Here is a 112,411-nt window from a genome sequence, read left to right as displayed (position 1 = left end):
CGCCAGGGCGTCAGCGCGAGCGCTCCGAGGAGCGCTGCGCCGAGAAACGGGATGCTGATGAGGAGGTAGGTCATCGATCCTCCCCGTTGGTTTCGCCCTGGCCCGCGCGGCCCGCCCGGCTCGTTCGCCGTTCGATGATGCGCACGGCGCCGGTGAACGTCACCATGGTGCACAGCACGAGGAAGGCCAGGAAGACGGGCTCCTCGATCGGAAGCTCGTGCGCGATGAGAATGCCCGTCATGCCCGGGCTCGCGCCCATCTGGAAGACGCCCGTCACAATGCCGACGAGATCCCAGGCGAGCAGGAACAGCACGCCGACGGCCGTGACGATGGTCGCGGCGCGCCAGTCGCGCCAGAAGAAGAGCCGGAAGCGCGCATCGAGCAGCAGCATGCAGCCGCTCGCTCCGAGCAGGGATGCGAGGTAGATGATTCCCACGTCAGGATCGCTCCGGGGTCGGCAGCGGGCCGGCCGAGTGATCGCCTCGGATGCGCTTGAGCACGAGTTCGGCGCTGATCAGGCACATCGGGATGCCGACGCCCGGAGCGGTCGTCGCCCCGGCGTAGTAGAGGTTGTTGACACGCTTCGACTGGTTCTGGGCGCGGAACAGCGCGCTCTGGCGCAGCACGTGCGCCGGCCCCAGCATGCCGCCGCTCCACGAGTGGTAGTCGTCGACGAAATCGCGCGGGCCGATCGTCTCGCGCACGACGATGCGCTCGCGCAGGTCGGGAATACCCGCCCACGCACTGATCTGATCGATCGCAGCATCGGCGACTCGTTCGACGACGCCGTCACCTGCGCCGTCGCTGCCCCCGCTGCCGATCTCAGGATCGGCCGGCACGGGCACGAGCACGAAGAGGTTCTCGTGGCCGGCGGGCGCCACGCTCGGATCGGTCTCGCTCGGCTTGCACACGTACGACGAGGCGGGCGCCGGGATGCGCCGCGGCTCGTCGAAGATGTCGCCGAAGTTCCGCTCCCAATCGCGGGCGAAGAAGAGCGAATGATGGGGGAGTTCCGGCAGCGCCCCGCGCACCCCGAGCAGCACGAGCACGGCGCCGGGGCCGCTGATCTGCTTCGACCACCAGGCTTCGGGGTAGGTGCGAGCGGCCTCCGGCAGCAGCTGCGTCTCGGTGTGGTGCAGGTCGGCGGTGGAGACCACGACGTCCGCGGGAAGGCGGTGCTCGTCGCCGTCGGCATCCCGCCAGCGCACGGCCCGCGCGGACGTCGAGAAGCCGGTGCTGCGGCCGGCCGCCGGGTGATCGGCCTGAGGGGATCCGGCGCCCACCTCGATCTCGGTCACGTCGGCGCTGAGCACGATGCGCGCACCCGCCTCCTCCGCGAGCGCGGCGAGGCGCTCGACCAGGAAGTGGAAACCGCCCATCGGGTAGCGCACGCCCTCGTCGAGGTCGAGGGCGCTCATGAGGTGGTACATGGCGGGGGCGTCTTTCGGGTTCGTGCCGAGAAAGACCGCCGGATACCCGAGCACCTGGCGCAGCACCGGGTGCTCGAAGCGCTGCGCCACGAAGGATCGCAGCGAGGTGCCGAGCAGCCGTGCCAGCCGGGGCAGTGCGCGCAGCACGGGCGGGACGCCGAGCGTGCGCAGCCGGGTGAATGGGTTGTAGAGGAAGTACCGCTCGGCCATCACCGTGGTTTCGGCCGCCGAATCGAGGTATGCATCGAACGCCTGCCCGCTCTCAGGCTCGAGGCGCTCGAACACGGCTCGCGCGGCGCCGCGGCCCGCGGGGATCGTGATCGGCTCCGGCGCGCTGCCGTCGGCGCCCGGCTCACTGAAGACGCGGTAGCCGGGGTCGAGCAGGCGGAGGTCGAGCTGCTCCCGCGTCGTCGTGCCGAGCATCTCGAAGTAGTGATCGAACACGCTCGGCATCAGATACCAGGAGGGTCCGGTGTCGAACCGGAAGCCGTCTCGTGAGACGGTGCCCGCACGGCCGCCGACGCGGTTTCCGCGCTCGAGCACCGTCACGGCATGGCCCTCCTTGGCCAGGAGCGCAGCCGTAGCGAGACCGGCGATACCGCCGCCGATGACGACGGTGCGCGGAGCCGCGTCGAAGCCGCGACGGCGTGCGGATGCCGCGCTCATCGAGTCTCCCCCGCAGTGCGGGCGATGGATCGCACGATGATCGCGGTCTTCTGCCAGTCGGGCACGCGCACCCTGCGAGCGTACAGCTCATCGATCGTCGTGCGCGAGATCCGGCGGCTCAGGGCTGCGAAGAGGTTCAGTGCGGAGCGCACCGCGGCCCGCGCGTCCTTGGGCAGGAGCGGCAGCACCGCTCGCGCGTCGGCGAGCTCGGCTTCGATTCGACGCACCCAGTCGATCCGATCGGCGTCGGTGAGACGCTCCTGCGTGCCGAGATAGTTGCGGCCGAGGCGGTCGGTGTCATCTGCGAGATCGCGCAAGAAGTTGACGTTCTGAAATGCGGCGCCGAGGCTGCGGGCCCCGCGTTCGAGGCGGTGCTGCTCCAGTGCGTCGAGCGAGCGATGCCGGGTGAAGATGCGCAGGCACATGAGACCGACGACTTCGGCCGAGCCGTAGACGTAGGCGCCGTGCTGCTCGGCGTCGAACCCGCGCAGCTCTGCCGTATCGGTCGGCGCGGGCAGGTCGGCGCGCATCGAGGCGAAGAACGGGGCGGTGAGCGCCGCGTCGATCCCGGCGGCCCGCGCGGTGCGCGCGAAGGCGTGCACGATGAGGTCGCTCGAGTAGCCAGAGCCGATCGCTCTCCCGACCTCGCTTTCGAGTCGCTGCAGCGCGTCCGCCTGCTCGCCGGGCGTGAGCCCGGCCCCTTCGGTGACGCCGTCGACGAGTTCATCGGCGACGCGCACCAGTGCATAGACATTGCGCACGTGCGCGCGGTGCCGTCGCCCGAGCAGTCGGGTCGCGGCGCCGAACGAGGTGGAGTAGCTGCGGATCACGACGGCGGAGGCGCGCATCGCTGAACGGGTGTACCGGTCGAGCGGGGTGTCGGCCCTCACGAGCGTCGCCCGTCGAGTCGACCGGCCAGCGCCGCGAGAGGCTGCCGCGCGCTGTCGGGGAGGCCGGATGCGGGATCGGCGAGCGTTTCGTGCAGTGCGCGCATCTGATCGTCGATGAGGCCGCGCACGAACGCTTCGGCCCCGCACTCCCGAAGCAGGCCTCTCAGGCGTTCGCCCTCGGCGTTCGTGAGGGATCCGGTGCCGAACGACGGCTCGATCTCGGGCCACGCGCTCGTCATCCGCGCCGCCGAGATGACAGCGGTCTCCTTGCCCTCGCGCAGATCCGAGAACGCATCCTTGCCGTGCGCGGCGGGATCGCCGAAGGTCGAGAGGACGTCGTCCTGCAACTGGAACGCGAGCCCGAGGTGAGCGCCTGCCGCAGCGAGCGCGGCGTCGGTTGCGGGGGAGTCGGCCCCCGCCAGGATGGCGGCCGCTCGCAGCGGCAGTTCGAACGTGTAGGTCGCCGTCTTGAGGCGGCACATCTCGAGGACGGTCGCGGTGTCGGCGACGACGGTGCCGTCTTCGAGCCCGATATCGAGCTGCTCTCCGACCACGGATTCGGTGATCGCGTGAGCGAGGAGGTCGAGGAGGCGCGTGCGCATGGCGGGCTCGACGTCGACCCTGGCGAAGATCTGATGCACTTCGGCGAGCAGGAGGTCGCCCATGAGAATGCCGCAGCTGCGCGCCCAGTGCAGGCGCTGCGGGGAGGGTCGCTCGTGGGACAGCCGTTCATCGTGCGCGAGCAGGCCGACGAGGTTCAGGGAGCCACGGCGGGTCAGGTCCCCGTCGAACACGTCGTCGTGCAGCAGGAACGAGGCGTGCAGCAGCTCGATCGCCGCTGCGATCTCGATCGCCGCGGGAGGCAGATCGTCGTCGCTCAGCGCTGCGAACATGTCGAGCATCAGACGTGGGCGGATGCGCTTGCCGCCGGCGATGCGTTCCCCGCAGATCTTCCAGAGCTGCGCGAACGCGGGGTGATAGGCCTCAGCTGAGCGCCCGCGGGTGGCGAAGACTTCGGAGATCGAACGGGAGACCAGGCCCGCGTTGTCGAGCGGCGCTGCGGTGCCCGGCACCGCGCGGTGTTCTCGCAACTCGTCCACGTTGCCCCCGCTCATGTAGAAATCTTGATTACTCACCTAGAAAGTGATCAACTTCAGGATAATATTCTCGTGTGACGAAAAACAAGCGGAGCGCTGAGACCGACGTGTCGGGCGATGTCGGCGACGCCTCCGCCCTCTACCGGATGGACCATTCCGACCCGAAGTCAGAACTCGTCGACCGGACCGGTCTCAGCCACGACGACCTGCAGCAGATCGCGCGGCTCATGGAGGCGCTCAGAACACTGCGAGAAGCGGAGGAACGACTCTCGGCCGCTTCGCTCAAGTACATGCGCCTCAGCAGCGTCGACATGCGGGCGCTGCACTTCTTGATCGTCGCAGGCAACACCGAGGTGCTGCCGACACCCGGAGCCATCGCCGCCCACCTGGGGATATCGAGCGCCTCCACGACGAAACTGCTCGATCGTCTTGAGCGAGGCGGTCACATCTCGCGAGAGCGGCATCCAGATGATCGGCGAGCACTCGTCATCCGCATCACGCCCGAGACCCATGAAGCCGCGAAGCGCACGGTCGGTCAGCAGCAGGCGAACCGCTTCAACGCCGCCGCGCGCCTCACTCCCGACGAGCGCGAGGTCGTCGAGCGCTTCCTGCGCGACATGACCGCGGAGATCGACGTCAGCGGCATCGCCTGGGCGGAGGCGGCCGAAGCCGGAGCGCTCGCAGAGACGGCTGAGGGCGCCGCATCGGAGTGATGCGACGCCCTCAGGGGTGAGTACGCGCTGCTCAGCGCACTCCCGCCGACCGCGGCATCGCTGCGGTCGGTGCGGGTCAGTGCTCGCCGAGCGCGACCGCGAACTCGTTCGGCGTGTGCTCGAGCTCCGCTGTGGCGGTGACCTCACCGGTGCGCAGGTCGACCGCGTGCACCGAATTCGCCGCCGGTTCCGTCACGTACGCCGTGTCCCCTCCGGTGCCGATGATCGCCGGGTGCGCATCCTGCCACTCGGCCGGACCCTCCCAGGCGTCGATCACGGGGAACTCGTCGACCAGTTCACCGGTCTCCGGATCCAGCACGTGGATGGAGCCGTCGGTCGAGAGGATGTACGCGAGATCGTCGGTGCCGCGAGTGACATCGCGGAAGGTGTAGCGCACGTTCTCCGGCAGATCGACGACCTGCAGCTCCTGCGTGGCGGTGTCGATGAGTGCGACCGAGCCGAGCAGGTAACCCTCCGCGTCGGGGTCGGACTTGTAGTCGCCAACGACGATGGGGCTCGTCTCGGAGACGAATGCGTTGCCCATGCGGCCGTAGGTATCGGGGGCATCGAGCTTGGTGAACGTGCCGTCCTGGTAGAGCAGCGCGCCGTTCTCGCATCCGAAGACGACCGCCTCGTCAGCAGCAGTCCCCTCGCCGTGGATGCCGGGGCACTGGTCGTTCGAAGCGACCTCGTCCCAGTGGTCGTCGTGCGCGTGCAGGGCGACGGCCCCCGAACGAGTGGTCTCATCGCCGAGGGTCGTCACGAGCGTGCCGTCCTCGAGCTCGATCGATACGCCGTGGTGCGGGTGCTCGGCGGTGTGCGTCACCGATTCAGGCAGCGCATCCTCCGCGTGGGCGAGGTCGTGGGAGTCGAAGATCGTCGTCTCGCCCGTGCCGTCGTCGAAGAGCACGGTCTTGCCGGCATGGCGCACGACGTGCCCGGCGGCCGAGGCGTCCACGGTCAGGCCGGTGAGCGCCGGCTTCGCGGTATCGAGCAGCTCGAACCCCTTCGACGTCGTCACGAAGACGTGGCGGCCATCGCCAGCAGCGTTCAGACGGGTGAACTCCTCGCTCTCGAATTCGTCGACCAGCTCGAGCGTCTCGGCGTCGAGCACGGCGATGCCTCCCTCGTACGAGACGGCGACGCGCTGCTCGTCGGAGTGAGCGTGATCCTCGCTCGACGCGTTCGCTGGCGAGTCTTCCGCTGCTGAATCGTTCGCGGTGCTCGAGGAGCAGCCGGTTGCGAGCAGCGCGAGCCCGAGCAGCGCCGCGGGAGCGGCGTATCGAAGGTGTCGTCGGGTCATAGTGGTGTCCTGCTTTCTTTTGGTGGGTGTTACTTCGTCAGTCCCTCGGAGATGCGAGCGGTGTTCGCGCGCATCATCTCGAGGTAGGTCTCTGCGCCCTCGCCGGGGCCCGTGAGCGACTCCGTGTAGAGCTCCTCGACGCGCACATCGATGTCGGCTTCGCTGGCGAGCACCTGCACCAAGCGGTCGGGTTGGGAGGATTCGGCGAAGATCGTGGAGACCCCCGCCCGGGTGATGGCATCGCTGAGCTCCCGCAGGTCGGCGGCGCTCGGGGCGGCGAGCGTCGTGCCGCCGGGAATCGCCGCACCGACCACGCGGAAGCCGTAGCGTTCGGCGAGGTATCCGAACACGTGATGGTTCGTCACGAGAGCGCGGCGCTCCTGCGGAATGGCCTCGAAGGCGGATGTCATCTCCGCATCGAGCGTGCGCAGTTCCTCCCGGTACGCATCCGCGTGCTCGGCGAGCTTCGTCCGGTCGATGCCGTCGATCTCCGACGCGGAGACCTCGATGGCATCGACGACGTCGAGCATGGTGCCGGGGTCGGTCCAGAAATGCGGATCGGGGGCGCCTGCGGCGTCACCGCTCGCGTAGGGCAGCGCTTCGACGGCGTCGCCGGCCACGAGCAGGGGGGCGCCCGCCTCGGCGGCGCGATCGAGGTGCTGCTGCAACCCCTCTTCGAGGCCGAGCCCGCTCGACACGATCAGGTCGGCGTCGCCCAGCATGGCGGCCTCCTGCGCTGAGATCTCGAAGGAATGCGGGTCGGCGTTCGCGCGCATGAGCGTCGTCACCTCGGCCTGATCGCCAACGACCTCGCCGACCACGTCGCCGAGGATGTTGGTGGTGACCACGATCTGGGGCTGATCGGGGCCGCCGGATCCGGCCGCTGCTGAGCAGCCCGTGAGGGCGAATACCGCGATCGCGAGAGCGGCGAGAGTCGCGTGCCGGATCGGCCGCCGCGTGCGATGATCTCCCCGCCGAGCGCGGCGTCGAGATGCGGACGCCTCGAACGCCCGGGTCACCGGCCGACCTCCGCGACGAAATGAGCCGGGACCCCGGTCTCGAGCGTGCGAGCGACGCGTGCGCCGTCGGCGTAGTCGATCTCGAAGACCGCACCCGTAGCGGGGTCGTTCACATAGGCGCGCTGCGCGTCGACGGTGAGCGAAACCTGGCCGCCGCCGCCCACTGCATCGGTGACGATCGGATCGGTCGCCGCGCGCTCCGCCCCATCTGCGTCGAAGACGCGCACCCTGCCGTCGGGAGTCAGCGTCACGACGTGACCCGCCTCATCATCGACGGCGGACGCGGCGACGGGACGCTCGGGCATCGCGATCCAGCGCCATGACTGCTCGCGGGTATCGAGGAGCCAGACACCGCTCCCATCTCCGAGGCCCGCGACGGTGGGGCGGCCCTTTCGGGCGGAGAACTCCGTCGCGGGAGGGGCGTCACCGCTCGCGTCAGCGGGGTACGCCACCTTCGTCAACGCGGTCTCGCCTTCCGCGGAAGTCGCGAGCACAGCCCCGTCGGCGCAGCCCACCACGAGCGCGAGCCGCGTGGTGATCGTGCCAGAGGCCTCGGTGCACGCGATGGAGTCGATCTCGTCGCCCGCGGCATCGACGGCGCGCACGCGCTCGATCCGCCCACTGCCGTCAGCCTCGGTGACGAGCGCTCCCTCGCGGAGCGGGGCGATGAGTCCGTCGTGCGGCGCGACCTCGAGGCGCAGCGTCTCGTTGATCTCACCCTTCGAGAGGGCTCCGTTGTCGAGCAGCACCGCCTCACCCGAGTCGGGGAAGAAGACGCCGGTGCCGCCGGCGGTCGAGAGCATGCCGGTGGCGATCGAAGCGACGCCGGAGCCCTCGACGGTTCCGGGCGAAGCCGGGTCGGCCCGGTAGTAGTGGAAGTGGTCGACGTGATCCCACGTCCAGGCGCCGCTGTCGACGACGTCAACGCCGTGCTCGTCAGCGACGAAGGCGTACCGCCCATCAGAGGCGACCGAGCGCGGAGCGCGGACGCCGTCGAGTTCGGTCTCGGTGCCGTCGAGCAGGTCGAGCAGCGAAACCGATCCGGAAGCATCGATGGAGACGAGATGCAGCGGCGGCTCGGAGGCTTCGGCGGCTCCTTCGATCTCGCCGTGGCCGGAGCCCGTGTCGTCGCTCGGAGTTTCAGCAGACGACGCTGCGTCTGCTGGCGCACTCGAATCGGAGGGGGAAGCGCTGCATCCGGCGAGCAGCAGGCCGAGGATGGCGGCTCCGGCCAGAGGAGTGGTGCGGGACGGGCGGAGGGGGTGCGGAGACATCGTGCCTTTCACGAGAGTGCGGTGATCTGGGGAAGCGGGGCGCGACGGACGACATCGACCATGCGGACGCCGATCCCGGAGAGGGCTGCGAGAGCGATGGCGGCCGCCGCGATCGATGCGCCCGCGGCGGTGCCGAGATGCCACGATGCGAGCAGGCCTGCGAAGACCGCGAGCACGCCGATCGCGGTGGCGAGCGCCATGCGGGTGGCGATGCTGCTGGTCCATGGCGCTGCTGCGACCGCGGGGGCGAGCAGGAGGCCGACGACCAGCAACGAGCCGACGGCCTGATAGGAGCTGACGACTGCGAGCGTGACGAGGCCGACCAGGACGACCTGGGCGAGATGCGGCCGCAGGTGCAGCGTTGCAGCGATGCGCTGATCGAACGCCGCGGCGACGAACCGGCGGTGGAACCCGGCGGCGACCGCGATCGTGATCGCGGCGGCTCCGACGAGCAGCCAGAGATCGGCGGGGGTGATGGCGAGAATATCGCCGAAGAGCATCACCGTCGCATCCGTGGCGAAACTGCGGGAATGCGACACGATGATGATGCCGAGAGAGAGCATGGCGACGAAGAGCAGGCCGATGCTGGTGTCGTACGAGAGGCGCCCGCGGCGTTGCACCCATCCGATGAGCACGCTCATCGCGACGGCGCTCACAGCGGCCCCGGCCAGGGTCGGCAGGCCGAGCACGCTCGCGACGGCGACGCCCGGCAGCATCCCGTGTCCGAGCGCTTCGCCGAGAAAGGCCATGCCGCGAATCACGACCCAGGTGCCGACGACGCCGCAGACGACTGCGACGAGGGCGCCGCCGACGAGCGCGCGGAGCACGAAGTCGGCGGTGAAGGGTTCGAGAAGTGGCAGCACGCGTTCATCATATTCATAAACGAGAATCATTATCAAAATCAGTTAGGCTTGAGGCATGTCACTTCTCACGGACCCGCGCACCTCCCGCACGGCCGCTCCGCCGGCCGTCCTCCGCGCCACCGGCATCCACTTCTCGTTCGACACCACCCCGGTGCTCCGAGGCATCGACATCGAGCTCGAACCCGGCAGCGTCACCGTCATCGCTGGAGCGAACGGCGCGGGCAAATCCACGCTGCTCGAAGTGCTGGCGGGCGTGCGCACCCCGTCGAGCGGCCGCGTCGAGCGATCCGGATCCGTCGCGCTCGTCGTGCAGCGCATCGCCGCACCCGACGCGCTCCCCGTCACCGTTCGCGAGGTGGTCGCCATGGGCACCTGGGAGCGGCGGCGACTCGCCCGCAGCGAGCGGCGGGACCGGGTCGTCGATGCGCTCGAGCGAGTCGCCCTCGCCGACCTCGCCGAGCGCCCGTTCACCGCGCTCTCCGGCGGGCAGCGCCAACGGGTGCTCCTCGCCCAGGGCATCGCACGCCGGGCTCGGATATTCCTCCTCGACGAGCCGGCATCCGGCCTCGACGCCGCGAGCCGCGCACGCACGCAGACGATTCTCGTCGAAGAAGCGAATCGCGGGGCCACCGTCGCGTGCGTGACCCACGACGACGCGGCGATCGCAAATGCCGACCGGATCGTGCGACTCGATCACGGGGTGCGCGTGGCGTAGCAGAGGGGTGCGCGCAGGTTGCACTGCGCGCGCGGCCTAGACTGGTGGGTACGCTGCGTTCCGTACGTGGCGGCGAACCAAGGAAGGGTGGTTGCCGCTCAGATGATCACCGAACCCGTAGCCGAAGTCGACCTCGACGCGATCGCGTCGAATATCCGGGTGCTCGCCGCGCTCGCGCCCTCCGCCGAGCTCATGGCAGTCGTCAAAGCCGACGGATACGGGCACGGGGCACTTCCGGTGGCGCACGCCGCCATCGCGGCCGGCGCAGGGTCGCTGGGCGTGGCCACGATCTCCGAGGCCCTGGCGCTCCGCGCCGGTGGGGTCACCGCCCCGATACTGAGCTGGTTGTCGACGAGCGGATACGCCGAAGCCATCGCGCAAGACGTGCGTCTCGGCGTGAACTCGCGCAGCCAGCTCGACGCGATCGCCGCCGCCGCCCGCGAGATCGGCCGGCCCGTGGAGGTCCACGTCAAGGTCGACACCGGGCTCAGCCGCAACGGCGTGACCGAGGCTGAACTGCCGGAGGTGCTGCGTCAGCTGGGGCGCCTTCGGGCGGAAGGCGCCGTGCGCGTGCACGGCCTCTTCAGCCACCTCTCGCACGCCGATGTCCCCGATCATCCGCAGAACAGCGCGCAACTCGAGCGACTGCTGGCCGCCCGGGCCTCGTTCGACCGGCACGGCATTCCCGTCGAGCAGATGCACCTCGGCAATTCTGGCACCGCACTCGCCCGCCCAGACCTGCACCTGGATGCTCTGCGCCCGGGACTCGCGATGTACGGGTACACCCCGTTCGAGAACCCCGACACGTCGCTGAGGCCCGCGATGACGTTGAAGGCTCCGCTCGCGCTGATGAAGCGCGTGCACGCCGGCGACGGCGTCTCGTACGGCCACACCTGGACCGCCGAGCGAGACACCACGCTCGGGCTCGTGCCGCTCGGCTACGCCGACGGAGTGCCGCGCATCATGTCGGGCAAGTTCGACGTCGCCATCGGAGAGCGCCGATTCCCGAGCGTGGGACGCGTCTGCATGGACCAGTTCGTCGTCGATCTCGGGCCGGATGCTTCGGGCGTCGCCGAGGGAGACGAGGTCGTGCTCTTCGGCCCGGCGGAGGGGTGGCGCCCGAACGCGCGGGAATGGGCGCACGCCGCTCAGACGATCCCGTGGGAGATCCTCACCAGTATCGGTTCGCGCGTGCCGCGCAGCTACATCCACTCTGCCTGACCAGCCGCAGCGCTGCGCTGCCGTCCCTGCGCTGCGCTGCTGCGCTGCCGTCCCCATGCGAGCGGGGTCACTTTCGGTGTGTGTCGGCCGGTTTCGCTTCGCGACACCCTCCGCAAGTGACCCGGCTCGTACAGGCAAGGCAAGGCAGCGGCGGTGCGGCGGGCCGGGCGGCGCGGCAGGCCGGACGGCGCTGACCCGGCCTGCCGGGCGGCGCGGCAGGCCGGACGGCGCGGAAGGCTGGGCGGCGCTGACCCGGCCCTCCGGTACGAATACCAGATGCGGACGTCTCGAAACCGCAGAGTTCGCAACTCCTCAGATTCATACTCTCCGCATCTCCTAACCTGGCGCCCGGCCCCAACGGCCGAATGAACCGATGCCATGAAAGCGAGACACACATGCCCCGCACCCGTTCGCCACACGCCTCCACCCCGACCGCCTCGACAGCGTGGGGTCTGCTGATCATCCGCCTCGCGCTCGGCGCGGTCTTCCTGATGCACGGCGCGCAGAAGCTCTTCGAATTCACGATCCCGGGCACGGTCGAATCGTTCGGCGCGATGGGTGCTCCGCTTCCCGAGATCACCGCGCCGCTGGTCGCCGTGCTCGAATTCGCCGGCGGGATCCTGCTGATTCTGGGGCTGCTGACTCGGCTCGTCGCCCTGTTGCTCGCCATCGACATGGTCGTGGCGCTCGTGCTCGTGCACGCGGCGGCCGGATTCTGGGTCGCCGAGGGTGGTTACGAATTCGTCGCGGTGCTCGGTGCGGCGGCGCTCGGGATCGCGCTCACGGGCGCCGGATCGCTCTCCCTCGACCGCCCGCTCCTGCGCGGTCGCGCGCCGGCCTGGCTCGCCTGACGCGACGCGGCACCGCACCCCATCCCACCCCACCCACCCACCACCCACCCACCCCACCACCGTCACCCCACCACACCCCACCCACCCACCACCGAGCGGGGTCACTCTTCGTGCGTGTTGCATCCCCGACACGCACGAAGAGTGACCCCGCTCGCAGATTGGGGCGGGGAGAGGCACGCCGCGCCGAGCGCGGCGTGCTAGACAGGAGGTACGCGAGTCGGCGACCAATGGAGGAGCAACATGGCAGAGTACGCACCGTTCACCGCGCACAACGGGTTCGTCCTCCCGCCCATCGGGCTCGGAACCTATCGACTGAACGGCGACGCTGGGGCTGAATCGGTCGCGGCAGCGGTGCGTGCCGGCTACCGTCTGCTCGACACCGCCGTCAACTACGAGAACGAGGGCTCCGTCGGCCGCGGTGTGCGCCTCGCCGGTGACTCCGGTGCCGGGGTGATCGTCACATCCAAGCTGCCCGGCCGGCATCATGAGGCGCCCGCGAATCAGACGAGCATCGAGGAGAGCCGCTCCCGTATCGGCGTCGATGCGATCGGTCTGCATCTCATCCACTGGCCGAATCCGTCGCAGGCGCAGTACGTCGACGCCTGGCAGGGTCTCATCGACGCTCGCGAGCGGGGTGTGGTCGATCAGATCGGCGTGTCGAACTTCCTCCTCGAACACCTCGAACGCATCGAGGGGGAGACCGGCGTGCGTCCCGTCGTGAACCAGCTGGAGGTGCACCCGTACTTCCCGCAGGTGGAAGCGGTCGAAGCGCATGGCGAGCTCGGAATCATCACGGAGGCGTGGAGCCCGATCGGGCGCGCGGGGGCGATCCTCAGCGAACCCGTCATCCGTGAGCTGGCGCAGTCGCATGAGTGCACCCCGGTGCAGGTCGTGTTGGCGTGGCATGCGGCGAGGGGCGTCGTCTCAATCCCGCGGTCGCAGCACCTGGAGCGGCAGCGGGAGAATCTCGCGGCTGTCGACGTGGTGCTGGACGAGGCCGAGGTGTCGGCCATCACCGCGCTCGGGCGCTCCGACGGCCGATTGTTCGGTGCGGATCCCCGAACCCACGAAGAGATGTAGCCATTCCGTCGCACACCCGGTGGTCTCGGAGTGCGGGATCAGCGGGCGTTCGGCGTGGCACGCGATGCGACGCCGACGATGTCATCGGCTCGCACCGCGATCCATTCGATGAGCGGGAGCATGCGGTCCATCAGGTCGCGGCCGCGCTCGGTGAGGCAGTACTCGACGTGCGGCGGCACCGTCGGCAGTGACTCCCGGTGGACGATGCCATCCGCGACGAGTTGGCGCAGGGTCGAAGCGAGCATCTTCTCGCTGATGCCCTCGACCTCACGGCGCAGCTCTCCCCAGCGATGAGTGCCGTCTGAGAGCGTGCAGAGCACGAGCACGCCCCAGCGACTCATGACGTGATCGAGGACTACGCGCGTCGAGCACGCCGGAGCGAAGGCTCCGGTTTCGCGCAATTCCGCATAACTTACCATTTGGGGAGTACCTTACCGGAAAGTGGGTACCCGCGTTCGGGAATGTGCGGCCGTCGAAGACCGCTGCACTCCTCGAACCCCTCCCGAAAGGAACCCCATGACCATTCTCGTCACCGGCGCCACCGGCGCCCTCGGCCATCTCGTCATCGATGCACTGCTCGCTCGCGACATCGCCCCTGCGCAGATCGTCGCCGGTGCGCGCACGCCCGCGAAGGCCGCTGACCTCGCGGAGCGCGGCGTCACAGTCGTGCCGCTCGACTACGACGACGCCTCGTCCGTCGAGGGAGCGTTCGCCGGCGTCGACCGCGTACTGCTCATCTCGGGGAGCGAGGTCGGCAAGCGCACGGCTCAGCACCTCGCCGTCATTGAGGCGGCGGCCCGCGCGGGCGTCAAGCATCTCGTGTACACGAGCCTCGCGAACGTCGAGCGCAGTTCCCTGGCGCTGGCGCCGGAGCACCTCGCTACGGAGCGCGCCATCGCGGAGTCGGGTCTCCCCGCCACGATTCTCCGCAACGACTGGTACGCGGAGAACTACGTGGCGAACCTCGACCAGGCCGAGGCGACGGGCGTGCTGCTCTCCGCCACGCACGGGGGTCGCGTCTCAGCGGCTGCTCGTGCTGACTATGCGGCAGCGGCAGCGGTCGTGCTCGCCGATGACGCGCACGTCGGCAAGGTGTACGAGCTCGCGGGCGAACCCGTCACGTACGACGAGATCGCTGCGGCGATCGGCGAAGCGGTGGGTCGCGAGGTCGTGCACCACGACGTGTCAGCTGCCGAATTCCGTGCGGCGCTCGAACGCGCCGGACTGGATGCGGGGACGATCGGCTTCCTCGAGGGGCTCGACGCTGGCATCGCGGCGGGGGATCTCGATGTCGAGGATCCGACGCTCACCGAGTTGATCGGCCGCCCGACTACCCCGCTCGTCGAAGTGCTTCGCGCAGCGCGAGTCGCGAACGCCGCCGCCTGACCGTCACCGTCTTCCGGCGGCAGCCACTGGTTCGCCGAAGGCGCCACTCGACGTCAGCAGCGGCCGAAGCTCCTCACCACGCAGAACGGGCCGCGCACGAGTCTTCGTGCGCGGCCCGTTCTGCGGGAGGGGGAACTCAGACGGCGATCTTCTCGCCGGCGAGAATCTTCTCGACCTCTTCGTATGCGTCAGTCTCCGAGATGCCCCGGGCGAGCGCGAACTCCGTGACGAGGATGCCGCTTGCCCGCTGGTACATCGCCTTCTCGCCCGTGGAGAGCTTTGCGCCCTGGCTGCGGCGCCACAGGTCGCGTACGACCTCGCCGACGCGGTGCACACTGCCGGAGGCGAGCTTCTCGCCATTGGCCTTGAAGCGCCGCGACCAGTTGCCTGGCTCCTCGGTGAACTCCTCCTGAAGGATCTGGATGAGCGACTCGATGCCATCGCGATCGATGAGTTCGCGCACGCCGATCTCGTTCAGCTGATCCGCGGGGATCTGAATGGAGAGCTCGTTGAGCAGGGGCTGCAGCGTCAGCCAGGTGCGCTCGACGCCGCCGATCTTCTTCACCTCGATCGCAGTGATCGTAACCGCACCGTGGTGCGGGTACACGAGGGTGTGTCCCACGACGTGAGACTGCTGCATAGTGATCTCCTCAGGCAATGTCGTGTGCGGACGCGCGGGCTGGGTGCCTCACGGTCTCGACGAGTGCGAAGGGACTGGACGCCGCGATATGCGGTCCGCTGTGCCCCCGAACTTGCACTTCCTACTAATTTTAGCCGATTCCGGCGGATTTGCCCAATCGGAGGCAGTATGATGCCCCGATCTTCTCAGGGAGACGACGCCCCCGCTTCAGTTGAGGACGATGATGCCGATGTTCAGCGTGCTCGCGAAGCACAGCCACAGGAGGTAGGGCACCATGATGAGGCTGGCGATCCGCGACCACTTCGCAGCAGACACGGCGAGTGCGATGACCACGACGATCAGAGCGATGATGATGACGGCGGCGATCCACCAGGCTGCTTCGCCGAAAATGGGATATCCGGCGAAGAACACCGGGGTCCACAGGGCATTGAGCACCAGCTGCAGAACGAAGAGCGAGAGGGTGGAACGGGCGGCGTTCGGCCCGCCCATGCGGAAACCCGGGCGCCAGATCAGGAAGCCCGCGAGTGCGATGAGGGCGTACAGCGCCGTCCACACGGGCCCGAATACGGCGTTCGGCGGATCCCACGGCACCTTCTCCGCATCGGCGTACCACCCGTCGACGTTGCCAGTGGAAGCGATGGAACCGCCGAAGGCCACTGCGGCCACGATGACCAGGAAGATGACGGCGACGAGCACCTGGCGCAACGTCGTCGGTCCCTTCGCCCGGGCGATGACATCTTCGTCTACCTGCGCATCCATATGAGCGACGCCCCCTTCGCTGATCGCATGGCCGCCTCGGCCACGTGCGCTCCACTCTGCCCATCCAGACCGAGGAGCGCCAGGGGGTTGCGGTCGGAGCGGGCGTCGCCGAACGGAGGCCCTGCGGCGACGGGGGCGGGCACCGGGCCACACACGCCAGTGTCCGGCGCCGACGAGGCGCCCGCCGAAGCGGGCGATCCGTCGACGCCGGACGACTCGCCGGCACCGGCTCCTACTGGTTGGAGAGGTTCTCGCGCGCCTCGCCCGCGCGCGACTGCACGTCTCCGGTCGCCGAGGTGGCTTCGCTCTTCACGTGCTCGGCAGCCTCCGTCGCCGTCGACTTCACGGCCTCAGCGGCCTCCGTGGCGGGGTCCTGCAGGTTCGATGCGACCGACTTCGCCGCAGCCGTGGCCTCGTCGACGAGGGGCTGCGCCTCGTCGCGGAGCGTCTGCGACAGTTCCTTCTCCTTGTCAGTGCTCGGGATCAGCGACGCCGCGACCAGCCCGACGCCGAACGCGATGAGCCCGACGGCGAGAGGGTTCCCCTCGGCCTTCGCCTTGACCGTGTGCGCGGCGTCATGGGCGGCATCCCCGGCTCGCCCTGCGACTCCCGATGCGGTGCCGCTCGCATCGTCCGCGGCGCCCATCACGCGCTCCTTGATGGATCCGAATTTCGTGCGCACCTTGTCCTTCTGGCGGTCCACGATCTTGCCGGGAGTGACCTTGTCGACCAGCGCGTCGGTGTCTTGGCCCAGGGAACGGCGCGTGCGCTCGATATCGGCTCGGATGGCATCCGGTGACTCGTTCATAAGTTCTCCTCATTTCTCTTGAGTGTCGGAATGAATTCCTGCAGGGTTTCCATCGTCTGCGGCGCGCCCTTGACCTTCTTGAGCTGCGCCTTGCCGATGACGAACAGTACGGCGGCGATCACCGCCCAGATCGCGGCCACGATGACGCCAGACCACCCGCCGCCGACCAGGGTCGCGAGCGCTGCCCAGAGCGCGATCGAGAGGAAGAGCACCACCATGCTCCCGGCGTACGCCGCGCCGCCCAGCATTCCTGCTCCGCGGCCGGTGTTCTTCGCCGATTCGCGGAGCTCGGCTTTCGCGAGGGCGAGCTCCTGGCGCATGAGCGTCGAGAGATCTCCGGTCACCTCGCTCAGCAGGTCACCGAGCGATTCGTTCGCTGCCTGTTCTTCAGAGGGGGTTGGGTCGGCCATCTGCGCCTCCTCCCGTGATGTCGCCGTGGCGCGAGGCTCCGGGCGCACCCGGCGCGGTTCCCGGGGCGCCGGGGCCCACTCCTGGAAGGGGAGATTCCGGCGCGACCGGAGCGTGGGGTGCTGGCTGACCAGATGCCGGCGCGACCGGGGCCGGGGGCGCTGCCGGAGGTGCAGCGGGAGCGACGGGGCGCGATACGGGTGCAGCCGGGCTCGAACCCGGAGCAGACGTGCTGGTGCTGGGACTGGTTACGGGGCGCGCCGGGGTCGTCCCGCCCGCGGGAGCGCTCGACTCGGACGAGGACTGCTCGTGCGCATTCGCAGCGAGAGCGCGGGTGAGGCGCCCCGCGACGACGCCTGCGACCGCGGCGATACCGATGAAGGCGCCCGGCCGTCGGCGCGCGAACGCCTTAACCTCGCTGACGACTTCGCGCGGTTCGTGGCTGTCGAGCCAGTCGCCGATGCGCGCGACCTTCTCAGAGGTCTGGCGCACGAGATCGGGGGCGACACCACCGCCCGAAGCGCTCGAAGCCATTGCTTCGAGATCGTCGCCGGCGCGCTGCAGGCCGGAGGCGAGCCGCGACTGCTGCTTGGAGGCTTCGTCGTTCAGCTCGCGAGTGGTCTGCGCGACGAGCTCGTGCAACTGCATCGATGCTTCCTCAGCGACGTTGCCGATCTCGTCCTTCGCGGTGTGGGCGACGTTGCTCGCACCGTCCTGCACCGTGTGGGCGAGTTCGCCAGCCTCCTCCTTGGCGGTGTCGACCGTGCCGGATGATGGTGTGCGATTCGGATTCGCGTTTCCGCTCCCGAGGAGCTCATTCTCATGGGACATGTTCTCTCCTTCCACGCCGGATCGTTGCCGGTGTGACTCCGTTTGTAGTCGAAGGAATTCGAGAGGGGACGGGCCTTGCACGAGTGCCGATCATGTGCCATCCGCGCGTAATCACGGGGAGCGAGTCAGGCGTCGCGATCCACGGGGATGAGCTCGACGGAGAGATCCGCGCCGTCGACATCGGCGAGCATCATGGTGCACTGCGGCTGGCGGCGACGATCGGTCGGGGAACCCGGGTTGAGCAGGCGCATGCCGCCGGGTGAGACCGTGTCCCAAGGAATGTGCGAATGGCCGAAGACCAGCACGTCGGCGTCGGGGAATGCGGTGTCCGCCCGTTGCTCGCGCCCCGCTGCGGCACCGGTCTCGTGCACCATCGCGATGTCGAGCTCCTCGACGCGGACGTGCGCGACCTCGGGAAGCCGCGCGCGCAACTCCGGGCCGTCGTTGTTGCCCCACACGCCGACGAGCGAACGAGAGGAGGCCTGCAGCAGGTCGAGGGTCGCGGCATCCACCCAGTCGCCCGCGTGCAGCACGACGTCGGCCGTCGCCGCAGCCGCGAGCACCGCCCCTGGCATTCGCTTCGCCCGTTTCGGCAGGTGGGTATCGGCGATGATGAGCAGACGGGTGGGCATGCCACACTCTTATCGCGGGAGACGGGCCGGACGCAAGGCTCTGCCGTGATCCCGCACCGCATTCGACGATGGGCGCATGGCATTCCGGATCGCGATCGCCTCGGCGGGCTCACATGGCGCGCCCGATTGAGTCATATGCACCGATCGGCGACGGCCGCACGGTCGCCCTGGTCGGCTCGAACGGGAGGATCGACTGGCTTCCCCTGCCGAACCTCACGAATGTTCCGGTGTTCGCGCACCTTCTCGACGCCGACACGGGCGGGTACTTCGAGGTTGCGCCAGACCTCCCCGAGACGGAGTACCGGACCGAGCGTCGATACGTGCCCGGCACCAACGTGCTCGAGACGACGTTCGTCGCCGAGTCGGGAAGCGTGCGCGTCACCGATGCCCTGCTCGTCGGCATCTCGGGCCGTCTCCCGTGGGCGGAGCTCGCGCGTCGGGTGACGGGCATCGAGGGAGAAGTGCCCGTGCGCTGGTCCGTGCACCCTGGCACGTCGTTGCAGACCGCGGCGCCGTGGATCGAAGCGACCGCTCATGGGCATGTGGTGCGCAGCGGCGCGACCGCCTTCACCGTCGTCGGTCTCGAGCATGGCCCGGGTGAGCCCGACTCCGACGGTGCTCGGGGGCCGGAGCTCGAAGGCGGGTTCACCGCACGGGCGGGGTCGCGGCATCTCATCGCGATCGCCGCGACGCATGACGAGCCGTTGCACTTTCCGAAACCTGAGAACGTCGACGCTGGGATCGATCGGACCATCGAGAACTGGCGGCATTGGTCGCACGTGTTCTCCTACGACGGCCCCTACGCCGAGCTGATGCAGCGGAACGCGCTTGCGCTGAAACTCCTGATCTACAGTCCGACAGGAGCCATCGCTGCGGCAGCGACGACATCGCTGCCCGAGAACCCCGAGGGTGGCAAGAACTGGGACTATCGCTTCGCCTGGGTGCGAGATCTCGCGTACACGGCCCACTCGCTGGTGCGGTTCGGGCTTCGAGAGGAGACCCAGGCTGCGCTCTCCTGGATGCTGCAGACCATTCGCAAGCACGGCCCGGAGCTGCAGGTGATGTACACACTCGACGGTGATCTCGTGGCGGGCCCTCAGGAGCATCATGTGGCCGGATGGCGAGGAATCGGTCCGGTCGTCTCGGGCAATCCCGCCAGCGAGCAACTGCAGCTCGGCGTGTACGGCGACCTCATCGCGATCTGCCGAACCTACGTCGATGCCGGGAACGTTCTCGACGTGGCGACGGCTCGCATGCTCGCTGGCATCGCCGACCGCACCTGCGATCTGTGGCGCAATCCGGATGCGGGAATGTGGGAGCTCGCAGTGGAGCGGCACTACATCTCCTCGAAGATGGGCTGCTGGAAGGCCCTCGACGACGCTGTCGCGCTCGTCGAGGCTGCGGCGATCCCGGGGAACGCCAGCCGATGGCGGGCGGAGCGAGACCGCATCCGCGCTTGGATCGATGCACACGGCTGGTCTGAGGAGCGCGGCTCGTATCTCTTCTACGCGGGAGGGAACGAATTGGATGCATCTGTGCTGCTGCACGCCCCGACCGGCTTCGACCGCGGCGAGCGCATGTCGTCGACCATCGATGCGTTGTCCGACGAACTCGGGGCCGGCCCATTGCTCTACCGCTACAGCGGCGCCGAGCGCGAGGAGCACACGTTCGTGGCGTGCGCCTTCTGGCGCGTCGAGGCACTCGCCTGCGTCGGCCGCCACGCCGAAGCCCTCGAGCTGATGGAGGCCCTCGTCGAGCATGCCAACGACGTGGGCATCTACGCAGAGATGATCGACGCCGAGACGGGGGCCGCGTGGGGCAATACGCCGCAGGCGCTCAGCCACCTCGCCTTTCTCGGAGCGGCGATGACGATTCATGATGTCGTGCCACCAGACATGCTCGACGGCCGCTGACGGTCGCACCGGGCGCACGCACCCCCAACAGGAAACACGAGTGAAAGGAAACACCATGTCACGTGACCAGTACACCTTCGTCAACCCTGCCGAACTGTACGCGGATATCAAGCCGCAGAAGCAGCACATGCCCGAACCGGGCCTCGACGCCGACCTCACCCCGAAGGCCGATCTCGGCGAGGAGAGCTACCGCGGAACCGGCCGCCTGCAGGGCCGCAAAGCCCTCATCACCGGTGGTGATTCGGGAATCGGTGCGGCGACCGCCATCGCCTTCGCGCGCGAGGGCGCCGACGTCGCGATCTCCTACTTGCCGGAGGAGGAGACCGATGCGCAGCGCATCGCAGGCATCCTCCGCGACGCCGGAGTCACGGTGGCGACGCTGCCCGGAGACCTGCGCGATGCCGAGTACTGCCGCACGCTCGTCGCCGATGCGGTGTCCCAGCTCGGCGGGCTCGACATCCTGGTGAACAACGGCGGCAAGCAGGTGTTCCAGGAATCACTCGCCGACCTCAGCGATGAGCAGTTCGACGATACGTTCAAGACGAATGTGTACGCGATGTTCTGGATCACGAAGGCGGCCCTGCCTCATCTTGCTCCCGGGTCGACCATCATCAACACCACGTCGATCCAGGCGTACTCGCCGGCTGCGATCCTCGTCGACTACGCGTCGACGAAGGCGACGATCAACGCATTCACAAAGGGGCTCGCGGCTCAGCTCGCCCCCAAGGGCATTCGCGTCAATGCGGTCGCGCCGGGGCCGATCTGGACGCCGCTGCAGCCGAGCGACGGCCAGCCGCAGGAGAAGATCGAGGAGTTCGGCGCAGAGACCCCGTTCGGCAGGATGGGCCAGCCTGCAGAGCTCGCGCCCGCATACGTCTTCCTCGCTTCGGCGGAGTCGAGCTATGTCGCGGGGGAGACGCTCAACGTCAACGGCGGCATGCCGACTCCGTGATGAGCGAGCGCGAGACGCAGGTGTTCCGCTCGACGCCCGGAATTCTCGTCGAGAGCATCTGGTGGGATGCCCGTACCGAGGAGGTCGTGTGGGTCGACATCGTGGCTGGACTGCTGCATCGTGGACGCCTCGACGGGGCGGTGGATGGCAGTGAGGATCGCGTGGTCCACCTGCCCCCACCGCTCTCGGCGGTGCAACCCGGCCCCGACGAGGGGTATGTCGCATCGCTCCGGGACTCCGTCGTGCTGCTCGACGCCGAAGGCGCAGTGGTTCGCGAGTTGGCGCGGCTGCGGCACCGTCGCGACGGGATGCGTCTGAACGAGGGAAAGGTCGATCCGTTCGGACGTTTCGTGGTCGGCGGGATGACCGTCATCGGTGATACGCCGGATGCGGATCTCTGGTCTGTCGCGCCGGACGGCGCGGTCACGGTACTCCGGGGCGGTTTCGGCATCACGAACGGCATGGAATGGTCGGACGACGGGCGCACCATGTACGTGACGGATACCTCGACCCAGACGGTCTACCGCGGCCCGTACGGCCCGGATGGCCTCCTCGGGGAGCTCGAGCCATTCGTGTCGGGCCGTCCGAGCGACGGTCTCGCGCTCGCCGCGGACGGAACGTTCTGGAATGCGCTCTACGGCGAGGGCGTGGTGGCGCGGTGGTCGGAAGCGGGAGAACTGATCGAGGAGGTCGCGATTCCTGTGCCGAATGTCACCTCGGTCGCCTTCGCCGGGCCGGGTCTCGGTCGGGCCCTCGTCGGCACCGCCCGCGAGAATCTGACCGAAGCGCAGCTGCGGGCCGCTCCGGGTTCAGGAGCCATCTACATGTTCGACGGGGGCGCGCAGGGAAGGCCGGTGCACGCGTTCGGTTCGGCGTAAGCGCTCTCGCGGGGAGAGCCCACCGTGTGACCGGCGCGTCAGGATCGATCGAAGTCTTCGAACTCGTAATCCCAATCGGGGGCTCGCATCTCTTCATCGAGGAGCGGGCCTCCGGTCACCAGCTGCGGGAAACTGGGATGCGTGCGCAGCTCTTCGGCGTGCTCTGAGAAGTCCGGCTGCTCCTCTCCCTCCCACCTGGCGGGGAGCGAGAGCACGTCGTTGCCGACTCCGATGACGAGATCGGCGGTGCCCACCCGATCGTGATCGTCGGTCACGATCGGGATCCTCACCGCCTCGGCACGTCCGTTCTTCGCAACGGCGGCCGTGAGTTTGACCAGCGCCTCGGCGACGTCGTCAGTGGTGGTGACGGTTTCTCCAGCGTAGGTGATCGTTCTCATGGTGAGACTCTCGCATGCATTCGCGGTATTGATTAGACGGTTGTGTTTTCGGGGGAGGGACGGGTATACGCGGGAGTCGAGCGGAGGCCGCAGCACTGCGGGTAAAACGAAATCGAGCCTGCCCGAATCCGTCCGGATGTGCCATGCTGCTTGCATGGGTTTTCTGATTCATGGCGGCAATGATTACGAGTTCGAGGATCGTCTCCTCACGCATTTGAAGACGGTCATCGGGCAGAAACTGGTGAAGCAGGAGAGCTTCTTCCTCAGTTGGTCGCGCACTCCGGACCAGGGCAGCGGACGCGTATCGGTGTGGCTCTCGCCGTACGTCACGGTCGCCTTCCGCTTCTCCGGCAGCAAGCGCCCCGAGCTCAACATGACCTGGTTGAAGGCGCTGAACGCGCTCTCCAACACCCCGCGTGGGCTGATCGTCATCAGTGAGGAAGAGGCGGAGGCCTACGCGAAGAAGAATCCCGACCTGATGTGACCGCACGCTGATGGTTGCGGAGGTGCCGTGGACGCTGCTCGCATGTCTCGCGTATTCCGGCAACGTCTGCATTGGCACGGCGAGCCTGCGCGGCCGCCGTGTGCCGCGCTCATGGCACGGTCGCGTCTTCCTCGTCGCGCTCGCGCTCACCGCGATCGCCGCGGCGACCTCGTTCCCAGAGCACGGTGCTCGAGGCGCCGCTCTCATCGTCGCGCTGGTGCCACTCCTGACGCTGCCCTTCTTGGGGAGACCGGTGCGCCGCCGTCCCAGTACGCACATCATCATCGGATTGGTGGCCGCACCGTGCTTCGCGGTTGCGCTGCTGCTCTGGGCGGTCGCCGCCTTCTGACACTGCACCGCGTGTAGGGTCCAGGAAGGAGTGAGAGGAAGGCGAGCATGGAGTTTCGCGATGTGCTGTTCAATCGGAGAACGACGAACGGACCGTTCCTCCCGGATCCGGTCTCAGAGGAGCATCAGCGTCTGCTGATCGCGGCCGCGGCCTCCGCGCCGTCGCAGTTCAACAGTCAGCCCTGGCGCTTCGTGGTGATCGAGGATCGCGACACCATCGAGACGATCGCGCGGGTGAGCGGAGAGTCGATGACCGCGGTCATCGGCGAGGGATCGTTCTTCACCCGCTACAAGCGACACTTCCGATTCAGTGCGGAGGAGATGGCCGAGCATCGCTCCGGCATGTACTTCGACAAGCTGCCCGCACCTCTGCGCCCGTTCACGCGCGCGGTGTTCACGGCCTCGGGGCTCGCGATGATGCGGATGCTCAGGGTGCCGCAGACGCTCGGCGAGGAGAATCGCAAGCTGGTCGCGGGATCCCCGCTGATCTTCGGCGTGATGCTCGATCGGGCGGAGCGCGGGGCTCACCCGCTCGCAGACTTCTACTGCCAGTTCAGCATGGGGGCCGCCGTCGAGAACATCTGGCTGACGACCGTCGAGCTCGGCATGGGCATCCAGTTCATCTCGTTCCCGATGGAGGCGCCGGAGCAGTGGGAGCGGTTGACGAAACTGCTCGACGTTCCCGATCACCTCGAACTGATGGCGCTGTATCGGCTCGGCTACGTGCCGCAGGACCAGCGACGGCCGAAGATCGACTGGTCGAGTCGTGAGCGCCGCCCGCCATCGCAGTTCGTGTACCGGGAGACGTGCCGCACGCCCCAGCAGGGCTGGGACGAGGCCACCCTCTGATGCCCGGGCGAACGGGTCGAGCGCGCCGCATCGTCGGTATCGGCGGAGCGGCGATCGGTGCGCTGCTCGTGCTCGCCGTCGTCGCCTTCGTGGTCTGGGCCAACCTCACGTATCCAGCGGAGCGAGGCCCGCTCGAATCGGTGGCGCAGGACGAGCGCGTCACGGTGACCGAGCGAGACGGGGCGATCGTGATGAGCCCGTCGCAGGGTGCCGAGACGAGCGGCCTCGTCTTCTTCGCCGGGGCGAAAGTCGAACCCGACGCGTACCAGGCGACCTTCCGTGAGACGGTGGCTGCAGGCCAGACGGTGGTCATCGTGCAATCGTTCTTGAACCTGCCCCTGTTCGAGACGCGCCCGTTGAGCGATTTCACGAGTCTCGCCCCGGAGATCGAGACGTGGGCGGTCGGCGGCCACAGCATGGGCGGCGTCAAGGCCTGCATGTTCGCGGAATCCGAGCCGGAGGACGTCACAGCTCTCGTGCTGTTCGCGTCGTACTGCGCAGACGACGCCCTCGCCGGTCGCGATGATGTCGACGTGCTGTCGCTCTCGGCGACGAATGACGGGCTCGCGACGCCGGAGAAGATCGAGGCGTCGGCCGCGGACTTGCCGCATGGCACCCGCTTCGAGGCGATCGCAGGGGCCGTGCACGCGCAGTTCGGCGCGTACGGCGAGCAGCCCGGAGATGGAACGCCGACGATCTCCGACGACCAGGCGCGCGCCGAGATCACCGAGGCGCTCGCCGGTTTCCTCGGAGGTTAACGGTCTGACGCGGCGTCAGCGCGGCCATCCGTCTCGGGCGCCCGATCCTCGCGGTTCCGCTGGTACACGTCGGGGATCCCGTCGCCGTCCTCGTCGACCGCATCGCGCAGCGCCATGCGCCGGTACCTGCGATTGCGAGAACCGAGGAGCAGCGAGGCGAGCACGGCCGCGACCACGGATGCGCTGAGAATGGCGACCTTCGCGATGTCGTGCTCCTCGGTGCCCGGCGCGAAGGTGAGCTCCGCGATGAGCAGCGACACCGTGAACCCGATTCCGGCGAGGAGCCCGACGCCGACCATGTCGATCCACCGGAGATCCGGGTCGAGCCGGGCGCGCAGCACCTTCGTCGTCAACCAGGTCGATGCGAGAATGCCGATCGGCTTGCCGATCACGAGCGCCGCCATGATGGCGAAGGTGAGCGGATGCGTGAACGCCTCACGGAGTCCGTCGACGCCGCCGAGCGAGACCCCGGCGGCGAAGAACGCGAACACGGGAACGGCGAACCCGGCGGAGATCGGTCGGAAGCGGTGCTCGAACTCCTCGGCGAGGCCCGGGGCGGAGGAGAGGTCGTCGCGCGCTCCCTTCCGGTGCAGCACGGGGATCGCGAAGCCGAGCAGCACGCCGGCGATGGTCGCGTGGATGCCGGAGGCGTGCATCAGCGCCCAGGCGACCGCGCCGACGGGCAGGAGGATGCACCACGCCGCGGACGCATGGCGACTGAAGAACACCCGGAATCGCTGCGCGAGCACGCCGTAGACCAGGATCACGGCGACGGCGAGAACGAGGGGAACGACCTCGATGTGGTCGGTGTAGAAGACCGCGATGATGCTGATCGCGAGCAGATCGTCGACGACCGCGAGCGTGAGGAGGAAGATGCGGAGCGCCGGCGGCAGGTGCGAGCCGATGATCGCGAGCACCGCCACCGCGAACGCGATGTCGGTGGCGGTGGGAATCGCCCAGCCGTGATGCAGTTCGGGTCGCTGTGCAGCGACCGCGGTGTAGATCAGGGCGGGAACGAGCACGCCGCCGGCGGCGGCCACGATCGGTACGACTGCGGAGCGGAAGCTCCGCAGATCTCCGGCGACGAACTCTCGTTTGAGCTCGAGCCCGACGAGGAAGAAGAAGATGGCGAGCAATCCGTCTGCTGCCCAGGTGCCGAGGCTCAGCTTCAGATGCCACGGCTCGTAGCCGAACTCGAAATCGCGCAGTGCGACGTACGCGTCAGACCACGGCGAGTTGGCCCAGATGATCGCGACGATCGCAGCGACCACGAGCAGCATGCCGCCCACCGTCTCCTTGCGCAGCAGTGTCGTGATACGCCCGGCTTCGCGGTAGCTCCCGTACTCGGGGAACGTCGATCCGGTCTGCGGTGGTGACTGCGCCATAGTGCTTTCTCTGAAATGGTCGACGGATGCGCACGGCATGCGGTTCCTCTCGCCCCAGCGAGGAGAACGGGTTGTACGCTTACCCATGGTAGAGGGCCGAGGAGGTGCCATGACAGCCGTGCGTTCATCGGAGGCTCGTGTTGCGCTCATCACGGGCGCGGGGAGCGACCGCGGAATCGGGTTCGCAGCGGCTCGGGCGCTCGCGGAGGCGGGTCACCGGCTCGGGATCGCAGCAACGTCCGACCGCATCGAGGAGCGTGCGGCGGAGCTCCGCGCTCTCGGGCACGAGGTGGTGACCGTGATCGCCGACCTCACCGATGCGGCGGAGGCGGATCGTGCGGTCGCCGAGGTGCTCGAGGCCTTCGGTCGACTCGATGTGCTCGTGAACAACGCGGGCATGACCTCGGTCAGTGATCCGGAGCAGCCCGCGGGCATTCGAGACATCTCGAACGCGCAGTGGGACGCGGCGCTCCGCCGCAATCTCGACACCATGCTGTTCGTCACGCGCGCGGCGACCCCGCCCCTGGTGCGCAGCGGCGCCGGCCGGATCATCAACGTCGCCTCGCTCTCCGGGCCGGTGACGGCCTACGCGGGCGACATCGCGTATCACGCGGCGAAAGCCGGCGCCGTCGGTCTGACACGGGCCGCCGCCATCGACCTCGCCGAGCAGGGGGTGACGGTGAACGCTGTGGCGCCCGGGTGGATCGACACCGGATCGTCCACGCCCCACGAGCTCCGCATGGGAGACGCGACGCCGGTCGGACGATCGGGGCGGCCCGAGGAGGTCGCGAGTGCCATCGCCTGGCTCGCCCGGGCAGATGCCTCGTACGTGACCGGCCAGGTCATCGTCGTCGACGGCGGCAATTCGATCATGGAGGATCGCGGCGGGGCGTCTCGGGAGTAGAACGACCTGCCCGCTTCGCCCGTGGGTGCTTCGCCGGGACGACGGAGGGCCGGCGGAATCCGCCGGCCCTCTGCGTTCATCGGATCAGTAGTGCGCGGGCGGGTCGCTTCCGGGGAAGGAATCCTCGCCCCATTCGTCTGCCACGGCGTCCGCGTGCTCGTGCGACACCTCGGTCGAACCCGGGTGCTCCGCGATATCCTCGCGTGACTCCGCATTCTCCGCGTTCTCCGTGATGTCCTGCGACTCCTCGGATCCGGGTACCTGCTCATTCACCTGTTCGTCATCGGCGCGACCGGTCATGAGTGCTCCTTCCTGTTCGCACATTGCGGCGAACGAGTCCGCCGCGCAGTGGTTCCATGGTCGAAGAATGCGTGGCGACGTGCAAGCCCCTGGCACTGCGGCCTCGAACTGTGCGTAGGAGTCAGATCCACCCCTGTTGCCAGGCGTGTTCAGCCGCCTCTTGGCGATTTCCCATTCCGAGTTTCGTCATCGCCGCGGAGAGGTAGTTGCGCACCGTGCCGGGTGAGAGGAACAGCGCTTCGGCGATGTCGCGCACGTTCGAGTGGGCGCGGGTGGCGCGCAGCACGTCGAGTTCGCGATCCGTGAGCGGGCAGTGCTCGGCGGAGAGCGCGGCGGCCGCGATCTCCGGATCGATGTAGCGCTTGCCTGCAGCCACGTCGCGAATGACCTGCGCGAGTTCACCGGCGGGCGTCGACTTCGGCACGAATCCGACGATCTTCGCGGCGAGTGCGCGCCGGAGCACGCCCGGCCTCGCGTGTCGCGTGACGATGATGATGCGCGTACTGGGAGCGCCTGCCGCGATGAGCGTTGCAGCCTCGATGCCATCGGTGCCGGGCATCTCGAGGTCGAGCAGGCACACATCGGGCCGCAGCTCGATCGCGCGCGCAGCGGCTGTTGCGCCGTCGTCGGCGCCCGTGACGACCTCGATATCCGGTTCGAGTTCGAGAAGCGCTTCGAGTGCGCTTCTGATGAGCTGCTCGTCGTCGGCGATGAGCAGCCGGATCGGTTCTGTCATCGTGCTCCTCCGCCAGGGACCCATACCGTGAGCTCGAAACGTCCCGCTTCGTCGTGCGACGCGGTCAGCGTGCCGCCGACGGCTGTGATGCGGTCTCGCAGCCCAGCGAGCCCGGAGCCAGCATTCGTATCGTACGTGGTTTCCACGCCGTCGTTGGTGATCGCGAGCACGAATCCGTCTCGCTGAGGCGCGAGTGCGATGGTCGCGCGGGAGGCGACGCTGTGCCGGAGGATGTTGGTCGTGGCCTCGCGCACCGCGAAGGCCAGCGCGCGCTGAGCGGCTGGGTCCTCCGGGCTCCTCGCGATGTCCAGCGTGCATTCCGCTCCCGAGAGGGTCAGCACGTCGCGAGCGTTCTCGAGTTCATCCGGGAGGTCGACGTCCCGGAGTCCGGCGACGAGCGCTCGCGTCTCCTCCATGGCGTGCTTGGCGGTGAGGCGGATCTCGGTGAGCTGCTCGGCGGTGCGAGCTGCGTCGCGGCCGAGCGTGCGTTCGGCGAGTTCGGCCTGCAACGCGATGACTTGCAGATGGTGACCTTGAATGTCGTGGAGGTCTGCGGCGAAGCGCAGTCGTTCTCGGGTGACGGCGAGCGTCGCCGCGAGAGACCGGGCCTCGTCCAGCCGCCGGATGATCCGCCACATCCACAGGCTGGTGAACAGCATGAAGGGGAGCAGAGCGCCGTAGAGGAGCACGAATCCGCTCGAGATATCCAATGAGTGCTGCAGGCTCGCCGATCCCCGGCTGATGTGAACGAGGAGCGGGATCGCGGCCAGAGCCAGCGCCAGGCCGGTGGCCCCCCATCGGCGCCCGCCCGAGAGCACGGCCGCGAACAGGACGCCGGAGAACCAGAGCTGCGCCGCGGCGTAGACCGCCAACTCGGGAGAGGCGAAGGCGAGGGCCCACGAGATCGCGGGGGGCAGGAAGAGTGCGACGGTCCACCCGCGGTGCGGTCGCGTGTCGGGCGCATCATCGCGGAGAAACCAGCAGTAGCGGATCCGAGCGGCCGCGGCGAGGACGCTCGTGATCAGGAGCGCGAGCACGAGAGGATCGCGCGTCGCCGCGAAGTCGGCGACGTAGTCGAACGCGATGATCGCGTCGATGACGACGAACAAGAACACGATGGAGCCGAGCGTGTAGTTCCACGTCGCGGTCACACCGGCGCCAGGAGCCCGGTGCATGTCAGCTGAAATCATAGCGTTGACCAGACTACGAGCATCTCGGGCGATCGGGCCCGGCGTGCGCCGTCGCGTGACACATGTCATGCCGAAGTGGTGCGGATGTGCATGCCGACCGATGACACGGGGGCACTACGGCGCCGACGACGAGTGGGAAACGATGGACGTACCTCATCAGCAGCGCCCTGACGACCGACGGCGGGGCTGATCCTCTCCCGACCTGAAAGGTCCCCATGATCACCACTCTCCAGGAATTCGCCGCCTCGCTCCCGGAGCCGCTGCAGTGGCTCGGCGTACTGGTCATCGCGGCGATTCCGTTCGTCGAGTCCTACTTCGGTTCCGCGATCGGGGTCATCGTCGGTATTCATCCGGTGATCGCGGTTGCAGCAGCGGTCGTCGGAAACGCGATCTCGATGCTCGTCTTCGTGCTCACCGCGCACGGGGTCCGTGCCAGCGCGACGAAAGGCAAGGACGCGAAGCCGCTGACGCCGCGACGCGAGAAGCTCAAGCAGCGGTTCGAGCGCTACGGGGTGCCCGGGGTCAGCCTGCTCGGCCAGGTGTTCCTGCCGAGTCAGATCACGTCGGCGGCGATGGTCTCGTTCGGGGCTCCGAAGAACCAGGTCATCTTCTGGCAGATCATCTCGATCATCATCTGGGGCGTCGTGTTCGGCGTGCTCGCGGCGCTCGGCGTGGCCGTACTCGCATAGCTCTCAGGCGCGCTGAGCGATCAGCGATGCGGCGATCGCGCGAGCAGTGCCCGTGGTGTGATCGGGCGCGCGCAAGCGCATGGCGAGGTCGCCGCTGACGATGAGGAGCAGTTGCTCCGCCAGTGCGGGCGCGTCCTGCGCCGACACCGGTTCGGCGAGTCGCGTCAAGCGATACCGCATGGCGTCGGTGTCTGCGCGGATCGCCGCAGCCACTTCGGGAGGAGCCGACGCGTATTCGGCCGATGCTCCGAGAAACGCGCACCAGCGCGAGCCGCGGGGCAGCTCGCGAAACGCGTCGAGCGCCTCGAAGATCGCGAGCAGACGCTGCTCATCGGTCGAAGCTCTCGCGATCGCCTCATCCCAGGATTCGATCCAGGCGTTCTGGCGTCGCTCGAGCACGGCCGCGAGGAGTGCGTCTTTGCTGGCGTATCCGCGATACAGCGTCGCGGGGGAGACTCCGGCGCGCGCCGTGATGGCGTCGATCGGGGTCGAGATGATCCCCTGCGAGAAGAACAGATCTTCGGCGGCGTCGAGAATTCGCGCTTCCGTACTCGACCTGAGCCCCATGGGAATACTCTAGGCTAGCGATAAGTGAAACGCACGTTATCGTTTTGGGGGTGCGCATGTCGGCGCAGCAGCGAACTCGTTCACGGCGAGCCACGCCGCAGATGTGGGCACTCGTCGTCGCGGGCACCGCGGTGATCGCCGCGACCTACGGCCTCGTCAGACTCGCGTTCGGCCTCCACCTCCCCGAGATGAGCCGTGAGTTCGGTCTCGGCATCGCGACCCTCGGGTTGATCTCGGCCGGGGCATCCGTGGTCTACGGGCTCGCCGCCTGCGCCGGGTTCCTCGTCGGGGACCGCTTTCCGCGCGCGCTGGTGCTCGCGGCCGGTCTCACCGCGGGCGGCGGATCGATCGGCATCGCGTTGACGCACGACGTCGGAATCTTCAGCGCGTGCGCGATCGTGAGTTCGGCCGGTGCAGGGTGCGCGTCTCCCGGGCTCGTGCGCATCATTCATCGGGCCGCGTCCCCCGGCGACCGGGCGACGATGCAATCGGTCGTCAACGCGGGGACCGGCCCCGGCCTCGTCGCAGCGGGCTGCATCGCGTGGTCGCTCGCGCCCGACTGGCGGCTCGCCTGGGTGATCGCCGGCGGAGTGACGGCGCTCGCGACCATCGCGGTGCTCTGGTTGGGTCGGGAGCAAGCGTCGGAAGGCGTGGAAGCGCGGTCCGCGCTCCGGTTGCCGCCCGCGGCCTGGTGGGCGTCTCATCGCGCAGCGCTCCTGGCCGCTGCCGCCTTCGGCTTCGGAGCTGCAGCGGTCTGGAACTACGGGCGAACCGCGCTCATCGATGCCGGCGCCTCTGCAGGTGTCTCATTGCTCGCGTGGGTGCTGCTCGGTGTCGGCGGGACGGCAGTGATCCTCACGGCGCCGCTCGTGCGGAGGCTGCGGCCGCGCAGCCTCTGGGCAGTCTCCACGATCCCGGCCGCAGTCTCCACAGCCGCTCTCGGAGTGTCCTCCGGCTCTCCTCTGCTTGCGGGAGCGGTGTGCGCCGTGTTCGGTTGGGGATACGTGACCGCGACCGGCGCCCTGATCGAGTGGACTACGCAGATCGATGGTTCGCGCGCTGCTACGGGCACCGCCGTGCTCTTCGTCGTGTTCATGATCGGCCAGGCGGCGGGGGCGGCCGTCGTCGGCGCCCTCGTCGCGCAGCTGGGGTACTCGGGAGCGTTCGGCGTCGCGGCCGCAGCGGCTTGCGCGGCAGGCGTGCTCGGCTATGAACGGCAGGCGCGGCGAGTTCGAATCAAGTAACGGCTCGAGCGATCGCAGCGACGGCTCCTGCGGCCGGTACGGTGATCGTCAGGAACGTCACGAGGCGGTACGCGGGCTCCAGCTGAAATCGGTGCTCCGCCTCGAAACGACAGAACCCCCGCCGCTTTCGCGACGGGGGTTCTGCGTGAACTGGTGCGCCCCAAGGGATTCGAACCCCTGACCTTCTGATCCGTAGTCAGATGCTCTATCCAGCTGAGCTAGGGGCGCCCGTTGGTTTCCCAACTCGAAAGAGACTACACGAGACGATCGAAAAACGAAAATCACGCCCCCTTCGCACAATGGCGCCGCGCGTGTCGCGAGCGAGCGGTACCCTGGAACCCGTGTCACTGAGCCCAGAACTCGCCCGCGCGGAAGCACTGATCCGCGAGATCGCCAACTATCCGTCGCCCGGCATCCTCTTCCGCGACATCACGCCGCTGCTCGGCGATGCTGGCGCGCTGCGCGCGACGGTCGACGCCCTCATCGAACCGTTCAACGGTTTGTTCGACGTCGTAGCGGGCCTCGAGGCGCGCGGGTTTCTGCTCGCGAGTGCCGCGGCGTACGCCAGCGGCACCGGCCTCATGCCGATTCGGAAGGCGGGCAAGCTCCCCCGTCCTGCGGCGAGCGTCGGCTACAAGCTGGAGTACGGCACCGCAGAGGTCGAAGCGCACGACGATTTCGCGCCGGGCACCCGCGTGCTGTTGATCGACGACGTTCTCGCCACCGGCGGGACGCTCGCGGCCGCCCACGAACTCGTCGAGCGGCTCGGCTACGTCGCCGCAGGCACGTCGGTGCTCTTCGAGATCGATGGCCTCGGCGGGCGCGAGACCGTCGCCGATGCCTCGCTGCACACGGTCTTCCGGAGCTGACGCCGCGATGTCCGCGGTTCGCCTGATGCTTGCAGTATGAGTCGATCATCGAAGCGCAGCGGGCAGCGGCTGCCCGCCCCCGACTTCTTCGATCTCGCGGGAAGCGACCCCGAGTTGCTCACGTCCGGGAGGATCCCTGATCCGCTCCCCGAGCACACGCCCGTGTTCCGGTGGCTCGCGAACGTGCTGCAGCTCGTCGAGTCGCGCCTGCGCGCTCGCGGCGACACCGCGCTGCGGAACGCGATCCGGTTCTTCTGGGTTCTCGTAGCCCTCGTCGGAGTCTTCCTGCTGGTCGGCCCCATCATCAATGAGCCGCTCGACTTCGATGACGTCATCGCATCAGCCGAAATCGACGACGTCGACTGGGTCGCGCGAGACGCCGAGGTGGACTACGTCATCGACCGCGACGCAGCAGGAGGCTTCGTCGCGCAGGTGAGCGAGCGCTTCGACGCCGAATTCCGCAACGGCCCCGAACCGAGCGTGGCGCGCACCGTTCTGACCGAGTACCACGGACACGACGTGCGCTTCTCATTGACGAGTGCGACGATCGACGGCGCCGAAGCCGAGATCGACGTGCAACGCGAGCCGACCACCACGGAGGTGCGGCTCACCCGCAGCGACGGCGAAGCGCTTTCCGGTACACGGGAGATCGCGCTCACATACGAGCTGCACGACCTCGTCACGACGGATGTCGACGAGGCGACCGCGGAACGCGTCGATCGTTTCGACTGGCCGCTCTTCGCCCCGACGTGGCCGCAGGCGACGAAAGGCATCGACGTATCCGTGACGCTCGCCCGCGAGATCGACGAGGCTCTGGTGCGGGCCCCGCGGGCCTACATCGGCTGGTTGCTCATCAGCGGCACCGAGTGGTTGACCCCCGAGGGGGAGGACGCCGCCGGGGTGCGGTACGCCTTCTCGAACGATGACGCGCTGCCGCCGAACGCGGATCTCTCGGTCAGCGCCCAGTTCGCACCCGGCACGTTCACGCAACCGCAGACGACGACGCTCTTCTGGGTGCAGACGTACGGGCCGCTGCTCCCGATGGCCGTGCTCGTCGTGCTCACGCTGTTCGCGTTCGCCGCTCGGCGCGTGGTGTGGGCCGACAGCGCCGGCGACCCCTGGTATCTCCCGAGAAACGAGCCGCCGGAGCGGCTCTCGCCCATGCTCGCCGCGGAGCTCATGGGGCGGCGACGGCACGTCGAGCTCCTCACCGCGCTCGAGCACCCTCCCCGGCCGCGGTCGTCTCGACGAGCGGAATGGCTCCGGCGTCTCGCCCGGGCGGGCCGTCGGGCGGGCAGCCTCGGAAACACTCCGACGGTGCTGCGGCGCACGCGGTCGTGGGGATCGAGCCGAGCCGCCGTTCGGGCCGGGCTTCGATGGGTGCCCGACAGCTACGTGCGCGATTTCTTCACCGTCGCCCCCGTCGCCATCATGCTGCTGCAGTGGGGGTTGCTGCGTCAGCTCTCGCACCAGGTGATCCTCGCAGTCGTCTGGTGGCCGGCCGCATTCGTGCTCGTCTCGACCGTGCTGGCGATCATGTCGAACATCGCAGTCTCCCGCCCCCGCCCGCTCACGCGAGCCGGCGCACTCGCGATGCAGCAGCTGAAAGGCATCGACGTGTGGGCGCGGGCTACCCGGCTGCTCGACCGCGGACCGCTCGACGACCCGCTGCTGCCCTACGCCCTGCTGTTCGAGCGCCCCCGCCGCGCCGGTCGGAGGATCGCGGAGCACGCGGCAGCAGAGACGGGCGATCGCGCAATCTCACGCGGATGGCGCACCGAGCATTTCGTGGGTGCGCCCGCGCTTCTCGCACTGTTCGCATCGATCGTGGTGCTCGCGGGCTCGATCGTCACCGTATCCACGCAGCCGGCGCCGTACCGCACCGATATCGACTTCGTCACCTGGTCGAACGATCTCCCCGGCACGCTGTACACCGAGGTCTCCGGGTTCGACATCGAAGCCGAGTTGCGACGCGGCGACGACGGCGGAGCGCGCCTCGACGTCGTCGAGCGGCTTGACGTGGTCTTCGACGATTCGGCTTCGAAAGTGCCGCAGTTCGCGAAGGAATGGCCGACGGAACGCCTCGGGCAGTCGCTCGGCTTCGAACTCGAATCGGTCACGATCGACGGGGAGGCCGCGCCCTACACCGAACTGCCGCAATCGGAGACGAGCAGCCTCGCGATGCTCACCCAGTTCTCCGACGTGCGTTCTGGGGAGCACGAGATCGAGATCGCCTACTCGCTCGACCACGCTGCGGTCGACGCCGACGCCGACGCCGACGCCGGGGACGACGCTGTCCAGGAGGTGCGCTGGGCGGCGTGGTTGTCGTTCTGGGAAGACGAGCACTCCGCGGAGCCGGGCGACTACTCCGGGGCGAAGCTCCCCGTTCGGCCGCTCCGAATCCAGCTCGCAGTGCACCCCGATCTCGTCGGGAACCTCACCGACGCCGGTTGGATCACCACCGATTCGGATGAAGACCGCTCGCCGCTCGAAGACGGCAACGCTGCCAAGCCCTGGGTGACGCAGCAGAGCCACTACTCCGACGAGGCCGACTTCGAGGATCGCACGCACTCAGAGCTGCGCATCGGATCCGAGCGGGTGCGCGACGACGGGGCACTCGTCGTCGAGATCGACGCGGACACCGTCGAGTCGCGCGTCGCCGAGGACCTCGCCGCGGGCACACCAGCTGGCGAATGGACGGTCGATGCGGACCTCAACCGCACACTCGGCCAGTACGCACTCGACCTCGACGACGATCTCGGGGCGCTCCTGCGGTTTCACCCGGATACGTTCGGCGGCGTCGACGACGGGGCCCTCGAACGCTCCGAGCGCGGCCTCAACCTGCCGTTCGTCGCGGTCTTCGGGCTCCTGGGCATCGTCGTCGTGGCCTCGGCCGGCGTGATCGTCTTCACGACGCGCGTGCGGCGCCCTGCCAGCGCCAGTCTGCGGACGACCGCGTGGCTCACCATTCCCATCCTGGCGCTCGCGCAGTGCATCACGTTCTGCTGGGTCGTGCTGCCGATGGCGGGCAGCGACGTCAGGGGCGGCGGAGCCATCGCACTCGGCGCGGTGATGCTCACCGCGGTCATCGCCCAGGGCGCGATGGTGGCGCGGCGAACGGGATCCGGCACTCGGAAGAAGGGACAATAGGGAGCATGACCGAAATCGACGCCACGGCCTCATTCCTCGCCGCACGGGATCAGCTGCTCGCGCTCGCAGGAGAGCCGCAGCGCCAACGCACCGAATTCGAGTGGCCCGAGGTCGGACCGGATTTCAACTGGGCGCACGACATCTTCGACGTGATCGCCGAGGGCAACGACACCACCGCCCTGTGGATCGCCGAAGCCGACGGAAGCGAGCTGAAGCGGACGTTCGCGCAGCTGAAGCAGCGCTCCGATCAAGTCGCGAACTGGCTGCGCCGCATCGGCGCCAAGCCCGGCGACGTCGCGATGCTCATGCTCGGCAACCGGGTCGAGCTGTGGGAGATCATGCTCGCCGCAATGAAGCTCGGTGTCGTGCTCCTGCCCACCTCGGTCGTGCTCGGGCCGCACGAGCTCGTGGATCGCGTCGAGCGCGGCACGGTGCGATGGGTGTTCGCCGCCGCCGAGGACGCGATGAAATTCGGCGAGGTCCCCGGCGACTACCGTGGCATCGGGGTGGGATTCGATGCGGCACCCGCCGATCACCGTGCGCGGCTCTACGACTGGGCGCGGTACGAGGAGTCGTCCGCGGCATCACTCGCTCCGATCGCGAAGACGACGACGAGCGATGACCCGGCGCTCCTGTACTTCACCTCCGGCACGACGAGCCTGCCGAAGATCGTGGTGCACTCCCACACGAGCTATCCCCTCGGGCATCTCACGACGCTGTCCTGGCTCGGGGTGCGCCCCGGCGACACCCACCTGGTCATCAGCGCCCCGGGCTGGGCGAAGCATGCATGGTCGAGCTTCTTCGGCCCCTGGCACGTCGGCGCGACCATCTTCGTCGCGAATTACGCCCGCTTCGACGCGGAATTCCTCGTCTCCGAGCTCGACCGCGCGGGGGTCAACACCTTCTGCGCTCCGCCCACCGTGTGGCGCATGCTCATCCAGAGCAAACTGTCGAGGAAGCCGCGCGCGCTGCGCGAGATCGTCTCGGCAGGCGAGCCGCTGAACCCCGAGGTCATCGCGCGCATCCGCGAGTGGTGGGGGCTCGAGATCCGTGACGGGTACGGTCAGACCGAGACAACGGCGCTCATCGGCAACCTTCCCGGAGATCCGATCGTGCCCGGCGCGATGGGGCGGCCGCTCCCCGGAGTCTCGGCAGTGCTCATCGATCCGGCGACCGGCGAGGAGGCGCAAGAGGGCGAGATCTGTCTGAGCCTGGACCCCGAGCGCCCCGTCAACCTGATGCCGGGATACTACGGCGATCCGGAAGCGACGGCGCGCGCGACCCGAGGCGGCCTCTTCCACACCGGCGATGTGGCCCAACGCGACGAGCACGGCGTGCTCACCTTCGTTGGCCGCACCGACGACATCTTCAAGTCCAGCGATTTCAAGGTGTCGCCCTTCGAAGTGGAGAGCGCACTCATCGAGCACGCCTTCGTCGCCGAAGCCGCCGTGGTCGGAGCGCCGGACGGCACGCGACTGAACGTGACCAAGGCGTATGTCTCGCTCGCAGCCGGTGTCACCGCCGACGAGGCAGCCGCACGCGAGATCCTCTCCCACGCACGCGGCGCACTGCCGCCCTACATGCGGGTACGGCGCGTCGAGTTCTTCGAGCTGCCGAAGACCACCTCTGGCAAGATCCGTCGCATCGAGCTGCGCCAGCGCGAGGAGGCTGCCCATGCGGCGGGCGAACGCATTGCGAGCGAATGGCGCGAGGAGGACTTCCCGGGGCTCAAAGGCTGAGCGCCGCGCAGGATCGGCGGACCCCGACCTGACGACCGCCCGGCTGGCTGATCCGCCGTCATGCGGCGTCACGCGATTGCCGTTTGAGGGATCCTGCCGGATAGTTTCGAGGTATGACGCAGATCGAAACCACCACCGCAGGCAGCCTGCCCCGCACGCAGGCGCTCATCGAGGCGAACGCCGCACGCACCTTTGCCGATGACGGCCTGACGCTGCAGTCGACGCCGGAGTTCGACGCGCTCGTGACCGAGGCCGTGCGCGACGTCGTCGCACGCCAGCGAGACCTCGGCATCACGCAGCCCGGCGACGGCGAGTTCGGCAAGGCGATGTCGAACGCCGTCGACTACGGCGCATGGTGGACGTACTCGTTCCAGCGCACCTCGGGCCTCACGATCACCGAGCGCAACATCTTCACCCAGGAACCGGTGCGTTCGACGCCCGGAAACATCCAGCTGACGTCGTTCCCGGATCGCCGCGACTGGGTGCGCTTCTCCGAGGCCTACCAGGCCGAGATCAACGTGGGCACGAACGCGACGCCGTTCCCCACCACGACCGACGCGATCACCTACACCGGGCAGGAGCTCGTCGCGACCGACACCCGCAACCTCCGAGCGGCGCTGCAGCCGGGCGAGCAGGGGTTCATCACGGCGATCGCACCGGGATCGGCCGCGCGCATTCAGAACGACTTCTACGCCTCTGAGCAGGAGCACATCGACGCCTGGATCGCGGCGCTGAGCGAGGAGTACCGGGCGATCACCGACGCCGGGCTGATCGTGCAGCTCGACGACCCCTCACTCGCCGAGAACTGGGATCAGATCAATCCGGAGCCCTCGGTCGAGGACTACCTCGCGTTCACGCAGATCCGCATCGACGCGATCAACGAGGCCATCAAGGGGCTGCCGAAGGAGCAGGTGCGCCTGCATCTGTGCTGGGGATCGTGGCACGGCCCGCACACCACCGACATCGAGCTGAAGCACATCCTCAAAACCGTGCTCGGAGCGAACGTCGGTCAGATCTCCTTCGAGGCGGCGAACGCGCGCCACGAGCACGAGTGGGCCGTGTGGGAGGAGAACAAGAGCATCATTCCGGACGACCTGATCCTCGTCCCGGGCGTCGTCGGCCACTCGACGAACCTCGTCGAGCACCCCGATCTCGTCGCGCAGCGCATCCAGCGCTTCGCCAACGTCGTGGGAGCGGATCGCGTCATCGCCGCGACTGACTGCGGCCTCGGCGGCCGCGTGCACCCGCAGATCGCCTGGGCCAAGCTCGAGGCGCTGGGCGAGGGCGCGCGCCGCGCGGCGAAGCTCGTCTGAGGCGGGCCCGGCGCCCGCCTAGCGCTGGTCGCGTCGGGATCGCAGCAGCGCGTAAGCGCGAGACGCGCGCTGCCGCCACCACTCCTCGCGATCCGGAGCCGCTCGGTAGCGCTCGAGCAACGCGGGGTCGAGGTCGGGCCGCCGCACCTCGATCGCACCGTCGAGCGGCACCAGGGGCGACGCCGTCACATCGCCGTCGAGCAGCGCGACGGTGCCCAGACCGCACGCGCCCGCGAGCATCCCCTCGGGGAGGGCGGCAGCCAGATGCAGTCCCATCGCGATGCCGGCCGACGTGTCGAGCGCGCTCGACACCACGACGGGCAACCCGGCCTCGATCACGAGCGACCGCGCGCGGCGCACGCCGCCGAGAGGCTGGGCCTTGACGATCAGCAGATCGGCGGCTCCGGCTCGGGCGACCGCGAGCGGATCCTCGGCCTTCCGCACACTCTCGTCGGCCGCGATGCGCACTGACACGCCCGCCGCGCGCAGCCTCGAACGCACCTCGACGAGCTCGTCGACGCTCGCGCTCGGCTGCTCAGCGTAATCGAGGTCGAAGTCTGCGAGTGCCGCGAGGGCGGCGACAGCGTCGTCCGCACTCCAACCGCCGTTCGCATCCACGCGTACGAGCCCCGCCGGCCCGAGCGCTTCGCGCACCGCTCGCACCCGGGCGACGTCATCGGCGAGCGACTGCCCGCGTTCGGCGACCTTCACCTTCGCGGTCGTGCAGCCGGGGAAGCGGGCGAGCACGGCGGGTGCCTCGTGCGCGCCCACCGACGGCACCGTGGCGTTCACCTCGATCCGCTCGCGGAGCGCCTCCGGCTGCGGCGCCCATCCGAAGTCGAGGGCCGCCGCGAGCCACGGAGCGGCCTCTGCGTCGTCGTACTCGAGAAACGGCGAGAACTCGCTCGCGCCCAGCGGAGCATCGAAGATCATCGCCTCGCGCACGGCGATGCCGCGGAACCGCGTACGCGTCGGAATCGAGACGACGTGCGCGGCCGCGAGCACTTCGGCCAGCGGAGGGGCGGCGGGCGCGGCGCTGCGGGTGTCGGTCATGCCTCGATCCTGTCACGCCCTGGCGGTGTCCGTCCTCCGAGCCATCAAGTCAGGTTGACGCGCTCCGGTAGTGAACGTCTGTCTCCACGCAGAGATCTGAGATCCCGGACAGGTGATGACGAAGAGTCACGAACTCCTCGTTGATCGCGCCCTAACCTGCCGGAAGTGCGAAGACGCGCTGCCCAACGATCAACGAAACGAGGACGGACGATGAGGACCGACACTCCCAGTTCGGAGAGCTTGATGACTCGCGAGATCCGCACGATCGAGCGCGTACCCGAAGCGGAACGGCACGGCCGGGTGAGCAACCAGTTTTCGCTCTGGTTCGGCGTGAACCTGCAGATCACCGCCGTAGTCGACGGGGCAATCGCCATCACATTCGGCGCGGAAGCGATGGCAGCCATCATCGGTCTGTTCATCGGAAACGTGATCGGCGGAATCACCATGGCGTTGCACTCGGCGCAGGGCCCGCGCCTGGGGCTTCCCCAGATGATCTCCAGCCGAGTGCAGTTCGGCGTCAAAGGCGCGGCCCTGCCGCTGGTGCTCACGATCCTCATGTACCTCGGCTTCCAGATGACGAGCGTTGTGCTCTGCGGCCAAGCGCTCAACCTGATCTTCGGCTGGAACGCTCCGGTGTGGGGCATGGTGCTGTTCGGGCTCATGACGACCTGCGTCGCCGTCGTCGGCTACCGACTCATCCACATGATCGGTCGCATCGCCTCGGTCATCGGGCTCATCGGATTCGGCTACATCGCCATCCGCCTCTTCGCCGGGTATGACGTGCAATCGGCTTTCGGACAGGTCGACTTCACCTGGGCGTCGTTCATTCTCGCGATCGCGCTCGCCGCCGGTTGGCAGATGACGTTCGCGCCCTACGTCGCCGACTACTCGCGCTACCTGCCCCAGCGAACGTCCGTACGCGCCACGTTCTGGAGTACGTTCCTCGGGTCCGTGATCGGTGCCCAGATCGCGATGACCCTCGGGGTGCTCATCGCCGGCGCCCTCGGAACCGACGCGTTCCTATCCAGCCAGGTGGGCAGCCTCGGCGAGATCGCCGGGGGCGGCCTCGTGGCGATCTTCATCTATGCCGTTATCGTCGTGAACAAGCTCTCGGTCAACTCGTTGAACGCCTACGGCGGATTCATGTGCATTCTCACCATCATCACCGGATGGACGAACCATCGGAGCGTCTCCCAAGCGGTTCGCACGAGTATCATCGTCGGATTCACCGTCTTCGCCACCGTTGTAGCGCTGATCGCGAATGAAGTGGGTTTCCTCACTGTGTTCAAGAACTTCGTGCTTGCGCTGCTCACCGTCTTCATCCCGTGGAGCGTGATCAACCTCGTCGACTACTACCTCATTTCGAAGGAACGCGTCGACATCCCGGCGCTCTATGACCCGAGCGGCCCGTATCGGGCGTTCAACTGGGTCGCGATCGCGAGTTACGGCATCGGCGTTCTGGCCCAGCTGCCCTTCATGAGCCAGGCCGTGTACGTCGGCCTGGTCGCCCGAGCCCTCGGGGGCGCCGACCTGTCCTGGCTCATCGCGATCGCGGTGACGTTCGCCGTGTACTTCCCGTGGGCGAGGCGCACGCAGTACGTGCCTGACCGGCTCATCACGGGGAGCGCGGACGACTCACCTGCTCGAGGGGCCCGCGCCTTAGGCTAGGGGCATGACGCAGCAGGTATCCGAGCTCTTCGACCCCGCCGAGTGGGAGATCGCCCCCGGGGCTCAGCACTACTCCGACATCACCTCCCACCTCAGCCTCGACGGCCGCATCGCGCGCGTGGCGTTCGACCGGCCCGAGGTGCGCAACGCCTTCCGCCCGCGCACCGTGGACGAGCTCGCCGATGCGCTGGAGCGTGCGCGAGTGAACCCGAAGGTCGGGGTCGTGCTGCTCACCGGAAACGGGCCGAGCCCCAAAGACGGCGGCTGGGCGTTCTGCTCGGGCGGCGACCAGCGCATTCGTGGCCGCGATGGGTACAAGTACTCGGATGACGAGACCGAGGTGGGGCCGGAGGCCGCGGCGCGCGCCGGGCGGCTGCACATTCTCGAGGTGCAGCGGCTGATCCGATTCATGCCGAAGGTCGTCATCGCACTCGTCCCGGGCTGGGCGGCCGGCGGCGGCCACTCGCTCAACGTGGTCTGCGATCTCACCATCGCGAGCCGGGAGCACGCCAAGTTCAAGCAGACCGACGCAGACGTCGGCTCGTTCGACGCCGGTTACGGCAGCGCCTACTTCGCGAAGCAGGTCGGCCAGAAGTTCGCACGGGAGATCTTCTTCCTCGCCGAGGAGTACTCCGCCGAGCGCGCGCGCGAGATCGGCGCCGTTAACGAGGTCGTGACGCACGCGGAGCTGGAACGCACCGGCATCGCCTGGGCGCGCACGATCCTCGGTAAATCGCCGACCGCGATCCGGATGCTCAAGTACGCGATGAACGCCGTCGACGACGGCATCGTCGGGCAGCAGCTCTTCGCGGGGGAGACCACCCGCCTCGCCTACGGCACCGATGAGGCGGTCGAGGGCCGTGATTCGTTCCTCGAGAAGCGCGAGCCCGACTGGAGCCCCTTCCCCTACCACTACTGAGCGCTGCGGCCCGCTGCGCTCACTGTCTCCACCGGAGCGGGGTCACTGTTCGTGCGTGTCAGACCCGCGACACGCACGAACAGTGACCCCGCTCCCATGTGGGTGGGTGGGCTGGCACGGGGCGGCGGCGGCCACACCACCCGCCCGCCCGCCGTGCGCCGCGCCCGCTCGCCGGCGATGCGCACAGCAGGGCTGCGCGGAGTACCCTGGTCGGGTGACTGCGCCCCACAGACTCCGTGCGATCCCGACCGAAGATCGTGCTTGGCTGACCGCCGGTCTCGCCGATGCGTTGCGAGGCGGGGCGCCGGTCGTGCCGGTCGCTCCCGGTGCCGACCCCGACGCGATCGTCGCATTGCAGCAGCAGGATCTGCCCGAGGGTACAGCTGTCGTCGTGCGCACGTCAGGGTCGTCGGGCACTCCGAAGGCGGTCGCGCTCTCCGCCGACGCCCTGCGCGCGAGCGCCGAGGCGACGGCCGAGCGGTTCGGCGGGCACGGGCAGTGGCTGGTGGCGCTGCCGACGCACCTCATCTCGGGCCTGCAGATGCTGGTGCGCAGCGATCTCGCCGGTACGCAGCCCGTCTTCTTCGACGGCCGCTTCGAGCCAGCCGCCTTTCTCGAGCAGGCGGAGACCCTCGACGCCGATCGTCGCTACGTCTCGCTGGTGCCGGTGCAGCTCGCGCGACTGATCGATCACGTCGAGCAGGATCGCTCGGCGGCCGATGTGCTGCGCCGTTTCGATGCGGTGCTCGTCGGCGGGCAGTCCGTGAGCGTGTCGCTCCGCAGCCGTGCGCACGCGCTGGGCATCGCCTTGACGCGCAGCTACGGGATGTCGGAGACGGCGGGCGGGTGCGTGTACGACGGCGTCGAGATCGGCGACACCCGTGTGCGCATTCGCGCCGGCGAGGTGCAGCTCGCCGGCAGCACCCTCGCGCTGGGTTACGTCGGAGACCAGGAGCTCACGGATCGCGCCTTCATCACCGACGCGGGGCGTGACGGGGTGCCGGTGCGCTGGTATCGCACGGGCGACTCGGGTGAGCTGCTCGGCGGCATGCTGACGGTCACCGGCCGTCTCGATCGCGTCATCATATCGGGCGGCGTCAACGTGTCCCTCGACGAGGTCGAGCGCGTGGTGCGCGAGCAGTCAGGGTGGGAGCACGCCGTGGCACTCGGCGCCCCGCATCCCGAGTGGGGGGAGCGGGTGTCGATCGTCGTCGATGTGGTCCCGGGCGCAGGCACGGGCGCCGCCGTGGAGAGCGCCCCCGACGAACGCGCCGCCTTCGAGCGCGTGCAGGAGGTGCTGCGCGCGTCGCTCGGCCCTGCGGCCGTGCCCGAATGGGTGACGGAGGTGGACGCGATTCCGCGGCTTCCTGGCGGGAAGCCCGACTACGCCGCGATCGGCGAATGGATGGGGCGACTGCGCTCGAGTTTCAGCGAGGTGCGGCGCGGCGATGCCGCCCACGTGCACGACATGCGTGCGCAGGGCGATGCGCACGGCGAAGCGCACGGAGATGCGCAGGGCGATGCGCACGGAGAGAAGGATCAGACGTGAACCAGGCACACGACCGTCGACGATCGGGCAATCCCGCGACTCGGGCCGCTGCTGAGCGGCAGGCCGCAGCGGGGGCGCCGCCGCGGATCACCTGGCGCAACTGGGTGGGCGGAGCACGGTTGCGCACCCTGCCGCTCGCCGTGGCGCCGGTGGCTGCGGGCAGCGGCATCGCGCACATGGTGCAGGAGTTCTCGCTCACACTGAGTCTGCTCGCGCTCGCCGTCGCCGTGTTCCTGCAGATCGGGGTGAACTACGCGAACGACTATTCCGACGGTATCCGCGGTACGGACGAGTTTCGAGTCGGCCCCGCTCGGCTCACCGGGTCGGGGCTCGTCAACCCGAAGCGGGTGCTGGCCGTCGCGCTGACGTTCTTCGCGCTCGCCGCGGTCGCGGGCCTCGTCGCAGTGGTGCTCAGTGAGCGCTGGTGGTTCCTCGCTCTGGGCGCGGTGGCCATCGTCGCCGCCTGGTTCTACACGGGGGGCAAGCGCCCCTACGGGTATGCGGGGCTGGGGGAGATCGTCGTCTTCGTCTTCTTCGGGATCGTCGCGACGGTCGGCACGGTGTGGCTGCAGACGGACATCGACGTGCAGGAGCCCTGGGTCGCGGGCGCCGGCGTCGGCCTGTTCGCGGTGGCCGTGCTCGTGGTGAACAACATCCGCGATATTCCGACGGATCGCCTGGCGGGCAAGCGCACGCTCGCGGTTCGCATCGGCGACCGCGCGTCTCGCATCCTCTACGTCGTCTGCGTGCTGCTGCCGTTCGCGGTGCCGGCGTTCTACGCGCTCGCGCAGCCGGGCATGATCCTCGTCTGGTTCGTGCTCCTCCTCGCCATTCCGGCTTCGATCATCACACTCACCGCCAAGACGGCGCGGGAGCTCATCCTCGTCCTGCAGCTCACGAGTCTCGCCGCGCTCGCCTACGGTGTGCTGCTCGGAATCGCCTTCGCGTTCTGACGCCGAGTGATCCGGCGCAGGATCGCCGAGCGTTCGACGCGATCCTTGTGCTCGAGCGCGCAGCCTGGCTAGGCTGAGGTTCGGAAACCCTGACCCCGGAGAGGAGCGCACCATGGCAATCATCACCCAGCCGTCGGCGCCGCGACTCCCGGGCACTCCGAAGCCAGGGCAGTAGGTCGACGCGGCTCCGATCGCGGGCCGCCCCTTCTCCGCTTCCACCTCAGCATTTCCTCTCGCGCCGCGCGCGGTCCGCCCTTGGGCGCCCGCGTCCAGGCGCCGGCATACGTCAGGCATCATGAACCATCTCGCTGCGACTCAGCACACACCGAGCGATCCCGCTCGCGTCTCCACGGCGCGCGCGCTCGCGCGTCTGCTCCCGTTCGCCCGTCCCGCACTCCCGAAACTGATCACCGGCGCGTTCCTCGGTCTGGGCGCCGCACTCGCGAGCCTCGTCGTTCCGCTCGTGCTGGAATGGGCGGTGGACGGTCCCATCGCGTCCGGCGACCGCATCCTCATCGCCTGGGCGACCCTGGCCGTGCTGCTGCTCGGCGTCCTCGAAGCGCTGCTCGTGTTCATGCGCCGGCGTCTCGTGCTCGGCCCGTCCGCTGCGATCGAGTACGCGGTGCGTCAGTCCTTCTTCGAACGACTGCAGCGCTTGCCCGTCGCCTTCCACGACCGGTGGCAGTCGGGCCAGCTGCTCAGCCGCATGATGCAGGACATCAGCTCGATCCGCCGGTGGTTGGCGTTCGGGTTGATCCTGCTGCTCGTCAACGTGCTGACGATCGTGATCGGTATGGGGCTGCTCTTCCGCTGGCATTGGGCGCTCGGCGTCGTCTTCGTCGCGTGTTCGATCCCGATCTGGGCCGTCGGCTACCGCTTCGAGCAGCGCTACGGCGTGCTGTCGCGGCGCAGCCAGGATCAGACGGGTGATCTTGCGACCGCTGTGGAGGAGAGCGTGCACGGCATTCGCGTGCTCAAGGCCTTCGGCCGGGGCGGCCATGCGCTCTCGCAGTTCACGCGTCGGGCTGAGACGCTGCGCGAGACGGAGATGCGCAAGGCGCGGGAGGTCGGCGGACTCTGGTTCTGGTACGAGCTCGTGCCGATCCTCGCCATGGGTGCGTGCTTCATCACGGGCGTCTGGCTCGCTGCGCACGACCTGCTCTCGACGGGGGAGCTCGTGGCGTTCTTCGCGATGGCGGCGGCGCTGCGGTGGCCGATGGGCTCGCTCGGCTTCCTGTTCGCCTTCTTGATCGACACGCGCACCGCGACCGACCGGGTGTTCGAGGTGTTCGACGCCGAGCAGGCCGTGCGGGAGCCCGAGCGCCCGCAGACGATCGCCCAGGCGCGCGGCGAACTCGTATTCCGCGACGTGCATTTCCGGTATCCCGACGCGGGTGCCGAAGAGGTCGACCTCCTCGACGGGCTCGACCTCGCGCTGCGTCCGGGCGAGACGCTCGCGATCGTCGGTGCGACGGGGAGCGGCAAGACGACCCTCACGACGCTGCCGACGCGGCTGTACGACGTGACGGGCGGGGCGATCACGCTCGACGGGATCGACGTGCGCGATCTGGCGCTCGACGACTTGCGGCGCCGGATCGGCGTGGCGTTCGAAGAGCCGATCCTGTTCTCGGCCACGGTGCGCGAGAACGTGCTGCTCGGTCGCCATGATCTCGCTCTCGGCAGCGCCGAGGCGGATCGGGTGCTGCAGGATGCGCTCGCCGTTGCGCAGGCGGGGTTCGTCGACGATCTCCCCCGCGGCCTCGACACCGAGGTGGGGGAGGAGGGGCTCAGCCTCTCCGGCGGTCAGCGCCAGCGGCTCGCGCTCGCCCGGGTCGTGGCGGCGGCCCCCGATGTGCTGGTGCTCGATGATCCGCTCTCGGCGCTCGATGTCGACACCGAGGCGCTCGTCGAGGCGGCTCTGCGACGCGTGCTCGCCGACACGACCGCGCTCATCGTCGCGCATCGTCCGTCGACGGTGGCGCTGGCCGATCGCGTCGCGGTCATGCTCGACGGTCGTATCGATGCCGTCGGCACCCATTCCGAACTCCTGCGCACGAGCGCCCAGTACCGCAGCCTGATCGCCGGGATCGAGCGGGACGCCCTCGCCGACACGGCGGAGACCGGTCGGACCGAGACCGATCCGACCGACACCGCAACCGCTGACGCTGACACCGACACCGATACCGATACCGAGGAGGTTCGCTCATGAGCCTCGCGAGCGTGCAGGGAACGAGCGGCGAGGATCGCGATTCGTACACCCGCGAGGAGAGTCGCGCGATCCGCCGCCGCTCGTTGCGTCTGCTCGGTTCGATTCTGCGGCCGCTCCGGCGCCTCATCGCGCTGACGGCCGTCGTCGTGATCATCTCATCCGCGATGCGTGCGGTGGGTCCGACACTGATCGCCTATGGAATCGACACGGCGCTGCCGGCCGCACTGGACGCCGGGGACTGGGTGCCGGCCGTCGGGGTCGCGCTCGCTTTCCTGGTGACCGGCGCGATCGGCTCGCTGCTCGTCGGCTGGTACGTCGTGCTCATTGCACGCCTGACGCAGGCGGTCATGATCGAGCTGCGCACGCGCATCTTCCGGCATACCCAGCGGTTGAGCCTCGAATTCCACGAGGGGTATACATCGGGTCGCATCATCTCGAGGCAGACGAGCGATCTCGAATCGATTCAGGAGCTGCTCGACGGCAGCCTCAACGAACTCGTCGACGCGGTGCTCATCGGCACGTTCACGATGGTGATGCTCTTCCTGCTGGATTGGAAGAGCGGCCTGGTGCTGCTCTTCATGGGGATCCCGCTCGCGATCCTCATGCGCTGGTTCGTCGTGGAGTCGCAGAAGGGGTTCCGTTCGACGCGCGTCGCGAGCGCGCACCTGATCGTGCAGTTCGTGGAGACGATGACGGGGATCCGGGCGGTGCAGGCCTTCCGGCGCGAGCGCCGCGGCGATGCCGACTTCGGCGCCGTCTCCGACGAGTACCGTCGCGCGAACCTGCGCGTGCTGCGGCTCTTCGGGGTGCTCGATCCCGGGCTCATCCTGCTCGCGAACGTCACGGTCGCGGTGGTGCTGCTCTGGGGCGCGCTCCGCGTGACGGGCGGCGAGCTCGCGATCGGCGTGCTCATCGCCGCCGTGCTCTACGTGCGCAACTTCTTCGGGCCGTTGGAAGAAGTCGCGATGTTCCTCAACTCCTATCAGTCGGCGACGGCGGCGCTCGAGAAGGTCTCGGGCGTGCTCGAGGAGGAACCGACGGTGCAGGATCCCGCCGCGCCCGTGCGCCTCGAGCGCCCGCGCGGCGAGCTCGGCTTCGATCACGTTGATTTCGCTTACGGGGGCGGCCGCGGTGGAGCCCGCACGGTGCTCGCGGACTGCGACCTCGAGATCCCGGCCGGCCAGACGGTCGCGCTCGTCGGAACGACGGGTGCCGGAAAGTCGACGCTCGCGAAGCTCGTCGCGCGATTCTACGATCCGACTGGCGGGGCGGTGCGACTCGACGGCGTCGACCTGCGCGAACTCGATACCGCCGATCTGCGACGCGCCATCGTGATGGTGACTCAGGAGGCGTATCTCTTCAGCGGAACGGTCGCCGAGAACATCGCGCTCGGCAAACCGGACGCGTCGGCGGCCGAGATTCGGGCGGCGGCACGCGCCGTGGGTGCGGAAGGATTCATCGAATCCCTCCCCGACGGGTACGAGACGGACGTGAACAAGCGCGGCGGGCGCGTGTCGGCCGGGCAGCGCCAGCTGATCTCGTTCGCACGCGCGTTCCTCGCCGATCCGACGGTGCTCATCCTCGATGAGGCGACCGCCTCGCTCGACTTGCCGAGCGAGCGACTGGTGCAGCACGCGCTGCAGCGTCTGCTCGCCGATCGCACGGCGATCATCATCGCCCACCGGCTGTCGACCGTGGCGATCGCCGACCGGGTGCTCGTCATGGAGAGCGGCCGCGTCGTCGAGGACGGGTCGCCCGCGGAACTGGTGGAGCTCGGCGGACGGTACGCGCAGCTCTACGCGGGGTGGGAGGCGACCCAGGTGTAGCGCTGCTCCGAGTGCGCCGCCGCGCCGGTACTCGGTGTGGGATTTGGCTTCGGTGAGATCATTCGCGCGGAACGTGGCTCACCGACGCCGAATCGCGTACCGAAGCGGGTTCAACGCGAGTTCGATGCGGTGCCAGTGCCGGTGCCAGTGCCAGTGCCGGACGCGCCCGGTCCGGCGGAAGGGCCCGGCTGGGCGGCCTCGCTCGGCGTCTCGCGCGCTTCGACGGCCTCGTCCTCGACGATGTCGTCGGGTGTGCGGTCTCGATTGCGCCAGTCGTAGATGCTCTCGGAGGCCGTCGACCGTGGGCGGGCGAGGAAGATGACCGAGAGGGCGACCCCGATCAGGGCGGCGAAGACGGCTGCGATCCACGGCTGCAGGCCGATGAGGAAGAGCACGGTGAACGGCACTGCGAAGAAGAGCAGACGAAGTACGATGTACACGATCCAGGCGGTGCGCGGGTTGTTCACCCGCACGAGTGTACCCGCGGCACCTGAAGCGAGGCTCCGCGCAAGGCCCAGGGTTTCGCGAACGCTTGCGAGTACGATTAAGGGTATGGTGCGGTTCGTGATAATCGGGGTCGTCATCGCCGTAGCACTGACGCTGTATGCGCTGGTCGACGCGGCGATGACCGAGGGATCGCGTGCGCGCGGAATGAACAAGCCGGTGTGGATCGTCATCATCGCGGTGCTGCCGGTGATCGGCGCGCTGCTCTGGTTCTTCATCGGCAAGGGGTCCGCCCAGGCGCAGGCGACGCGACGGCCTGCACCCGACGATGACCCGCGCTTCTCGGGCACGAGTCTTTCGAGCACCGACCTCGATGCGCACATGCGGGATCTCGAAGACCGCTTGCGCGAACTCGACGACGAGACGTTTCCCGGGGAGGAGCCGACGCTCGCCCGCGGTGGCGATGGTGCGGAGACGCCGGATCGCACCGGCGATGCTGCGTCTTCAGATGCCGCTGCAGCGCGCACATCCCCCGCGGAAGCGGGAGCGCCGATCGTGAACGAAGCCGATGCCGAAGCCGAGATCGATGCCGACGCCGACGCTGATGCCGATGCTCAGCCCGCTGTTCCTGACGCGGTACCCACGGAGGAATTGCCGAAGCCCCGGAGTGCGGACGAGCCGGGAACGCGTTCCGACGGCGACTCCAAGCCGTGAGCTCGGCGCAGCCGGCAGCAGCCTCCGTCTTCGCAGTCGAACTGCTCGCCGAACTCGTCCGTCGCGGCGTGCGCGATCTCGTGGTGTGCCCCGGGTCGCGTTCTCAGGCGCTCGCTCTGGCTGGTGCGGCGGCGCAGCACGCCGATGCGCTGCGGCTCCACGTGAAGCTCGACGAGAGATCGGCCGGGTTCTTCGCGTTGGGGGTTGCACGTGAAACGGGCATGCCGGCACCGATCGTCGTGACGAGCGGGACGGCGGTCGCGAACCTCATGCCGGCGGTGCTCGAAGCGCACGAGGCCCGTGTGCCGATGCTGCTGCTCACCGCGGACCGCCCCGAGGAGTTGCGCGGCATCCGCAGTAACCAGGCGACGCACCAGGCGGGCCTCTTCGACGCATTCGCTCGCTGGTCGGTCGATGTGCCGGCCCCCGAATTCGTCGACGGCGACCTCGTGCGCGATGCCCTGCGCGATCCGGCGACGCTCGTGACCCGGGGCCTCGCCGCGGCTCTCGGTGCTTCCGGCGGAAGGCCCGCCGGGCCGGTGCAGCTGAATCTCTCGTTCAGGGACCCGCTCTCCGGGACCGCAGGTTTCGAGCGCATGATCGTCGCGGGCTTCGAAGCGGCCGCCCGCGAGGCCGCAGAACGAGCAGCGCAGCACCCGGAGCCGGACGGGTCGGGGCCGATCGCGGACGATGCAGATGTCTACGAGCACGCTGGGGATGCGCTCGCGGTCGTGATCGCCGGAGCGGGTGCGGGCCCCGAGGCCGAGGCCTTCGCGCAGGCCGCGGGCCTGCCGCTGCTCGCCGAGGTGGTGAGCGGAGCGCGATTCGGGCGCGAGACCATCGCCGCCTACGCCACGCTGATCGACGACCCGCAGATCGGCGGCCTCACGGAGCGCGCGATCGTGTTCGGCCACCCGACCCTCACGCGTCAGATTCCTCAGCTGCTGCGTCGCGACGACGTCGACGTGGTCGTGATCGATCCGCACCACGGATCCGGTGCCGAGTACGTCGATCCCAGCCGCGGTGCTCGAGTGGTGTCGGCCGCACGCGTCGCACCCGAGCATGATGCCCGCGCCCTGCGAGGCTGGCTCGGGGCCTGGGTCGTCGCGGACCGCGCGCTGCAGCGCGAGCGCTCCACCGTGCACGAGCCCGACCTCGAGGCGGCGCTCGCGCCGGGCTACAAGGAGCGCAACGCTTACGCCCGCACGGAGGTCGCCATCATGCGCGAGCCGGTCTCGCGCGAGCTGCTCGTCGAGAGCGTGTGGCGCGGCACGTGGCCCCACGATCGGCTGGTCATCGCGGCGTCGCGTCTGGTGCGCGTGCTCGACGCGCTCGCGCCCGCCCGACGCGTGGGCGTGCACGCGAACCGAGGTCTCGCCGGCATCGACGGCACCGTCGCGACGGCGCTCGGCATCGCGGTGACGAGCCAGCTCGCCGATGATCCGGCTCGAGCGGCCGGGACGACGCGGGTGCTCATCGGGGACCTCGCGCTGCTGCACGATGCCGGATCGCTCCTGCTGCTCGAGGGGGAGCCCCGTCCGCGCATCCAGGTCTTCGTGGCGAACGACGGCGGCGGAACGATCTTCGACGGTCTGGAGGTCGCCGAGACCGCGGACGCCGACGCATTCGCGCGGGTGATGCGCACCCCGCAGCGGGTCGATATCGCGTCCCTGGCCGCAGCGTATGAGTGGGACTACCGCCGGGTCGCCACACGCAGTGAGCTCGAGCGGCTGCTCACCGAGCCGGTCACCGGGCCGAGCATCGTGGAGATTCCGCTGGCCGAGTGACGCGACCCGGCGAGTCGGTGCGCCCCTACAGTGGACAGCGACGAACACAGAAGGAGACACCATGACGCAGGCGTTCTGGACCGATGAAGTGGGAGAGCTGCTGCGCGTGCGGCCCGGCTTCCAGTTGAGCGAGGTCGATCCTTCGGCCACTCCGGGCACGGATGCGCGCAAGCGCGAGGGATATCAGGAGCTCGAGCGAGCCGCTCAGGAGTTGCGTGTGCTGCAGGAGAAGCTCTTCGCGCAGAGCCGCTTGGGGGCGAAGGATCGCTTGCTCGTCGTGCTCCAGGCGATGGATGCTGCCGGCAAGGGCGGCATCGTCAACCACGTCTTCGGGCAGACCGAGCCCTACGGGCTCGCATTGACCGCCTTCAAGTCGCCGAGCGCTGAGGAGCGTGCGCACGACTTCCTCTGGCGCGTCGAGCGCCGGGTGCCGGAGCCGGGCGTGATCGGGGTGTTCGATCGTTCGCACTACGAGGACGTGCTCATCCAGAAGGTGCGCGGTTTCGCGCCGCCCGAAGAGATCGAGCGGCGATACGGTGCCATCAACGAATTCGAATCGAGGATCACGGCTGAGGGCGTGCGCATCGTGAAGATCATGTTGCACATCTCGCCGGAGGAGCAGGCGGAGCGGCTCATCTCGCGGCTGGACGACCCCGAGAAGCACTGGAAGTACAATCCCGGGGACGTCGATGAGCGGTTGCACTGGCCCGCGTACATGGAGGCGTTCCAGACCGCGATCGAGCGGACCCACTCGGAGACGGCGCCCTGGTACGTCGTACCCGCCAACGCCAAGTGGTACGCGCGCGTCGCGGTGCAGCGCATTGTGACAGCGGAGCTCGCGAAGCTCAGCCCGCATTGGCCGGAGCCGGAGTTCGACGTCGCCGCCGAGCGGCAGCGCGTGGTCGACTCGCTCGACATGCACTGGCCCGCGTAGCGGATCCCGGTCCCGCCCGTCCCCGCCGGCCTGCTCACCACAGGTTGGAGACGGCAGTGCCGGACGCCGTCAGCGAGCGAACGCCTCCGTGATGGGGCGGAACTTCGACACGGTTTCCCCGAGCTCGTGGTCGGGATCGGACCCGGCGACGATGCCCCCGCCGGCACTCGCCACCACGGGCCGCGCTCCGGTCTGCGCATCGGGCGCTCCGAGTTGCGCGCAGCGGAGCGCGATGACCCATTCTCCATCGCCATCGGCGTCGATCCAGCCGACCGCGCCCGAGTAACGGCCGCGGTCGAAGGGCTCCAGTTCGGCGATCGCTGCGACAGCGGTCGCAGTCGGGGTGCCCGCGACTGCGGCGGTCGGGTGCAGCGCGCCGACGAGCTCGATCGACGAGCTCTGCTCGCCGAGCGCCGCTCCGAGGTCGGTCGCGAGATGCCAGACGTTCGGCAGTTGCAGCGGAAAGGGCTCCTCGCTGGTGCGCAGGTCGCGCACGTGGGGGGACAGTGCGGTGACGACGCTCTGCACTGCGAATGCGTGCTCGTGCTGCTCTTTCGCGCTCGTCAGGAGTTCGTCCCTGGCGCGGGCGTCTCGCGCGGCGTCCTCGGAGTGGCGGCCCCTGGTCCCCGCGAGCACGCGCGCCGAGACGGCGCCGCTCGTCGACCTGATGAGCGTCTCTGGGCTCGCGCCGATGAGTCCGTCGACGGCGAAGGTCCAGCAATCGAGGTAGTGCTCGGCGAGGCGGGTGAGGGGCACCCGCAGGTCGGAGGCCCCGGGCAGCGCCCCCTCCAGCTGGCGGGCGATGACGATCTTCTCGAACTCGCCGCGCTCGATGCGAGCTCCCGCTTCGCGCACGCCCGCGAGGTATGACGCCACCGAGTCTCCACCGGTGGCGAGCGCGCGATCTCCGAAGCGGACGCCCTCCCACGCGCGGCTCGCCGGAGGATCGGGTACGGCGAGCGGTGCAGGATCAGCATCGACGGCGGCGATCTCCGTGATCCAGGCCTGCCCGCGGTGACGGGCGACCAGCAGACGCGGCACGATGAGCACGCTCTCGGCAGAGCTCTCGTCGGCGAACGCGAACGTTCCCAGCGCGATGAGGCCCGAGCCGGGCATGCGGACGGAGTCGTCGACGATCGCCGTCTCAGCGATCCGGCGCCATGCGGCAGCAGCATCGGTGAACCGGTGCGGTCCGGAGAATGACAGGCGCAGCACCTCGCCGACCCCTACGCAGCCGCGATCCCCTCGCGTCCAGATCATCGGGGCGTTCGGGTCGGCGAGCGAGATGAGATCGGGGGCGTGCTCCAGAGGCCGGGTCGTCGCGCGCAGGCGGGGCGCCGGAGGAGTGCTCGTCACAGTGCCAATCTACTCCTCCCTCCTGGGCGCACTGGCCCGAGCGCTGCCGCCAGCACTGCTCCAGGAGTTGCATAGCCGTTCGGGATACGATGGAGGGGTGACCCGCCCCGATACCGCGACCAAGCACGCAGCAGACGTCTCCGCAATGTTCGATGAGGTCTCGCCGCGATACGACCTGATCAACGACGTGCTCACGGTCGGCAACGACCGGTTGTGGCGCGTGGCGACGACCAAAGCGATCGCACCGCGCAAGGGGATGCGGGTGCTCGACCTCGCGGCCGGCACCGGAACGTCGTCGGCTGCCATCGCCGCGCACGGGGCGCACGTCGTCGCCGCGGACTTCTCCGAGGGGATGCTCGCCGAGGGGCGCAGACGGCATGCCGGCAACGACCTCATCGAGTTCCAATGGGCCGACGCGACGCAGTTGCCGTTCGCAGACGACGAATTCGATGCAGCCACCATTTCGTATGGGCTGCGCAACGTGAACGACCCGAAGGCGGCACTGCGTGAGATGCGTCGTGTGGTGAAGCCCGGCGGGCGAGTGGTCATCGCCGAGTTCTCGACGCCGCCCGCCGCCGTCGTGCGGGGGCCGTACGCCTTCTACGGTCGGCACGTGCTGCCCCGCATCGCCGGGGCCATCAATCGCGATGCCGCCGCCGCCTACCGCTATCTGAACGAATCGATCGAAGCGTGGCCCGACCAGGGCGAACTCGCTGCGTGGATGCGCGAGGCGGGGTTCGAACGCGTCGCCTACCGCAACCTCACGTTCGGCATCGTCGCGCTGCATCGCGGCTTCGTCCCGCGTGAAGCGCCGAAGCGGCCCGCTGCTGCCAAGCCCGCTGCCGCGAAGAAGCCGGCTGCAGCCAAGCCCGCTGCCGCGAAGAAGCCCGCTGCAGCGAAGCCTGCTGCCGCGAAGGTGGCCGCTGCTGCGAAGCCCGACCCTGCCGCGAAGCCCGACGCTGCCGCGAAGCCCGCTGCCGCGAAGCCCGCTGCCGCGAAATCCGCTGCCGCGAAGCCGACCGCCGCCAAGAAGCCTGCGGCCGCGAAGCCTGCGGCCGCGAAGCCTGCGGCCGCGAAGAAGCCGGCAGCCGCGAAGCCTGCGGCTGCGCCGAAACCGGCCGCGCCGAAGCCCGCTGCTCCGCAGCCGCAAGCCTCGACAGAAGCCGCAGGCGAGACCGCCCCTCGACCTGGAGACACCCCGTGAGTCGTCCCATCGCCGAAGACACGGCAACCCAGGCGCTGCCGATGCGCCTGTTCCGCGGGGCGGCCGACCGTCGTCACGCGAAGGAGATCCAGCAGCAGCTCGAGCTCGTCGAATCCGAACTTCTCGAGCACCTTCGCTTCGCCTCACCGGTCGCCGACGCACCGGCGCGATACCTGATGGGTGCCGGAGGCAAGCGGATCCGCCCCATGCTCACGCTGCTGACGAGCGAGCTCGGCTCCGGACCGAACGAGCTGGTTCGTCGCGCGGCGGAGGCCGTCGAGATGACCCATCTCGCGTCGCTCTACCACGATGACGTCATGGACGATGCGAAGCTCCGTCGCGGTGTCGACGCGGCGCAGACGGTGTGGTCGAACTCGGTCGCGATCCTCGCCGGAGACCTGCTCTTCGCGCGCGCATCATCGCTCGTCTCCGGAATGGGCGAGGAAGCGATCCTGCTGCAGGCCCGCACCTTCGAGCGGCTCTGCCTGGGGCAGCTGCACGAAACGGTCGGCCCGCAGGAGGGCGATGATCCGAAGGGGCACTACATCGAAGTGCTCGCAGACAAGACCGGCGCGCTCATCTCGACGGCCGCGCGCATGGGCGTGATGTTCGGCGAGGCTCCGGCGGAGTTTGCAGATCCGGTCACGGAGTACGGCGAGCGCATCGGCGTCGCCTTCCAGCTCATCGACGACGTCATCGACCTGTCGCCGAAGAAGGAGCAGACGGGCAAGCGCGCCGGCACCGACCTGCGCGCCGGCGTCGTCACGCTGCCGTATCTGCTGCTGCAAGACAGCGCGGCGGCCGGCAATGCTGAAGATGCGGCGCTGCTCGCACGCATCGAGGCGGGCGTCGCCGAGATTCGGGGCGGCGCGGATCCGGCGTTGCTCGATCCCGAGGTGCAGGCACTGCAGACGCACGCCGTCACCCGTGAGACCGAGGCCACCGCGCATCGCTGGGCCGCAGATGCCGTTCGCGCGCTCGATGCGCTGCCGAAGTCCTCGGTGAAGCGCGCGCTCGAGCGCATGGCCGACTCGATCGTCAACCGCGAAGGCTGACATCGGCGCGCTGAGGCGCCCTACGAACACCTCAATTCTCGACTCCCCGCGGAGAATACCGTCAGGGGAATGGAAGGAAGAACCGAGCGATGAGCAAGATGCGACTGGCGATCGTAGGAGCGGGACCTGCGGGTATCTACGCTGCTGACCTGCTGCTGAAGGCGGAGCGCGATTTCGCGGTCGAGATCGACCTCTTCGAGCAGCTTCCCGCGCCGTACGGGCTAGTGCGCTACGGAGTATCACCCGACCACCCGCGCATCAAGGGGATCATCACCGCATTGCGCGACGTGCTCGATCGTGCGAGCTCAGGGGAGACCGGCGAAGACTCGATTCGCTACTTCGGCAACGTCCGCTACGGGCAGGATCTGAAGCTCGAAGACCTCAAACGGCACTACCACGCGGTGATCTTCTCGACCGGCGCGATCCGCGACGCGGCGCTCGATATTCCCGGCATCGATGCGGCGGGCTCGTACGGGGCCGCCGATTTCGTGAGCTGGTTCGACGGCCACCCCGACGTTCCTCGCACCTGGCCGCTCGAAGCGAAGTCGGTGGGCGTCATCGGCAACGGCAACGTCGCGCTCGACGTCTCCCGCATGCTCATCAAGCACGCCGAAGACCTGCTTCCCACCGAGATTCCGCAGAACGTGCACGAGGGCCTCGAAGCGAACCCCATCGAAGAACTGCACCTCTTCGGCCGGCGCGGCCCGAAGTACGTGAAGTTCACGCCCCTCGAGCTGCGCGAGCTCGGCGAGGTGCGCGACGTCGACATGGTGATCGACGAGCGCGACTTCTCGCACGACGACGCGTTCGCCGACGAGACGCTCATGAAGAACAAACAGGTCATCGTGATGACTCGCATCATGGACAAGTGGCGCGACGAGCAGCGCGCACGCGAGGCAGGCGAAGTGGCGCCCGCTTCGCGTCGCCTGCACCTGCACTTCTGGTCGAAGCCCGTTGAGGTCGTGGTCGAGGACGGCCGCGTCGCGGGGCTGAAAGTCGAGCGCACAGCTCCCGACGGGCAGGGCGGCATCGTCGACACCGGCGAGTTCGAGATCGTGCCGATCCAGTCCATCTACCGCGCGGTCGGGTACTTCGGCTCCCCGCTCGACGAGATTCCGTTCGACGATGCGAAGGGCGTGATCCCGAACACGCAGGGGCGCGTACTCGACCTCGAAGGGCAGCAGATTCCCGGCGTCTACGCCACCGGTTGGATCAAGCGCGGCCCGGTCGGCCTCATCGGGCACACCAAGTCCGACGCGATGGAAACGCTCGAGTGCCTGCTCGAGGATCGCGACAACCTCTGGACTCCGGAGGAGTCCGAGCCGCAGGTCATTCCAGCGCTCCTCGAAGCGCGAGGCGTGCCGTACACGACGATCGAGGGCTGGCACCGCCTTGACGCGCACGAAGTCGGCCTCGGAGAGCCGCACGGTCGCGCGCGCGTCAAGGTCGTGCCCCGAGATGAGATGACGCGCATCTCCCGCGGCGAGTAGCTGAGGCGCGGGCGGCGCGTCGTCAGCGCAGGATCTGCTCGAGCTGCTCGAGGGTCTCGGCCGCCCCGGCGTCGATGCGCATCGAGACCGACTTGCGCGCATCGATCGCGGTCGGCCCGCGGTTGATGACGGCGATCGGGATGCCCCGCAGCTGCGCGCGATGCACGAGACGGATGCCGGTGTTCACCGCGAGCGAGGTTCCGATGAGCACGAGGCCGCCTGCGGAGGCGACCAGTGACTCGGCGGTCTCGAACACGGGTTTCGGTACGAGCTCGCCGAAGTAGACGACGTCGGGGCGGAGGATCGACCCGCACTCCGGGCACGTCGGGGTTTCGACGGAGTCGGTGCCGCTCACGATCGCATCACCATCCGGTGCGATCTCGGCCGCGTCATTGCGCGCGGCGAATCCCGGGTTGAGCTCATCGAACCAGCCGAGCACCTGATCGCGGGTGAAGCGATGGTCGTGCTCAACGCACCTGATCACGCTCCCGTTGCCGTGCAGCTCGACGACGCTTCGGGATCCTGCCCGTCGATGCAGGTTGTCGACGTTCTGCGTGATGACGCCGTTCGTCAGCCCGGCGGCTTCGAAGCGCGCCAGAGCGAGGTGACCGGCATTGGGCGCGACACCCGCAGCTCGCAGCGCGCCGACTCTCGCGCCGGCCCAGAAGCGGCGGCGGTAGGCCGGGTCCTCCATGAACTGCGAGATGCTCATCGGCGTGCGCGGGGGAGCACCCGCACCTCGATAATCGGGAATGCCCGAGTCCGTGCTGATGCCGGCGCCCGTGAGCACCGCGAGCGGTGCGGCTTCGAAGAGTCCCGCGAGCCGCTCGAGTGCGATCGAATGCGCCATGTGCCTCCTCTTCCGGCATTCACGCTAGCGCACGCAGGCGCGGGAGGTCAGGGGCTTCCGCCGAGGGCGCACGCGAGGCACGCTCTTCTCCGCCGGTAGAATCGGCTTCATGACCAGCGCGCGCGAACAGCTCATCGACCTCATCACGAGCGAAGCCGTCTTCCACGGCGACTTCACGCTCACCAGCGGCAAGCAGGCGACCTACTACATCGATCTGCGCAAGCTGAGCCTCGACCACCGTGCGGCGCCGCTCATCGGGCAGGTCATGCTCGACCTCATCGAGGATATCGACGGTGTCGTCGCGGTCGGCGGGCTCACGATGGGCGCTGACCCGATCGCTTCGGCGATCATGCACCAGGGCGTCGCGCAGGGCAAGGTGTACGACTCGTTCGTAGTGCGCAAGGAGCCGAAGGACCACGGCCGCGGTCGCCAGGTCGAGGGCCCCGACCTCGCAGGCAAGCGCGTGGTCGTGGTCGAGGACACGTCGACGACGGGCGGATCCCCCTTGCAGGCGATCGAGGCGCTGCAGAAGGTGGGCGCCGAGATCGCGGCGGTCGCGGTCGTGGTGGATCGCCAGGCGCCTGCCAAGGCGCGCATCGAGGCAGCGGGCTTCGAGTACCGCTACGCGATCGGCCTCGACGACCTCGGGCTCGACCCGCAGTAGCGCGCGCGGCCCGTGCGCTGCACGCGCCGAGACGGCGACGGCCTCCGAACCCGCCAGGGGATCGGAGGCCGTCGCCGCTTCAGTCGGGCTCAGAGCACCTTCGACAGGAACTGCCGCGTGCGCTCCTGCTTCGGATTCGAGAAGACCAGCTCGGGGTCGCCCTGCTCGATGATGGCTCCCGCATCCATGACGATGAGGCGATCCGCCACCTCGCGGGTGAAGCCCATCTCGTGGCTCACGATGATCATCGTCATGCCCGCCTTCGCGAGATCCTGCATCACCTGCAAGACCTCTCCCACCATCTCGGGGTCGAGCGCGCTCGTTGGCTCGTCGAACAGCATGAGAGCCGGGCGCATTGCGAGCGCCCGAGCGATCGCGACGCGCTGCTGCTGCCCGCCCGAGAGGGAGCGCGGCCGCACGTCGGCCTTGTCGGAGAGCCCGACGCGGTCGAGCAGTTCCCGTGCGTAGGCGATCGCTTCGGCCTTCTTCTCGCCCTTCACCCGCACCGGCGAATGCCAGATGTTCTCGAGCACCGTCATGTGCGGAAACAGGTTGAAGTGCTGGAAGACGAAGCCGATGTCGGCGCGCTGCGCGGCTAAGGCCTTCGCCGAGATCTCGGTGACCTTGCCGTTCTCGTTCACGCGCTCGCCGATGCGCTGCCCGTCGACGTAGATCTCGCCGCTGTCGATCGGTTCGAGCCGGTTGAGGGTGCGCAGGAAGGTCGTCTTGCCGGCGCCGGACGGCCCGACGAGCACGACCACTTCGCCGCGTTCGATCTCGAGCGACACATCCGTCAGAATGTGCCGGTCGCCGAACCACTTGTTGATGTCGACGGTGCGAACGATCGGCCCGTCCGATACGGAGACGGGGGCGGTGTACTCGCTGAGCGCGTTCATGCCGCGACTCCTTCCAGGTCGGCGATCGGGCTCTTCGGTGCGACGCGATCGCGCTTGCTGCGGAAGCCGAACAGGCGCTTCCAGATCGACTCCGCCTTCGGCAGGCCGGCCTTCGCGTTCAACCAGTTCTCGATCATGGTCTGGATGACCGTCCACACCGTCGTGAGGAGCAGGTAGTACAGCGCGACGACGATGTAGATCTCGAAGACCTTGAACGTTGCAGCGCTCATCGAGCTGCCCACCTGGAACATCTCGGCGACGCCGATGATGGAGAGGATCGATGTGCTCTTCATCAGGCCGTTGAAGGAGTTGCCGAGCGGCGGCACCATCACGCGGATCGCCTGGGGCACGATGATCCACCGCATCGAGGCGAGGGGAGTCATGCCGAGCGACAGCGCCGCTTCGGTCTGACCCTTCTCGATCGACTCGAGCCCGCCGCGCACGATCTCCGAGATGTACGCGCTCTCATTGAGCATGAGCGCGACGATCGCCGCTTGCACGGCTCCCTTGATGAGGAAGCCGACTGTGACGTCCTGGAGCTGCATGGTCAGGTTCAGATCTTCGAATCTGAACAGGTTCGCCGCGGCGAAACCGGTGTAGATGATGACGAGTTGGACGAGCAGCGGGGTGCCGCGCACGATCCAGATGTAGAGGCTCGCGAAGATGCGGAGCGGCACGAAGCGGCTTCGGCCCATGAGCGCGATGAGCAGGCCCAGCACCAGTGCGAGCGCCATCGCGGCGATCGAGATCACGATGGTGAGCGCGAGTCCGTTGAGGAAGCTCTCGCTCGGCGTGAAGAGGCTCTGCCAGAAGTAGTCCCAGTCGAATTTCATGAAGTGTCTTTCCTGTTGCCGATGTCTGCGGCGGCCGGCTGAGCCGCCGCAGACATCGGGTTACTCGGGCTGGGTGATGTCGTTGCTCTCGACGCCCCACTCGGCGAGGATGTCGGTGTAGGTGCCGTCGTCGATCATGGCCGCGAAGGCCTCGTCGAGCGCGTCGTTCAGCTCGGTGTTGTCTTTGAGCGTGGCCGCGCCGATGCGGATCTTGCCGAAGGGCTCGCCGACCGCGACGACGTCGCCGTCGGACTGCTGCTCGTAGTAGCTCATGATCTCGGTGGTGTCGATGAAGGCGTCGGCTTGATCGGCGAGCACCTGCTGCAGCGCGCCGGTCGCCTCGTCGACGAGGGTGATCGCGATCGGCTCCTTGCCGTCGGCGACGCACTCGTCAGACTTCTCCTGGGCGGATGCGGCGCCCGTCGCGCCCGTGATGCCGACGACCTTGGTGCCGCAGAGCGAGTCGTCGAACCCGGTGACGTCCTTCGGGTTGTCCTTGCTCACCGCGACGGCCGTGCCCGAGTAGAGGTAGGGAACGAAGTTCGCGATCTCCTCGCGCTCCGGCTTGATGTAGAGCGAGCCCATGATGACGTCGCACTGCTTCGCCTGCAACGCGGGGATGAGGCCGGCGAACGAGTACTCGCCGAGCGTGGTGCTCACGCCGAGCTTGTCGGCGAGCGCGTTCGCGATGTCGATCTCGACGCCCTGCAGCTCGTTGTTCTCGTCGTAGAAGATGTTGGGTGCGCTATCGCCGGTGCAGACGGTGAGCGTGCCCTCCTTGATGATGGTCGGGGGTGCGAGGGTCGCTTCCGCGGAGCTCGTGTCGCCGGAGCCGCCTGCGTCGCCGGCGTCGTTCGAGGTCACGGTGCACGCGGCGAGCGACAACATGAGGCCGGCGGCCGCGGTGAGTGCCAGCGCGGGAGCGATGCGCCGCGCGGATGGGGGGAAAGCCACGATGATTTCTCCGTTCGGTGGACCCCGGCTGGTGCCGGGAGAAACATTGCATACTCCGATTCGTTCGGGTGTATGCTCGATCAGCAGTTGGTCAGACCAACCGATGAACTGAATGGAACATACCCCGGGTTCGGCTCCCACGTCAACGGGCAGGCCGAGCCGAAATGCAACTGAAACACAACCGGTCCCATCGCGGGGTCGGATAGCATCACGAGGACGCAGACCGCATCCCGCGAGCACGATGGAGGCACACGTGGACTGGAACGACATCGGTCGGGCGACGACGCTGTCGCTGCCGGATCGGCTCTCGGTCGACATCGAGCGACTCATCCTCGACGGCAAACTCGCTCCGGGGGAACGCCTTCCACCCGAGCGCGAACTCGCCGATCACTTCGGCGTCTCGCGCGTCTCGATCCGCGAAGCGCTGCGTGAACTCGAGAACCGCGGCCTCATCGACCGCCGCCCGGGTCGGGGCACGATCGTCCTCGGACCCGGCGAACGCGCCGACGTCGCGGATGGGGCGCTCGGAGGGCTCGCCGCGCTGCGCCCGGAACTGCACGACATCATGGAGCTGCGCGCCATCGTCGAACCGCCGATCGCCCGCATCACCGCCACGCGCGCGACCGACCGCGACGTCGCGCAGCTGCGCGAACTCGTGGAGGCCATGGAAGTCGACGTCACGAAAGAGCGCTACGCCGAGCTCGACCGCGCATTCCACCAGGCCATCGCGCAGTACGCCCACAACCCGCTCCTCGAACTCATCAACGAGCAGATCGCGCAGCGCATCGCGCCGAGTCGGGCGAGCCGCTATCAGACGCGGGCACGACGCCAGGCTTCGAGCATCGCCCACCGACGCATCTTCGAAGCGATCGCCGCCGGCGACGCAGCGCTCGCCGAAGACGAAGCGCGCGCTCACGTGCTCGACATCAGCAACCAGATCGCGCATGCCGCGACGACCCAGGAGGAACTCCCCGTATGACGACCGCATCTGCCGCTCGCGGCGCCATCTCGACCTCACACCACCTGGCGACGGAAGCCGGTGCCGCGGTGCTGCGGGCCGGCGGCAACGCCATCGACGCGGCGATCGCGGCAGCAGCCACCCTCTGCGTGGTCTACCCGAACAACGTCGCACTCGGCGGAGATCTCGTGGCGCTCGTGCGCAACCCCGAGGGCGAGGTGCGGTTCTTGAACGCAACGGGCACCGCTCCGGCCGGCCAGTCGATCGACGTGCTGCGGGAGCGCTACGGCGATTTGCTCCCAGTGCGCGGCATCGACACCGTCACGGTGCCCGGCGGCATCTGCGGCTGGAACGCCCTGCACGAGTACGGCGCCACACGTCGATGGGAGCAGCACCTCGAAGCGGCGACCCTGCACGCCGAGGCGGGCGTGCCCACCGCCCGATCGGTCGCCGCCGCGATCGTCGAGAACCGCGAGGTGCTGGAGCTCGACGAGGGGTGCCGCGGAGTGTTCTTCGATCAGGGGCTGCCGCTCGTCGAAGGCGCCCCGTTCGTGCAACCGGCGCTCGCCGCATCGTTGCGGGCGCTCGCCGACGGCGGATCCGCCGCGTTCTACGAGGGCGAGCTCGCCGAGCGATGGGTCGCCGGCCTGCAGAAGCTCGGTTCACGCATCACCCTCGCCGACACCGCCGCGTACTCCGCGGAGTGGGGCGAGCCGCTCGAAGGGTCGTTCCGAGCGCACCGCGTGCTCACGGGCCCGCCCAACACCTCAGGCTTCATGCTCCTGCGCGCGCTCCGAGACATCGAGGCGGGCATCGAGGATCCGCTTGGGCGCGGTGCCGGCGAACTCGCCCGCTCGTTCCGTGCGAGCAACGCCGTGCGAGCGGCGTCCCTCGCCGACCCGCGCTTCGGCGGCGCGACGGGGAGCGACCTGATCGACGCGGAGGCCCCCGCGCACCCGCCCGTGCGGGAGGCCAAACCGAGCGGCGACACGGTCGGGCTCAGCGCCGTGAGCGCCGACGGCTGGGCCATCTCCCTCATCAACTCCGTGTACTTCGGATTCGGCGCTGCCGTGCTCGAGCCGGAGACGGGCATTCTCTTCCAGAATCGCGGGACGTCGTTCTCGCTCGACCCCGCGCACCCGAACGCGTTCGGCCCCGGCAAGCGGCCGCGGCACACGCTCATGCCCGTGCTCGTGCTCCAAGGTGACGAACTCGCATGGGTGCCCGCGACGATGGGCGGGTCGGCGCAACCGCAGATCCACACCCAGCTGCTGGTGCGGTCCCTCGCCGGTGCGACCCCGGAGGAGGCGACGCACGCGCCGCGCTGGATCGTCGACGAACCCGGCGCCGACGGGGTCGTGCGCGTTACCATCGAAGAGGACGTGCCCGCCGCGGTGCACGAAGCGCTCGCCGAGGCCGGATTCCCACTGAAGGTCGTGCCTCCCGTCGACGAGGATCTCGGCCACTCGAACCTGATCCGACTCGCGCAGGAGGGTGTCCACGGGGCCGACGGCGTCGACGCCGCGAGCGATCCGCGATCCGACGGCTCCGCGATCGTCGTCTGAAACGACCAGCCGGCATGCACCCGAACGCGCGCGTCCCACACGAACTCTCAGCACCAGCTTCAGCGAGAAAGCAGCACATGAACCAGATTGTCCGCCCCGGATTCCTCCCGCTCCTCCTCGTCGGCATCGCCGGCGGCATTCTGTCCGGGCTCTTCGGAATCGGCGGCGGCACCATCATCGTGCCCGCACTCGCGCTCTGGTTGAGCATGCCCCAGAAGCTCTCGGCCGGAACGTCGGTCGCGGCGATCCTGCCCACCGCGATCGTCGGTGCGACGACCTACGGGCTGCAGGGCCACGTCGACTGGATCGCCGGCGCCTGCCTCGCCGTCGGCATCGTTGCCGGGGCGCAGCTGGGCGCCGCGCTGCTCGCGAAACTGCCGGTCGGGGCGATCCAGTGGGGGTTCATGGGCTTCCTCGCGATCGTGATCGTGAGTCTCTGGTTCGTCGTGCCGCAGCGCGGTGACGAGATCGAGATCTCCGTGTTGACGGTGATCATGCTCATCGTGACCGGCTTCATCACGGGAGTGCTGTCGGGCCTGCTCGGCGTCGGCGGCGGCGTCGTCGTCGTGCCCGTGCTCATGTTCTTCTTCAGCTCGAGCGACCTCATCGCGAAGGGCACCTCGCTCTTCATGATGATTCCCGGATCGATCTCGGGCACCATCGGCAACTTCCGCAGGCAGAACGTCGACCTGCGCGCTGCGGCGATCGTGGGGCTCGGCGCGTGCGTTTTCGTACCGGTCGGCAATCTCTTCGCCGTGCTGATCGACCCCTTCTGGGGCAACGTGGCCTTCTCGATCTACCTCGTCTTCATCCTCATCCAGATGCTGGTGCGCAAGCTCCGCAAGAAGAAGTAGCACCCCAGCGCCCGGCATCGGCCCCCCGCGCCCTCATGGCGGCGGGGTCACTCCTCGTGCGTGTTGCACCGCCGACACGCACGAAGAGTGACCCCGCTCGCCGCTCGAAAACGCCCGAAGAGCGCCCGTCTCATCGCGTGGCGCGTCCGCGAATCGCCTGGAGAGCGCACGCCGCACCGAGCACGGCGACGATCCCGATCCCGACGGCCATCGTCTGAGCCGAACCCGCCGCGGTCGGGCCGCCAGCCACGACGAGCGAGCCGACGACGGACGACGATACGGCGTTGGCGATGAGCTGCGTGGTGCTGACACCGGCTGCCGCCTTCCCGCCCTCGACCGGGTCATCGGTGCTGCGCATCGCCGCGACGCTGAGATGCGGGAATGCCATGCCGATGCCACTTCCGGCTGCGAACAGCACAGCCGCCCAGGCCAAGACGAGCCAGGCGCCGGCTTGAGGAGTGACGAGAGCTGCGTAGCCGAAGAGTCCGGCGGCGAGGATCGCCGGGCCGAGCAGCATGACCGCGTTTCGGCCGCGCTGCGACTCGATGTTGACGCTGCAGAGTTGCGCGGCGGTCCACCCGACGGAGAGCGACGCACCGAGGAAACCGGCGAGGAGCGGTGGCAGGCCGGCGAGTTCCTGGCCGAACAGCGGAATGAAGGCCTCGGTCATCGCCCCGGCGCTCAAGAGCCCGAGCGCGAGATACACCCACTTCAGCGCATTGCCGCGTCGGTACGTGAGCTTCGGCAGCACCGTCGTCGCGCCGAATCGTTCGCGGAGCACGAAGGCGAACAGCAGGAGCACTGCGGCCGCCAGGCACGCGACCGTGCTCGCACCGCGGGGCAGCACCGATGCGACGCTGAACGCGGCCGCCGTCGATGCGAGGAGCGCGAGCGAGAGCACCGGCACCGACGGAACCTCCCCCGTCTGCTCGGCGCCACCCGGAACCGCGTTGCGCGACACCCAGGCGAGAACGAGGGCGAGCAGAGCCATCGTCGCGAACGCCCCGCGCCAGAGTCCGATCTGCGCGAAGAACCCTCCGAGGGCCGGCCCGAGAAGATTGCCGACGCCCCACATCGCGGAGACGAGGCCCGCAGCTCGTGTCCACAGCCGCTCGGGCAGCGCCGTGCGGATCACCGCGTACCCGAGGCCCGCGAGCAGTCCGCCGCCGAGGCCCTGCACGGTGCGCCCGACGAGCAGCAGCTCCATGGATGGTGCGAGCATGTTGATGAGCGTGCCCAGGGCGAACACCGCGAACGCCCCGACGTACGCTCTCGCCGCACCCGAGCGGGCGACGGCGCGCGTCACGAGCATCGATGAGATGACTGAGGCGGTGAGAAACGCGGTCGCTGCCCACGCGAAGTACTGAGCGCCCCCGAATTCGTCCACCGCGGACGGTAGAAGCGCGGCCGTCACGTAGACGTTCGTCGCGTACAGTGCGACGCCGCCCGCGAGAACGAGGGCGGCCGGGAGGTGGCCTGGGCTGAACAGCTCGCTCCAACTCCCCGGCCTCGGCGGTCGCCCGCTACGGAGGCGGCCGCGCCCCTGGGCGGCGGCATCGGTTGCGATGATCGGGAGGTCAGCGGTGTGATTCCGCATTCCTGTACCGTAAAACCTGAACTAAGGTTGAGGTCAAGTGGTCGATGCGGTGTCGACTGCCGTTGGGAGGGAAGATGCCTGGATCCGAGCCCGTGACGCGTGCACCGACCGACCTGCTCTCCGTCGGCGAGGTGGCCGCGCGCACGGGAGTAGCCGTCTCAGCACTCCACTTCTACGAGCGCGAGGGCCTCATCAGCAGCGTGCGGACCGCGGGCAACCAGCGCCGCTACGCACGACACGTGCTGCGCCGCATCGCCATCATCCGGGTGGCGGCCCGCATGGGGGTGCCGCTCGCCGAAGTCGCAGAGGAACTCGCCAGCCTGCCGGCGGACCGCATGCCGAGTCGACGCGATTGGGAGCGCATCAGCGAGCACTGGCGCGGCAAGCTCGAAGCGCGCAGGCTCGAGATCGAACGCATGGAGCGCGAACTCACGGGCTGCATCGGTTGCGGATGCCTGTCACTCGGTACCTGTCGGGTCTTCAATCCCGGAGACGCGCTGTCCGTCGACGGACCGGGCCCGCGCCTGCTCCCCGAGATCGACCCGAAATCGCTCGATCCCGTCGCACCCGCCGCCGGGGCCCCGCCGGCGGCGTAGCCGCCCCGCGCCGTAGCCGCCGGCCGGTAGCCGCCGGCCCGGGGCGCCACTGCCCTCTGCAGCGGGGTCACTCTTCGTGCGTGTTGCACCGCCGACACGCACGAAGAGTGACCCCGCTCGCACAGGGGGAGGGGGAGAAGGGAAAGCGGGCGGGCTACAGCAGGTCGGCGACCGAGCCCAGCACCTCGTCCGGGCGGAACGGGAAGCGCTCGATCTCCGTGCGATCCGAGATCCCGGTCATGACGAGTACCGTGTGCAGTCCCGCCTCGATGCCGGCCACGACGTCGGTGTCCATGCGGTCGCCGATCATGCCGGTGTTGTGGGAGTGCGCGCCGATCTGGTTGAGCGCCGAGCGGAACATCATCGGGTTCGGCTTGCCGATGATGTACGGGTGCTTGCCGGTCGCTTTCGTGATGAGCGCGTTGATCGCTCCCGTCGCGGGCAGCGGGCCCTCCTGGCTCGGCCCGGTCGCGTCGGGGTTGGTCGAGATGAAGCGAGCGCCCTTGATGATGAGCCGGATCGCCTTTGTGATCGCCTCGAACGAGTAATTGCGGGTCTCGCCGACGACCACGAAGTCGGGGTCCGATTCGGTCATCACGTAGCCGGCATCGTGCAGGGCGGTCAGGATCCCGGCCTCGCCGATCACGAACGCCGAGCCGCCGGGCTGCTGCTGCTTCAGGAAGGCGGCGGTGGCGAGCGCACTCGTCCAGATGCGGTCCTCCGGCACCGTGATCCCGGAGGCGGCGAGGCGGGCGCTGAGGTCGCGGGCGGTGAAGATGGAGTTGTTCGTGAGCACGAGATACGGGATCTCGTGCTCACGCCAGTGCTGGATGAGGTCGGCAGCGCCGGGGATGGCGCGGTTCTCGTGCACCAGCACGCCATCCATATCGGTGAGCCAGCATTCGATCTCAGCGCGGCGAGGGTGCGGTTCGTTCTGAGTCATGCCCTCAGCGTATCTCGCACGTGTGAACGTGCAGTTTCGCGCGCACGCCGCTCCGCTCCCGGCCCGCCCTCCCCGATGCCAAGAGGGAGTGCAGGATCGCCGAGCGCTACCCCTCGCGTCCGACGAGGGCCGGCACCGCGCCGAGCAGTTCCCGCGTGTACGGGTGCTCGGGGGCCGTCCACACGCGCTCCGTCGGCCCCTGCTCGACGAAGACGCCGGCGCGCATGACGGCGGTGCGATCGGCGATGGTCGCGACGACGGCGAGGTCGTGCGAGATGATGACCATTCCGATCTGCAGGTCGTCGACGAGGCGGCGCAGCAGGTCGCCGACGTGCTTCTGCGACGAGGCGTCGAGCGCTGAGATCGGCTCGTCTGCGACGATCACGTTCGGTTTGGCGAGCAGTGCTTTCGCGATGGCGATGCGCTGCCGCTGCCCTCCGGAGAGTGCGTGCGGGTAGCGGGTGCGCAGCGCCGGGTCGAGGCCGACGCGCTCGAGCACATCGGTGATGTCTGCGAGGCGTTCCTCCGCCGTACGACGCTCTCCGCGGGCACGCGCGGCGGAGTTCCACACCTCTTCGAGTTGCTGCGTGATGCGCCGACGCGGGTTCAGCGATGCGTACGGATCCTGGAACACCATCTGCAGCGGGACGAGTCGCGCGGGGCGCCGACGAATCGGGAGCGGCGTCACCGGTTCGCCCTTGAAGCGGATGCTGCCTCCTGAGAGCTTGTTGATGCCGACGAGGGCCCGTGCGAGTGAGGACTTGCCGCAGCCGCTCTCGCCCACGATGCCGACGATCTCGCCGGGGTGCACCTCGAGGTCGACACCGTGGACTGCGACGAAGCGTCCTTTGCCCTTGACCCGGTAGCTCACGACCGCGTCGGCGACCTCGATGAGTGGCTCCGTCGGCGGCTCTGCGAGCGGTGAGCGGTCGGTCATGAGAGTACCTCCTCGGGCAGGGGCCAGGGCACCTTCGGCACCGCGTCGAGCAGCACGCGGGTGTAGGGATGTTGCGGGGAGCGGAAGACCCGATCGGAGTCGCCGGATTCGACGATCTCGCCGGTGCGGAACACGTTCAGGCGGTCCGCGATCGTGCTCAGCATCGCGAGGTCGTGCGTGACGAAGATGATGCCCATGCCGGATTCGCGCCGCAGTTCGTTGAGCAGCGCGATGATGCCGGTGCGAATGTTCGCGTCGAGCGCCGTCGTCGGTTCGTCGGCGATGAGCAGCTTCGGGTCGCAGGCGAGTGCGATCGCGATGGAGACGCGCTGCTTCATGCCGCCCGAGAGCTGGTGCGGGTACTGGCCGAGCAGCCGCTTCGGTTCGCGCAGGTGGACGCGCTCCATCAGCTCGATCGCACGTGCTTCAGCTGCGGGCTTCGTGAGGCCGAGGTGCTGCCGCATGTGGTCTGTGAGCTGTTCGCCGAGTTTCAGCATGGGGTGCAGGCTCGATGACGGATCTTGGAGCACCATCGCGATCTCGGTGCCGCGGGTGCGCTCCCACTCGCGCTTCGACTGGGTGAGGAGCTCGCGGCCGTCGAAGCGGATCGAGCCGTCGGCGACGAGGCCGTCGGGGAGCAGGCCGAGCAGTGCGAGGCCGGTCAGGGTCTTGCCCGATCCGCTCTCGCCGACCACGCCGACGACTTCGCCGGCCTCGACGGTGAATGAGACTCCGTCGACGAGTGGCGCCCCGGCACCGCTGGCGCGCCTGACCGTGAGCTGGTCAACGTGCAGGAGAGTCATGATCCGGATCCGTTCTCGTTCAGGCGGGGTTCGATGTTGTCGCGAATCGCGTCGCCGATGATGTTGAACGCCAGCACGACCGTCACGATCGCGAGTCCTGGCGCTACGGCGAGCCACCATTGGTCGAAGTACTGCACGGCGCCCGAGATCATCGATCCCCATTCCGGGGTCGGCGGGACCGCTCCGAGTCCGAGGAATGAGAGACCGGCGAGGAAGAGGATCGCGGAGCCGATGTCGAGCATCGCCAGCACGAGCACGGAGCCGCTGACCGCCGGGAGCAGATCGACGATGATGGAGCGCAGGGGCCCGACCCCTGAGAGTCGGTTCGAGAGCACGAACTCGGACTCGCGCAGGGCGAGCACGATGGAGCGCACGGCCCGGGCGTACGCCGGCCACCAGCTGATCGCTGCGGCGATGACGGCGTTCTGCACGCTCGGCCCGAGCGCCGCTGCGATGGCCATCGCGAGTATGATTCCGGGGAACGCGAACACCAGGTCGGCGACGCGCATGAGGATCTCGTCGATCCATCCTCCGAAGAACCCCGCGATGAGGCCGATTGCGGTGCCGATCAGGGCGGCCGCCGCAACGATCATGAGACCGTTCGGAATCGAGGTGCGCGCCGCTGCGAGGGTTCGGCTGAAGTTGTCGCGCCCGAGTGCGTCGGTTCCGAGGAGCGCGGTCGCATCGGGCGGGGCGAGCGCTGGGCCCACCGTTGCCAGGGGATCGAAGGGCGTCAATGCGGGAATCAGGATCACGGCGAGCCAGGCGAGGAGCACCGCGCCCGCCGCGATCACGGAGGGCGTGCGGAGCCAGGCGGGCACTCGGCGTCGCGAGCGCTCTGGGGCGGCGATCATTGAGATGACATCGGTGCGGGTCATTGGAGTCGGATCCTCGGGTCGAAGGCCGACGCGAGCAGGTCGGCGATAAAGTTCACGGCGAGGAAGATCACGGCGATCACCACGGAGATTCCGGTGATGGCGGTGACGTCGAGGTTCGTCGCCGAGCGGTAGGCGTACTGGCCGAGCCCGCCCCAGGCGAAGATCTGCTCCACGTAGACGGTGGCGGCGAGGAGGAAGCCGAAGGAGAGCGCCGTGACGGTGATGATCGGGCTCGACGCGCTGCGCACGGCGTAGCGGATGAGTACGCGCCGCCCGGGCAGCCCCTTCACTCGGGCGGCTTTCACCGCGTCGGTGTTGAGCCCGTCGAGCACCGCGCTGCGGGTGAAGCGAAGCACCATGCCGAGGTTCGAGAGCGCGAGGATCGTCGCTGGCAGGATGAGGTGCGCCACGGCAGACGTCCACGCGGTCACGTCTCCTGCGAGGAGCGTGTCGATCGTCATGAACCCGGTCACGCGCGGTGGCGGCGTCGAGGCTGCGTCGAGTCGCCCGCTGCCGGGAAGCCAGCCGAGCTGGCGGAAGAAGAACGTCGAGCCGATGAGCGCGAGCCAGTAGGTCGGCAGACTGACGCCGATGAGCGACACGACGCGTGCGAGGTGATCCGGCCAGCGGTTGCGGGCGTATGCTGCGACGATGCCGAGCGAGACCCCGATGAGCACGGAGAGCACGGTTGCCCACAGCACGAGTTCGAGCGTTGCCGGTGCGTACTTGGCGAGGTCCGTCGCGATGGGCTGACCGGTCTGCTGCGAAATTCCGAGGTCGCCTTGGAAGAGCCCGCCGAGGTAGCGCAGGTACTGTTCCCAGATCGGGAGGTCGAGTCCGAATTTCGCTCGGAACGCGGCCACCGCCTCGGGGTTGGAGAGCGCCTGCTGGCTGAGGTTGGCCGTCTCGGGCCGGAGCGGCACCAGCACGCCGAGCCCGAAGGAGACGAGCGTGATGCCGAACAGGGTGACGAGGGAGGTGCCGAGGCGGCGGAGCACGAAGCGGAAGTACCCGCCGCCGCCGCCCGTCGCCGGGGCGGGCGTCTGAACGTCCGCCCCGGTCTCGGAAAGGGTGTGAGTCACGATGCGTATCCCCGCGCGCCTAGTCGATCTGCGACAGGTTGATCGCCGCGAGCGGGTCGTGGCTCACGTGCTCGACGCTGTTCGAGGCGACGAGGAAGAAGGACGGTTCGAGCAGGAAGGCGAACGGCGCCTCCTCGTTCATCGAGGCGTTCCACTCGGTGAAGGCGGCCTCCCGGTCATCGCCCGTGGCGACGCGCGCCGCCTCGGCGAGCTCGGCTGTTTCAGGGGCGGCGTCCGCCGGCCAGTGCACGCGCTCTCCGATGAGGCCGCCCGGAGCGAAGACGAGCTCGTCGGAGGCGTCGGCGGTGTCCGGCGGCCATGACCACAGCGCCATCTCCGTCTCCCCGTCGACGTATCGCTGCAGCGAGGTGGAGGTCGGCGTCGGGTTCAGCGTCACCGTGAGGCCGATGGCCTCGAGCTGCGTCTGCAGGCCCTGGGCGAGGATGTTGTAGTCGATTCCCGCGAGACGCGTGTAGTCGTTCGCGTAGTCGAGCGAGATCTCGGTGCCGGTCTTGCCTGCATCGGCGAGGAGCTTCTTCGCGGCATCGGGATCCGACTTCGGCCCTTCACCCTCGGGCAGGGCTCCGATCATCATGGATGGGATGATCCCCGTCGCCTCTTTCGCGCCGGCCCCCACGAGTGTGCGGAGTGCTTCGTAGTCGATGCCGGTCTTGATGGCTTCGACGACGTCGGGATCCGCGGTGGCCGCGCCCTCCTTCTGCGAGAGGGCGAGGTAGAGCACCTCTGGCGAAGACGACGACTGCACCTGCAGTGCGTCCGATTCCATGCCCTCGGCGATGCGCCCGGGGATGTCGAGGGCGATCTGGCTGTCCCCGCCTTCGAGGTTCGCCTTCTGCTGCTGGGCGTTGTTGACGTTCCGGATCACGATGCGGTCGTAGGCCGGCGCCTCGCCCCAGTAGTCCTCGTTCTTCACGAGTACGATCTGCGCATTCGTGTCGTAGCTCTCGAGCGCATAGGGCCCGCTTCCGGCGCCGTTGCCGGGCTGCGTGAAGAACTGGCCTGCCGTGTCGGTGTCCGCCGCGTCTTCGGCATCGGTGCCGCCCGCGGCGCGCACTGCTTCGTCGTCCACGATGGCGAGGGGCGGGGCGGTGAGGGTGTGCTCGATGTAGGGAGCCGGGTTCTCCGTGGTGATCTGCACGGTCCGCTCGTCGACCTCGGTGACCGTGATGCCCTCCATCCGGTAGGCCGGGCTGGCTGCGAGGTGCTTGAGGCGGTTCAGCGAGAAGACGACGTCGGCTGCGGTCACCGGGTTGCCGTTCGCGAAGGTCGCGTCCTCGCGCAGAGTGACGGTGAACTCGGTCGCCGCGTCGTTGCCCGTGATGGACTCGGCGAGCAGCGGCTCGGGTTCTGCGACGTTGTCGATGTAGGTGAAGAGCGTCTGGTAGATGCCGCTTCCCGTGATCGCGTCGGTGACCTGGAAGATGGTGGCCGGATCGATCGATTGGGCGGTGAACGCCTGGTCGATCACGAGCGTTCCGGACTTCTCCGTCGAAGCGCCTCCGCTGTCTTGCGCGCTGCTCGAGCAGCCGGTGACGGCGAGCGCTCCGGTCAGCAGGAGGGCGCATGCCCCCACTGCTTTTCGCATTGGCTTCGATGCCATGACGCGATTCCTTTCGGTGTCGGGGTTGCCTCGAGCTGCACCGATTCGTCGGGAGGGCTTGTCAGACCTCGTCGTCCAAACTAGTGTCAACTATATCGTGACAGCTGCTTCCATTTTACGAAGCAGTGAGAGCGATATTACCGGTCGTGACCGCGCCGTCAAGAGGCGATTTTCCTCGGAGTCGCTCGCCTCGTGCGAAACAGACACGTTCACGTCGGCAAAATATTCGGGTTGACGAACCGACGATGTCTGGCTAGTTTCGTGTCATTCAATGCGCGGCTCTGTCAACTATGTAATGACAGACGAATGGAGAAAACATGTCTGAGATCGTTCCGGGGACGAGCGGCACCGCGCCGCTCACCTCGAATCTCAAGATGCTGCGCCTGCTCGAGGAGATCGCGAAGACGAGTGCGCCGTTCGGCGTCTCCGAGATCGCGCGGCGCGTCGGCGGGTCGCGATCGATGGTGCACCGCCAACTGGTGACCCTGGTGGCGGCAGGGTGGCTGCAGACCGACTCCCAGGGCGCGTATTCGCTGACATTCGCACCGGTGCGCGTCGCCCAGGCCGCACTGCGGCACGCCAGCGTCGACCAGCGCATCGCAGAGGAGCTCACCCGACTCGCGAGCGAACTCGGCGAGGGCACGTCGCTCGGCACGCTCGACGGCGACTCGGTCACCATCGTCGGCCGCGGCCTGCCCCCGCGCAACGTGCACGTGTCGCTGGAGCACGGTCAGCGCTTCGGCATCGCGGGCAGCGCGCTCGGATCCGTGCTCGCCAGCTACCTGCCGGACGACGATCTGGATCGTCTGCGCCGGGCGAAGGTCGAGCTGCCCACCCCTGCCGAGTGCGCCAAAGTGCGCGGCGCCGGATACGCCATGCTCGTCGACGACGAATTCGATCCGATCGAGATCGTCGCCGTTCCGGTCGGTCGCACCTCAGGGCGCGTGCGATTCGCGCTCTCGGCGCACTGGCCGCACGGCCGTACCAAACCCGATCACGTGATTTCCACCCTCGAAGCGGGGGCGCGAGCGATCGAAGACCTGACCGTGCAGAGCGCGGGAATCCTGCTCACCTGACTCACCCACATCACGAAGGAGTGCCGATGTCCACTACGCCCCCGATCGTCGAGGTCCCTCGCCGGATTCTCGATCCCGATCTGCTGCTGCAGCCATCCCGGCTGCAGTCGCTGCCCGCGAGTCGAATCTCGGCGGGGCGTAGTCTGCTGGAGAAGATGCAGCGCGAATCGTGGACCTTCGAACTCGTGCACCTCGACATCGACGAGCGCGCAGACGGCGAGGCGCTCTACCGCGTGCACGCCGGCGGCGGGAAGATCTTCGACTTCGTGATCTTCAGCTTCGAGCCGACGCTCGACGGCCGCACCGGTCGCATCACCGGTCAGAATTGGGACATGATGGGCGCGCTCATCGAGGGGCCGACCACTCCTGAAGACCGCGCGCACACCCGCGCCGAACTGCCGAAGCTCTACGCGGGACGGGCCGTGCCCGGCACGCTGACCTGGGCGCGATCGAACCGGAGCTTCCGCGCCTTCGATCACGCGGTCCAGGCGCTGTCAGAGGGGCGGCAGCCCGACACCCGGGCGCTCTGGGAGGTCGGGTACCTGATGCGGAACACCGGCCTGGACGGCAACGGCACCTTCCTCACGCGGTCGTTCCTCACACTGGAGCACGACCATCCCCTGCGATTGCCGCTGCACGCGCAGCTGCTCTCCGCGTTCATCATGCGCGAGTTCGCCTCCGATCTCGTCGAGACGATGGCGAAGCACCGCAACGCGCAGGCGGTCGTGCTCGACCGCGAGGTGCGTCGCATGATCGGCATCGGCAACGGATCGGCGCTCGGGCTGCTGTTCTTCGTGAACACGCACCCCATGCTCGTCGGCACGTGGCTGGAGCAGCGGCAGACGCTCCTCGCCGAGGCCACGCAGCTGCCGCTGCCGCGGGGCGCCGACGCGACCGAGCAGTACCGGGAGCTGCTGCAGCGAGCGGCGGAGTTCACCCGGGTCGATCCCTACGTCTACGCGCGCTTCGATGACCCGCACCGAGTCTCGGAGCAGCTGGAGCAGGCGATCGACGTGCTCGACGAGCTCCTCGCGCGAGGCGCGACGACCGGCGCCGAGCTGCTCACCCGTCTCGACGGCGTGATCCGGGACGAAGCGTGGGAGCTGGTCGCTGCGAACCTCCTCGAACTACTCCCGTACGAGCGCATCGTGGAAGCGATCGAGGGCGGGATCCGCTCCGAGCAGTTCGTCGCTGAGGCGGATATGCCCCTGATCGAGCTGCGCGCGATCATCGACCGGGATTACTCCTGGGCATTGGAAGTCGACATGGAGGCTCCAGGCGCGCGGCAGTTCGTCTGGTACAAGTCGGCTGACGCGGAGGAGCCGCGGCGGGGGCCGGCCACTGAGGTCGATGGAGGCCGCAACTGGGCTCTGGATCTGCCGGGCGACGTGCAGGCGCTCGATGCCGCACTGCGGGCATCCAGCGGCGAGAAGGTCGGCGAGCTGCTGCGCGAGCACCCTGAGCTGCGCGCCACCGTGGAGCGCATCCAGTCGCTGCGCGATTTCCGCTATCACTCGCCGCACATGAACATGCTGGGCGACGACTTCGTGCCGGTCTCGATCGTCCGCTTCATGAATTCTGCGGTGCACGGCCTGCTGCGCACCGTCGACGAGGGCGATGACCGCAACGTGCTCGGTCTCATCTATCTCGGTGCCCCCACTGCGGCCGACCTGAACGAGGGGCTCGAACTCGAGACCCGCTACCCCCAGATGCCCGTGACCACGATCGGAGCTGCACGATGACCACCGAGATGCTGGCCTCCGCCCGAGAGATGCGCCACATGGTGGGGCGCTACCTGCACGCCCGATCCTGCCCAGGGTACGCGGTCAACGCCATCCGCGATGCCATCATGGCCGCTCAAGCCGAAGGGGTCGACGCGGTCTCCGAGATGGAGCGGGTGCGCGACCACTACGACGGCGCGCGCACGAGTTTCGACGTGAGCCGCGACGGCGACACCGTCGTGCTCGACGGGCACGGCACGCCCGCGATCCTGCTCGCTCCGGCGCTCGTCGACGAGCTGTCCCTCGCGGTCGTCGACGGCGCGGCGCGCGTCGAGGTCGTCAACACCCCTGGGGTCGGGATCGCCGCAGCTCTCGGCGACTACGCCGCTGTGCGCGGTGTGGCATTCGGCATCGAGCCCGAGGCGGGCGGCGAGGGCGCCGGAACGGACCGCGCGATCCTCACCCCGACCCGGACCTCGCGGACTCCGGTGCGACCGGCCGAATCTGCAGCAGGGCCCGCGATGCGCCGAATTCTGCTCGAGGGCTACGTCATGGACGCCGATCAGTTCTGGCGGCTCTTCCACGAGTCCAACGAGGCCCTCACTCCTGACTCAGAGGTGTCTCGACGCCATGCGGGATCGCAGCTGTACGACGAGGACGGCAACCTCCTCGGCGAGGTCAGCGAGGAGACGTACCTGCACCTGCGCCGCGGCGAGGACGATGCGGAGCGGGCGGTGCTCGCATGAGCGGAGCTCCGGTGATCGACGGGTTGCAGTGCGGCCGCTACGACCGAGATGTGCTCGAACAACTGCGGGACGGCGGGGTGCGGGCGGTGACGATCACCGCCTCGTTCTGGGAGGACGCGCTCGAGACGATGGATGCGCTCACCGGGTGGAACGACGTCGTGCGCGAGCACGGCGACGTCGCGCTCATCGCTCGGAGCGGCGCCGATATCGATGAGGCGGTCGCGTCGGATCGGGTCGCGATCGTGCTCGGCACGCAGAACGCATCGCTCTTCAACGAGCGCATCGGCTTCATCGAGCACTTCTGGAACCTCGGCGTGCGCGTCGTGCAGCTGACGTACAACATCCAGAACGCGATCGGATCGTCGTGCTACGAACCGGTGGATACCGGGCTCTCGCGCTTCGGGCACGAGGTCGTGGGTGAGATGAACCGGGTCGGCATGGTCGTCGACCTGTCGCACGTCGGCGAGCGCACCTCGCTCGAGGCGATCGAGGCATCGGAGCGGCCGGTCGCGATCAATCACGCGAACGCGCGCTCGATCTACGATCACGCGCGCAACAAGGGGGACGACGTGCTCCGGGCGCTGGTCGCCCGTGGCGGCGTGCTGGGCGTGTGCACGTACAACAACATCGCGGGGGAGTACGCGGCGACGCTCGACGGTTCGGCGGAGCTGATCGCGAAGCACGTCGAGCTGCTCGGCGTCGATCACGTCGCCTACGGGTCCGACCTCGATCCGAACGCCCCCGAGAACAACCTGGCCTGGATGCGCAACGGGCGTTGGAGTCGCAAGGTGCAGCACGGCGCATCCCGGCCCGACATCGCCCCACCGCCGGCGGCGTGGATCGACAACTTCGATTTCCACAAGTTCGGGGAGGTGCGCGATCGCCTCGTCGAGCGCGGCCTGCTCACCGCTGAAGAAGCCGGGCAGGTGTTCTTCGGCAACTGGAAGCGGCTCTACGACGACGGATTCGCGCCGGCGGCCGGAGCACTCGCGTGAGCGCGGGCGTGCGGCGCGTCCCGGCCGAGTCGAACGGTGCGCTCTCGTCGAGCGTCACCGTGATCGGGGATACGGCGTACACGACCGTCATCCCTCTCGACGCGTCGGGGGAGCTCGTCGAGGGGATCACCGCTCAGTCGGAGGCCGTGATCGACGCGCTCGAAGCCGACCTCGGCGAAGTCGGAGCCGGGCTGGCCGACATCGCGCACCTGACCATCTACCTGCGCGATCTGGCCGAGAACCGGGCGGCGTTCAACGATGTGTACGCCCGGCGGTTCGGCTCCCGAGTGCCGGTGCGCTGCGCCGTGGGCGTGGCGGAGCTCGCCAGGCCGACCATGCTGGTCGAGCTCACCGCCGTCGCTGCAGTGCCGCGGGTCTGATACTGCGGGGCGGGCGCGCGTCAAGCCCGCCCCGCGCCAGCCGGGCGCCTGGCACACTGGAAGCATGCACGAACGAGCCGGCACGCCCGCCCGCCCCGAAGACCTGATCGACGTCGACGCGCTGCTCGCGGCGTATACGGAGATCGTCCCTGATCCCGCGAACCCGGCGCAGCGCGTCGTGTTCGGGACGTCCGGTCATCGCGGCTCGGCGCTCGCCGCCTCCTTCAACGAGGCGCACATCGCTGCGATCAGCGCGGCGATCGCGGAGTACCGAGCCGAGCAGGGCATCGACGGTCCGCTGTTCATCGGCGCAGACACCCACGCGCTCTCGGCGCCCGCCCAGCGCACCGCGATCGAGGTGCTGCTCGCGGCCGGCGTGCGCGTGATCGCCGCCGCGGGCGACGGCGACGCGGCATTCGTGCCGACACCAGCGCTGAGCCATGCGATCCTGCGCCACAACCGCGGTCGCGACGCCGATGACGCCGGACGAGCCGACGGCATCGTGGTCACCCCCAGCCACAACCCGCCGAGCGACGGCGGGTTCAAATACAACCCGCCCCACGGCGGCCCGGCGGACAGCGACGCGACCGGTTGGATCGCAGCTCGGGCGAACGAGTTGCTCGAGGCCGGCGCCGACATCGCGCGCGCGGACGCGGGAGCGGTCGCCGCCGTCGAGCGGTACGACTTCGTGAACGCCTACGTCGACACCCTCGGCGAGGCGATCGACCTCGACGCGATCCGCGCCGCGAAGGTGCCGCTCGCCGTGCACCCGCTGGGCGGGGCGAGCGTGGCCTACTGGGCGGCGATCCGCGATCGACTCGGCATCGAGCTCACCGTGCTCGGCCCGGGCGTCGACCAGCAGTGGGGCTTCATGCATCTCGACTGGGACGGCAAGATCCGCATGGATCCGTCGTCGGCCCACGTCATGTCGACGGTCGACGAGCACCGCGGCCCGTTCGCCATCATCGCGGGCAACGATGCGGATGCCGACCGTCACGGCATCGTCACGAGCGACGGCTTGATGAATCCCAACCACTACCTCGCCGTCGCCATCGACTACCTGCTCGGGCACCGCCCCGGCTGGTCTGCCGAGGCGGGCATCGGCAAGACGCTCGTCTCCTCCGGCATCATCGATCGCGTCGTCGCCGCCCAGGGCCGCGACCTGCTCGAGGTTCCGGTCGGCTTCAAATGGTTCGTGCCGGGGCTCGCCGACGGGAGCGTCGTCTTCGGCGGCGAGGAGAGTGCTGGCGCCTCATTCCTCTGCTTCGACGGCAGCGCGTGGAGCACCGACAAAGACGGCATCCTGCTCGCACTGCTCGCCGCCGAGATCCAGGCGGTGACGGGGCAGTCCCCGTCAGAGCGCTACCGAGAACTCACTGCGCAGTTCGGCGAACCGGCCTACGCGCGCGTCGACGCGGCGGCGTCTCCCGAGCAGAAGGCCCGGCTCGGTGCGCTGTCGCCCGACGACGTCACCGACACTGAGCTCGCGGGGGATCGCATCACGGCGATCCTCACCGAGGCTCCCGGCAACGGTGCGTCGATCGGGGGGCTCAAAGTGCAGACGGAGCACGCGTGGTTCGCCGCCCGACCCTCCGGCACCGAGGACGTCATGAAGATCTACGCGGAGTCCTTCCGCGGCGCCGAGCATCTCGCGGAGGTGCAGGCAGCCGCGCAGGCGCTGGTCGGGCGCGTGCTCTCCGACTGACGCCGGTACGCTAAGAGGCATGTCGCACGCCTCAGCAGCCCCCCGCCGGTACTCCTACCTGGGGCCGGCTGGAACGTTCACCGAGGCGGCGCTGCGGCAGGTGCCGGAGGCCGAGGGGCAGGTCTGGAACCCGGTCGACAACCTCGGCGAGGCGCTGAACGATGTCGTCACGGGCGCCAGCGACGCGGCGATGATCGCCATCGAGAACTCGATCGACGGCGGAGTCACCGTCGCGCAGGATGCGCTCGCCACGATCCCCGGCCTCCGCATCATCGGCGAATACCTCGTGCCGGTGCGCTTCGTGCTCGTGGCGAGGCCGGGAACCGCGCTCTCCGACGTCAGCGTCGTCGCCGGGCACCCGGTCGCGTACGCGCAGTGCCGCGCATGGCTCGACGGAGCGGCGCCCACGCATCGCCACCTGGTGGCGACGTCGAACGTGCAGGCCGCCGCCGACCTCTTCGACCCGACGAAAGGCGTCGACGCCGCGATCGCGCCGCCCGGCATCGAGGCGCATTACGACGTCGAGGTGCTCGCGGAGGGCATCGCCGAGAACCCCGACGCGGTGACGCGCTTCGTACTCGTGAGCCGCAGCGTGCCGGTGGGGGACCCCACCGGAGCCGACAAGACGTCGCTCATGGTGGAACTGCCGGAGGATCGGCCGGGCGCTCTGCTCGATCTGCTCGAGCAGTTCGCAGCGCGCGGCGTGAACCTCACGCTGCTCGCATCGCGTCCGATCGGGGATCGCATGGGCCGGTACCGCTTCGTGATCGACGCTGAGGGGCACGTCAAGGATGAGCGCGTCGCCGACGCGCTGCTCGGCGTGAAGCGCTTCAGCCCGAAGGTCTCGTTCTTGGGTTCGTACCCGCGCGCCGACCGGGTAGCGGCGACCATCCGCGACCTGCACGACGACGACACGTTCCGGGATGCGCGGGATTGGCTGCGCGGCGTGATCGAGGGCACGCGCGACGGCGAGGCGTGACGCCTACGCGCGCGCCTGCCACTCGGGCAGCACGCGCACGATGAGCGATCCCGGGTCCACCTCGCCGCTCACGGTGAGCGCGAACCCGAAATCGTCGCCGTCGAGCTGCACGGGCTCCGGCTTCGCCACCGCGAGCGCATAGCGTTCGGCGCGCATGTACGAGACGCTCCGCGTGTCGCGCACGAGATCGATGATCTTCCGCCCCGTGCGCGAGCGGCGCAGCACCCCGTTCTCCCATCCGATCTTGCGCCAGATGCGCAACCACGAGAACGCGCCGAGCGGGTGGAGGGCGACGACGTCGAGCTTGCCGTCGTCGAGCTGGGCGTCGGGGATCAGCAGCACGCCTCCCGGCATCAACCCGCAGTTGCCGATCATCACCGTGTAGACCGACAACGGCCGCACCGGCGAACGGTCGATGGAGTAGTGGATCTGCAGCGGTCGGTCGGAGATCATGGTGCGCACGCCGGCGTCGACGTAGGCCAGCCACCCGAGCCGCTTCTTCAACGTTGACTTCGTCGCCGAGATGGCCCGCGCGTCGAGGCCCATCCCGGCGAGCACGAGGAAGACGTGCTCGCTCTCCGACTCGTCCTCTCGCACGATGCGCACGATGCCGAGGTCGATCGGTCGGTTGCGCCCGGTGAACGCGGCACGCACGACATCGTCGAGGCGATTCAGCGGGGCGCCGAGATTCCTCGCGAGCAGGTTGCCCGTGCCCTGCGGGACGACGGCGACCGGAACCCCGCTGCCCCTGAGCGCCTCGGCCACTGCCCGAATCGTTCCGTCGCCGCCGCTCGCGAGCACGACATTCGCGCCGTCGTCGACCGCGCGGCGAGCCGCCGAGACGCCCGCATCCTCCGCGCTGGTCTCGTACCACCGGGCTGCACCCCACCCGGAGGCCTGCTCCTGCTGCGCGACGGCCGCTCGCAGTGCCGAGAGGTCGGTCTTGAACGGCTGATACACGACCGCCGCCCACGGAATGTGGTGCGAGCGGGTATCTGGCATGCGTCCAGCGTAACGGCGGGCAGCAGTTCTGATGCTGGGCGCGGGTAAGCTGGAGCGCGTGATCGATCCAGTCCTCCTCCGCAACGATCCCGAAGCCGTGAAGCGCTCGCAGCGCGCTCGAGGAAACGACGAGGCGGTGGTAGATGAGGCGCTCGCCGCCGACGCGAGTCGCCGAGCCGCGCTCGGAGAGTTCGAGACGCTGCGCGCCGAGCAGAACGAGTTCGGCAAGCGCGTGAAGGCGGCCTCGAAAGACGAGAAGCCAGCACTGATTCAGCAGGCCCAGCAGCTCGCCGCTTCGGTCAAGGCGGCCGACGCCCGCGCGAAGGCGGCGGAAGCCGAATTCGACGCGATCTCGCTGCGCATCGAGAACCTGGTCATCGACGGCGTGCCGGCGGGCGGCGAGGAGAACTTCGTCACGCTGCGCGAGGTGGGCGAGCAGCCGACCTTCGACTTCGCACCGCGTGACCACCTCGAACTGGGCGAGATGCTCGGGGCGATCGACATGGAGCGCGGCGCCAAGGTGTCGGGCGCGCGCTTCTACTTCTTGCGCGGCGTCGGCGCACGGCTCGAACTGGCGCTCATGAACATGGCCCTCGATCGCGCCCTGCAGCACGGATTCACGCCGCTCATCACCCCGACGCTGGTCAAGCCCGAGATCATGCAGGGCACCGGATTCCTGGGGGAGCACGCGGACGAGGTGTACCACCTTCCCGCGCAGGATCTGTACCTCACCGGCACCAGCGAGGTTGCACTGGCCGGCTACCACTCCGACGAGATCATCGACGTCTCTGCCAGCCCGATCCGCTACGCCGGGTGGTCGACGTGCTACCGCAGCGAGGCCGGTTCGCACGGCAAGGATACGCGCGGGATCCTGCGCGTGCATCAGTTCAACAAGCTGGAGATGTTCGTCTACGCCGACCCCGCAGAGGCGGAAGCTGAGCATGATCGGCTCGTGGGCTGGCAGGAGGAGATCCTCCAGGCACTCGGCCTGCACTACCGCGTGATCGACGTCGCCGCAGGTGATCTCGGCTCGAGCGCTGCGCGCAAGTTCGACATCGAGGCCTGGGTGCCGACGCAAGACGCGTACCGGGAGCTCACCTCGACGAGCAACTGCACCACGTACCAGTCGCGCCGGCTGTCGACCCGCTACCGCACGGAAAGCGGCAAGACCGCTGCGGTGGCGACGCTGAACGGTACGCTCGCCACCACGCGATGGATCGTCGCGATCCTCGAAACGCACCAGCAGGCCGACGGCAGCGTCATCGTGCCGGAGGCGCTCCGCCCGTACCTCGGCGGACTCGACGTGCTCACACCGATCGCGGGGGTGTGAGCCGATGAGTGCCGCGCCTCGCATCTCCGCCGATGAACGGCACCTCATCGCGCTCGACATCGACGGGACCGTGCTCAACCACGGGTTCGGCGCGGGCGCTGGGGACGATTCCGCCGGCGGCCACATCGACCCCGACCTGGCCGACGCGATCCTCGCCCTCCATGAGATGGGGCATGAGGTCGTCATCGCGACCGGGCGCTCGGTCGACGCGACGCTGCCCATCGTGGAGCGGCTCGGGATCCGCCCCGAGTGGGTGGTCTCGGCGAACGGCGCGGTGACGCTGCGTCGCGACCCGCTCGCCCACCGGGCGTACCGACGCGAGTTCGTCGAAGCCTTCGACCCGAGCGATGCCCTGCGGAAGATCCGCACGCAGCTCGTGACGGCGCGTTTCGCGGTGGAACTCGCAGACGGCGGATTCCTGTACACCGACGACATCCCCACGGGCACGCTGCCGTCGCGACAGCGGCGGGTGCCGTTCGAGCAGCTGCTCGGCGTGCAGGCGTCGCGCGTCGTCGTCGTCTCGCCCGACCATCGGCTCGAGGAGTTCCTCGACGTCGTGAACACGCTCGGGCTGACGCACGTGTCGTACGCGGTCGGCAGCACGTCGTGGCTCGACATCGCCCCCCACGGGGTCACCAAGGCGAGCGCGCTCGAGGTCGTCGCCTCGCACCTGGGGATCGACGGATCGCGCGTCTTCGCTGCGGGTGACGGGCGCAACGACATCGAGATGCTGCAGTGGGCGGCGAAGCGCGGTGACGCGGTCGCCATGGGCCAGGCCGTCGACGATGTGCGGGCAGTCGCCAGTCGCGTCACCGGCACGATCGACGAGGTCGGTCTGCTCACCGCGCTGCGCGATCGCTTCCCCGTGATCCGATAGCTCGCGGCGCGCTTCGCCGTCATTCGGGCCGCGCCCCGTTTGCTAAGCTCGTTCGCGGAGGGTTGTCCGAGCGGCCGAAGGAACTTGTCTTGAAAACAAGCACTGGGTAACCCCCAGTCAGGGGTTCAAATCCCCTACCCTCCGCCACCAGTGAATCCCCCCGACCGAGTTCCGGTCGGGGGGATTCTCGCTTCAGGGACTACTCCGCGATGGCGGCGTCCAAGGCGTCGAAAAAGTGGTCTGGGATGCTCACGAAGAGGGCATCAGATGGTCGACGTCGTTGGGTACGCGCGGGTATCGGCTCGTGAGCAGCATCTGGAGTCCGAGCGACATCCGACGCTGAGAACGTGCCGTCACGGCGAGGGTGTACCGCGCAGCGTCCCCTCTCGCCTGGTCGGTGGGTTCTTGGAACAACGTGCGCGGCGGAAATTCCATCCGTTGCGTGCTCGGCGACGAACACACTATGCAGGGCAAAAATGATCTGCCGATCGAGAGGCGACGACGATGGCGAAATCGACCGCACCAACGACCAAGTCGAAGAACCGCCGCGGGGTCTGGGCCCTTTGGAGCGCGCTCGCCGGCATTGTGAGCGCTGCGGCGTTCCTCGCCGTCGCCGAACTCGTCACTCTGCTCGTCGCCCCTGAGAGCAGCCCGATCCTCGCGGTCGGGTCGTTCGTGATCGACATCGTGCCGCAACCCATCAAAGAGTTCGCAATCGCGACCTTCGGCGAAGCCGACAAGGTCGTTCTGCTCTGCAGTCTCGGCCTGGCGGTCGCCGTCGCCGCCGCGATCGGCGGCATCCTGCAGTTCTTCGCGCGCCCGTTCGGGCTCGTCGTCCTCGTCATCGCCGGAGCGCTCTCGACTGCCGCGACCGTTACCCGTTCCGGTGCATCGGTGCTCGCCGCCGCCCCGCCGGTCCTGGGAACCTTAGTCGGCTGCGCCGTGCTCATCCTGCTCATTACCCGGCTGCGCGTGTGGTCGGGTGACGTTGTCGCGGGTTCCGCGGCTCGGACCGGGCCGCCTGACGCCGAGACACCCGCAGCACGCGAGGTCGGCCGCCGGTCGTTCTTGATCGTCACTGGCGCTGTGGGCCTGTCGGCCGTGGTTGTCGGGATCGGGGCTCGCCTGCTCAACGCCACGAGCGCCTCCATTGACGCCGCCCGCCGCGAGTTGCGGCTGCCCGAGCCGCGGACGATCGTCACGATCCCTCAAGGTGCCGAGTTCGAGGTTGATGGTCTGTCACCGCTCATCACCCCCAACGCCGACTTCTACCGCGTCGACACGGCTTTGACGGTGCCCGCGGTCGATCCCACCACATGGCGGCTCGTGATCGACGGGATGGTTCGAGAGCGGGTGGAGCTGAGTTTCGATGACCTCGTCGGCATGGGGCTCGACGAGTATTCGGTCACGCTTACGTGCGTCTCGAACGAGGTCGGCGGCGGGCTCGTCGGCAACGCGATCTGGCAGGGCGTCCCCATCCGCGACATCCTGAAGATGGCCGGGCCTCAAGCAGGAGCCGACATGGTGCTCTCGCGCAGCGTCGACGGCTACACGGCATCCACCCCACTCGAATCGCTCACCGACGACGGGCTCGACGCGATCTTCGCTGTCGCGATGAACGGTGAGCCGCTGCCCCTTGAGCACGGCTTCCCCGTGCGCATGGTCGTGCCCGGCCTGTACGGCTACGTCTCGGCGACCAAGTGGGTCACCGAGCTGAAAGTCACGACGTTCGACGCCGACGAGGCGTACTGGACACCTCGCGGATACGCCGCGCAAGCGCCCATCAAGTTCGCCTCGCGCATCGATACGCCTCGTTCCGGAAAGCCGGTCGTGGCGGGCACAGTCGCCGTTGCGGGCGTCGCGTGGGCCCAGACCGTCGGCATCGATCGCGTCGAGGTGCGAATCGACGACGGCGGCTGGCAGTCCGCCACCCTCTCGAATCCCATCAACTCCGACACGTGGGTGCAGTGGATGATGCCGTGGGAGGCCACCGCCGGAACCCATTACGTCGAGGTGCGGGCCATCAACAAGAACGGCGAGACCCAGACCGAGGAGCGCGCGCCGATTGCCCCCGACGGGTCGAGCGGTTGGCAGCGGGTACTCGTGACGGTCAGCGCCTGACGGTCACCTCCTCACCGTCAGCTCTTGCTGTTCGCGCCGTCGAGCCAGTGGAGCAGGGCGCGGAAAAAGCCTGGATGTATCTCCTGGACTGAACGGTCGCTCGGCGCCACGACGTCGCTAGGCGCGCACCACCTGGCGCGCGCCGTACGCCGCCTCGGCGCTGCGGCGGCTATCGGCAAGCGCCTCGGGGAGCGTGCGACGCGGCGGACGCCGCGAGAGCATCGACGCGATCGCCGCCTGCAGCTCGGGCACCGACGCCTCGTTCGGTGCGAGCACCTCGGCGAGCCCGGCCCGCTCGAGTGCTTCGGCGCCGGCGAACTGGTCAGTCGAGAAGGGGAGCACCACGAGCGGAGTGCCGAACGAGAGGGCCTCGGTCACGCTGTTGTTGCCGCCGTGCGACACCGCGCCTGCCGCGCGTTCGAGCAGCGTCACCTGCGGCAGGAACTCCTGCACGAGCCAGTCGGCGGGCAGCTCCCCGAGTGAGTCGACATCCGACGAGCCGTGGGCGATCGCCGCCCGTACGCCGAGCAGGCGCAGCGCTTCGACGATCTTCCGCAGGACGTCGCCCCGCACCGACAGGAAGCTGCCGAAGCTCACGTACACGAAGGGCTCGGCGCTCGCATCGAGCCAACGCTGCACTGCGGCGTCGGGCTGTTCTGGTCGCAGTGACGAGCCGATGAAGGTGTGCGGCGGCAGTATCTCGCGGCGCTCCTCGGGCACGAGCTCTGCCGGGTAGTTGAAGACCAAGAAGTCGCCGTGCTCGGCGAACGCCTCGCGCGAGGGGGGCAGTGCAGGATCCAATTCCGCGAGCGCGTGGTTCCACTCAGCGGTGAACGACGCGCTGACACGGGAGCAGAGTTCGCGCAGCTCGTCGAGCTGGTGATCGCTCGGCGAGAACGCCCGAGGCCACGCCGACGGGTATCCGTAGAGCTCGCCAAACGCGGGCAGCGGCAGCGCCGTCGGGTGCCCCAGCACCATGTCGATCAAGTCGATGCCGGCCGATCGCAGGGCGAGTCGCGCGCTGAATGCGAGGTGATCCACCAGGATCTCGTCGGGCTGCACCTCCGCGACGATGTCGAGCACACGGCGCGCGGTTTCGACGGGCTGCCACATGAGGTCGTGCAGCCGCGCACGCGCCTGGAAGGCGAGCGTCTCGATCATCCCGGCGCGGGTCGCATCGAAGAAGCCGCGCAGCACGTCGTCTTCACCTTTCGGCTGCTGCTCGGCGCGAATCGTTCCGGGGTTGGATCCCTTGCCGAGACTCAGCGGCACGTGCTCGTAGTCGAATGACCGCACGATGGGCGCCGTCGCCGGGCCTGTGGCCACGACGACGCGGTGCCCGTGATCCCGCCAGGCCTGGCCGATGGCTGCCAGGGGGTACAGGTGCGATGCGTAGTCGGGACTGATGATGAGGAGGGTCATGCGTTCGGTTCCAAGTCTCTGGTGAGCCCAGTAGCAGTGCGACGTCGATGAGCCGTTGCGTAGATGCCCGCGAGCGTGCGGGCCATCGTGTGAATGGAGAATCGGTCGGATACGAGCGTGCGCGATGCGGCGGCGCGATCGTCGGGGCGCTCCGCAGCCAGGCCGAGTCCCTCCACGATCGCGGCTCGCAGGCACCCGGCGTCCGTCGTGTCAGTGAGGATCCCGGTGCGTCTCGGCTCGATGTACGTCGCCGGGCCGCCGCGGCGCGGGGCGATGACGAAGAGCCCTGCAGCCATGGCCTCGAGGATCGCCAAACCGAATTCCTCCTTCATGCTGCCGCAGACGTACACGCCGTGCGGCGCGGCGAGTCCCGGAATGCCGAAGCGGGCGGCGGCGATCCACTGGGCGGCGACCTGATTCGGGCGGTGCCCAACGATGAGCAGGCCGCGCGCTGCACGCGCCTGCGGGTCCACCACGGCGTCGATCAGTGCGAGCTGGTCGGCTTCGTCGGCTGATGGACGCGCGAGGTTGCCTCCCACGATCAGCAGGTTGCAGCGCTCCTGCAGTGCGGGGTCGGCCCAGGCGTCGACGATCGTCGACATGCCCTTGACGCGGTGCAGGCGCCCCACACTGATGAGGAGTGGGAGGCCGCGGCGGTGCGGCGGAAGCTCCTCGAGCAGGCCGGTGAGCTCCCGCAGTGCGGTGCCGGCAGGCGCACCCGCCGCGGCTGCGCGGGCCTCGGCGACGGCGGCGTCGATGACGGACACGTCGATCCCCTCGGCGACGGGCGTGTACTGTGCGGGGTCGTCGATGTCGATTCCGACGAGACGCTGCAGGTCGGCCTGCAGGTGCTCGCGCGGCATGAGCACGGTGTGCGCGGCGGTTTCCGCGAGCTCTCGGACGAGTTGGGCTCGGAACCAGTAGCGATCCTGCGCGTCGTGATCTCCGAAGTTCTCGCGGGTGAGGGCGCCTGCGAGCTCCAGTGATTCGATGAGGGCGTGCGGATCGGGCGCAGCGGTGAAGATCACCGGTATCCCGGCTGCACGAGCGACATCCCATGCCGCGAGCGTTCCCACGTCGGCCATGCGCAGGTGGATCGCGTGGACGGTGCTCTGCGCGGCCAGTGCCCGGGCGATGCCGCGTCGCGCGGCGACGTAGTTCGACCAGGCGTCTTCGGCGCGCGTGACGGCGACGGGGAGCCCGATCTGCGAGTAGGCGTGACCGTCCGGGGCGGCCTTCGCGTCGCCGTCGGCCGTCGCGTCACCGCCTCGGGAGATCGTGAGTACACGGCCGATGGCGGGGCTCTCGGAGTGCGCTTCTGCACCCGCATCGCTGCCGGCCAGGAGCGCATCGCCGAGCCGGACCAGGAGTGTGGCGATGCCCCCGTTGTTGCCGCTCCCCACGGTGCGCAGGCCGGAGTCGATGTCGGCGCCGAGGAAGAGCTGGGCGACGGTCAGCGCTTCGTCTGCGCCCGGGTCCACGGGTGTGGTTGCGCGAGGTGCGGCGTCGCCTCGTCGGGCGTCGTCAAGCGCGTCTCGTGCGGCTTCGCGCACTGCGTCGGCCTCGTCGGTATCGAGTGCGATGCTCTTGAGTGCTGCGATCGCGCTCGGGCCGCTCATGAGCCCGAGGGTTTCCGTCAACCGGCGCCGCACGGGTGCGTCCGATCGCGTCTGGAGTGCGACGGTCAGATGGTCGACGATGGCGTCGCTCGCGTCGATGCGCCAGGCCTCCAGCGCTCGTTGAGCGAGCATGCCGTCCAAGCCTCCCGCAGTCAGCAGGGCGACGAGCGGGGCGATGGAGGGGAGGTGCGGGCGCCGCCGCGCGGCGCCCCAGGCTGCGTGCGCGCGCATGAACGCTCGAGGATCGCGCAGTGCTTCTGCCAGTACCGTGTCGGCCGCGCCGGCAGCTCCGTGGGTGTCGGGCCCGTCGTGCTCGATGTGCGCGACGGCGTGCAATGCCGCGATTGCGACGGCCTGATCTTCGCCCTCGATCGCCGCGATCAGGGCGTCGACGGACGTCGGCTCGTCTCGCGCCGCGTCGGAGAGCCGTTCGGACGCCATGAGCACCTGGGTGAGACTGCCCGTTTCGCGCATCGTTCGCAGCAGCGATTCCACTGTCATGCCGCACCCACGTCCTGTCGATAATTGCTTAGATTTTAAGCTTAGATGTGTTTTACACAAATTCTAAGCTATTGTCGCGGTAGGTCATCATCTGACGGGTACGGAAGCGGCATCGGCTCCGTCTCTGCATCAGTCTCTACCGAGAGTTGAGTCATCGGCTGTGAATACGCGAACCTCCCGCAGAGCTCCTCGTCCCGAGGACGAACGACTGCACTGGACGAAGAACCTCGCCCACGGCATGCAGCACGTGCTGAGCATGTACGGCGGCATCATCGCCCCACCGCTCATCATCGGCACCGCCGCGGGCCTGTCGAGCACGGAGATCGGCGTGCTCATCGCGAGCTGCCTCTTCATCGGAGGGCTCGCGACGATCCTGCAGACCATTGGCCTCCCGTTCTTCGGCAGCCAGCTCCCGCTCGTGCAGGGCACCTCCTTCGCCTCGGTCGCGACTCTCGTCGCCATCGTCGGAGGCGGCGGCGGCCTGCCCGCCGTGTTCGGAGCGGTGCTCGGCGCCGCCGCCATCGGCCTCCTGATCGCACCCTTCTTCGCGAGGATCGTGCGGTTCTTCCCGCCCGTGGTCACCGGCGTCGTGATCACCACGATCGGCATCTCCCTCATTCCCGTCGCGGCGCGCTGGGCGATGGGAGGATCGGCGACCGCCGACGACTACGGCAGTGTGGGGAACATCGCGCTCGCCGGGGCCACGCTGCTCATCGCGCTCGTGCTCTCTCGCGTGCGAGCCTTCGGTATCAACCGGATGGCGATCCTGCTCGCCCTCGTGCTGGGCACGGTCATCGCCTTCATCGCGGGCAAGACCGACTTCTCGTCGGTCGGTGACGGAGCGATCTTCGCGATTCCGCAGCCCTTCGCCTTCGGGCTGCCCGTCTTCGAGATCAGCGGAATCATCTCGATGGTCATCGTCGTGCTCGTGATCCTCACCGAGACGACGGCCGACATGCTCGCCGTCGGGCAGATCACCGGATCGAAAGTCGACTCGCGTCGCATCGCGGACGGACTCCGCGCCGACATGCTGTCGAGCGTCGTCGCCCCCGTCTTCAACACGTTCACGCAGAGCGCGTTCGCCCAGAACGTCGGGCTCGTCGCGATCACCGGCGTGAAAAGCCGATTCGTCGTCGCGACGGGAGGCGGGATCCTGCTCGTTCTCGGCCTGCTGCCCGTGCTCGGCCGCGTCGTCGCCACCCTGCCGATGGCCGTACTCGGCGGGGCGGGGATTCTGCTCTTCGGCACGGTCGCCGCGTCGGGCATCCGCACCTTGAGCAAAGTGCAGTACGAGAACAACTTCAACTTCTTGATCGTCGCGGCATCACTCGCCATCGGGTGCATCCCGGTCGTCGCACCCGACTTCTTCGATCAGTTCCCCTCCTGGTTCAGCACGGTCTTCCACTCGGGGATCAGCTCGGCCGCGATCGCCGCGGTACTGCTGAACCTGCTGTTCAACGAGATCGGGCGAAAGCGCCATCCCGTCGAGTCCGAGGCGGCGCCGACGACCGCCTGACCGGCTGCTGCGGCTGCGTGCGCTGAGTGCTGCGGCGGCAACCCTCGGGTTCGGCAGGGTGGTGGTGGTGCTCAGAAGTCTCCCTTCTTGTAGTACCTGCGGATCGTGAGGTCGTGGCCGCGCACGCGCTCCAAGTGCGTGCTCAGGCGTTCGAGCACGGCGGCGAGCACGATCGGTGAGACGAGTGCCCGCGCGCGCGGACTGAGTCCGGGGAGTTCGAAATCGAGCGTGTCGATGACTCTGACGCGTTCGGTCACCGTGCGTGCGAAGCGCTCGACTCGATCCGTCAACGGTCGTTGCTCGTCTTCGCCCTTGAGGATGAACACGCTCGTGTCTGACTCCAGAAGTTCCAGGGTGCCGTGGAAGAAGTCCGACGCGTGCACGGGGCGGGTCCAGATCCACTGCATCTCTTCGAGAATGCACATGCCGTAGTACATCGCCTCGAACCAGGAGCCGCCCGCGCTCGTCATGATGTGATGCTGTTCGTCGGCGATCTCGATCGCGAGTGCTTCGGCGCGCGCCTCGAAGGCCTGCTTCGCCGCGACCAGGAGATCGGGGAGTCGGCGCAGCTCTGCCACGACGGCGTCGTAGTCTTCGAGTTCGCCCCGGGCATCCATAATGGCGAGTGCGAGCAGCAGCGACTGCAGGTGGAAGTTCTCGCTCGAGGTCGGATCGGCGCAGGCGTTGGAGAATGTGATGTCGGCGAGTTCCGCGATCGGGGTGGACGGGTGAGAGGTGAGGCTCAGAATCGTCGCGCCGCGCGACTGGGCGAATCGAAGCGCGGCCACCGCCTCCTTCGTGGTGCCTGAGACCGAGGGGAAGACGGCGAGTGATCCGGGACCGAGGTGCGCACTGCCGGAGTGCACGATCTCGGCGCTCATCTCGATGTGCACCGGCAGGGTGGATCGGGTCTGCAGGAGGCGAGCCGCCGGCAGCATGAGGAAGTTCACTCCACCTGCACCCATGAAGAACAGATTCCTGCCTCCGTCGTCGAGCCAGGCGCGCACGGCGGTGCGGATCTCGGGGGCGAGCGCGACGGCTCCGCGCTGCACGGCGAGATAGGACTCGGGATCGAACTTCAGCATCATTGCTCCTGTCTGTTGATGACAATAGTTGTCTGACAACTAATCTAGAAGTGCAACAATATTCGCGCAAGCTCCGCGTTCTCCATGCCATGCGCAATCTCGTTAAGCTGAAGCGGAGATGCGCGACTCACCACTGGGCCGCCGATCATGTTCTGTCAGAGGAGGAGCCTTGTCCGACACGACCGCGGGAAGCGGGGCTCGGGAGAGTGCCGTCGACCGCGCTCGATCGCAGATCACCGCGCTCATCGACGAGCTCGACCTTCGCCCGGGCGAGCGTCTCCCGACCGAGGCGGCCCTGACCGACCGCCTGAATACGTCCCGCTCCACGGTGCGGGAGGCATTTCGTCAGCTCGAGCAGAGCGGCATCGTCGTCGCGGTGCAGGGGCAGGGGCGCTTTCTCTCCGCCTCCGGCGGACTGTGCGTCGAGCGGCCGGTGACGAAGTACGAGAGCATCACCGAGGTGCTCACCGCACGCGGCTACCGCGTGACGAGTGCCGTGCTGAGCGTCTCTGAAGCGGAGGCGGACGCCGAAGCGGCCGCTGCCCTCGAAGTCGAGATCGGCGCGCCTGTGATCCGGCTCGTGAGGATTCGCTTCGGAGACGACCGCCCGCTCGTCGTGAGCGAGAACATCGTACCCAGAGAGCTCCTCCCCGGTCCGATCGAGCATCGGGACTGGGGTGGTTCGTTGACCGCGGCCCTCGCCGCACACGGGGAGTACGTGCAGACCGCGCTCGCGACCCTCTCAGCGGTGGAGCTGCCGGCCGACTGGGAAGCGCAGTTCAATCTCTCTGGCATGGGACCGTGGCTGCTGGTCACCGAGGTGGGACTCAGCATCTCCGGGCGCCGCGTGCTGCACGCGAAGGACTACCATCGCGGGAGCGAGATATCGTTCACGGTGCTGCGCCAGCGATAGTCGCGCTGACCCTCGAGCCGTTCAGCCGTTCAGCTGTTCAGCCGTTCAGCCGTTCAGCTGTTCAGCCGTTCACCTGTGCGTGGGAGCGGGGGCGACCGACTCCCGCTCGATGAACTCCGTCTCGAGCTCGCGCTGCATGGGCGGCTCGGCATCGCCCGCTCCCGAGTCGATGCGCCTGAGCAGCAATTCGGCGGCCTGGCGGCCGAGTTCGAGCATCGGCTGACGCACCATCGTGAGCGGAGGGTTCATCACCGCAGCCCAGGAGCTGTCATCGAACCCGACGATCGAGACCTGGCTCGGGATCGCGAGGCCGGCATCTCGGAGTGCGTGCAGAGTGCCGGTCAGCGCATCGGTCTCGGTGCAGAAGAACGCGGTGGGCGCTGCATCGAGTGCGAGCATGCGGGTCACCGCCTCGTACGCTCTCATCTCCGTCTTCTCGCCGAGCATGATGTGGTCGAGGTCGAGCGGAATCGCTGCATCGTCGAGGGCGTCGAGGTACCCGGTGAGTCGCTCGCCGTCCGACCAGAGGTTGCGGCCGGCGGCCTCGACGAGCTCTCGACGGTACTCGATCCGGTCGGGCACGGGCGGGCCCCAGATGAAGCCGATGCGCGAGTGTCCCGCAGCGATCAGCTCCGTCGTCGCATGTCGAGCGGCAGCGCGATTGTCGATGACGACGGCGTCGAGGTCGAGCCCCGGGATCAGTCGGTCGAGGAGTACGAGTGGGATGCCCTGCTCGTTCGGCAGCTGGAGGTGCGCCGTCGAATCGGCGGCGCACGCCGCGGAGGACAGGATGATGCCGTCGACCCGTTTGTCCACGAGTACGTTGACGGCGTTGATCTCTTCTTCGAGGTGCTCTGCGGTGCTCAGCACCAGCGCGTCGAACCCGCGTGCGCTCGCCACCTCGGATATGCCGAGCGCGACGCCGCCGAAGAACGGATTCGAGATGTCGGCGACGACCACGCCGATCGTGTGACTGACGCCGGTGGAGACGCTTCGTGCGAGCTGATTGGTGCGATACCCCAGGGCATCGGCCGCGGCGAGCACGCGGTCTCGCATCTCGGCGCTGACATAGCCGTACCCGCCCAGTGTGCGCGCTGCGGTGGCCCGCCCGACGCCGGCGGCGGCTGCGACTTCTGAAATCGTCGGGGCGGAAGGGCGAGGCTTGCCCACGGTCTACCTCCTCGATGCCGAAGACTCCAGTTTAGGGGCCGCTGCGAACGGCGTCGCCGGTCGAAGCGTAGCGCTGCAGTTCCTCGTCGGGGATCGCCCGGCCTCCGCCGAACGCCGACTCGATGAAGCACTGCGCGCGTGATGATGCGTTCCCGGCGTCGAGGCCGGCGCGCAGCGCGTCGTGGCTCGGCGCGTGTTGACGGCTCCACCCGCGTTCGAGCAGCTCCACCATGAATCCGGTCACGAACGCGTCCCCGCAGCCCATGGTGTCGACGATGGTCGCCGGATCGCTGATGATGGCGGCGGGCGCCGAGACGCGCTGCGTTCCATCCGTCACGATCGCCCCGTCGGTGCCGCGAGTGGCGAGGGCGATGCCGGCGCCGGCCGAGATCAGTCGGTCGAGCAACTGGTGCGTCTGCGCGACGCTCTGATCGGAGCACGAGACGAGCGCGAGGTCGATGTGCGGCGCGACACGGGAGATGTACGCGTTCGTGCGAAACTCCGGTTCGGAGGAGAAGTCGAAGCTCACGAGCGCGGGGGTCTGGCGCAGGCGCGGAAGTTCGGGTTCGGTGCGCGAATACACGCTGGAGTGCACGAGGTCGAAGGTCGCCGCATACTCAGACCGGCCGTCATCCAGATCGATGGGCTCCCGCACGGTGACGCCGCCGTCGTTCCATTCGAGGAAGACGCGCTCGCCGTCGATCACATTCAGGGTGGAGATGCCGGTCTCGCCGTGACGCACGATGGAGCGGGAGTGGTCCACACCCGCGTTCGAGAGCGCGGCCTGCAGAAAGCGTGCGAGGGGATCGTCGCCGAAGGCTCCGAGATACCCGGCGCTCGCGCCCAGGCGACGAGCGTACACGGCGACGTTCACGGCGTTGCCGCCTGGGTAGTCGAGACGGCGATCGAGAAAGCGGTCGACGATGTTGTCGCCGAATCCGAGGATCTTCACTGAGCGTTCCTCTCAAGCGCGATAGTCGTGCGGAACGGGCGTCGCGCACGGAGGGGAGGGGTGGCCCGGGCCTGCGCGGACGGCGAGGTCTGCGCAGGCCCGGGTGGGAATCCGGGTCAGTAGTCCATGACGCGGTAGTAGCGGCGGAGGTCGAGCGAGTGATCCCGAACTCGCTCGAGATGCTTGCTGAAGCGCCCGACGGCGATGTCGAGCACGATCGGCGCGATGAGCGCCCGATTCTCCTGGCTGAAGCCGGCGAGTTCATAATCGCGGTTGTCGAGTACGGTGACGTCCTTCGAGATCCGCTTCGCGAATGCCTCGGCGCGATCGGTGAGGGGACGCGTCTCGTCTTCTCCCTGGAAGATGAGCACCGGCGTGTCCTCTTCGAGCAGCTCGAGCGAGCCGTGGAAGAACTCCGCAGCATTCACGCGCGTGGTGTGGAGCCACTGCATCTCTTCGAGCACGCACATCGAGTAGAGGTAGGTGAGCCCCCAGAGCGGGCCGCCGCCGATGAGGAAGTAGTAGTCGGAGTCCTTGTGCGCCTCCGCGAATGCCCTGGCCTTCTCCTCCGTCGCCTTGGCGGCCTCGATCACGGCGTCGGGCAGGTGCACGAGCTCGTCTGCGAGCGACGGGTATCCGTCGAATTCGCCCCGAACGTGCATGATGCGGCCCACGAGGAGCAGCAGCTGCGGATCGAACGGCCAGGTCTTGGGCGCGCAGACGAGCGCATGATCGACGTTCTGCGCGATCGGGGAGTCTCCGATGCCGGTGAACGCGACCGTGGTCGCTCCCTTGCTCTTCACGTAGTCGATCGCCAGCAGCACGTCCTCGGTGGTGCCGGATGCCGAGGCGAAGACCGCGAGCGTGCCGGTGCCGAGCCAGGCGTCGCCCGATTCGATGAGCTCACGGGAGATGGCGGCGCGCACGGGGAGCTTGGAGTGGCGGCGGGCCAGGTACTCGTAGGGCCACATCTGGGCGTAGGTGCCTCCGGAGCCGATGAGGAGCACGTTGTCGATGTTCTGCAGCTGATCGACGAGTGATTCGATCTGCGGGCGGAGGGCGACCGCACTGCTGAGCTGCTCACGCAGTTCTTCCTCGTTGAAACCGAGCATGGTGACGTTCCTTTCGTGACGCTTCCTTGACCCGGCCTGATACCGGTATCACGTTCGAGTATCGTGCCATGACGAATCCGACCCCGTCAACACATTTCCGGTAACACGGGGATTCATGCCCGAAAATACCGAGTACTCGCGTCATCGGGGCTTGCGGTGCCGCCGCCATTCGGTCACAATACTTTTCAGGCAGGTGGGACCGGTATCAGTACGCCGGACGAAAACTTGCCGACGCCGTTCAATACACCTGGCGGGCCGTCGCGCACCAGCGGCGCTCTCAACGAGGAGGGCATGAATATGCATCGGAAGACAACATCGGTCATGGTGATGGCCGCCGCGGCGGCGATCGCGCTCAGCGGATGCACCGGGGGCGGCGGTGGCGGCGGTGAAGCCGTCGACGTCACGGCCGAGCCTGAGTACTCTGGCACGCTCAGCGTCCTCACCAAGTTCGCCGGCGAACCACTCGAGCCGTACTTTCTCGACGTCGCCGAGGAATACCAGAAGCAGCACCCGGACGTGGAGTTCGAGTTCATCCAGGAGACGGATCAGTCGGTCAAGGACAAGACGAAAACGCTGACGGCTTCGGGGGCGCTCCCCGATATCTACTTCACGTGGGCGGGCACATGGGCTCAGAACTTCGTGGAGGGCGGGCTCGCCGCAGACCTCAGCGAAGTGATCGCGCCGGGAACGGAGTGGGGCGGGCAGTTCGGCGAAGCCTCGCTCGACGCCTTCAAGTTCGATGACAAGTACTTCGGCGTACCGCTCTACAACAATGGCAAGTTCATGGGCTACAACGTCGAGGCATTCGAGCAGGCCGGCGTGGAGGTGCCGACGACGTTCGAGGAGCTCATCGATACCTGCGGGCCCCTGCGAGAGGCCGGGTACGAGCCGATCGCGTTCGGAAACAAGGACGGCTGGCCCGCTCTGCACTACCTGCAGCAGCTGTTCGGGTACAACGTGCCCTCCGAAACCCTGCACGCCGATTTCGACCCCGCGACGGCCGAGTGGAGCGACCCGGGCTACGTCGAGTCGCTCGAGCAGTTCGATCAGCTGGTCACGGAGTGCACGGACTCCGGCAGGGGAACCAACGGGGTGCTGTACACCACCGCGCAGGAGGCCCTCTCCGGGGGCCGAGCGGCCATGTACTACCAGGAGATCCTCGAATTCGACACGGTGACCGCCGAGGGCGCAGCGCTCACTCCCGAGAACTTCGGCATCTTCAAGCTGCCGGTTCCCGAGGGGGCGAAGGGCGACACCGACGCCATCCAAGGGTCGCCCGAGGGCTACCTCATCAACGCGAAGTCTCCTCGTGCTCCGCTCGCCGTGGACTTCATGAAGTTCGCGACCGACCAGGCCAACGCCCAGACGCTCTCATCTCCGCCCTACGGTCAGCCGAGCACCGTCATCGGAGCGGTGACCGAGGAGACCTCGAGCGCAGCGGTATTCAGCGGGATCGAGCAGGTCAATGATGCCTCGCAGCTCGTGGTCTGGCTCGACACCGTCACCGTTCCGGAAGTGGCCGACGCGTGGCTCGCGGGCGGTGAGGCGCTGATCAGCGGCGATACGTCACCCGATGAGATCCTCGCGAGCGTGCAGAACGCGAGTTCGATGGCGCAGTGATCCTGCTCGGGGCGGTCGAGTGCTGCAGCTCGGCCGCCCCGCCGGATCCTGAACGGATAGGTGACTGACATGCAAAAGCGCCTCGCATCGCTCAGAGGGCTGCTGTGGCTGGCCCCCGCGATTCTCATCCTCATCGCCTTCGTCTATCTTCCCCTCGTGCAGAACTTCGGTTTTGCGACCGGCGAGTGGGATATCTACTCGGGAACGCAGGAGTTCGTCGGAGCGAAGAACTTCGAGAAGCTGCTGCACGATCCGATCTTCTGGCGCTCGCTCGGCAACAACCTGCTCTACGCTGCCGCCTCGATCATCTTCCAGGTCGGCGGTGCGCTGGTCATCGCCTCCATGGTGGAGAGCGTCAGGAACGCCCGGGTGCGCAACGCACTGAGGGTGATCTACTTCATCCCATCGGCCATCTCGATCACGGTCTCAGGCCTGCTCTTCTACTTCATCTACGAGCCGAACATCGGCATGCTCAACAGCGCCCTCGGGTTCTTCGGCCTCGACGCCCTCGCGCAACCCTGGCTCGGGCAGGAGAGCACGGCGATGTTCGGGATCATCGCGATGAGCCAGTGGCAAGGATTCGGCTACTCCGCCCTGCTCTTCACCGTCGCGATCCAGCGGATCCCGACCGAACTCTACGAGGCGGCGCAGATCGATGGCGTCGGCCCGTTCCGGCGGTTCTTCACCATCACCCTCCCGCTCGTTCGCGAGATGTCGGGGCTCATGATGATCGTCACCATCTCGGGCGCATTCCAGGTGTTCAACGAGGTCATGGTGATGACGAGTGGCGGACCCAACAACTCGACGCAGGTGCTCGGCACATGGCTGTACCGCAACGGGTTCGTGAGGAACGACTTCGGGTACGCGGCGGCGATCGCCGTCGTGATCTTCCTGCTATCGCTCGGGATCGGCCTCGCACAGCTCTGGTACACACGGAAACGGAGGGTCGAGGTATGAGTACCGAGACGGCAGTACTGCTGACGGTGCGACCGCAGCGAGCTCGCATCGGCAGAGCGGGTTTTCTCGGGATCATCGGTCGTGTCTTCGCCTGGTCCTTCTTGATCGGCCTCGCGGTGATCGTCATCTACCCGCTGCTGTGGATGATCTTCAACGGCTTCAAGACCAACACCGAGCTGTTCGGCAATCCGTTCGCCCTGCCGCAGCAGTGGAGCTGGGAGAACTACGCGAACGCCTGGAATCGCGGCGTGAGCGACTTCCTCACGACGAGCCTGCTCGTCACGGTCGTCTCGACGGTCACGACGGTGCTCGTGAGCGCCTGGGCCGCATACGGGCTCACTCGCGTGAAGATCCCGTTCAGCGCATTCTGGTCGGGCATCATTCTCGGCGGGCTCATGCTCGCCCCCGCCGTCGCACTGGTACCGCTCGTCAAGATGTTCCAGGCGCTCGGGCTCTACAACACCTTCTGGGCGCTCATGGTGCTCTACACCGCCTTCCGCATTCCCTTCACGACGTTCTTGATCCGCTCTTACATGATCGACTTGCCGATGGAGGTCGACGAGGCCGCGCAGATCGATGGCGCGAGCCGCTGGACGACGTTCTGGCGGATCATTCTGCCGATGTGCAAACCCATTCTCGTCTCCACGGTGCTGCTGCACGTGCTCTTCGCATGGAACGAATACCTCTTCGCGATGGTCTTCACCAGCAGCGTCGGCGCGCAGACGCTGCCGGTGGGGCTGACGAGCCTGATGAGCAAGCACGGCACCGATTACCCGGTGGTCTTCGCCGGGATGGTCATCGCGGCGGTGCCGGTCGTCGTGCTGTTTCTCGCCTGCCAGCGCTATTTCGTGAAGGGCCTCGCCGACGGGGTCGGAAAGTAAGGAGACGCATCGTGTCGCTCGCGCTCACGCAGGTCAGTGGATCCAATTTCTCGTATCAGCACCACTCGCTCGACCAGTGCCTCGACGATCTTGCGGCGCTCGGCCGCACCGGCGTCGAGCTGTGGGGCGTCGCACCGCAGTTGCACGTGCCGTGGATGAGTGACGCCGATGCTCGGGCGATGCGTCGTGCTGCGGCATCGCGCGGTCTCGAGATCGTCTGCTTCACGCCCGAGCAGGTGATGTACCCCGTGAACATCGCATCCCCTGATCCCCGGATGCGTGCGACGAGCGTTGCAACGTTCCGACGTGCGGCCGAGTTGGCCGTCGAGCTCGGCGCACCGAAGCTCTTTCTCACCCCCGGCCGCGGGTTCGAGAGCGAGGCTCGAGAATCGGCGTGGCGGCGATCGATCGACGCACTCGGAGAGATCGCCGCATACGCGCAGACGCTCGGACTCGAGTGCCTCCTCGAGCCGTTGCAGCGGGTGGAGTCGAACCTCGTGAACACCGCTCACGACGCCGCTCGAGCGCTCGAAGACGTGGGCGCTGCGAACCTCGGCGTCGCGCTCGACACCGTGGCGATGGCGGCGGCGGGAGACACGGTGGACGGATACTTCGCGCTGCTCGCAGACCGTGTGCGTCACGTGCACCTCATCGACGGCACGCCGACTGGGCACCTCGCCTGGCGCGACGGCGAGCTTCCCCTCGAGGGCATTCTGGCGGCCCTCGACCGGCACGGCTACTCGGGGTGGATGACCGTGGAACTGTTCGGGGACGGAAGCTACGCGATCGACCCCCGGCCCGCGCTCGCCCGGTCGCTCACGGCGATCGAGGCTGCACTGCCAGCGTCTTCGCGCTGACACCGAGGGTTCCTCTCGACTCCGAGGGTTCGAGCTGCGTTTCTCGGTGCACGGTCGATGGGAACCCTCGTGTTCACGGGAGGGGAATGCTCAGGCGAGCGGATGCGCCATCATGGCCGTGCCGCCACCCGGGTGCTCGTCCAGGTGCTCGTCTTCTTCCGGCTTCGGGTCACGGGCATCCGCATACGTGAATGCGAGCGAGGCGATCGCGAGCGTGAACGCCAGGATGCCGAACGGGTTGCAGAGCGCGAGCGACATCTCCGCCGAGAACGCGGAACCCCCTGCGAGGCTGAGGATGGAGACGAGGTCGTCGCCGACGCGGTCGGGAACGGTCAAGCCGAAACCGATCGCGCAGACCCACGCGAGGATCAGCGTGACGATCGTGCTCCGGCTCGTGCGACGCCCGCGAGAAGCGGTCACGCGCAGCCGGCGCGCCTGCCACACCTGCAACCACATGAACACCAACCCGATCGTCGGGAGGTACCACCAGGTCAGGCTGCCACCGATGCCGAACAGCCAGCGGCCGGCCGCCATCCACAGCGCCAATACCACTCCGACGACGACTACGACCGAGCTCCGCACGCCTGCTCCTCACCTGTGCTCAGCACCTCCGGCAGAAGACCCGCCCGGGTGCGCAGTACTAGCCAACCAGATTTCACTTTGTGCCGCGAACAGTGCTATTCTCTAACGGTTGTCATCGCACGGTGGCCACGCCCCGATAGCTCAGTGGTAGAGCACTTCCATGGTAAGGAAGGGGTCCCGGGTTCAAATCCCGGTCGGGGCTCTGACTCTCTGGCTCGCACTCGTGCGGGCCAGTTTGGCTGAGTAGCTCAGCTGGTTAGAGCGCACGACTCATAATCGTGAGGTCGCGGGATCGAGCCCCGCCTCAGCTACAGAGAGTCTCTGAGAAACCCCCTCTTCGGAGGGGGTTTCTTGGTTTCCGCAGGAGGTGACCGACGTGCTCCGGTTACTTCGGCTCGGCCGGGGGACCGGCTTCCAGCTCAGCGAGGCGCGTGATCCAGGGAACCCGGTGCACGGCAGCAGCAACGATGGCGGCTACGCGCTCGAAATCCCGGTCAGTGCGCAGTCGAAGGATGGGCCGTGCCGCTGTCGCGCCCCGGCATCGTCTGGTCGGTGAGATGGTCAAAGCCGGTGACGGCAATGCACTCCGGACGCGACGTGGCGACACCGACCATCGGGAGGCCATGCCGTCCACTGTGCAGCAGTCGGTGCAGAGCGATGTCGAACTCGGTGCTGAGCGCAAGCATGACGGGCTCGAGATCGATGAAGATGAAGCGACCACGGGCGATGTCCGTTTCGCCCATCGTGAGCGAGGCCAGTACATCGAGCGCGGCATCGCCGTAGAGCGTCTCGTACCGGCTCCTGTAGTGGTCGAACTGGATGTCGTCGGGAAGCAGTACGAGTGGTTCGAGTGCGCGAAGGTCGCTGACGGTTTCGAGAATGGACTTGCAACGCACTTCCCACAGTTGGTCGAAGGTGCCCTGAAAGAGCACGCGAGATGCGTCGGCCCACGGTGGAGCGAACGACTCAGTGTCGACCAGGTTCTCCGCTGCAATCCGACGCGCGGCTTCCCCATCGGGACAGCTCTCTACCAGCATGCGATCTAACTCTCGACGTATTCGTGCAACGGTTCGGTTGGCGGGCGACCACATGCGTCTGCAGGTCGAGCGCGTCCTGGCTTCCATGAGCGCTGGCCGTGCCGCGGATACGGCAAACCGGCGCTCAAGCGTTTCGCCGATAAGTACAGCACTCGCCGACGCTCATGCAGCAGCGTTGGTGCACATTTGCGCACTCGCCCGCATAAAAGCCGTATTCGCTCGATTACATTGAGTGCTCTGCGCGCCGCGACCGGTAGTCATGCATCTCTGACGGGACCTCTGAGGACAGTGGGCCAGGCTTCGTCCTTGGAAGGAGGATCACTCACATGAGATCAGCATTCTTCTTGACGTACTGCTCGGCTACTGCGCCACTCAGCACGACGAGGTCGCGGGACACATGGGGAGCCGTTCAGAGAAGTGCACCCACGCTTCACTCATCGGCGGTTCCCTGCTGCCACAGAAGTGAAACGTGACCGGGATATATGGTCTATTTCAGATGCGCGAGCAAGTGGTCATCGAGTGCGTCTCGTTGCCGCCTCACATCCTGAACTGCGGCTGGCCTACTGCTCGATGATGCGCTTGAGCGCGGCGAGCGTCGCGGGGATGTCCTCGCGCGCCGCCGCGCTGCGCACTGCCACCTGGTCTGCGGCGTGGTCACCGAAACGCTCGGCGAAGTACGCCTGCCCCTCCGTCGTGAACTCCCATGATTCGCTGAGCAGGGTCCCGTCACCCGAAGGCTCCATGCGGTAGGTCCATACGACGCGGCCCGGGCCGACGCTCCAGCCGAACGCGACCCCGGGGTCGGCGACGACGACCTGGCTGCGGGTCTTCCACTCCCGCTCGGACGTGACGTTGAGCCCGGTGAACCAGGCGCCCGTGCGCGCGCCGTGATCCTCATCCCACCAGCACTCACGGCAGGTCGGCGACCACTCGCCGGTGCGCGTCACGTCAGACACCACGCCGTACACGGTGAGGGGATCCGCTGAGATGCGAATGGAGCCGGCGAAGTTGAGCGGTGCAGACATGATCGTCAGTCTATGAGGGTGTGCGTTCCCCGCGAGGGGTGCACACCGCGAGCCACCTATTGCGACTCCTCGCTGCTCGTGTGGTGCGGCATGCCCACCGGCTTCGACTCACTGGACCCGCGCTGACGCAGGTAGATCGAGAACGCCACCATCGCCCCCACTGCCAGGAACTCGGACTGCCAGTTCTGGAGCGTGCGGTTCCAGAACTCCGCCGACACGACGTATGCGCCCCAGGTCTCGGGCGGAAGAGCGTGCTGCATGTTCTCATCGTTCGCCACGATGTGCCCGGCCAGCGACTGGGCGAACCAGGAGAGCACGAACACGGCACCCATGGTGAGCAGGAGGGAGTTGGAATAGATCCACAGTCGCACGCCGTGCGCGCGGGCCCAGCGCGGAGAATCGCGCCGTGCATGACTTCCGACGAGCTGATCCTCATCCGAGCCGAGTCCTTCATCACCAGGCTTCTTCGATTCCGGCGACCCTTTCTGGATGAACCAGATCGTCGCCAGAATGAAGAGGAAGAACTGCAGGAACTCGGACTGCCAGTTCTCGGCGACGTCCACGAGGAACGCCGAGGTGGTCACGAATTCGAAGTAGCCGATCTCCGGTTGGCCGTGCTGGGTGAGCTCCTCGTTGTTGTAGAGAAACCCCACGACGGACTGCCCGATGAGCGTCAGCAAGAAGATGATCAGGAACACGAGGCTGAGTCGCGTACTCCGCATGAACTCCCGCATGACGCCTCACCGCCCCATCAGTGGCAGTGCGATCATGACGACGAGGCCGACGACCACGATCGTCATCCACGCCCAGAACGGAACCGCCTGGGAGATTCTGTTGTTGCGTTCATGCTGCCGCACAGCGTCCTCGCCTTCTCTTTTCGCCCCCCGCTTCTCTGAGCTGAGCATGACGCACCGACGAGCCGGGTGCAGGGGGATTGACGGGGTCGCGGCAGCAGTGGCAATATCCGGAACCGCTGCATAGGGAATCGGGTGGGCCGAGCGCAAGCCGTTGATGCACCCGGGCAGGCCTCAGTAGCCTCGTGTCTCAACAGTGCGCAGTCGTGCGCACGGGCGCGAGCGGCCGAGCCCGTGCCCGGCCGGAAAGGGGTCTGACAGATGGCAGTGATCGGCTACCACGCGTCGCACGAGCAGCACTCTCCGAGAGAGCTGCTGGAGACGGTTCGCCTCTCCGAGCACGCCGGATTCGAAGCGGCGATGTGCTCGGATCATCTCGCGCCTTGGACACGACAGCAGGGCGAATCAGGGTTCGCGTGGAGCTGGTTGGGAGCGGCGATGGCGACGACCGACCTGACCTTCGGCGTCGTGAACGCGCCCGGGCAGCGGTACCATCCGGTGATCGTCGCCCAGGCGATCGCAACCCTCGCCGAGATGTTCCCGGGCCGCTTCTGGGCAGCGCTGGGCAGCGGCGAGGCGCTCAATGAGCATGTCACCGGCGAAGAATGGCCCGTGAAGTCTGCGCGCCAAGACCGGTTGCGGGAGTGCCACGACGTGATCCGACGACTGCTCGACGGAGAACGGGTGAGTGTTCGCGGCGACCTCACCCACGTGCACAACGCCAGGGTGTGGAGTCGACCGGAGGAACGTGTGCCGCTGCTCGGCGCTGCGGCGAGCGCCGAAACAGCGCAATGGGCGGCAGGTTGGGCGGACGGGTTGATCACGGTCGCGTCGACGCCAGCGGAGACGCAGGGCATCCTCGAACGATTTCGAGCAGGGAACGCTGAGGGGAGTGCCCGGCTGCAGGTGCATGTCAGTCTGGGCGAGACCGCGGAGGAGGCGATGCGCGATGCCGAGGAGCAGTGGGCGCACAGCACCGTCTCGAGCGAGCTCATGTGGGATCTGGAGGATCCCGAGGACTACGAGGCCGTCGCCCGATTGTCGGACGGGGCGCTCGAAGACGCAGTGGTGATCTCTGATTCGGCGATCGATATGGCCGATCGCATCGCGCAGCTCGCCGCCGGTTTCGATCACGTGTACCTGCATCACGTGGGGCGCGATCAGCTGACGTTCCTGAGGCGATGCGAGACCGAGTTGCTGCCCGAATTGAGGAGGATCCTGTGACGGCACCGAAGTTCGACGTGGACCCGTGGGGCCTCAGCACCGGCGGGATCGATGCGGGGTACCTCGCGCACGAGGAGACGATCTTCGGATTGTCCAACGGTCACGTCGGGTGGCGCGGGAATCTCGACGAGGGCGACCCTCGCGGTGTCGCTGGCAGCTACCTCAACGGCGTCTTCGAAGAGCATCCGATGCCGTATGCAGAAGACGGTTACGGGTACCCGGAGACCGGCCAAAGCGTCATCAACGTGCCGAACGGGCAGATCATCCGGCTCACGGTGAATGGGGAGCCGTTCACCGTGCGACACGGAACGGTCGACGACCACGTGCGACGCCTCGATTTCCGGGAGGGGACGCTGAGCAGGAGTCTGACCTGGATGACGCCGGCGGGCGAAGCTGTCGAGATCCGCTCCACGCGAATGGTCTCGTTCGAACATCGATCCATCGCGGCGGTGCGGTACTCCGTTCGGGCGTTGAAATCGCCCGTCGAGATCACGGTGGAATCCGAAGTGCTGGCCAACGAGCCGCTCCCGACCGATCATGGCGATCCTCGTGTGAAGGATCTGCTCGCCCAGCCGCTCATCGGCCGCGCGAGTGCGGTCGCCGGTACCTGTGCCACCGTCGTGCACCGCACCAGGGAGAGCGGATTGACGGTCGCGACCTCCATGGATCACGTGCTCTGCGGCGGACGGACGGCCGCGGGTGTCGGCGCGACCCTGCACTCTCACGCCGAGGGCGATGTCGCGCGGACGACGATCCGAGCCTCATTGGGTGCGGGAGAGACGCTGGAGTTCGTCAAATTCGTCGGCCACGAATGGTCCGCGAGAGCATCCGACGCCACACTGCAGGAACAGGTTGCTGCAGCCGTCGCGGGCGCCATGCGCCTGGGCTGGGACGGCCTGCTGGAGAGCCAGCGGCAGCGCCTCGACGAGTTCTGGAGGGGTGCCGATGTTCGCGTCGAAGGCGAGCCGCGGCTGCAGCAGGCGGTGCGCTTCGCTCTGTTCCAGATATACCAGGCTTCGGCGCGGTTGGAGCTGCGGTCGATCCCGGGCAAAGGGCTGACCGGGTCGGGGTACGAGGGACACACGTTCTGGGACTTCGAAGCGTTCGTGCTTCCGGTGCTCATCTCCACCATGCCCGGCGCTGCCGAGCAGGCGCTCCGCTGGCGGTATGCAACGCTCGATCACGCACGCGAGCGCGCCAAGCTGCTGCATCTGCGGGGGGCGTCGTTCGCCTGGCGCACGATCGATGGGCATGAGAGCTCGGGGTACTGGCCGGCCAGCACCGCGGCGTTCCACATCAATGCCGATATCGCGGCCGCCGTCGTGCAGTATGTGCGCGCCACGGGCGACATCGACTTCGAACGCGAGTGCGGCGTGGAGATGCTCACGGAGACCGCACGGCTCTGGCTCTCGCTCGGCCGCACCGATGGCCAGGGCGCCTTCCACATCGACGGCGTGACCGGCCCGGACGAGTATTCAGCCGTCACGAACGACAACGTCTACACGAACCTGATGGCTCAACTGAATCTGCGGGGAGCCGGGTTGGCGGCACGGGCGCATCCCGACGTCGCACGCCGCCTCGGCATCGCGGACGACGAGGTCGCCGCATGGGACGCTGCGGCGGATGCGATGCACATCCCGTTCGATGCCCAGCGCGAGGTGCATCCGCAATCGGCCGGGTACACGGATCTCGAGCGCTGGGACTTCGAGTCGACGCATCCCGAGCAGTACTCGCTGCACGATCACTTCCCGTATTTCGATCTCTACCGCAAGCAGGTGGTGAAGCAGGCGGACCTCGTACTCGCGCTGTTCTTCGCGCACGAGCACTTCTCGCACGAGGAGAAGGATCGCGCCTTCGCCTACTACGAAGCGCTCACCGTGCGCGACTCCTCGCTCTCCGCTGCCGCCCAAGCCGTGGTAGCCGCAGAACTCGGTCACCTCGACCTCGCGTACGACTATCTCGCGGAGGTCGCGACCCTCGACCTCGACGACCTCCACGAGAACACGGACCAGGGCCTCCACGTCGCGGCGCTCGCAGGCGTGTGGACGGCGCTCGTGTGCGGATTCGGGGGCCTCCGCGACAGCGCTGCAGCGCCGAGCTTGAGCCCGCGGCTGCCTGCGCGCCTCAGCCGTCTCAGCTTCGCGGTGCGCCTCCACGGCTCCGTGATCGAACTGGATATCACCCCGGACGCGACGACGTATCGCCTGCGCGAGGGGCCACCGCTCCGCATCCGGCATTTCGGTGACGAGGCGCACCTCGAACCGGGTCGCGACGTGCGCCTCCCGACGCCGGATCACTCCGCGCCGGGAGACGCACCCGCGTCGCCCAGAGGACGATCACCGCGACCGGCGAGCCGCGCATTCACTGAGCAGTGAGATCCCCTGGGCGGGGCTGCGCTTCGGTCCGGCTATCCGAGGTCGGTCTCCGGGAGCACCTGCTGCCCCCCGTCTTCCTCGGCGTGCTCGGATTCCGCCTGCTGGGGAGTGTCGCTCTCCTGAGTGGTCTCGACGTCCTCTTCGGCCTTGTCCGCGCTGTCGCGGATCACTTCTGGATTCTGGTCTTCCATCGGATTCCCTTTCTCTCGGTGCGGATCGCTGCGCCTGCCGGCGCCGATCCTGGCCGGCTGCATCAGCGGAGTCTGGCTGCCGCCTCGTGCGGCGGCCTCATGAGCCGGTGATGGGGGAGTTTAGGGGGACTCCGGCATTGCTTCAAGGCCGTCGCGAAGACGCCCCCGACGCCCCAGGTTAGAAGTGGAGCTTCGATGCCGAGGCCTTTCGATCACCGAGAGGAGATGTGATGACCGCAGGAAGAGAACTTCGGGACGCAGCGCAGGCGCCTGGGCCGTGGACGACGGTGTACACCGACGGAACCAGCGATGAGCCCCAGGTCGTAGCAGAGGCCCGCGAGGAGCGGACGCTGCGCGGAGTGGCGACCGCCGGCGCGCCCGACGCAGATGTGGAGGCGATCCGCGAAGTGCTTCGCGATCGCACCGGAGCGCCCGACCCGACAACGCTGTTTCTCCTCGTGCGCGACGGGAGCATCGTGATCCGCGAAGCGATCGCGGGCCCCCGCCGCGGCCCGGAAGTCTTCGCGTACGGGAGCCTTCCCCAGCTCGTACCGCTCATCCGGCACCGAGGCACGATGCTTCGCTATCTCATCGTGGAGACCGCTCGCGACGGAGCTGATGTGCGCCTCGAGACCGCCGGGCAGCGCGGCGTCGAAGCGGCTGAGAGCGTTGAGGGGCGCACCGATTCCCTTCCGAAGGTGCAGGCAGGCGGATGGTCTCAGCCGCGTTGGCAACGCCACTCGGAGGAGATCTGGAAGCACACCCAGTCAGAAGTGGCGGAGGTCGTCGAGCGATTGACGCGGCAGGCATCGCCGGCATTCATCGCGCTCTCCGGCGACGTGCGGGCGCGTCAGTTGCTGCGCGATCAGCTGTCACCCGACAGTTCGGCGCTCGTCGTCGAAGTCGACGCGAACACCCGAGCAGACGGCGCGGATGATGCGGCGTTGACGGACGCGATCGAGACCGCGCTCGATCGCGTCATCGCGGAGGAGACGGCGGGAGCCATCGACGTATCCCACGCCGAAGGCGGGCGCCTCCGAGCGGAAGGCGTGGAAGCGGTCGTCGCCGCGCTGCAGCAGGCTCAGGTCGCGCAGCTCTTCCTCGACGCGCGTCTGATCCCGGGTCCGACCGAGGATTCGGCCGCGACGCTCTGCGTCTTGGATGCGGAGCCGTGGGTCGCCTCCGAGAGCGGTCCGTTCGCGGCGGCGCACGAGATCGCGCGAGTGCCCGTCGCCGAAGCGCTCGCGCGGGCCGCGGTGCTCACCGATGCCCAGATTCGGATCATCGAAGACGAACCCGAGGCCGATGATGCGGCCCGGGAGGCCCGCGAGCCGCGCCCGCCGTTCGCGCTGCTGCGCTGGTAGGGCCGCGCCGCGGTGGGACGAGCACGTCGAATACGGAGGGAACGGTAATGGGACAGTCAGAGGAAGAACGCGCCACCGTCGCAGACGCGATCGTCGAGCGTTTGTCGGCCTGGGGAGTCGAGCGACTGTACGGCTACTCGGGCGACGGGAACAACCCGCTCCTCGGAGCGCTCGATCGGAGTGACCGTGCGCCGCGGTTCATCCAAGCCCGGCACGAGGAGAGCGCGGCATTCATGGCCGTCGGCGACGCCAAATACTCCGGCGGAGTCGGAGTGGTCACGTCGACGCAGGGCCCCGGAGCGATCCACCTGCTCAACGGGCTCTACGACGCGAAGCTCGACAGCGTTCCCGTCGTTGCCCTGGTCGCGCAGCAGCACCGCAGCGTACTCGGATCGGATTACCAGCAGGAGGTGGACCTCCAGACCCTCTTCCACGACGTCGCCGCGCCGTTCGTGCAGCTCGTGAGCTCTCCCGAGCAGATCTACCTCGCCATCGACCGCGCTTTCCGGTCGGCGCGCGCCCGATCGCAGCCGACCGTGGTGATCCTTCCCCACGACGTGCAGGAGGCCCCCGCCCCCGACCTCGGGCAGGAGCACGGTCACCTGGTGACCGCGCCGCTCTCCACGCGAGGAACGCCGCGCCCGCTCGCGGCGGATCTGGATGCCGCCGTGAACGTGCTCGAAGCGGGGGAGCGCATCACGATCCTCGCCGGGCGGGGAGTCGCGAATGCGCAGTCGGAGCTGCTCCGCCTCGCAGATCACCTCGGAGCGGCCGTCACCACGAGTCTGCTCGGGAAGCCGTACGTCGACGAGTCGCACCCGCTCGTGGCCGGAACGATGGGGCACCTCGGCTCCGACGCGTCGGCCTTCGCACTGCAGCACTGCGACACCCTGGTGATCGTGGGCTCGAATGACCCGTGGACGGAGTTCTACCCCGCCCCCGGCAGCGCTCGGGCGGTGCAGATCGACGTCGACGCAGCCGTGCTCGGCAACCGATACCCGGTCGAAGTGGGTCTCGTCGGCGATGCCGGCGAAACCCTCGAGGTGCTGCTTGCTCGAGTGAAGCCGCGCGACCGGACGCCGTGGCGCGACGAGGTCGAAGGCAGCGTGACGCAGTGGCGCGAGACGGCGCGACTGCGCTCCGAGGTGCCGGCTCCTCCCATCAACCCGGAGCTCGCGGTGCGGGAGTTCGGGTCGCGCCTCGCGCCGCCGGTGCGCCTGGCCTGCGACGTCGGCAGCTGCGTCTACCACTACGCGCGGCAGATCCCGCTCTCAGGCGGGGTGCCGGCGCACCTGTCGAGCACGCTGGCCAGCATGGGCTGCGGCGTACCGTACGGCGTCGCTGCGAAGGAAGCCGATTCCAGTCGGCCTGTCGCCGTACTGGCCGGCGACGGTGCGATGCAGATGCTCGGAAACACTGAGCTGATCACCGTCGCGCAGCGATGGCAGAGCTGGAAGAACCCGCAGTTCATCGTGCTGGTGCTCAACAACCGAGATCTCGCAGAGGTGAGCTGGGAGCAACGCGAGATGGGGGCGCAGCCGCGCTTCGTTCCGTCCCAGGAGCTGCCCGAGTTCGCCTACGCCGAGTACGCGAAGCTGCTCGGCCTGGAGGGGATCCGGGTGGAAGCCCCCGAGCAGCTCGGATCTGCGCTGGACGAGGCGTTCCAGGCGCAGCGCCCGGTCGTCATCGAAGCGGCAGTGTCCCAGCACGTTCCGCTCCTGCCGCCGTTCCCGGGGGCGGAGGAGAAGCTGTCGTCGGTTCGGGCCGGCCTCGATGCC

Annotated in this window: 105 protein-coding genes and 4 tRNA genes (2 of these 109 only partly in view); 60 read left to right on the top strand and 49 right to left on the bottom strand. The window is 68.2% G+C overall.

Translation table 11 applies throughout. The annotated features are described in order from the left end of the window. The 5 genes in view from JSQ98_RS08985 to JSQ98_RS08965 are tightly spaced (at most 38 nt apart) and all read right to left on the bottom strand, a layout consistent with a single transcriptional unit that may run on beyond the window. A protein-coding gene (locus tag JSQ98_RS08985) for a lycopene cyclase domain-containing protein (RefSeq protein ID WP_211649305.1) crosses the window boundary here: on the bottom strand, positions 1-74 show its start. Its footprint begins 271 nt before the window's first position; the window shows 74 of its 345 coding nt (coding positions 1-74); its start codon is at positions 72-74; the stop codon falls past the left edge of the window. Continuing rightward, positions 71-436 (bottom strand): lycopene cyclase domain-containing protein, encoded by a 366-nt coding sequence (locus tag JSQ98_RS08980; protein WP_211649304.1) that lies wholly within the window; start codon positions 434-436, stop codon positions 71-73. The genes JSQ98_RS08985 and JSQ98_RS08980 overlap by 4 nt, the downstream gene beginning before the upstream one ends. 1 nt (position 437) lies before the next feature. After that, complete coding sequence (gene crtI / locus JSQ98_RS08975) at positions 438-2,096, bottom strand: phytoene desaturase family protein (protein WP_211649303.1); 1,659 nt, start codon at positions 2,094-2,096, stop codon at positions 438-440. After that, positions 2,093-2,944, bottom strand: coding sequence for a phytoene/squalene synthase family protein (locus JSQ98_RS08970; protein WP_090152821.1), 852 nt, complete (start codon positions 2,942-2,944; stop codon positions 2,093-2,095). Before JSQ98_RS08970 ends, crtI begins: the two co-directional genes overlap by 4 nt. Positions 2,945-2,982: 38 nt before the next feature. Further along, positions 2,983-4,122 carry a polyprenyl synthetase family protein gene (locus JSQ98_RS08965; RefSeq protein WP_336661888.1) on the bottom strand — a complete coding sequence of 380 codons (1,140 nt, stop codon included), beginning with the start codon at positions 4,120-4,122 and terminating at the stop codon, positions 2,983-2,985. A gap of 35 nt (positions 4,123-4,157) precedes the next feature. Between JSQ98_RS08965 and JSQ98_RS08960 the strand changes: the two genes are divergently transcribed. Next, on the top strand, positions 4,158-4,796 hold the full coding sequence (locus JSQ98_RS08960; RefSeq protein ID WP_346728763.1) for a MarR family winged helix-turn-helix transcriptional regulator: 639 nt from the start codon (positions 4,158-4,160) through the stop codon (positions 4,794-4,796). Positions 4,797-4,872: 76 nt separating this feature from the next. On the opposite strand, the gene aztD is transcribed toward JSQ98_RS08960, so the two are convergent. The 4 genes from aztD to aztB all read right to left on the bottom strand — a co-directional run bounded on the left by aztD (position 4,873) and on the right by aztB (position 9,255). Then, positions 4,873-6,099, bottom strand: a complete 1,227-nt coding sequence (gene aztD / locus JSQ98_RS08955; RefSeq protein ID WP_211649302.1) for a zinc metallochaperone AztD — start codon at positions 6,097-6,099, stop codon at positions 4,873-4,875. A 29-nt stretch (positions 6,100-6,128) separates the two neighbouring features. Further along, positions 6,129-7,046, bottom strand: coding sequence for a zinc ABC transporter substrate-binding protein AztC (aztC, locus tag JSQ98_RS08950; RefSeq protein WP_211650485.1), 918 nt, complete (start codon positions 7,044-7,046; stop codon positions 6,129-6,131). Positions 7,047-7,114: 68 nt separating this feature from the next. Then, positions 7,115-8,392 (bottom strand): ABC transporter, encoded by a 1,278-nt coding sequence (locus tag JSQ98_RS08945; RefSeq protein ID WP_211649301.1) that lies wholly within the window; start codon positions 8,390-8,392, stop codon positions 7,115-7,117. Positions 8,393-8,400: 8 nt separating this feature from the next. After that, positions 8,401-9,255, bottom strand: a complete 855-nt coding sequence (aztB, locus tag JSQ98_RS08940) for a zinc ABC transporter permease AztB (protein ID WP_346728762.1) — start codon at positions 9,253-9,255, stop codon at positions 8,401-8,403. Positions 9,256-9,310: 55 nt separating this feature from the next. Between aztB and aztA the strand changes: the two genes are divergently transcribed. From aztA to JSQ98_RS08920, 4 genes are all read left to right on the top strand, one after another. Next, complete coding sequence (aztA, locus tag JSQ98_RS08935; protein ID WP_211649298.1) at positions 9,311-9,970, top strand: zinc ABC transporter ATP-binding protein AztA; 660 nt, start codon at positions 9,311-9,313, stop codon at positions 9,968-9,970. A gap of 87 nt (positions 9,971-10,057) precedes the next feature. Continuing rightward, positions 10,058-11,191, top strand: coding sequence for an alanine racemase (gene alr, locus JSQ98_RS08930; RefSeq protein WP_346728761.1), 1,134 nt, complete (start codon positions 10,058-10,060; stop codon positions 11,189-11,191). A 395-nt stretch (positions 11,192-11,586) separates the two neighbouring features. Continuing rightward, complete coding sequence (locus JSQ98_RS08925; RefSeq protein ID WP_090152714.1) at positions 11,587-12,042, top strand: DoxX family protein; 456 nt, start codon at positions 11,587-11,589, stop codon at positions 12,040-12,042. A gap of 240 nt (positions 12,043-12,282) precedes the next feature. Then, complete coding sequence (locus tag JSQ98_RS08920; RefSeq protein ID WP_211649296.1) at positions 12,283-13,122, top strand: aldo/keto reductase; 840 nt, start codon at positions 12,283-12,285, stop codon at positions 13,120-13,122. Positions 13,123-13,160: 38 nt separating this feature from the next. Here JSQ98_RS08920 and JSQ98_RS08915 read toward each other — a convergent pair whose 3' ends face one another. Further along, positions 13,161-13,541: a winged helix-turn-helix transcriptional regulator gene (locus JSQ98_RS08915; protein WP_090152704.1), complete on the bottom strand. Its 381-nt coding sequence runs from the start codon at positions 13,539-13,541 to the stop codon at positions 13,161-13,163. Positions 13,542-13,638: 97 nt separating this feature from the next. On the opposite strand from JSQ98_RS08915, the gene JSQ98_RS08910 reads away from it, so the two are divergent. Continuing rightward, positions 13,639-14,508, top strand: coding sequence for an SDR family oxidoreductase (locus JSQ98_RS08910; protein ID WP_211649295.1), 870 nt, complete (start codon positions 13,639-13,641; stop codon positions 14,506-14,508). A gap of 136 nt (positions 14,509-14,644) precedes the next feature. On the opposite strand, the gene JSQ98_RS08905 is transcribed toward JSQ98_RS08910, so the two are convergent. The 6 genes from JSQ98_RS08905 to JSQ98_RS08880 form a co-directional block, all read right to left on the bottom strand. Next, on the bottom strand, positions 14,645-15,148 hold the full coding sequence (locus tag JSQ98_RS08905) for a CarD family transcriptional regulator (protein ID WP_090152699.1): 504 nt from the start codon (positions 15,146-15,148) through the stop codon (positions 14,645-14,647). A 207-nt stretch (positions 15,149-15,355) separates the two neighbouring features. After that, entirely contained in the window at positions 15,356-15,907 is a 552-nt protein-coding gene (locus JSQ98_RS08900; protein WP_211649294.1) for a TspO/MBR family protein, read from the bottom strand. A 232-nt stretch (positions 15,908-16,139) separates the two neighbouring features. Then, the gene (locus tag JSQ98_RS08895) at positions 16,140-16,715 is read right to left on the bottom strand and encodes a DUF3618 domain-containing protein (protein WP_090152693.1); all 576 of its coding nucleotides are present in this window, start codon (positions 16,713-16,715) and stop codon (positions 16,140-16,142) included. After that, positions 16,712-17,125, bottom strand: coding sequence for a phage holin family protein (locus tag JSQ98_RS08890; RefSeq protein ID WP_211649293.1), 414 nt, complete (start codon positions 17,123-17,125; stop codon positions 16,712-16,714). The genes JSQ98_RS08895 and JSQ98_RS08890 overlap by 4 nt, the downstream gene beginning before the upstream one ends. Then, positions 17,103-17,954 (bottom strand): hypothetical protein, encoded by an 852-nt coding sequence (locus JSQ98_RS08885; protein WP_211649292.1) that lies wholly within the window; start codon positions 17,952-17,954, stop codon positions 17,103-17,105. Before JSQ98_RS08885 ends, JSQ98_RS08890 begins: the two co-directional genes overlap by 23 nt. A 125-nt stretch (positions 17,955-18,079) precedes the next feature. Then, positions 18,080-18,586 carry a metallophosphoesterase family protein gene (locus tag JSQ98_RS08880; protein WP_211649291.1) on the bottom strand — a complete coding sequence of 169 codons (507 nt, stop codon included), beginning with the start codon at positions 18,584-18,586 and terminating at the stop codon, positions 18,080-18,082. A 113-nt stretch (positions 18,587-18,699) separates the two neighbouring features. On the opposite strand from JSQ98_RS08880, the gene JSQ98_RS08875 reads away from it, so the two are divergent. From JSQ98_RS08875 to JSQ98_RS08865, 3 genes are read left to right on the top strand one after another with little or no spacing between them, the layout of a single operon-like run. Continuing rightward, positions 18,700-20,499 (top strand): glycoside hydrolase family 15 protein, encoded by a 1,800-nt coding sequence (locus JSQ98_RS08875; protein ID WP_211649290.1) that lies wholly within the window; start codon positions 18,700-18,702, stop codon positions 20,497-20,499. A 55-nt stretch (positions 20,500-20,554) separates the two neighbouring features. Then, positions 20,555-21,451 carry an SDR family oxidoreductase gene (locus JSQ98_RS08870; RefSeq protein ID WP_090152673.1) on the top strand — a complete coding sequence of 299 codons (897 nt, stop codon included), beginning with the start codon at positions 20,555-20,557 and terminating at the stop codon, positions 21,449-21,451. Continuing rightward, positions 21,451-22,329: an SMP-30/gluconolactonase/LRE family protein gene (locus JSQ98_RS08865; RefSeq protein ID WP_249290788.1), complete on the top strand. Its 879-nt coding sequence runs from the start codon at positions 21,451-21,453 to the stop codon at positions 22,327-22,329. The genes JSQ98_RS08870 and JSQ98_RS08865 overlap by 1 nt, the downstream gene beginning before the upstream one ends. Before the next feature lie 38 nt (positions 22,330-22,367). Here the strand turns inward: JSQ98_RS08865 and JSQ98_RS08860 are convergent, their stop codons facing one another. Next, positions 22,368-22,727 carry a hypothetical protein gene (locus JSQ98_RS08860; protein ID WP_211649287.1) on the bottom strand — a complete coding sequence of 120 codons (360 nt, stop codon included), beginning with the start codon at positions 22,725-22,727 and terminating at the stop codon, positions 22,368-22,370. A 154-nt stretch (positions 22,728-22,881) separates the two neighbouring features. On the opposite strand from JSQ98_RS08860, the gene JSQ98_RS08855 reads away from it, so the two are divergent. The 4 genes from JSQ98_RS08855 to JSQ98_RS08840 are packed head-to-tail and all read left to right on the top strand — an operon-like array spanning position 22,882 to position 25,166. Beyond that, positions 22,882-23,211 (top strand): DUF7882 family protein, encoded by a 330-nt coding sequence (locus tag JSQ98_RS08855; RefSeq protein WP_090152662.1) that lies wholly within the window; start codon positions 22,882-22,884, stop codon positions 23,209-23,211. A 10-nt stretch (positions 23,212-23,221) separates the two neighbouring features. Continuing rightward, positions 23,222-23,560, top strand: coding sequence for a hypothetical protein (locus tag JSQ98_RS08850; RefSeq protein ID WP_211649286.1), 339 nt, complete (start codon positions 23,222-23,224; stop codon positions 23,558-23,560). Positions 23,561-23,607: 47 nt separating this feature from the next. Next, complete coding sequence (locus tag JSQ98_RS08845) at positions 23,608-24,408, top strand: nitroreductase family protein (protein WP_211649285.1); 801 nt, start codon at positions 23,608-23,610, stop codon at positions 24,406-24,408. Next, positions 24,408-25,166, top strand: a complete 759-nt coding sequence (locus tag JSQ98_RS08840) for an alpha/beta hydrolase (RefSeq protein WP_211649284.1) — start codon at positions 24,408-24,410, stop codon at positions 25,164-25,166. Before JSQ98_RS08845 ends, JSQ98_RS08840 begins: the two co-directional genes overlap by 1 nt. Here JSQ98_RS08840 and nhaA read toward each other — a convergent pair. After that, entirely contained in the window at positions 25,163-26,551 is a 1,389-nt protein-coding gene (gene nhaA, locus JSQ98_RS08835) for a Na+/H+ antiporter NhaA (RefSeq protein ID WP_090152647.1), read from the bottom strand. The two genes, JSQ98_RS08840 and nhaA, sit on opposite strands and share 4 nt — an antisense overlap. A 109-nt stretch (positions 26,552-26,660) precedes the next feature. Here nhaA and JSQ98_RS08830 point away from each other — a divergent pair, with 109 nt between their 5' ends. Next, positions 26,661-27,455, top strand: a complete 795-nt coding sequence (locus JSQ98_RS08830) for an SDR family NAD(P)-dependent oxidoreductase (RefSeq protein WP_090152643.1) — start codon at positions 26,661-26,663, stop codon at positions 27,453-27,455. 84 nt (positions 27,456-27,539) lie between these two features. Here JSQ98_RS08830 and JSQ98_RS08825 read toward each other — a convergent pair whose 3' ends face one another. From JSQ98_RS08825 to JSQ98_RS08815, 3 genes are all read right to left on the bottom strand, one after another. After that, positions 27,540-27,755 (bottom strand): hypothetical protein, encoded by a 216-nt coding sequence (locus JSQ98_RS08825; RefSeq protein ID WP_090152640.1) that lies wholly within the window; start codon positions 27,753-27,755, stop codon positions 27,540-27,542. Between the two features lie 121 nt (positions 27,756-27,876). Further along, positions 27,877-28,491 (bottom strand): response regulator transcription factor, encoded by a 615-nt coding sequence (locus JSQ98_RS08820; protein WP_211649283.1) that lies wholly within the window; start codon positions 28,489-28,491, stop codon positions 27,877-27,879. Next, entirely contained in the window at positions 28,488-29,681 is a 1,194-nt protein-coding gene (locus JSQ98_RS08815; protein ID WP_211649282.1) for a sensor histidine kinase, read from the bottom strand. The genes JSQ98_RS08820 and JSQ98_RS08815 overlap by 4 nt, the downstream gene beginning before the upstream one ends. 215 nt (positions 29,682-29,896) lie before the next feature. Between JSQ98_RS08815 and JSQ98_RS08810 the strand changes: the two genes are divergently transcribed. Continuing rightward, the gene (locus JSQ98_RS08810) at positions 29,897-30,370 is read left to right on the top strand and encodes a small multi-drug export protein (RefSeq protein ID WP_090152629.1); all 474 of its coding nucleotides are present in this window, start codon (positions 29,897-29,899) and stop codon (positions 30,368-30,370) included. Positions 30,371-30,373: 3 nt separating this feature from the next. Here JSQ98_RS08810 and JSQ98_RS08805 read toward each other — a convergent pair whose 3' ends face one another. After that, positions 30,374-30,937: a TetR/AcrR family transcriptional regulator gene (locus tag JSQ98_RS08805; protein ID WP_211649281.1), complete on the bottom strand. Its 564-nt coding sequence runs from the start codon at positions 30,935-30,937 to the stop codon at positions 30,374-30,376. Between the two features lie 56 nt (positions 30,938-30,993). Between JSQ98_RS08805 and JSQ98_RS08800 the strand changes: the two genes are divergently transcribed. Then, complete coding sequence (locus JSQ98_RS08800; protein ID WP_211649279.1) at positions 30,994-32,181, top strand: MFS transporter; 1,188 nt, start codon at positions 30,994-30,996, stop codon at positions 32,179-32,181. Between the two features lie 151 nt (positions 32,182-32,332). On the opposite strand, the gene JSQ98_RS08795 is transcribed toward JSQ98_RS08800, so the two are convergent. Next, positions 32,333-32,409 (bottom strand) — tRNA-Arg (locus JSQ98_RS08795). A 113-nt stretch (positions 32,410-32,522) separates the two neighbouring features. Here JSQ98_RS08795 and JSQ98_RS08790 point away from each other — a divergent pair. From JSQ98_RS08790 to JSQ98_RS08775, 4 genes are all read left to right on the top strand, one after another. Beyond that, on the top strand, positions 32,523-33,050 hold the full coding sequence (locus JSQ98_RS08790; RefSeq protein ID WP_211649277.1) for an adenine phosphoribosyltransferase: 528 nt from the start codon (positions 32,523-32,525) through the stop codon (positions 33,048-33,050). A 36-nt stretch (positions 33,051-33,086) separates the two neighbouring features. Next, positions 33,087-36,200: a hypothetical protein gene (locus tag JSQ98_RS08785; RefSeq protein ID WP_211649275.1), complete on the top strand. Its 3,114-nt coding sequence runs from the start codon at positions 33,087-33,089 to the stop codon at positions 36,198-36,200. A gap of 5 nt (positions 36,201-36,205) precedes the next feature. Further along, positions 36,206-37,939, top strand: a complete 1,734-nt coding sequence (locus JSQ98_RS08780; RefSeq protein ID WP_211649274.1) for an AMP-binding protein — start codon at positions 36,206-36,208, stop codon at positions 37,937-37,939. A gap of 113 nt (positions 37,940-38,052) precedes the next feature. Then, positions 38,053-39,252, top strand: a complete 1,200-nt coding sequence (locus tag JSQ98_RS08775; RefSeq protein ID WP_090152602.1) for a cobalamin-independent methionine synthase II family protein — start codon at positions 38,053-38,055, stop codon at positions 39,250-39,252. Between the two features lie 18 nt (positions 39,253-39,270). Here the strand turns inward: JSQ98_RS08775 and JSQ98_RS08770 are convergent, their stop codons facing one another. Continuing rightward, positions 39,271-40,305, bottom strand: coding sequence for an o-succinylbenzoate synthase (locus tag JSQ98_RS08770; protein WP_211649273.1), 1,035 nt, complete (start codon positions 40,303-40,305; stop codon positions 39,271-39,273). Between the two features lie 243 nt (positions 40,306-40,548). Here JSQ98_RS08770 and JSQ98_RS08765 point away from each other — a divergent pair, with 243 nt between their 5' ends. From JSQ98_RS08765 to JSQ98_RS08740, 6 genes are all read left to right on the top strand, one after another. Then, a complete protein-coding gene (locus tag JSQ98_RS08765; RefSeq protein ID WP_249290787.1) occupies positions 40,549-41,973 on the top strand; it encodes a purine-cytosine permease family protein in 1,425 nt (474 codons plus the stop codon). 4 nt (positions 41,974-41,977) lie between these two features. Then, the gene (locus tag JSQ98_RS08760; protein ID WP_090152593.1) at positions 41,978-42,892 is read left to right on the top strand and encodes a 1,4-dihydroxy-2-naphthoyl-CoA synthase; all 915 of its coding nucleotides are present in this window, start codon (positions 41,978-41,980) and stop codon (positions 42,890-42,892) included. Between the two features lie 214 nt (positions 42,893-43,106). Then, complete coding sequence (locus JSQ98_RS08755; RefSeq protein ID WP_346728760.1) at positions 43,107-44,441, top strand: AMP-binding protein; 1,335 nt, start codon at positions 43,107-43,109, stop codon at positions 44,439-44,441. Next, positions 44,438-45,394, top strand: coding sequence for a 1,4-dihydroxy-2-naphthoate polyprenyltransferase (locus JSQ98_RS08750; protein ID WP_211649271.1), 957 nt, complete (start codon positions 44,438-44,440; stop codon positions 45,392-45,394). The genes JSQ98_RS08755 and JSQ98_RS08750 overlap by 4 nt, the downstream gene beginning before the upstream one ends. 295 nt (positions 45,395-45,689) lie before the next feature. Then, positions 45,690-47,603, top strand: a complete 1,914-nt coding sequence (locus JSQ98_RS08745) for an ABC transporter ATP-binding protein (protein ID WP_211649270.1) — start codon at positions 45,690-45,692, stop codon at positions 47,601-47,603. Beyond that, the gene (locus JSQ98_RS08740; protein ID WP_211649269.1) at positions 47,600-49,429 is read left to right on the top strand and encodes an ABC transporter ATP-binding protein; all 1,830 of its coding nucleotides are present in this window, start codon (positions 47,600-47,602) and stop codon (positions 49,427-49,429) included. Before JSQ98_RS08745 ends, JSQ98_RS08740 begins: the two co-directional genes overlap by 4 nt. A 110-nt stretch (positions 49,430-49,539) precedes the next feature. Here the strand turns inward: JSQ98_RS08740 and JSQ98_RS08735 are convergent, their stop codons facing one another. Further along, positions 49,540-49,896: a DUF4229 domain-containing protein gene (locus JSQ98_RS08735; RefSeq protein WP_346728759.1), complete on the bottom strand. Its 357-nt coding sequence runs from the start codon at positions 49,894-49,896 to the stop codon at positions 49,540-49,542. 85 nt (positions 49,897-49,981) lie between these two features. On the opposite strand from JSQ98_RS08735, the gene JSQ98_RS08730 reads away from it, so the two are divergent. From JSQ98_RS08730 to JSQ98_RS08720, 3 genes are all read left to right on the top strand, one after another. After that, positions 49,982-50,587, top strand: a complete 606-nt coding sequence (locus JSQ98_RS08730) for a PLD nuclease N-terminal domain-containing protein (protein WP_211649267.1) — start codon at positions 49,982-49,984, stop codon at positions 50,585-50,587. After that, positions 50,584-52,374: a 2-succinyl-5-enolpyruvyl-6-hydroxy-3-cyclohexene-1-carboxylic-acid synthase gene (gene menD, locus JSQ98_RS08725; RefSeq protein ID WP_211649266.1), complete on the top strand. Its 1,791-nt coding sequence runs from the start codon at positions 50,584-50,586 to the stop codon at positions 52,372-52,374. The genes JSQ98_RS08730 and menD overlap by 4 nt, the downstream gene beginning before the upstream one ends. A 61-nt stretch (positions 52,375-52,435) precedes the next feature. After that, positions 52,436-53,308 carry a PPK2 family polyphosphate kinase gene (locus JSQ98_RS08720; protein WP_211649265.1) on the top strand — a complete coding sequence of 291 codons (873 nt, stop codon included), beginning with the start codon at positions 52,436-52,438 and terminating at the stop codon, positions 53,306-53,308. Positions 53,309-53,377: 69 nt separating this feature from the next. Here JSQ98_RS08720 and JSQ98_RS08715 read toward each other — a convergent pair whose 3' ends face one another. Further along, a complete protein-coding gene (locus JSQ98_RS08715) occupies positions 53,378-54,664 on the bottom strand; it encodes an isochorismate synthase (RefSeq protein WP_211649264.1) in 1,287 nt (428 codons plus the stop codon). Positions 54,665-54,761: 97 nt separating this feature from the next. On the opposite strand from JSQ98_RS08715, the gene JSQ98_RS08710 reads away from it, so the two are divergent. The 3 genes from JSQ98_RS08710 to JSQ98_RS08700 all read left to right on the top strand — a co-directional run bounded on the left by JSQ98_RS08710 (position 54,762) and on the right by JSQ98_RS08700 (position 58,413). Next, positions 54,762-55,868: a class I SAM-dependent methyltransferase gene (locus JSQ98_RS08710; protein ID WP_346728758.1), complete on the top strand. Its 1,107-nt coding sequence runs from the start codon at positions 54,762-54,764 to the stop codon at positions 55,866-55,868. Between the two features lie 41 nt (positions 55,869-55,909). Then, complete coding sequence (locus tag JSQ98_RS08705; protein ID WP_211650477.1) at positions 55,910-56,923, top strand: polyprenyl synthetase family protein; 1,014 nt, start codon at positions 55,910-55,912, stop codon at positions 56,921-56,923. Positions 56,924-57,012: 89 nt separating this feature from the next. After that, positions 57,013-58,413, top strand: coding sequence for an FAD-dependent oxidoreductase (locus tag JSQ98_RS08700; RefSeq protein ID WP_211649263.1), 1,401 nt, complete (start codon positions 57,013-57,015; stop codon positions 58,411-58,413). 22 nt (positions 58,414-58,435) lie between these two features. Here JSQ98_RS08700 and JSQ98_RS08695 read toward each other — a convergent pair whose 3' ends face one another. Further along, positions 58,436-59,263 carry a Sir2 family NAD-dependent protein deacetylase gene (locus tag JSQ98_RS08695; RefSeq protein WP_211649262.1) on the bottom strand — a complete coding sequence of 276 codons (828 nt, stop codon included), beginning with the start codon at positions 59,261-59,263 and terminating at the stop codon, positions 58,436-58,438. Positions 59,264-59,372: 109 nt separating this feature from the next. Between JSQ98_RS08695 and pyrE the strand changes: the two genes are divergently transcribed. Continuing rightward, positions 59,373-59,927: an orotate phosphoribosyltransferase gene (gene pyrE, locus JSQ98_RS08690; RefSeq protein ID WP_211649261.1), complete on the top strand. Its 555-nt coding sequence runs from the start codon at positions 59,373-59,375 to the stop codon at positions 59,925-59,927. 89 nt (positions 59,928-60,016) lie between these two features. On the opposite strand, the gene JSQ98_RS08685 is transcribed toward pyrE, so the two are convergent. Genes JSQ98_RS08685 through JSQ98_RS08675 form a run of 3 tightly spaced genes read right to left on the bottom strand, consistent with a single transcriptional unit; the run spans position 60,017 to position 62,610 of the window. Next, positions 60,017-60,823 (bottom strand): amino acid ABC transporter ATP-binding protein, encoded by an 807-nt coding sequence (locus JSQ98_RS08685; protein WP_090152551.1) that lies wholly within the window; start codon positions 60,821-60,823, stop codon positions 60,017-60,019. Continuing rightward, positions 60,820-61,656, bottom strand: coding sequence for an amino acid ABC transporter permease (locus JSQ98_RS08680; protein WP_090152548.1), 837 nt, complete (start codon positions 61,654-61,656; stop codon positions 60,820-60,822). Before JSQ98_RS08680 ends, JSQ98_RS08685 begins: the two co-directional genes overlap by 4 nt. Before the next feature lie 60 nt (positions 61,657-61,716). Beyond that, the gene (locus JSQ98_RS08675) at positions 61,717-62,610 is read right to left on the bottom strand and encodes an ABC transporter substrate-binding protein (RefSeq protein WP_211649260.1); all 894 of its coding nucleotides are present in this window, start codon (positions 62,608-62,610) and stop codon (positions 61,717-61,719) included. A gap of 253 nt (positions 62,611-62,863) precedes the next feature. On the opposite strand from JSQ98_RS08675, the gene JSQ98_RS08670 reads away from it, so the two are divergent. The 3 genes from JSQ98_RS08670 (at position 62,864) to JSQ98_RS08660 (ending at position 65,987) form a co-directional block, all read left to right on the top strand. Next, on the top strand, positions 62,864-63,589 hold the full coding sequence (locus JSQ98_RS08670; RefSeq protein WP_211649258.1) for a FadR/GntR family transcriptional regulator: 726 nt from the start codon (positions 62,864-62,866) through the stop codon (positions 63,587-63,589). After that, positions 63,586-65,133, top strand: a complete 1,548-nt coding sequence (locus JSQ98_RS08665) for a gamma-glutamyltransferase family protein (RefSeq protein ID WP_211649257.1) — start codon at positions 63,586-63,588, stop codon at positions 65,131-65,133. The genes JSQ98_RS08670 and JSQ98_RS08665 overlap by 4 nt, the downstream gene beginning before the upstream one ends. A gap of 77 nt (positions 65,134-65,210) precedes the next feature. Then, positions 65,211-65,987 (top strand): sulfite exporter TauE/SafE family protein, encoded by a 777-nt coding sequence (locus JSQ98_RS08660; RefSeq protein ID WP_090152535.1) that lies wholly within the window; start codon positions 65,211-65,213, stop codon positions 65,985-65,987. Positions 65,988-66,117: 130 nt separating this feature from the next. Here JSQ98_RS08660 and JSQ98_RS08655 read toward each other — a convergent pair whose 3' ends face one another. Beyond that, positions 66,118-67,584, bottom strand: a complete 1,467-nt coding sequence (locus tag JSQ98_RS08655; RefSeq protein WP_211649256.1) for an MFS transporter — start codon at positions 67,582-67,584, stop codon at positions 66,118-66,120. 74 nt (positions 67,585-67,658) lie between these two features. On the opposite strand from JSQ98_RS08655, the gene soxR reads away from it, so the two are divergent. Then, complete coding sequence (gene soxR, locus JSQ98_RS08650; protein ID WP_211649255.1) at positions 67,659-68,180, top strand: redox-sensitive transcriptional activator SoxR; 522 nt, start codon at positions 67,659-67,661, stop codon at positions 68,178-68,180. Between the two features lie 154 nt (positions 68,181-68,334). Here the strand turns inward: soxR and JSQ98_RS08645 are convergent, their stop codons facing one another. From JSQ98_RS08645 to JSQ98_RS08620, 6 genes are all read right to left on the bottom strand, one after another. Continuing rightward, positions 68,335-69,123: an HAD-IIA family hydrolase gene (locus JSQ98_RS08645; RefSeq protein ID WP_090152527.1), complete on the bottom strand. Its 789-nt coding sequence runs from the start codon at positions 69,121-69,123 to the stop codon at positions 68,335-68,337. 106 nt (positions 69,124-69,229) lie between these two features. Next, on the bottom strand, positions 69,230-70,060 hold the full coding sequence (locus JSQ98_RS08640) for an ABC transporter ATP-binding protein (RefSeq protein ID WP_090152463.1): 831 nt from the start codon (positions 70,058-70,060) through the stop codon (positions 69,230-69,232). Then, complete coding sequence (locus JSQ98_RS08635; RefSeq protein ID WP_211649254.1) at positions 70,057-70,863, bottom strand: ABC transporter ATP-binding protein; 807 nt, start codon at positions 70,861-70,863, stop codon at positions 70,057-70,059. The genes JSQ98_RS08640 and JSQ98_RS08635 overlap by 4 nt, the downstream gene beginning before the upstream one ends. Continuing rightward, positions 70,860-71,741, bottom strand: a complete 882-nt coding sequence (locus JSQ98_RS08630) for an ABC transporter permease (RefSeq protein ID WP_211649252.1) — start codon at positions 71,739-71,741, stop codon at positions 70,860-70,862. Before JSQ98_RS08630 ends, JSQ98_RS08635 begins: the two co-directional genes overlap by 4 nt. Next, positions 71,738-72,823, bottom strand: a complete 1,086-nt coding sequence (locus JSQ98_RS15400; protein WP_346728757.1) for an ABC transporter permease — start codon at positions 72,821-72,823, stop codon at positions 71,738-71,740. Before JSQ98_RS15400 ends, JSQ98_RS08630 begins: the two co-directional genes overlap by 4 nt. 19 nt (positions 72,824-72,842) lie before the next feature. Beyond that, the gene (locus JSQ98_RS08620; protein WP_211649249.1) at positions 72,843-74,444 is read right to left on the bottom strand and encodes an ABC transporter substrate-binding protein; all 1,602 of its coding nucleotides are present in this window, start codon (positions 74,442-74,444) and stop codon (positions 72,843-72,845) included. Between the two features lie 317 nt (positions 74,445-74,761). Between JSQ98_RS08620 and JSQ98_RS08615 the strand changes: the two genes are divergently transcribed. The 7 genes from JSQ98_RS08615 (at position 74,762) to pheA (ending at position 82,046) form a co-directional block, all read left to right on the top strand. Continuing rightward, the gene (locus JSQ98_RS08615; RefSeq protein WP_090152449.1) at positions 74,762-75,520 is read left to right on the top strand and encodes an IclR family transcriptional regulator; all 759 of its coding nucleotides are present in this window, start codon (positions 74,762-74,764) and stop codon (positions 75,518-75,520) included. A 26-nt stretch (positions 75,521-75,546) separates the two neighbouring features. After that, entirely contained in the window at positions 75,547-77,262 is a 1,716-nt protein-coding gene (locus JSQ98_RS08610; RefSeq protein WP_211649247.1) for a hypothetical protein, read from the top strand. Then, positions 77,259-77,987: a hypothetical protein gene (locus JSQ98_RS08605; protein ID WP_211649245.1), complete on the top strand. Its 729-nt coding sequence runs from the start codon at positions 77,259-77,261 to the stop codon at positions 77,985-77,987. The genes JSQ98_RS08610 and JSQ98_RS08605 overlap by 4 nt, the downstream gene beginning before the upstream one ends. Further along, the gene (locus JSQ98_RS08600; RefSeq protein ID WP_211649243.1) at positions 77,984-78,982 is read left to right on the top strand and encodes a dipeptidase; all 999 of its coding nucleotides are present in this window, start codon (positions 77,984-77,986) and stop codon (positions 78,980-78,982) included. The genes JSQ98_RS08605 and JSQ98_RS08600 overlap by 4 nt, the downstream gene beginning before the upstream one ends. Next, on the top strand, positions 78,979-79,362 hold the full coding sequence (locus tag JSQ98_RS08595) for a Rid family hydrolase (RefSeq protein WP_090152436.1): 384 nt from the start codon (positions 78,979-78,981) through the stop codon (positions 79,360-79,362). Before JSQ98_RS08600 ends, JSQ98_RS08595 begins: the two co-directional genes overlap by 4 nt. Before the next feature lie 64 nt (positions 79,363-79,426). Further along, entirely contained in the window at positions 79,427-81,067 is a 1,641-nt protein-coding gene (pgm, locus tag JSQ98_RS08590) for a phosphoglucomutase (alpha-D-glucose-1,6-bisphosphate-dependent) (protein ID WP_211649241.1), read from the top strand. 19 nt (positions 81,068-81,086) lie between these two features. After that, positions 81,087-82,046, top strand: coding sequence for a prephenate dehydratase (pheA, locus tag JSQ98_RS08585; protein WP_211649239.1), 960 nt, complete (start codon positions 81,087-81,089; stop codon positions 82,044-82,046). Between the two features lie 3 nt (positions 82,047-82,049). On the opposite strand, the gene JSQ98_RS08580 is transcribed toward pheA, so the two are convergent. After that, a complete protein-coding gene (locus tag JSQ98_RS08580; RefSeq protein ID WP_211649237.1) occupies positions 82,050-83,048 on the bottom strand; it encodes a diacylglycerol/lipid kinase family protein in 999 nt (332 codons plus the stop codon). A gap of 58 nt (positions 83,049-83,106) precedes the next feature. Between JSQ98_RS08580 and serS the strand changes: the two genes are divergently transcribed. From serS to JSQ98_RS08560, 4 genes are all read left to right on the top strand, one after another. Next, positions 83,107-84,378, top strand: a complete 1,272-nt coding sequence (serS, locus tag JSQ98_RS08575) for a serine--tRNA ligase (protein ID WP_211649235.1) — start codon at positions 83,107-83,109, stop codon at positions 84,376-84,378. A gap of 4 nt (positions 84,379-84,382) precedes the next feature. Further along, positions 84,383-85,255, top strand: a complete 873-nt coding sequence (locus JSQ98_RS08570; RefSeq protein WP_211649234.1) for an HAD family hydrolase — start codon at positions 84,383-84,385, stop codon at positions 85,253-85,255. Between the two features lie 56 nt (positions 85,256-85,311). Continuing rightward, positions 85,312-85,402 (top strand) — tRNA-Ser (locus JSQ98_RS08565). Between the two features lie 357 nt (positions 85,403-85,759). Continuing rightward, positions 85,760-87,376: a molybdopterin-dependent oxidoreductase gene (locus JSQ98_RS08560; RefSeq protein ID WP_211649233.1), complete on the top strand. Its 1,617-nt coding sequence runs from the start codon at positions 85,760-85,762 to the stop codon at positions 87,374-87,376. 117 nt (positions 87,377-87,493) lie between these two features. Here the strand turns inward: JSQ98_RS08560 and JSQ98_RS08555 are convergent, their stop codons facing one another. After that, positions 87,494-88,798 (bottom strand): glycosyltransferase, encoded by a 1,305-nt coding sequence (locus JSQ98_RS08555; protein WP_211649232.1) that lies wholly within the window; start codon positions 88,796-88,798, stop codon positions 87,494-87,496. Then, positions 88,795-90,918: a glycosyltransferase gene (locus JSQ98_RS08550; RefSeq protein WP_211649231.1), complete on the bottom strand. Its 2,124-nt coding sequence runs from the start codon at positions 90,916-90,918 to the stop codon at positions 88,795-88,797. Before JSQ98_RS08550 ends, JSQ98_RS08555 begins: the two co-directional genes overlap by 4 nt. 160 nt (positions 90,919-91,078) lie before the next feature. On the opposite strand from JSQ98_RS08550, the gene JSQ98_RS08545 reads away from it, so the two are divergent. Beyond that, positions 91,079-92,434, top strand: coding sequence for a nucleobase:cation symporter-2 family protein (locus JSQ98_RS08545; protein ID WP_211649230.1), 1,356 nt, complete (start codon positions 91,079-91,081; stop codon positions 92,432-92,434). 71 nt (positions 92,435-92,505) lie between these two features. Here the strand turns inward: JSQ98_RS08545 and JSQ98_RS08540 are convergent, their stop codons facing one another. Beyond that, positions 92,506-93,519 carry an SIS domain-containing protein gene (locus tag JSQ98_RS08540; protein ID WP_249290786.1) on the bottom strand — a complete coding sequence of 338 codons (1,014 nt, stop codon included), beginning with the start codon at positions 93,517-93,519 and terminating at the stop codon, positions 92,506-92,508. Between the two features lie 169 nt (positions 93,520-93,688). Between JSQ98_RS08540 and JSQ98_RS08535 the strand changes: the two genes are divergently transcribed. Continuing rightward, positions 93,689-94,432: a GntR family transcriptional regulator gene (locus JSQ98_RS08535; protein WP_249290785.1), complete on the top strand. Its 744-nt coding sequence runs from the start codon at positions 93,689-93,691 to the stop codon at positions 94,430-94,432. Between the two features lie 69 nt (positions 94,433-94,501). Here JSQ98_RS08535 and JSQ98_RS08530 read toward each other — a convergent pair whose 3' ends face one another. The 3 genes from JSQ98_RS08530 to JSQ98_RS08520 form a co-directional block, all read right to left on the bottom strand. Beyond that, a complete protein-coding gene (locus tag JSQ98_RS08530; RefSeq protein WP_211649226.1) occupies positions 94,502-95,602 on the bottom strand; it encodes a LacI family DNA-binding transcriptional regulator in 1,101 nt (366 codons plus the stop codon). Positions 95,603-95,633: 31 nt separating this feature from the next. Beyond that, positions 95,634-96,554 (bottom strand): PfkB family carbohydrate kinase, encoded by a 921-nt coding sequence (locus JSQ98_RS08525; RefSeq protein ID WP_211649225.1) that lies wholly within the window; start codon positions 96,552-96,554, stop codon positions 95,634-95,636. 116 nt (positions 96,555-96,670) lie between these two features. After that, positions 96,671-97,666 (bottom strand): SIS domain-containing protein, encoded by a 996-nt coding sequence (locus JSQ98_RS08520; RefSeq protein ID WP_090152394.1) that lies wholly within the window; start codon positions 97,664-97,666, stop codon positions 96,671-96,673. A gap of 297 nt (positions 97,667-97,963) precedes the next feature. Here JSQ98_RS08520 and JSQ98_RS08515 point away from each other — a divergent pair, with 297 nt between their 5' ends. The 4 genes from JSQ98_RS08515 (at position 97,964) to JSQ98_RS08500 (ending at position 101,981) form a co-directional block, all read left to right on the top strand. Beyond that, a complete protein-coding gene (locus tag JSQ98_RS08515) occupies positions 97,964-99,286 on the top strand; it encodes an ABC transporter substrate-binding protein (RefSeq protein ID WP_211649224.1) in 1,323 nt (440 codons plus the stop codon). A 69-nt stretch (positions 99,287-99,355) separates the two neighbouring features. Further along, positions 99,356-100,243, top strand: coding sequence for a carbohydrate ABC transporter permease (locus tag JSQ98_RS08510; RefSeq protein WP_090152392.1), 888 nt, complete (start codon positions 99,356-99,358; stop codon positions 100,241-100,243). Beyond that, positions 100,240-101,124: a carbohydrate ABC transporter permease gene (locus JSQ98_RS08505; RefSeq protein WP_090152389.1), complete on the top strand. Its 885-nt coding sequence runs from the start codon at positions 100,240-100,242 to the stop codon at positions 101,122-101,124. The genes JSQ98_RS08510 and JSQ98_RS08505 overlap by 4 nt, the downstream gene beginning before the upstream one ends. A gap of 11 nt (positions 101,125-101,135) precedes the next feature. Then, a complete protein-coding gene (locus tag JSQ98_RS08500) occupies positions 101,136-101,981 on the top strand; it encodes a sugar phosphate isomerase/epimerase family protein (protein ID WP_211649223.1) in 846 nt (281 codons plus the stop codon). A gap of 90 nt (positions 101,982-102,071) precedes the next feature. Here the strand turns inward: JSQ98_RS08500 and JSQ98_RS08495 are convergent, their stop codons facing one another. Beyond that, the gene (locus JSQ98_RS08495; protein ID WP_346728756.1) at positions 102,072-102,563 is read right to left on the bottom strand and encodes a hypothetical protein; all 492 of its coding nucleotides are present in this window, start codon (positions 102,561-102,563) and stop codon (positions 102,072-102,074) included. A gap of 130 nt (positions 102,564-102,693) precedes the next feature. Between JSQ98_RS08495 and JSQ98_RS08490 the strand changes: the two genes are divergently transcribed. Both JSQ98_RS08490 and JSQ98_RS08485 read left to right on the top strand, forming a co-directional pair. After that, positions 102,694-102,765: transfer RNA gene (locus JSQ98_RS08490), tRNA-Thr, on the top strand. 35 nt (positions 102,766-102,800) lie between these two features. After that, a tRNA-Met gene (locus JSQ98_RS08485) sits at positions 102,801-102,874 on the top strand. Positions 102,875-103,057: 183 nt separating this feature from the next. Here JSQ98_RS08485 and JSQ98_RS08480 read toward each other — a convergent pair. The 3 genes from JSQ98_RS08480 to JSQ98_RS08470 form a co-directional block, all read right to left on the bottom strand. Then, entirely contained in the window at positions 103,058-103,600 is a 543-nt protein-coding gene (locus tag JSQ98_RS08480) for a hypothetical protein (protein WP_211649222.1), read from the bottom strand. A gap of 560 nt (positions 103,601-104,160) precedes the next feature. After that, positions 104,161-104,625 carry an SRPBCC family protein gene (locus tag JSQ98_RS08475; protein WP_211649221.1) on the bottom strand — a complete coding sequence of 155 codons (465 nt, stop codon included), beginning with the start codon at positions 104,623-104,625 and terminating at the stop codon, positions 104,161-104,163. Positions 104,626-104,681: 56 nt separating this feature from the next. Further along, entirely contained in the window at positions 104,682-105,359 is a 678-nt protein-coding gene (locus JSQ98_RS08470; RefSeq protein ID WP_211649219.1) for a DUF6766 family protein, read from the bottom strand. 381 nt (positions 105,360-105,740) lie between these two features. On the opposite strand from JSQ98_RS08470, the gene JSQ98_RS08465 reads away from it, so the two are divergent. Then, entirely contained in the window at positions 105,741-106,703 is a 963-nt protein-coding gene (locus JSQ98_RS08465) for a TIGR03885 family FMN-dependent LLM class oxidoreductase (protein ID WP_211649218.1), read from the top strand. Beyond that, positions 106,700-109,078, top strand: a complete 2,379-nt coding sequence (locus tag JSQ98_RS08460) for a glycoside hydrolase family 65 protein (protein WP_346728755.1) — start codon at positions 106,700-106,702, stop codon at positions 109,076-109,078. Before JSQ98_RS08465 ends, JSQ98_RS08460 begins: the two co-directional genes overlap by 4 nt. Before the next feature lie 32 nt (positions 109,079-109,110). Here JSQ98_RS08460 and JSQ98_RS08455 read toward each other — a convergent pair whose 3' ends face one another. Beyond that, entirely contained in the window at positions 109,111-109,269 is a 159-nt protein-coding gene (locus JSQ98_RS08455) for a hypothetical protein (RefSeq protein WP_211649216.1), read from the bottom strand. A gap of 230 nt (positions 109,270-109,499) precedes the next feature. Here JSQ98_RS08455 and JSQ98_RS08450 point away from each other — a divergent pair, with 230 nt between their 5' ends. Both JSQ98_RS08450 and JSQ98_RS08445 read left to right on the top strand, forming a co-directional pair. After that, positions 109,500-110,633: a baeRF2 domain-containing protein gene (locus JSQ98_RS08450; RefSeq protein ID WP_211649215.1), complete on the top strand. Its 1,134-nt coding sequence runs from the start codon at positions 109,500-109,502 to the stop codon at positions 110,631-110,633. Positions 110,634-110,680: 47 nt separating this feature from the next. Then, positions 110,681-112,411, top strand: partial view of a thiamine pyrophosphate-requiring protein gene (locus JSQ98_RS08445; protein WP_211649214.1) — the 5' portion only. Its footprint extends 75 nt past the window's final position; the window shows 1,731 of its 1,806 coding nt (coding positions 1-1,731); it begins with the start codon at positions 110,681-110,683; its stop codon lies off the right edge, out of view.

The organism is Leucobacter manosquensis (genome assembly GCF_018304845.1).
GTDB classification, from domain to species: domain Bacteria; phylum Actinomycetota; class Actinomycetes; order Actinomycetales; family Microbacteriaceae; genus Leucobacter; species Leucobacter alluvii.
Note: the sequence above shows the minus strand (reverse complement) of the source record. Positions and strands in the feature narration are given on the sequence as shown.

Coding starts and splice junctions, on each gene's coding strand:
- crtI (WP_211649303.1), bottom strand. CDS start 2,096: ATGAGCGCGGCATCCGCACGCCGTCGCGGCTTCGACGCGGCTCCGCGC.
- JSQ98_RS08970 (WP_090152821.1), bottom strand. CDS start 2,944: ATGCGCGCCTCCGCCGTCGTGATCCGCAGCTACTCCACCTCGTTCGGC.
- aztD (WP_211649302.1), bottom strand. CDS start 6,099: ATGACCCGACGACACCTTCGATACGCCGCTCCCGCGGCGCTGCTCGGG.
- JSQ98_RS08945 (WP_211649301.1), bottom strand. CDS start 8,392: ATGTCTCCGCACCCCCTCCGCCCGTCCCGCACCACTCCTCTGGCCGGA.
- aztA (WP_211649298.1), top strand. CDS start 9,311: ATGTCACTTCTCACGGACCCGCGCACCTCCCGCACGGCCGCTCCGCCG.
- JSQ98_RS08925 (WP_090152714.1), top strand. CDS start 11,587: ATGCCCCGCACCCGTTCGCCACACGCCTCCACCCCGACCGCCTCGACA.
- JSQ98_RS08920 (WP_211649296.1), top strand. CDS start 12,283: ATGGCAGAGTACGCACCGTTCACCGCGCACAACGGGTTCGTCCTCCCG.
- JSQ98_RS08915 (WP_090152704.1), bottom strand. CDS start 13,541: ATGGTAAGTTATGCGGAATTGCGCGAAACCGGAGCCTTCGCTCCGGCG.
- JSQ98_RS08910 (WP_211649295.1), top strand. CDS start 13,639: ATGACCATTCTCGTCACCGGCGCCACCGGCGCCCTCGGCCATCTCGTC.
- JSQ98_RS08905 (WP_090152699.1), bottom strand. CDS start 15,148: ATGCAGCAGTCTCACGTCGTGGGACACACCCTCGTGTACCCGCACCAC.
- JSQ98_RS08900 (WP_211649294.1), bottom strand. CDS start 15,907: ATGGATGCGCAGGTAGACGAAGATGTCATCGCCCGGGCGAAGGGACCG.
- JSQ98_RS08895 (WP_090152693.1), bottom strand. CDS start 16,715: ATGAACGAGTCACCGGATGCCATCCGAGCCGATATCGAGCGCACGCGC.
- JSQ98_RS08890 (WP_211649293.1), bottom strand. CDS start 17,125: ATGGCCGACCCAACCCCCTCTGAAGAACAGGCAGCGAACGAATCGCTC.
- JSQ98_RS08885 (WP_211649292.1), bottom strand. CDS start 17,954: ATGTCCCATGAGAATGAGCTCCTCGGGAGCGGAAACGCGAATCCGAAT.
- JSQ98_RS08880 (WP_211649291.1), bottom strand. CDS start 18,586: ATGCCCACCCGTCTGCTCATCATCGCCGATACCCACCTGCCGAAACGG.
- JSQ98_RS08875 (WP_211649290.1), top strand. CDS start 18,700: ATGGCGCGCCCGATTGAGTCATATGCACCGATCGGCGACGGCCGCACG.
- JSQ98_RS08870 (WP_090152673.1), top strand. CDS start 20,555: ATGTCACGTGACCAGTACACCTTCGTCAACCCTGCCGAACTGTACGCG.
- JSQ98_RS08865 (WP_249290788.1), top strand. CDS start 21,451: ATGAGCGAGCGCGAGACGCAGGTGTTCCGCTCGACGCCCGGAATTCTC.
- JSQ98_RS08860 (WP_211649287.1), bottom strand. CDS start 22,727: ATGAGAACGATCACCTACGCTGGAGAAACCGTCACCACCACTGACGAC.
- JSQ98_RS08855 (WP_090152662.1), top strand. CDS start 22,882: ATGGGTTTTCTGATTCATGGCGGCAATGATTACGAGTTCGAGGATCGT.
- JSQ98_RS08850 (WP_211649286.1), top strand. CDS start 23,222: ATGGTTGCGGAGGTGCCGTGGACGCTGCTCGCATGTCTCGCGTATTCC.
- JSQ98_RS08845 (WP_211649285.1), top strand. CDS start 23,608: ATGGAGTTTCGCGATGTGCTGTTCAATCGGAGAACGACGAACGGACCG.
- JSQ98_RS08840 (WP_211649284.1), top strand. CDS start 24,408: ATGCCCGGGCGAACGGGTCGAGCGCGCCGCATCGTCGGTATCGGCGGA.
- nhaA (WP_090152647.1), bottom strand. CDS start 26,551: ATGGCGCAGTCACCACCGCAGACCGGATCGACGTTCCCCGAGTACGGG.
- JSQ98_RS08830 (WP_090152643.1), top strand. CDS start 26,661: ATGACAGCCGTGCGTTCATCGGAGGCTCGTGTTGCGCTCATCACGGGC.
- JSQ98_RS08825 (WP_090152640.1), bottom strand. CDS start 27,755: ATGACCGGTCGCGCCGATGACGAACAGGTGAATGAGCAGGTACCCGGA.
- JSQ98_RS08820 (WP_211649283.1), bottom strand. CDS start 28,491: ATGACAGAACCGATCCGGCTGCTCATCGCCGACGACGAGCAGCTCATC.
- JSQ98_RS08815 (WP_211649282.1), bottom strand. CDS start 29,681: ATGATTTCAGCTGACATGCACCGGGCTCCTGGCGCCGGTGTGACCGCG.
- JSQ98_RS08810 (WP_090152629.1), top strand. CDS start 29,897: ATGATCACCACTCTCCAGGAATTCGCCGCCTCGCTCCCGGAGCCGCTG.
- JSQ98_RS08805 (WP_211649281.1), bottom strand. CDS start 30,937: ATGGGGCTCAGGTCGAGTACGGAAGCGCGAATTCTCGACGCCGCCGAA.
- JSQ98_RS08800 (WP_211649279.1), top strand. CDS start 30,994: ATGTCGGCGCAGCAGCGAACTCGTTCACGGCGAGCCACGCCGCAGATG.
- JSQ98_RS08785 (WP_211649275.1), top strand. CDS start 33,087: ATGAGTCGATCATCGAAGCGCAGCGGGCAGCGGCTGCCCGCCCCCGAC.
- JSQ98_RS08780 (WP_211649274.1), top strand. CDS start 36,206: ATGACCGAAATCGACGCCACGGCCTCATTCCTCGCCGCACGGGATCAG.
- JSQ98_RS08775 (WP_090152602.1), top strand. CDS start 38,053: ATGACGCAGATCGAAACCACCACCGCAGGCAGCCTGCCCCGCACGCAG.
- JSQ98_RS08770 (WP_211649273.1), bottom strand. CDS start 40,305: ATGACCGACACCCGCAGCGCCGCGCCCGCCGCCCCTCCGCTGGCCGAA.
- JSQ98_RS08765 (WP_249290787.1), top strand. CDS start 40,549: ATGACTCGCGAGATCCGCACGATCGAGCGCGTACCCGAAGCGGAACGG.
- JSQ98_RS08760 (WP_090152593.1), top strand. CDS start 41,978: ATGACGCAGCAGGTATCCGAGCTCTTCGACCCCGCCGAGTGGGAGATC.
- JSQ98_RS08745 (WP_211649270.1), top strand. CDS start 45,690: ATGAACCATCTCGCTGCGACTCAGCACACACCGAGCGATCCCGCTCGC.
- JSQ98_RS08740 (WP_211649269.1), top strand. CDS start 47,600: ATGAGCCTCGCGAGCGTGCAGGGAACGAGCGGCGAGGATCGCGATTCG.
- JSQ98_RS08730 (WP_211649267.1), top strand. CDS start 49,982: ATGGTGCGGTTCGTGATAATCGGGGTCGTCATCGCCGTAGCACTGACG.
- JSQ98_RS08720 (WP_211649265.1), top strand. CDS start 52,436: ATGACGCAGGCGTTCTGGACCGATGAAGTGGGAGAGCTGCTGCGCGTG.
- JSQ98_RS08705 (WP_211650477.1), top strand. CDS start 55,910: ATGCGCCTGTTCCGCGGGGCGGCCGACCGTCGTCACGCGAAGGAGATC.
- JSQ98_RS08700 (WP_211649263.1), top strand. CDS start 57,013: ATGAGCAAGATGCGACTGGCGATCGTAGGAGCGGGACCTGCGGGTATC.
- JSQ98_RS08695 (WP_211649262.1), bottom strand. CDS start 59,263: ATGGCGCATTCGATCGCACTCGAGCGGCTCGCGGGACTCTTCGAAGCC.
- pyrE (WP_211649261.1), top strand. CDS start 59,373: ATGACCAGCGCGCGCGAACAGCTCATCGACCTCATCACGAGCGAAGCC.
- JSQ98_RS08685 (WP_090152551.1), bottom strand. CDS start 60,823: ATGAACGCGCTCAGCGAGTACACCGCCCCCGTCTCCGTATCGGACGGG.
- JSQ98_RS08680 (WP_090152548.1), bottom strand. CDS start 61,656: ATGAAATTCGACTGGGACTACTTCTGGCAGAGCCTCTTCACGCCGAGC.
- JSQ98_RS08665 (WP_211649257.1), top strand. CDS start 63,586: ATGACGACCGCATCTGCCGCTCGCGGCGCCATCTCGACCTCACACCAC.
- JSQ98_RS08660 (WP_090152535.1), top strand. CDS start 65,211: ATGAACCAGATTGTCCGCCCCGGATTCCTCCCGCTCCTCCTCGTCGGC.
- JSQ98_RS08655 (WP_211649256.1), bottom strand. CDS start 67,584: ATGCGGAATCACACCGCTGACCTCCCGATCATCGCAACCGATGCCGCC.
- soxR (WP_211649255.1), top strand. CDS start 67,659: ATGCCTGGATCCGAGCCCGTGACGCGTGCACCGACCGACCTGCTCTCC.
- JSQ98_RS08645 (WP_090152527.1), bottom strand. CDS start 69,123: ATGACTCAGAACGAACCGCACCCTCGCCGCGCTGAGATCGAATGCTGG.
- JSQ98_RS08640 (WP_090152463.1), bottom strand. CDS start 70,060: ATGACCGACCGCTCACCGCTCGCAGAGCCGCCGACGGAGCCACTCATC.
- JSQ98_RS08635 (WP_211649254.1), bottom strand. CDS start 70,863: ATGACTCTCCTGCACGTTGACCAGCTCACGGTCAGGCGCGCCAGCGGT.
- JSQ98_RS08630 (WP_211649252.1), bottom strand. CDS start 71,741: ATGACCCGCACCGATGTCATCTCAATGATCGCCGCCCCAGAGCGCTCG.
- JSQ98_RS08620 (WP_211649249.1), bottom strand. CDS start 74,444: ATGGCATCGAAGCCAATGCGAAAAGCAGTGGGGGCATGCGCCCTCCTG.
- JSQ98_RS08615 (WP_090152449.1), top strand. CDS start 74,762: ATGTCTGAGATCGTTCCGGGGACGAGCGGCACCGCGCCGCTCACCTCG.
- JSQ98_RS08610 (WP_211649247.1), top strand. CDS start 75,547: ATGTCCACTACGCCCCCGATCGTCGAGGTCCCTCGCCGGATTCTCGAT.
- JSQ98_RS08605 (WP_211649245.1), top strand. CDS start 77,259: ATGACCACCGAGATGCTGGCCTCCGCCCGAGAGATGCGCCACATGGTG.
- JSQ98_RS08600 (WP_211649243.1), top strand. CDS start 77,984: ATGAGCGGAGCTCCGGTGATCGACGGGTTGCAGTGCGGCCGCTACGAC.
- pgm (WP_211649241.1), top strand. CDS start 79,427: ATGCACGAACGAGCCGGCACGCCCGCCCGCCCCGAAGACCTGATCGAC.
- pheA (WP_211649239.1), top strand. CDS start 81,087: ATGTCGCACGCCTCAGCAGCCCCCCGCCGGTACTCCTACCTGGGGCCG.
- JSQ98_RS08580 (WP_211649237.1), bottom strand. CDS start 83,048: ATGCCAGATACCCGCTCGCACCACATTCCGTGGGCGGCGGTCGTGTAT.
- JSQ98_RS08570 (WP_211649234.1), top strand. CDS start 84,383: ATGAGTGCCGCGCCTCGCATCTCCGCCGATGAACGGCACCTCATCGCG.
- JSQ98_RS08560 (WP_211649233.1), top strand. CDS start 85,760: ATGGCGAAATCGACCGCACCAACGACCAAGTCGAAGAACCGCCGCGGG.
- JSQ98_RS08555 (WP_211649232.1), bottom strand. CDS start 88,798: ATGACCCTCCTCATCATCAGTCCCGACTACGCATCGCACCTGTACCCC.
- JSQ98_RS08550 (WP_211649231.1), bottom strand. CDS start 90,918: ATGACAGTGGAATCGCTGCTGCGAACGATGCGCGAAACGGGCAGTCTC.
- JSQ98_RS08540 (WP_249290786.1), bottom strand. CDS start 93,519: ATGCTGAAGTTCGATCCCGAGTCCTATCTCGCCGTGCAGCGCGGAGCC.
- JSQ98_RS08520 (WP_090152394.1), bottom strand. CDS start 97,666: ATGCTCGGTTTCAACGAGGAAGAACTGCGTGAGCAGCTCAGCAGTGCG.
- JSQ98_RS08515 (WP_211649224.1), top strand. CDS start 97,964: ATGCATCGGAAGACAACATCGGTCATGGTGATGGCCGCCGCGGCGGCG.
- JSQ98_RS08510 (WP_090152392.1), top strand. CDS start 99,356: ATGCAAAAGCGCCTCGCATCGCTCAGAGGGCTGCTGTGGCTGGCCCCC.
- JSQ98_RS08505 (WP_090152389.1), top strand. CDS start 100,240: ATGAGTACCGAGACGGCAGTACTGCTGACGGTGCGACCGCAGCGAGCT.
- JSQ98_RS08480 (WP_211649222.1), bottom strand. CDS start 103,600: ATGCTGGTAGAGAGCTGTCCCGATGGGGAAGCCGCGCGTCGGATTGCA.
- JSQ98_RS08475 (WP_211649221.1), bottom strand. CDS start 104,625: ATGTCTGCACCGCTCAACTTCGCCGGCTCCATTCGCATCTCAGCGGAT.
- JSQ98_RS08470 (WP_211649219.1), bottom strand. CDS start 105,359: ATGCGGGAGTTCATGCGGAGTACGCGACTCAGCCTCGTGTTCCTGATC.
- JSQ98_RS08465 (WP_211649218.1), top strand. CDS start 105,741: ATGGCAGTGATCGGCTACCACGCGTCGCACGAGCAGCACTCTCCGAGA.
- JSQ98_RS08455 (WP_211649216.1), bottom strand. CDS start 109,269: ATGGAAGACCAGAATCCAGAAGTGATCCGCGACAGCGCGGACAAGGCC.
- JSQ98_RS08450 (WP_211649215.1), top strand. CDS start 109,500: ATGACCGCAGGAAGAGAACTTCGGGACGCAGCGCAGGCGCCTGGGCCG.